This is a genomic window from Halorussus sp. AFM4, from assembly GCF_051194995.1.
In the GTDB taxonomy this organism is placed as follows: domain Archaea; phylum Halobacteriota; class Halobacteria; order Halobacteriales; family Haladaptataceae; genus Halorussus.
The window spans coordinates 657,195-764,539 of record NZ_JBNTJT010000003.1 but is presented as its reverse complement, the minus strand read 5'-3'; the positions used below and the strand labels follow the sequence as shown (position 1 = coordinate 764,539).

The window sequence follows — 107,345 nt, the reverse complement described above, 5'->3', positions numbered from 1 at the left end:
TAGTCTGGTCGGGACCCACCCCGACCCGGAACAGCTCGCCGAGCAGGTCCGCCACGCGCGCCGCCGGGGCGACGTGAGCGAGATGGTCAACGTCTCCATCAAGGAGCGGACCCGCGAGGTCATCATCAACGCCGACGCCGGCCGGGCGCGCCGCCCGCTGCTGGTCGTCGAGAACGGCGAACCCCTCGCGACCGAGGAGGAGGTCGAGGCGCTCAAGAACGGCGACCTCGACTTCGACGACCTGGTCGAGCGCGGCAAGGTCGAGTTCATCGACGCCGAGGAGGAGGAGGACATCTACGTCGCGGTCGACGAGGAGCACCTCACCGAGGACCACACCCACCTCGAGGTCGACCCCCAGCTCATCTTCGGCATCGGCGCGGGCATGGTGCCGTACCCCGAGCACAACGCCTCGCCCCGGATCACGATGGGGTCGGGGATGATCAAGCAGTCGCTCGGGCTGCCGGCCGCGAACTACCGCATCCGGCCCGACACCCGCCAGCACCTGCTGCACTACCCCCAGCTCTCGATGGTCAAGACCCAGACCACCGAGCAGATCGGCTACGACGAGCGGCCCGCGGCACAGAACTTCACGGTCGCCGTGATGAGCTACGAGGGGTTCAACATCGAGGACGCGCTGGTGCTCAACGGCGGCTCGGTGGACCGCGCGCTCGCCCGGTCGCACTTCTTCCGGACCTACGAGGGCGAGGAGCGCCGGTATCCCGGCGGCCAGGAGGACCGCTTCGAGATCCCGAGCGACGACGTGCGGGGCGCCCGCGGCGAGGACGCCTACACGCACCTCGACGAGGACGGCCTGGTCAACCCCGAGACCCGGGTCGACGAGAACTCGGTGCTGCTGGGCAAGACGAGCCCGCCCCGGTTCCTCGAGGAGCCCGACGACATGGGCGGCCTCTCCCCGCAGAAGCGCCGCGAGACCTCGGTCACGATGCGCTCCGGTGAGTCCGGCGTCGTCGACACCGTCACCCTGATGGAGGGCGAGGACGGCTCGAAGCTCTCGAAGGTGTCGGTGCGCGACGAGCGCATCCCGGAGCTGGGCGACAAGTTCGCGTCCCGGCACGGTCAGAAGGGCGTCGTCGGCCACATCGCGCCCCAGGAGGACATGCCGTTCACCGAGGAGGGCGTCGTGCCCGACCTCATCATCAACCCCCACGCGCTGCCGTCCCGGATGACGGTCGGCCACGTGCTGGAGATGATCGGCGGCAAGGTCGGCGCGCTCGAGGGCCGGCGCGTCGACGGGACGCCGTTCACCGGTGAGGACGAGGAGGAACTGCGCAGCGGGCTCGAGGAGCAGGGCTTCAAGTCCTCGGGCAAGGAGATCATGTACTCCGGCGTCACCGGCGAGAAGATCGAGGCCGAGATCTTCATCGGGACCATCTTCTACCAGAAGCTCTACCACATGGTCTCGAACAAGCTCCACGCCCGGTCGCGCGGCCCGGTGCAGGTGCTCACCCGCCAGCCCACCGAGGGCCGGGCGCGGGAGGGCGGCCTGCGCGTCGGGGAGATGGAGCGCGACGTGCTCATCGGGCACGGCGCGGCCCTGACGCTGAAGGAGCGGCTGCTCGACGAGTCGGACCGCGAGTGGATCTACGTCTGCGCGAACTGCGGCATGAGCGCGGTCGAGAACGTCGAGCAGAACCGCGTCTACTGTCCGAACTGCGACGAGGAGACCGACATCCACGAGATCGAGATGTCCTACGCGTTCAAGCTGCTGCTCGACGAGATGAAGGCGCTGGGCATCGCTCCGCGACTCGAACTGGAGGACGCTGTCTAACATGTCAACAGGACAAACACCCAAGGAGATCGGCGAGATCAGCTTCGGGCTGATGGACCCCGAGGAGTACCGCGAGATGTCGGCGACCAAGATCATCACCGCCGACACCTACGACGACGACGGCTTCCCCATCGACATGGGGCTGATGGACCCGCGGCTGGGCGTCATCGACCCCGGGCTGGAGTGCAAGACCTGCGGCAAGCACTCGGGGTCGTGTAACGGCCACTTCGGCCACATCGAGCTGGCGGCGCCCGTCATCCACGTCGGGTTCACCAAGCTCATCCGGCGGCTGCTCCGGGGCACCTGCCGCAACTGCTCGCGGCTGCTGCTGACCGACGACGAGCAGGCCAAGTACGAGTCGAAGCTGACCCGGACCCGAGAGCTCGGCAACGACATCAACGACGTGACCAAGGCCGCCATCCGGGAGGCCCGCAAGAAGGACCGGTGTCCGTACTGCGGCGAGGTCCAGTACGACATCAACCACGAGAAGCCCACCACCTACTACGAGGTCCAGCAGGTCCTCACCAGCGAGTACTCCGAGCAGATCGCCGCCGCGATGCAGGGCCAGAGCGGCGACGAGGACGACGAGGAGGAGCGCGAGCCCGTCGCGCCCCAGGAGCTGGCCGAGCAGACCGGCATCGACCTCTCGCGCATCAACGAGATCATGTCCGGCGAGTTCCGGCCCCGGGAGTCCGACCGGAAGGCCATCGAGAAGGCGCTGGACATCGACCTCACCGAGGAGGACATGAACAAGCTGATGCCCAGCGACATCCGGGACTGGTTCGAGGACATCCCGGACGAGGACGTCGCCGTGCTGGGCATCGACCCCGAGCGGTCGCGCCCGGAGTGGATGATCCTGACGGTGCTGCCGGTGCCGCCGGTGACGGCCCGCCCGTCGATCACGCTCGACAACGGCCAGCGCTCGGAGGACGACCTGACCCACAAGCTGGTCGACATCATCCGCATCAACCAGCGGTTCATGGAGAACCGCGAGGCCGGCGCGCCCCAGCTCATCATCGAGGACCTCTGGGAGCTGCTCCAGTACCACGTCACCACGTTCATGGACAACGAGATCTCGGGCACGCCGCCGGCCCGCCACCGCTCGGGCCGACCCCTCAAGACGCTCAGCCAGCGGCTGAAGGGCAAGGAGGGCCGCTTCCGGGGTAGCCTCTCCGGGAAGCGCGTGAACTTCTCGGCCCGGACCGTCATCTCGCCGGACCCGACCCTCTCGCTCAACGAGGTCGGCGTCCCCGAGCGGGTCGCCCGCGAGATGACCCAGACGATGAACGTCACCGACCGCAACGTCGAGGAGGCCCGGCGCTACGTCGCCAACGGCCCCGAGGGCCACCCGGGCGCCAACTACGTCAAGCGCCCCGACGGGCGCCGGCTGAAGGTGACCGAGAAGAACTGCGAGGAGCTCGCCACGAAGGTCGAGCCCGGCTGGGAGGTCAACCGCCACATGGTCGACGGCGACATCGTCATCTTCAACCGCCAGCCGTCGCTCCACCGGATGTCCATCATGGCCCACGAGGTCGTGGTGATGCCGTACAAGACGTTCCGGCTCAACACGGTCGTCTGCCCGCCGTACAACGCCGACTTCGACGGCGACGAGATGAACATGCACGCGCTCCAGAACGAGGAGGCCCGCGCCGAGGCCCGCGTCCTGATGCGCGTCCAGGAGCAGATCCTCTCGCCGCGGTTCGGCGAGAACATCATCGGGGCCATCCAGGACCACATCTCCGGGATGTACCTGCTGACCAACCAGAACCCCCACTTCAACGAGACCCAGGCGCTCGACCTGCTCCGGGCGACCCGGATCGACGAACTGCCCGAGCCGTCGGGCCGCGAGGACGGCGAGCCCTACTGGACCGGCCGCGACATCTTCTCGGAGCTGCTGCCGAGCGACCTCAACATCGAGTTCACCGGCACCGTCGGCGACGACGTCGTCATCGAGGACGGCCAGCTCATCGAGGGCACCATCGCCGAGGACGAGGTCGGCGAGTTCGGCGGCGAGATCGTCGACACCATCACGAAGGTGTACGGCAACACCCGCGCCCGCATCTTCATCAACGAGGTCGCGGCGCTCGCGATGCGCTCGATCATGCACTTCGGGTTCTCCATCGGCATCGACGACGAGTCGATCCCGGCGGAGGCCCAGAACCGCATCGACGAGGCCATCGACAACGCCTACGACCGGGTCGAGGAGCTCATCGAGACCTACCAGAACGGCGACCTGGAGTCGCTGCCCGGCCGGACGGTCGACGAGACCCTCGAGATGAAGATCATGCAGACGCTCGGCAAGGCCCGCGACTCGGCCGGCGACATCGCCGAGGAGCACTTCGCCGACGACAACCCCGCCGTGGTGATGGCCGAGTCCGGCGCGCGTGGCTCGATCCTCAACCTGACCCAGATGGCCGGCTGCGTCGGCCAGCAGGCGGTCCGCGGCGAGCGCATCAACCGCGGCTACGAGGACCGCACCCTCAGCCACTACAAGCCCAACGACCTCTCGGCGGAGGCCCACGGCTTCGTGGAGCACTCCTACACCGGCGGGCTCAACCCCCGGGAGTTCTTCTTCCACGCGATGGGCGGCCGCGAGGGGCTGGTCGACACGGCGGTCCGGACCTCCAAGTCCGGCTACCTCCAGCGCCGGCTCATCAACGCCCTCTCCGAGCTCGAGACCCAGTACGACGGCACGGTCCGGGACACCTCCGACACCATCGTCCAGTTCGAGTTCGGCGAGGACGGCACCAGTCCCGTGAAGGTCGCCTCGAACGAGGAGAGCGACATCGACGTCGACCAGATCGCCGACCGCATCCTCGAGGAGGAGTTCGGCAGCGACGAGCGCAAGCGGGAGTTCCTCGGCGAGAAGCGGCCGCCGACGAACCTCTCGGAGCACGTCGACGCCCGACAGGCCCGCAGCGACGACTGACGCCGTACCCACACCAACCACACCATGACCGACTACGACGTATCCGAAGACATCGAGGCCGTCGTCGAGGACACCGACCTCCCGCGACGGCTGAAGGACGAGGTGTACAGCACCGTGGAGCGCCGCGACGGCGTCACCGCCGAGCAGGCCGACCAGATCGCCCAGGCGGTCGAGAACCGCTACCTCGACACTCGGGTCGACCCGCTCGACCCGGTCGGGACCGTCTCGGCCCAGTCCATCGGGGAGCCCGGGACGCAGATGACGATGAACACGTTCCACTACGCGGGCGTCGCGGAGATCGACGTGACCCAGGGGCTGCCCCGGCTCATCGAGCTGGTCGACGCCCGGAAGACCCCCGACACGCCGATGATGACGGTGTACCTCGAGGACGAGTACGCCACCGACCGCGAGAAGGCCCACGAGGTCGTCTGGCAGATCGAGGCGACCCGCATCCTGGCGCTGGGCGACATCTCGACCAACGTCGCCGACATGGTGGTCTCGATCGACCTCAACGAGGACACCCTGAAGGAGCGGATGATCACCCCCGAGGAGGTCGCCGAGATCATCGAGGACGAGCTCGGCGTCCAGACCACCCAGCAGGGCGCGGTCATCGAGTTCGGCCCCCAGGAGCCCAGCTACCGCGACCTGCTCCAGCTGGTCGAGCAGCTCCGCGACATCGTGTTCAAGGGCATCGAGGACATCTCGCGGGTCGTCATCCGGAAGGAGCAGCTCGACGACGGCGAGGAGTTCGTCCTCTACACCGAGGGGTCGGCGTTCGGCGACGTCATGGAGATCGAGGGCGTCGACGCCTCCCGGACCACCTCGAACAACATCCACGAGATCCACAAGAACCTCGGCATCGAGGCGGCCCGCGAGGCCATCATCGAGGAGACGATGAACACCCTCGAGGAGCAGGGCCTCGACGACGTGAACATCCGCCACCTGATGCTGGTCGCCGACATCATGACCAACCGCGGCGAGATCGAGTCCATCGGCCGCCACGGCATCTCCGGCAGCAAGGAGTCGGTGCTGGCCCGGGCGGCGTTCGAGGTCACGGTCAACCACCTGCTCGACGCCGCCATCCACGGCGAGGTCGACGACCTCAACGGCGTCACCGAGAACGTCATCGTCGGCAAGCCCATCAAGCTCGGCACCGGCGACGTCGACCTCCGGATGGGGTCGTCGACCGGCGGCGAACCCGAAGCCTCCGACTGAGCATGGTCGTCACGCTCTCGGACACGGCCCGCCAGTTCATCGCCCTCTTCGAGGACGAGACGGGCGCGACCGCCCGCGACTGCGTCGTCTTCGAGGACGAGGACGGCGACGAGGAGCGCGTTGTGTTCCTGGTCAAGCCCGGCGACATGGCGAAGGCCATCGGTTCTGGCGGCGAGACGGTCCGGGAGGTCGAGGAGAAACTGGGCCGGTCGGTGGTGCTGGTCGAGGACGCCGACACGCCCGAGGCGTTCGTCGCCAACGCCCTCGCGCCGGCGGCGGTGTACAACGTCACGATCAGCGAGGACGACGAGACCGTCGCCTACGCCGAGGTCGACTCGGCGGACACCGGCATCGCCATCGGCGAGGGCGGGCGCAACATCCGGGCCGCCGAGACGCTCGCCAAGCGCCACTACGACATCGACGACATCCAGCTGACCTGAGCGGCGTCCGGGTCGGTCCCCGTCCGACTCGGTACCGCCGCCTCTCGCCCGATCTCGGCTGCTCTCACGTGCTACTCGAACTCGGCTGCTCCCGCAGCTCCGCCCGGCCCCGTCCGCCACTCCGCGGTACCCCCGGAACCGGCGGCGATTGCCGGAGACGGTTCAGAAGACCGACCGCCGGCCGAAATTTTAGCGGCGGGACACCCGTTTCCGAGGGAAAAGTAAATCCTCGACACCGCCGACGTTACCGTGGGGTTGAGAATGGGGGAAACTGACACGATACACGACGAGGTACCGGACGTCGACGAACGAGACAGGCGCAACTTCCTCAAGGTGCTGGGCGTGGCGGGGAGCGTCGGCGCGGCCAGCGAGTTCTCGCTGAGCGACCTCCGCGGCGCTGTCGGCGCGGAGTCGGCCGAGCAGATGGCGACGTACGGCGAGCAGATCCGCGCCGACCTCGCCGGCGGCCTCGACGCCGGCCGGCTGGCGACCGCACAGGAAGGTATCGCCGCGAGCATCGCCGAACTGCCCGCGCTCCGGGAGGCCGGCTTTCCGGACGAACCGGGCGCGACCGACTACCAGGAGGTCGCGGCGCCGGCGTGGGAGGCCTACGACCACCTCGCCGAGGTCGGCTTCTTCGCGTCGGCCGAGCGCCACCTGCCTGAGTTCACGCCCGAGCACGTCCGGGCCACCGCGACCGAGCTCGTCCGGGCCGAGCCGCTGACCGCGGCGCTGGCCGAGGCCGGGCTCGACGAGCGCGAGCGGACCGCGGTGGTGGTCGACGCGGTCAACAACAACGACCGGCTCTCCCACTGGGTGTCGACCGCGGCGCTGCCGGCCGACCCCGAGGCGTTCGACCCGGCGAACGTCGCGCCGCTCCACCAGCGGGCGCTGGGCGGGGCGCTGCTGTGGATCGACGAGCTCGACCAGCAGCTCTGGCAGCGCGAGGTGCTGCTGACCGAGGAGCTGCTGGCGGACGGGATCTGGGACGTCAAGCAGATGCTGGGCGGCGTCCACCTGTTCGTCTCGGCGGCCCGGGACGTCGCGGGTCCCGAGGAGCTGTCCGACAGCCAGCTCGCGGCCGGGCTGGCCGGGGGCTCGGCGGTCGCGATCCGCGGCCAGGAGAAGGTCGAGGAGGACCTGTTCAGGATAACCGACGCCGAGCGCGCGCCCCTCGGAGGTGGTTCGCGATGAGCACCGACAAGCCCCACGCACGGATTGTCGACGGCGAGGAGGGCAAGCGCATCCGGTACAACGCCGACGGACCGCGGACCGAGCAGTACGACCTCCAGCAGATCCCCCGGCTGAACGTCACTCAGGAGATGCTCCTGAACTCGGGCGACGACCCCGAGACGTGGCTGATGTACGGCGGCGGCTACCGCCAGCAGCGGTTCACGACCGCCGACGCGATAACGCCCGAGAACGTCGGCCGCCTCTCGCTGGAGTACCTCATCGAGGTCCCGAAGGAGCAACGGGGGAAACTCGAGGGGACGCCGATCGTCGTCCCGTCGGACCCGCCGATCATGTACCAGACGAACGCGCCCGACGTGCTTCGGGCCATCAACGCCCGATCGGGCGAGATACTCTGGACGTACCAGTTCGCACCCGAAGAGCAGGAGAAACCGCCGCTGCTGTGCTGCGGGTCGAACAACCGGGGCGTGGCCATACTCGGCGACACCCTCTACATGACGACGCTCACCGCCGACCTCGTTGCCGTCGACCGCTACACCGGCGAGCAGCAGTGGGTCTACAACTCCGCGCCCACCGGGCAGGGATACACGGCGACGTGGGCGCCGGTCGTCTACAAGGGCAGCGTCCTCAACGGAAGCGCCGGCGGCGAGTACGGCGTGCAGGGGTTCATCGAGTCCGTCAACGCCGAAACGGGCGAGCGGGAGTGGCGCAAGTCGATGCTCCCGCCCGAGCAGTGGATCGGCGACGCGTGGAAGAACGGGGCGGCGACAAACTGGATGACGGTCACGGTCGACCCCGACACTGACACGCTGTACGCCAACGTGGGCAACCCAGGCCCCGACGTGAACGGTATCGTCCGGCCGGGACCGAACCCGTACTCCGACGCGGTCGTTGCGCTCGACGCGAACTCCGGCGACGTCAACTGGTACTTCCAGGAGGTCCAACACGACTGGTGGGACTGGGACGCCTCCGCGCCGCCGGTCGTGTTCGAGACCGAGGTGGACGGCGAGGAGCGGAAGGTCGTCAGTCACCCCGGAAAGACCGGGTGGAACTACCTCCTCGACGCCCAGAACGGGAAGCTCTACGAGCGCAGCAGGGAGTTCTGCGAGCACCTCAACATGTGGTATCTGCCGCAGGACAACCTCGAGGACACGCCGTGGATCATGCCGTCGGCCGACGGCGGGTCCGAGTGGAACCCCACCTCATACAGCCGCGAGACCGGGAACATCCACGTCAAGGCGATGAACTACCCGAGCAAGTTCCAGTGGGACCCGGTCGACGGGTGGGAGTACCCCTCGACGTACCTCGGGGGTAACTTCACCGTCTACCCGGCGATGGAGGACCCCGGTCCGCCGCCCGAACAGTGGAGCCAGAACCTCGCCATCTTCTCGGCGGTCAACCCCGAGACCGGCGAAGTGGTCTGGCAGGAGGAGTGGGAGCACTTCTCCCTCGGCGGGTCGATGAGCACGGCGACCGGCCTCACCTTCGTCGGCAACGGCGCGGGCGAGTTCATCGCGTACGACTCTGCGTCCGGCGAACGGCTCTGGCAGTACCAGTTCGACGCCTCGGTCAACGCCTCGCCGATGAGTTGGTACGACCCCGCGGTCGGCAAGCAGTACGTCGCCGTGCAGGCGGGAGGCGGCGGCCTCCGGTCGCACAAGGACGGCAACGAGATCGGCGTGTTCTCGCTCGAAGCGTAGCGCCGTCGACCGGCGCGCCGCCTCTCTGTTTCGCACGCGAGCGACTCTGCTGACCGAACCGGGGCTAAGCGGCGCGCAGAACTGTTCGCTGAGACCGGCTCAGATTCCGTAATCGGCCCCTCTTGAGCGATCTGCGGGCGTTTCGGCCGCCTCGAAAGAGGGAGGCTTAAGTAGCTCGGACGGATAGCACACGCCATATGGCGAACGGCAAGTACGCAGCGCGGAAGCTGAGAAAGGACCGCCAGAACCACCGGTGGTCCGACTCCGACTACGCCCGACGAGAGCGCGGTCTCGGGGAGAAGTCCGACCCCCTCGAGGGCGCCCCGCAGGGCCGCGGCATCGTCCTCGAGAAGGTCGGCATCGAGGCCAAGCAGCCCAACTCCGCGATCCGGAAGTGCGTCCGGGTCCAGCTCATCAAGAACGGCAAGCAGGTCACCGCCTTCTGCCCCGGCGACGGCGCCATCTCGTTCATCGACGAGCACGACGAGGTGACCATCGCGGGCATCGGCGGCGCGAAGGGCCGCGCGATGGGCGACCTCTCTGGCGTCAACTACAAGGTCGAGAAGGTCAACGGCGTGAGCCTCGAGGAACTTGTTCGCGGCAACGCGGAGAAACCGGTGCGATAACCATGGCGGCAGAAGACCAGCCCGAGCCCGACAAGCCCGCGGGCACCGACGAGGAGGGCACCGCCGCCGCGCAGCTGTTCGGCGAGTGGGACGTCACCAACATCGAGTACAACGACCCCTCGACCGAGCGCTACATCACGGTCACGCCGGTCGCCCACACGATGGGCCGCCACGCCTCCAAGCAGTTCCAGAAGAGCGAGGTCTCGATCGTCGAGCGGCTCATCAACCGGCTGATGCAGACCGAGGAGAACACCGGCAAGAAGCAGAAGGCGATGCAGATCACCCGCGACGCCTTCCGGACCATCAACGACCGGACCGACGAGAACCCGGTCCAGGTGCTCGTGACCGCGGTCGAGAACGCCGCGCCCCGTGAGGAGACCGTCCGCCTGAAGTACGGCGGCATCTCGGTCCCGAAGGCGGTCGACGTCGCGCCCCAGCGCCGGGTCGACCAGGCGCTGAAGTTCATCGCCGAGGGCGTCCACAGCGACTCGTTCAAGTCGCCGACCGACGCCTCGGAGGCGCTGGCCGACCAGCTCGTCGGCGCGGCCAACTACGACGTCCAGACGTACGCCATCAACCAGAAGGAAGAGAAAGAGCGCGTCGCGGCCGCGGCCCGCTGAGCGGTTCTCTCCTCTCTTTCGTTCTCGAACCTCGTCAGTCGCGACACCCGAAGAGCCCGCCGGCCGCACACCGATATTTTTAGGTGGGCCTAAAATAACGCCCAGGTATGGACACCGACCCCCTCCGGCGGACGCGGCGGGGATTCCTCTCGCTCGCCGGCGCCGTCGGTCTCGCCGGGTGCGGGCGACTCGCCGAACGCGACCGACCGGAGTACGACCTCGACCACGACGTCGCGTCGTGGGCCGGCTACGACCCCGACTGGGAGGCGCCGACCGGCCCGTCGCTCGCGACGTCGGTCGCCCCCGAGGTGCTGGTCGAGAACCTCGAGATCCCGTGGGACCTCGCGTTCGCGCCGACCGGCGAACTGTTCGTGACCGAGCGGACCGGTCGCGTCCGGCGGTTCGACGGCGACGGCCTCGAGACGGTCGCGGCGCCCGACGCTGTCATCGACGCCGGGGCGATGCCGCCCGGCCCGGACGAGAAGCCGTTCTGGGAGACGTGGTTCGTCGAGGGCGGCGAGGGCGGGATGCTCGGCGTCGCGGTCCACCCGAAGTACCCCGAGGCGCCCTACGTCTTCGCCTACTTCACCGCCGAGACGGACGACGGCAAGGAGAACCGGGTCGTCCGGTACGACGTCGACGCCGCGGACCCGGCGCAGACCGCGACGACCGTGGTGGACGGCGTCCCGGCGGGCGGGGTCCACAACGGCGGGCGCATCGCGTTCGGTCCCGACGACTACCTCTGGATCACGACCGGCGACGCCGGACGGGGTCCGCTGGCGCGGGACACCTCGTCGCCGGCGGGTAGCGTGCTCCGGGTCGACGCGGCGGGCGACCCCGCGCCCGACAACCCCGACCTGCCGGGCGACGACCCCGACCCGCGGATATTCACCTACGGCCACCGCAACCCCCAGTGCATCACCTGGCTCCCCGACGCGACCCCGGTCGTCACCGAACACGGTCCGGACGGCCGCGACGAGGTGAACCGCCTGATCGCCGGCGCCGACTACGGGTGGCCCGACGTGCGCACGCCGGACGAGTACCGGGACGCGGGCGGCGACGTCCGCCGCCCGCTGCTCAGCACCGACGAGTCGTGGGCGCCCTGCGGCGGCGTCTTCTACACCGGGGACGCGGTACCGGCGTGGACGGACCGGCTCGTCTTCGGGTCGCTCGTCGCCCAGCGGGTCAACGTCGTCACCCTCGCCGAGTCGGCCGACCGCCTGCCGCCGGCCGAAGGCGGGAACGGGCGCCGGTTCGACGCGCCGTGGCTCGACGACGCCTACGTCGCCACCGCACACTGGACGCTGACCGACGTGCTCGGGCGCGTTCGACACGTCGAACAGGGGCCGGACGGCCACCTCTACGCCATCACCTCGAACCGGGACGGCCGCCCGAAGGGCGAGGTGTTCCCCCGTCGGCGCGACGACGTGCTGGTTCGGCTGACGCCGGCCGAGTGAAGTGTGGGATGCGGGGACGAGTGAGGTGTGGGACGCGGAACCCTGTGGGCGGAACCCCCGCGTCCGCGGATCGGAGGCGAGCGCGCCGCCCCGACCGATCTCCGGTTCGCTACTCGTCTCCGGACGCGCCGACCAGCACGAACGTGCTCTCGGTGTCGCCGTTGCAGATCTGGCGGGTCGCGTCGGCCGGGATCCGGAGCGCCTCGCGGGCGGACAGTTCGACGTCCTCGCCCTCGACCGTGACGGTGGCCTCGCCCTCGAGCAGGACGTACACCTCCTCCTGGCCGTCCTCGGCGTGGTCGTGCTCCTTGCCGGTCCAGCCGGGGTCGGCGTCGAGGACGGAGACGCCCAGCTTCTCGCAGTCGAGCGGGTCGCGGAGGAACCGCAGCCCCCCGCCGATCGGGTCGACGTCGCGGGAGTCGACTTTCGTGTAGGACATCGTCGGCGCTACGACGAGCGGACTGTTCAGTGTGGTGATGACGGCACTCGGCTCCGGGAGTGCGGGCGTCCCGTCCGAGTACGGTCTCGTCGCGGAGTGTCTCGGCCGCACTCACGGCGAACTGCTGTTCGCTGAACCGAGTGGACGGGCTCGTCAGCGCCGAACGCTCCCCGCCTTACAAGTGGCTGGCGTGGCCAGCCCCGGGTGCCATGGACGAAGCGCTCGAAGTCGTCGACCTACTGGCGGATTCGGGGCTCGAAGGCGTCGTGACGTGGCTCGTGCGGCTGGTCGGGTTGCTCGCAGTCCTCGCAGGCGTCGGCCTGTGGCTGTTCACCGACGCGGGCCTGCTCGTCGTTCCGGCCCTGCTGATGGTCGGCGGCCTCGTCCTGCTGGTCGTACCGGGTCTACTGCTCGCGCTGGCGGAGGTCGCCTGACGCCAGGTCGGTCCGCCTCCAACCGATAGCACCCGGTGACGCGCGGCGGCCCGGGCGGGACGCCGCCCCGCGGCGCTGCCCTTCGGGCTCTACGTCGTGAGGCGGACCTCCTCGTCCGTGATGTCGGCGACCCGGGAGTCGCTTATCGTGTGGGTGTCCCTCTCCGGGTCGTCCCACTCGAGCTTCGAGCGAATCCGGTCGGTGACGTCGGACTCGGGGTCGACCCTCGCTGTGTCGCCCTCGACGGACGTGATCGTCCCCACGGATTCGCCGTCGAGGGTGACGGTCTTGCCTTCGTCGGCGGAGCTGAACCGTGCCATACATCGACACTGGTGGCGAGACGCGAATAACACCTGTGGCCGGACGTGGACGGGCGGCGTCCGCGGTGGGGACGTGCCCGCAGTAGAGAGAACGCCGAGGGAGCCCCATCCGCCTCCGCGGTGCCGGACCCGGCGCTAGTCGGCCGCCTGCTCGCCGCCGCCGACCGCGTACGCCCGGGTGGCGTCGACCAGCGCCCGGCGGTACTCGCTCTCGTCGGGGTCGGGACCGAGCGACGCGAACCGGTGTTTGAACCCCGCCAGGCTGACCTCGGTCGCGTCGTTGGCGGCCGCGTGGGCGAGGTCGTAGAGCCGGTGGTCCGGCCCGACGAGGTCGTGGCGCTCGACCAGCGCCAGGGCGAACGCGGCGTTGACCGCGGTCATCTCGGGGTCGGCGGTGCCGGTGAGCCGCAGGCCGTCGCGCTTACGGGACGGGCCCTCGCGGGCGGGCGTCGGCCGGTCGGCGACCGCGGCGGCGAGTTCCGACTCGAGGAAGGAGACGAGCTTGTCGGTCGGCCCGACCCGCAGCGTGATGTCGTCGGCGTAGATGTCCTTCATGTGGTTGGCGATCTGGTAGCAGTGGGCCACCCGGTGGCGCTCGACCGACTTGCCCGACAGCGCCAGGAACAGCACCTCCTCGGTCGACTGGGTGTGGGAGGGGTGGTCCTGCTCGTGGCGGGCCATGTGTGCGAACTCGTGGAGCGCGAGCTCGCGGGCCATCGCGCTGGTGGCGGCCTGCCGGGAGATGTTCAGGACGTGGTCGTCAGGGTGGGCGGTCCATGTCCGCTCGTCGGGGTTCTCCCGGACGCGGACGTGGACGGGGGAGTCGAGGTCGTGCTCGGTCTCGAAGAGGTCGCGAGCGCGGAGAAACGGCGCGGCCGGACCGGGACCGTGGACGTGAACCTCCATGCGTAACGGTCCCAAGGGTTCGTCGGACAAGACTCTTGCGACGGATGGGGGCGATTGACCGCGGTCCGGCGGCGCGTACGCCTGTTCAGACCCGGTAAAACCGACCGGTAACGGCGGCCGAACGGGGTCGTCCCGACCCGGCTCTCAGCGCGGCGCTCGGGCGGGTAACGAGGCGGTCCGGTCGGCCGCGAACGACCCCGTCAATGGCTCACACGCTCACTCGCGGCGAAACACTACGCTTTTCAACTTCCTGCAGGTAGAAGACCCATAATGGGAAGACGAAAGAAGATCGTCGAACAGTGCGAGCGACTGATGGACGAGCCGGAGCAGATCCGGAACATCGCCATCGCCGCGCACGTCGACCACGGGAAGACCACGCTGACCGACAACCTCCTCGCCGGTGCGGGCATGATCGCCGACCAGGGTGAGGCGACCCAGCTGATGATGGACACCGAGGAGGACGAGCAGGAGCGGGGGATCACCATCGACGCCGCGAACGTCTCGATGACCCACGAGTACGAGGGCACCGAGCACCTCATCAACCTCATCGACACGCCGGGCCACGTCGACTTCGGCGGCGACGTGACCCGCGCGATGCGGGCCGTCGACGGCGCGCTCGTGGTCGTCGACGCGGTCGAGGGCGCGATGCCCCAGACCGAGACGGTGCTGCGGCAGGCGCTCCGTGAGGGCGTCAAGCCCACGCTGTTCATCAACAAGGTCGACCGCCTCATCTCGGAGCTCCAGGAGGGCCCCGAGGAGATGCAGCGCCGGCTGCTCAACGTCATCGACGACGTCAACGAGCTCATCCGGGGCATGACCGAGGACATGGACGACGTCGAGGACTGGACCGTCTCCGTCGAGGAGGGGACGGTCGGCTTCGGGTCGGCCCTCTACAAGTGGGGCGTCTCGATGCCCTCGATGCAGCGCACCGGGATGGACTTCGGCGACATCATGGAGCTCGAGCGCAACGACAAGCGCCAGGAGCTCCACGAGCAGACCCCGCTGTCGGACGTCGTGCTCGACATGGTCTGTGAGCACTTCCCCGACCCCATCGAGGCCCAGCCCCGTCGTATCCCGCGCATCTGGCGCGGCGACGACGACACCGAGCTCGCCGAGGGCATGCGGCTGGTCGACCCCGACGGCGAGGTCGTCCTGATGGTCACCGACATCGGCATCGACCCCCACGCCGGCGAGATCGCCGCGGGCCGCGTGTTCTCCGGCACGCTCGAGAAGGGCCAGGAGCTGTACGTCTCGGGCACCGCCGGGAAGAACCGGGTCCAGAGCGTCGGCATCTACATGGGCGGCGAGCGCGAGGAGGTCGAGCGCGTCCCCGCGGGTAACATCGCCGCGGTCACCGGCCTCAAGGACGCCATCGCGGGCTCGACGGTGTCCAGCGTCGAGATGACGCCGTTCGAGTCGATCGAGCACATCTCGGAGCCGGTCATCACGAAGTCCGTCGAGGCGAAGAACATGGACGACCTGCCCAAGCTCATCGAGACGCTCCGGCAGGTCTCGAAGGAGGACCCGACCATCCAGGTCGAGATCAACGAGGACACCGGCGAGCACCTCATCTCCGGGCAGGGCGAGCTCCACCTCGAGGTCATCACCCAGCGCATCGAGCGCAACCAGGGCATCCCGGTCAACACCGGCGAACCCATCGTCGTGTTCCGCGAGGCCATCCAGGAGCCGACCGACGTCATCGAGGGCATCTCGCCGAACCGCCACAACCGGTTCTACATCCAGGCCCAGCCGCTGACCGAGGAGCTCGTCGAGAAGATCAAGCTCGGCGACGTCTCGATGGACATGCCCGAGCAGGAGCGCCGCGAGGTGCTCCAGGAGGCGGGCATGGACAAGGACACGTCCCAGAACGTCGAGCACATCCACGGGACGAACATCCTCATCGACGACACGAAGGGTATCCAGCACCTCAACGAGACGATGGAGCTCGTCATCGAGGGCCTCGAGGAGGCGCTCGACGACGGTCCGCTGGCCGGCGAGCCCGTCCAGGGCACCCTGCTCCGGCTCAACGACGCGAAGCTCCACGAGGACACCATCCACCGCGGTCCCGCGCAGGTCATCCCCGCGGTCCGCAACGCGGTCCACAACGCGCTCGTCGAGGGCAAGGTCAAGCTGCTCGAGCCGATGCAGGACGTCCGCATCGACGTGCCCAACGAGCACATGGGCGCCGCCTCCGGCGAGATCCAGGGCCGCCGCGGCCGGGTCGACGACATGTACCAGGAGGGTGACCTCATGGTCGTCGAGGGCATCGCGCCGGTCGACGAGATGATCGGCTTCTCCAGCGACATCCGGAGCGCCACCGAGGGCCGGGCGTCGTGGAACACCGAGAACGCCGGCTTCGAGGTCATGGCCGACAACCTCCAGCGCGAGACCATCATGGAGATCCGCGAGCGCAAGGGCATGAAGCAGGAGCTGCCCGAGGCCGTCGACTACTTCTGACCGGCCCGCGCCCGCAGTCGGTCTTCGCTCTCTTTCTCTCTCGCGTTCTTTCTCTGCCTCCCGCACTACCGTCACGTACCGCGGACGCCCGCCGCTTCAGGCGCTCTCTGTCACTCGGTGCCACGCCCGGGCGTCCGGCGTAGGTGGTGTATAACCAAGTCCCGCGGCGCCGTCTCTCCGACTCCCCAGTCATGGACCCCGTCGTCACACTGCTGTGGGTCGGCCTCGTCACCTTCCTCTGGGTCGGCGTCGTCGCGGGCATCTGGGCCCTGCTGTCCGCGAGCGCCGAGTACCCGCCGGAGGTCTCCCAGACACCCACCAACGAGTAGCCGGCTGCGATCCGCCGGAGCCCGCCCGCTCCCAGCGTCCCCGTACTGCACCCGATTCTACTCGTCCGCTACTCCCTTCTGGCCCGTCTCGCTGTGCTCGTCGTGCGTCCTTCTGTCGCCGGGGTCTGGGTCCGACCGCGCCGGCGCTCAGCGCGAACCCCGCAGGACGACGGTGGCCTCGCACGACGGACACGTCGTCCGCTCGTTCGGGTCGAACGTCTCGCCGCAGAACACGCAGACGTGGTCGGCGGCGTCGGTGCCTCGTCGGTCGGTCTGTCGGTCGTCGGTCGCCATGTGTCGGCCGTCGGCGGCCCCGGTTTTGAGTATATGGTAACTAGTGGCACGGTAATCGCTGGCTTGGGTGGGTTCGTCCCCGCCTGTAGTGGGGCTCGGACTGTTTCGAGTGTTCCGTCGGTTCCGCCCCCTCCCGCGAACAGCGCGACAGTCACCGTGCGCCGGTCGGCCGAACCGGTCGGCCAGTTTTGTGACCGCCTGAAACCTTATGCCCGCCCGCGCGTGAGGGAAGGGCAAGATGAGTGACGACGCGAGCGCCACCGATCCGCGGGCCTACACCGTCCGGCTCGAACTGGTAGACGAACCCGGCGAACTCCTGGGCGCCCTCGAGCCCATCGCGGCCAACGGGGGCAACCTGCTGTCGGTGTTCCACGAGCGCGGGTCGGTCACACCGCGGGGGCGGATCCCCGTCGAGGTGGACCTTGAGTGTCCGCCCGACCGGTTCGACGCGCTCGTCGCGGACCTCCGGGAAGCCGGCGTCAACGTCATCAAGGCGGGCGCCGAGCGCTACGGCGAGGAGGTGTCGGTGCTGCTGGTCGGCGACGTCGTCGAGACCGACCTCTCCGAGACCCTCTCGTCCATCGAAGCGAACGCCGACGCCACGGTGGCCGACGTGTCGCTGTCGGCGCCGGGCGGCACCAGCGACGTGGCCAGCGCCCGGCTCCGGCTCGCCGCCGAGGCCGGCGCGACCGGCGAGGCCATCGCGGCGGTCCGCGAGGTCGCAGAGCGCAAGGACCTGCGCGTGATTGAGCCGCTGACGGAACTGGAGGGGTCGGCGTGAAGCTGGCCGTCGTCGGCGCGGGCGCGGTCGGCCGGTCGGTCGCCGAGCTCGCCGGCGAGTACGGCCACCGGGTCACCGCGCTGGCCGACTCGTCGGGCGCCGCGGTGGACGACGAGGGGATCGACGTGGCCGCGGCGCTCGCCGAGAAGGACGAGTCGGGCCGGGTCGGGCCGGCCGACCCCGACGCCGCGCTCGACGCCGAGTACGACGTCCTGGTCGAGGCGACCCCGACGACGCTGGGCGACGCCGAGCCCGGGTTCGGCCACGCCCGGGCGGCGCTCGAACGCGACCGCCACGTCGTGCTGGCCAACAAGGGGCCGGTCGCCGAGCGGTACGCCGACCTCCGCCAGCTGGAGCGGGACAGCGAGGGGTCGGTCCGGTTCGAGGCGACGGTCGGCGGGGCCATCCCGGTGCTCTCGACCATCGAGAGCTACGACCCAGACACCATCACGGCGGCCCGGGGCGTGCTCAACGGCACCGCGAACTTCGTGCTGACCCGGATGGCCGGCGAGGGGCTGAGCTACGAGCACGTCCTGGCGGAGGCCCAGGACCTCGGCGTCGCGGAGGCCGACCCCTCCTTCGACGTGAACGGCACCGACGCCGCGCTCAAGTGCGTCATCCTGGCGAACGTCCTCGGCGACCGCGAGTACACGCTCGACGACGCCGAGGTCGAGGGCATCGCGGAGCTGCCGGGCAACGCGCTCGAAGTCGCGGCCGAGGACGGCCGGACCATCCGGCTCATCGGCGAGGCCACGCCTCAGGGCGTCCGCGTCGGGCCGCGGCTCGTCCCGGAGCACGGCGTCCTCGCGGTCTCGGGCACGCGCAACATCGTCCAGCTGGAGACCGAGCACGCCGGCCGGCTCAACCTGAGCGGCCGCGGGGCGGGCGGTCCGGAGACCGCGACCGCGGTCCTCGCGGACGTGAACCGTCTCGACGGATGACCGGTCGGCGAACGGGCAGGTGGCGGACCGCCGCGTCGACGCGCGAGGCGGCGAGTGTCCGCCCGGTCCGCCGACCGAGTCGTCTCACCGATGCGACAATCGTGCGATGGTCTAGCAATAACCGCAAGACGGCGTCGGGGCGGGTAGCATAGCGTATCGAAATGGTTTTAACTGCTTCTGCCAAAAGATAGCGACAGAGCGCGTCTGCGCGTGAGATACAAATGAGCGAAGACAAACCGCACCAGAACTTGGCCATCATCGGCCACGTTGACCACGGGAAGAGCACGCTGGTCGGGCGACTCCTCTACGAGACGGGGAGCGTACCCGAGCACGTCATCGAACAGCACAAGGAAGAGGCCGAGGAGAAGGGCAAGGGCGGCTTCGAGTTCGCCTACGTCATGGACAACCTCGCCGAGGAGCGCGAGCGCGGTGTCACCATCGACATCGCCCACCAGGAGTTCGACACCGACGAGTACTACTTCACCATCGTCGACTGTCCGGGCCACCGCGACTTCGTGAAGAACATGATCACGGGCGCGTCCCAGGCCGACAACGCCGTCCTCGTCGTCGCCGCGGACGACGGCGTCGCGCCCCAGACCCAGGAGCACGTCTTCCTGGCCCGCACGCTCGGCATCAACGAGCTCATCGTCGGCGTCAACAAGATGGACGTCGTCGACTACCAGGAGTCGACCTACAAGGAGGTCGTCGGCGAGGTCAAGGACCTGCTCAACCAGGTCCAGTTCAACACCGAGGACGCCAGCTTCATCCCGATCTCGGCGTTCGAGGGCGACAACATCGCCGAGCGCTCCGAGAACACCGACTGGTACGACGGCAAGATCCTCCTCGAGGCGCTCAACAGCCTCGAGGCCCCCGAGCCGCCGACGAACGCCGACCTGCGCCTCCCGATCCAGGACGTCTACACCATCTCGGGCATCGGTACCGTCCCGGTCGGCCGCGTCGAGACGGGCACGCTCAACACGGGCGACAACGTCTCGTTCCAGCCCAGCGACGTGGGCGGCGAGGTCAAGACCATCGAGATGCACCACGAGGAGGTGCCCAAGGCCGAGCCCGGTGACAACGTCGGGTTCAACGTCCGGGGCATCGGCAAGGACGACATCCGCCGCGGCGACGTCTGCGGCCCGGCCGACGACCCGCCGAGCGTCGCCGAGACGTTCACGGCCCAGATCGTCGTGATGCAGCACCCCAGCGTCATCACCGACGGCTACACGCCGGTCTTCCACGCCCACACCGCCCAGGTCGCGTGTACCATCGAGTCCATCGACGCGAAGATCGACCCCTCGTCGGGCGAGGTCGCCGAGGAGGACCCCGACTTCATCCAGTCGGGCGACGCCGCGAAGGTGACCGTCCGACCCCAGAAGCCGCTCAGCATCGAGCCGGCCAGCGAGATCCCGGAGCTGGGCAGCTTCGCCATCCGCGACATGGGCCAGACCATCGCGGCCGGTCAGGTCCTCAGCGTCAACGAGCCATAACGCATGCAGCAGGCACGCGTCCGACTGGCGGGAACCAGTCCCGAAGACCTCGACGACATCTGCGACGACGTCCGCGAGATCGCCAACAAGACCGGCGTCTCGCTGTCGGGACCCATCCCGCTTCCGACCAAGACGCTGGAGATTCCCACCCGCAAGTCCCCGGACGGCGAGGGGACGGCGACGTGGGAGCACTGGGAGATGCGCGTCCACAAGCGCCTCATCGACATCGACGCCGACGAACGCGCGCTCCGCCAGCTCATGCGGATCCAGGTCCCGAACGACGTCAGCATCGAGATCGTCCTCGAGGACTGAGTTGCGGGCGCGAGCCCGACACGAAGGCCGGGGGACCTCGTCCCTCGGAACTGGGCGGATCTCACCGCTGACGGTTCCAGATCGCGGACCGGCGATAACTTCTCCGTTTATCCGACTCGGACAGCTGCGCAGGCGCGACCCTCCCCGGTCTTTTTGACCGCGCCGGCCGTAGCGTCGCACGTGCGACCCCCGACGCGACCAGTTCGACGCGGCCGCCCGGCACCGGTGCGCGACCGGTCTCCCGCGGGAGGGGCCGACCCGTGAGCCACCGGTACGACGAGGTCGAGGTTCGCCGACGCGAGCCGTCGAGCGGACTCCTCGGAAGCCCGACCGTCCAGACGCTGGTCGCGTTCCTGGCGGTCTTCGCGGTCCAGTCGCTCGTGGGACTGGTCTCCCGGGGGCTCGCGGTCGGCCTGTTCGCGCTCGCGCCGCCGCTCTCGGTCCGGCCCTGGACCCTGCTGGTCAGCGTGTACGCCCACGCCGGCGTCGGCCACCTCGTCTCGAACGCGGTGGTGCTCCTGCTGGTGGGGTTCGCCGTGGAGCGCGTGACGACGGCCTGGCGGTTCCACGCCTTCTTCGCGGGCGTCGGGATGCTGGCCGGCGTCGCGCAGGTGGTCGTCACCGGCGTCCTGTCGGCCGGTCCCGTCCCCGCGGTGCTGGGCGCCAGCGGCGCCGTCTTCGGCCTGCTGGGCTACCTGTTCGCCGGCAACCCCGTGACCGACGCGGTGCTCCGGTGGCTCCCCGTCGGCGGGCGGGCCCGCGTCGCGCTGCTGCTGGCGGTCGCGGCGGCCGCGACCCTGCTGACCGCCCGGCCGGGCGTGGCGCTGGTCGCCCACTTCACCGGCCTCGCGCTCGGCCTGCTGGCGGGTCGGGTCCGGCTCCTCCGAGCGTGAGCCGCGGCCCCGGACGGGAGTCCCGCTCCGTGGGTCTCACCGCCACGCCGCCCCCGAAACATAAGCTTCTAATAAGTGGGTGCGCTACGAACTACTGCGTTCGCGGGCTCGTAGATCAGCGGTAGATCGCTTCCTTCGCAAGGAAGAGGCCCTGGGTTCAAATCCCAGCGAGTCCACTCACGTCCGTTCGTTCCCTCGCTGACTTCCCGTTCGCTCCGCTCACGGGAATCCCAGCGAGTCCACTTCCTTTCGCTCACTTCGTTCGCTCCAGTCAGCGGACTCGCTGACCTTCGCGAACGCGTCGCGTTCGCTCAGTCCCAGCGAGTCCAAACATTTCCGCGCCGCGATTCTTCTCCGAGGACCGGAGTCGAACCCAGGTCGTCGAACGCTCGCGCGGCGATCCGAACAGCAGCGACTACTCCTTCGGAACCGCCCGCGTGGCGGTCGCCTTGAACGTGGCGACGACCGCCTCGCCCGGTTCGAGGCCGAGCCGGGCGACGCTGTCCTGGGTGAGCCGGGCGCGCAACGGGACGTCGGCGCCGACGTCGACGGCGACCAGGGCGACGGTCTCGCCGCGGTCGACGTCGATCACCTCGCCGGCGAAGCGGTTCCGGGCGCTGGTGGCGTCGGGCTCCGGCGCGTCGTCGGGCGCGTTGAGCGTGACCGCGTCGGCGCGGATCCACACCTCCACCGCGTCGCCGGCCGCGACCTCGGCGGGCGCCAGCACCCGGAGCGTGCCGGCGGCGGTCTCGACCGCGGCGAACTCGCCGCTGCGCTCGCGGACCGTCCCGGGGAGGGCGGTGCGCGCGACGTCGACGACGCCGGCCAGCTCCGCCTGGAGCCCGTCGAACTGGACCAGCAGCTCCTCGGCGGTCCCGGTGAGCCGGCTGCCGCCGCCGCCCGAACCGCCGCGCTTGCGCTCGACCAGCGGACCGAACCGCTCTTCGAGCTCGACCAGCCGTCGCTGGGCGTGGGAGTACGACCGCCCGAGCCGGTCGGTCGCCTCGTTGAGCGACCCCGTCTCGTCGACGGTCCGGAGCAGCGTCGCGTCCCGGGAGTCGAACGCGAGGTCGCCCGCGCCGATCTGGACCTCGAAGCCGGCCTCTTCCTCCATGGCGCAGTGTATCGGAGGGAGTCGGGAAAACCGTTGCGTCGGTCGTGTGGGGAGTGCAGGGCGCGGGTCCGACCTACCAGTTCAGGTCAGCAGAAAGCCTATAGGACACTCGTGACAGGCACCGACTGCAGGCAGCCGCCACCGCCGATCGACCTCCCTTCGCGCTGTCTGCCCGGGCCGACACCCCGAACAACTGCCCGAACTCGACCTCGTTCCTCCGGCACTGCGCGCAGTTCACGGCGTCGTCGCTGTCCCGTGTCGGTGGCGACTGGCCGCTCGCTGTCGGCCTCCGACCCCGGTTCGCGGCCGACCACCTCCTCGCCCCTCGCGGCCGTCAGACGCCCGTCGTACGGCGAAACACAGGGTTTACCACACATGAACGTAAGGGTCAGCACAATGAGTCTCAGGTGTTCGCTGCTGGGTCACAGCTACGGGGACGCGGAGATCGAGCGAGAGCGCGAGGAGCAGGGAAGCGAGGTCGTGGTCACGGTCCGGGAGTTCGAGGAGTGCGAGCGGTGCGGCGACCGGAAGGTCGTCACCGAGAACAAGGAGGTCACCGCCATCGAGACGCCGACGCCGAGCCCCGAATCGGCCGGCGGCGACGCGGGGACCTCGGGCGGCGCGGCGAGCGGAGGTTCCGCCGGAAGCGGCGCCGGCGGCACCGACCCGAACGCGGGCGGCGAGGCCGACTCGCCGTCGGGGCCCGACGCGGGCGTCGGCCGGACCGGCGGCGGCCACGACGCCGAGATCATCACCGACTCGCCGAGCTCCGGCGGGTCGGACCCGGCCGGGTCGTCCCCGAGCGAGGCCGGCGCGTCGGCGGACGCGTCCGGCGGTGGCGCCGCCGATTCCGACGGCGACAGCGGCACCGCCGACGGGACGGAGGCTGCCTCTGACGCCGACGTCGACGCCGGCCCGTCGGCGGCCGACGACGACGCCGTCATCCTCGACGACGACGCCGGGGAGTCCGACGGCGACGGCGACCGGACGCCCGGCGAGTGGCCCGAGGCCGACACCACCCACCCGGCCGAGACCGACGAGACCGGACCGGCCGAGTGGCCCGAGGTCGGCCGCGAGGACGAGGGCTACGACGCCGAGCCCGACGACGGCGAGCGCGCGGACGTGGAGTTCGGCGGGGGCCTGACCCCCGAGTCGTCGGGCGTCGCCGACGGCGAGGACGAGGAGGTCGAGTTCGTCAACGCCGAGGGCGACACCCTGCAGGCCCGCGACGCCGGCGGGAGCACCCCCGAGCTCTCGTCGGGCATCTCGGCGGGCGCCGAGGCGCCCAGCCTGTCGGGGCCGGCCGACGACCCCGACCTCGACGCCGAGTTCGTCTGCCCCGAGTGCGACTACCGCGCGAGCGTCTCGGGGTCGTCGCTCCGGGCGGGCGACATCTGTCCGGAGTGCGCCCGGGGCTACCTCGCCCAGGAGTGACGAGTCCGACCGGGCGCGACGAGTCGGTTTCAGGCGACAGAAGCGTCGGATTCAAGAAGGAGAACGACGCGAAAAGGGTTTACACCACCCTGTCCAATGGGCGATTACCATGAAAGAGTACAAGATGCGACGCGGCGAACACCTGGAGGACCGCGTCCCCGACATGAAGGCGAAGGTCGAGGAGTTCTTCGGCGAGGTCACCGGCACCGAGGAGCACAACGGCCACGAGCTCTACGTAGTCGAGGACCCCGACAACCCGGTCTTCGAGAAGATCCTGGCCGGCGCCGCCGAGTACAGCGGCAAGAAGGACAAGCTCGCGGTCCACTTCGAGGAACGCGACGCCGAGGAGGTCATCGCCGAGGGCAACGCCGCCGCCGCCGCCGACGCCGTCGACAAGAAGAACACCTTCCTGCTGGAGGCCACCGGCCGGGACGCCAAGGCCCGCCGCGACTCCATGAAGCGCCAGGTCGAGGACGACGCCGAGACGCCCGACGGCGTCTCGTAGGCCCGGGACGGCCCCAGACCGACGCCGGAACTCCCGACCCGACGCGTCCCGTACGTGCTACGGGCACCGCAGCACGACGCGGGACGCCGACGTGCCACCGCGGACCGCGCCGCCCCCGACGGCAGTTCGCGGTTCGCAGTTCGGCTCCGACTCGCCGGTCTTTCTCTCTTCGACAGCGTTACGACGCGGCGACGGGTATCGGCGGTCGATGACCTACCGACTTCGCGACGCGGCGCCGTCGCCCGAGGAGTACGCGGCCCTCCGCGACGCGGCGGGCATGGGCTCCAGGTCCGAGGCGGCCGCGCGGCGCGGCCTTCCCGACAGCATCTACGCCGTCACCGTCCGCGAGGAGGTCACCGGCGATCTGGTCGGCATGGGCCGGCTCGTCGGCGACGGCGGCTGCTTCTACCAGGTGGTCGATATCGCTGTCCACCCGGACCATCAGGGGCAAGGGTTGGGGACGAGGGTGGTCGACGCGCTGCTCGACTACTGCCGGGAGGACGCGCCCGACTCGGCGTACATCAGCCTGCTCGCCGACGTGGACGGCTTCTACGAGCGGTTCGGCTTCGAGGCCACGGCGCCCGACTCGAAGGGGATGGCCCTCTACGCGGGCGATCTGCGAGAGGACACGGAGTAGTCGGTGGGCGGAGGCCGGCGAGCGGCCTTCAGAAGTGGTCGCTGTTCGGCGAGCCCTCGCCGCGACCCCCGCGGCCGCCCTCGTTGCGGTCGATGCCCATCACGCTCTCGGGCTGGTCGACGTCCCACCCGCTGGTGCCGTCGTCGGCGACCCGGACGGTCACGTCGTCGACCTCCTCGAAGTCCTTCGCGAGGTCGAGCTTGATGTTCTGGGCCGTCCGCGGGCTGATGGCGCAGCCCGAGCACGCCCCGCCCAGCTCGACGACGACCTCGCCGCTGTCGGGGTCGGCCTTCCGGACGGCGCTCTCGCCGCCGTGCATGCTGATGATGGGCATCTGGCCGGTGAGCCACCGCTCGACCCGGGCCTGCAGGGAGTCGTCGTCCTCGGTCATTGTGGATGGGTAGGAACCGCGGGGATTAGGACTTTGGGTTTACCCGCGGAACCGCCGCCACGCGCCCGCGCCGACCAGTCCCGCGAGCGCCGCCCCGACGCCGAAGCCGGGGACGCCCCCGGCCGTCTCGGAGCCGGACTCGGCGGTCGCGGACCGCTCGGTCGTGGTGTCGTCGGCGAACGCCCGCTCGGTCGCGGTCGTCCCGGTTCCGGACGTGCTCGCGTTCCCGGTGGCGTTCCCGGCCGCGGTCGTCAGCGACGGCGGGTCCTTCTGGACGTCCTCCTCGATCGGGAAGGTGTAGAGCCCGCCCTTCCCGTTGTTCCGGCGGCCCATGCTGCTGGCGATGTAGAACCCCTTCGTCGCGCGCTTGGCGGTCCAGAACGACGTCTCCTCGGGCTGGCGCCACCACGCCATCCGCCGGGGGCTCGCCGGGTCCGAGATGTCGTGTATCTTGACCCCGCCCTGGTACCACGAGGTGAACAGCCGGTCGCCGACGATGTCGAAGTTGTGGGAGGTCGTCCACGTCCCCCCGATGGAGGGGTCGGGCGAGGGCGGCGCGTCGATGGTCGCGAGCCGCTCCGGGTTCGCGGGGTCCGCGATGTTCCAGAGGACCAGCCCGCCGGGGCCGCCCTGCCCCTCCGACTCCCACGCCTCCTTGTTGACCCCGAGCAGGCTCCCGTCGTCGCTGGTCATCGCGTAGTGGGCGTTGCCCGGCGGCCGCAGGACCTGGGCACTCACCTGCTCGGAGGGGACCTTGCGGAGCTCCGAGAGCGGTCGCCCGCCGATCCGGGCGACGAACGACGGGTTCGACGGGTCGCTCACGTCCACGATGTAGGTCCCGGCGTCCCAGTGGGAGAGGTACGCCAGGCCGTCCTGGACCCACACGTCGTGGAGGGTCCAGAGGCCCGTTGGCACCTCGTTCCACCCCGGGTTCCGGTCGGCGATCGACCACCGACCCACCTCCTCGGGCGTCCCGTCGCTGACGTCGACCATCACGAGCGCGTTGGTCTCGCCCATGTTGCCCGTGAGGTAGACGACGCCGTCGCGGATGAAGCAGTTGTGGATGGGGAACTGGGTCTCGTGGAAGGCGACCTGCTTCGGGTTCTCGGGGTCGCTCACGTCGTAGAGCAGGAACCCCTGGAGCACGTCCCCGCGGAGCGGGTCGGCCGGGCCGGCCGCGACCAGCCGGTCGCCCTCGACCTTCACGTCCTGGATCAGCCGGAGCGGGCCCGTCTCGCGGTCCGACAGCAGGTCGCTGGCCTGGAAGGCGATCCGCGGGTCGCTGGGGACCCGAACGTCGACCGTCGCGAACCCGTCGGCGGTGGCGACGTACGCGTAGTCGCCGCTCGGGTCGGGGACCGCCTCGCGGGCGTTGGTGATCGAGACGCTCCCGAGCGGTCGGTACGGGCCGGGATGGGCCGCCGTCGTCTCGGCCGCGCCGGCAGCCCCGACCGCGCCGAGCGCCATCGCCCCGCCGACCCCTCGCAGAAACGAACGCCTGTCCATGACCCAATTCAGGGGACGGAGCCGCATAAATGGGAGGGCGACGGGTCCGACGCGGCCGACGAGGCCAGTCTCGCCCGGTCGTCTCTCGTCCCGGTACTTCTCGTCCCGGCCTCTGTCGGTCCTGCCTCTGTCGCCCCTGCCTCTATCGCCCCGGCCTCTGTCGGCCCGGGGCCTCTCGCTCCGTCGGTCGCCCGGGCCTCAGACCGTGACGTGGTCCCGGTCGCCCGTGCCGCCGGTCAGGGCGCTGGCGATGGCGCCCTTCAGCACCACGTCGTCGCCCAGGTTGGTCAGCTGGACGTCGGGGACGTTGTTGAACACGAGGTCGTCGAGCCGCTCCCGGACGGGGTCGACCACGAGCGCCTCGTTCTTCAGCGCCACCGCGCCGCCGACGTAGATGACCAGCGGGGCGTACGCCTGCGCGATGTTGGTCACGCCCAGCGCGTTCCAGTGGGCGACCTGCTCGACCACGTGGTCGGCGAACTCGTCGTCGCCCGCGGCTTCGAACACGTCGGCGGCCGAGAAGTCGGGGTCCTCCAGCGGCAGGTCGGTGTCGAGCCAGCCGGCGTCCTCGGCCAGCAGCTCGGCGTACTCCGGGATGTTGTTGCCCGAGCAGTACGCCTCCCAGTGGCCCTCCCGGCCGCAGCCGCAGGTGCGCCGGCCCCGCGGGTCGACGACCATGTGGCCGACCTCGCCCGCGTTGCCGTCCCACCCCGCGAGCACCTGGCCGTCGACGCAGACGCCCGCGCCGATGCCCGAGGAGATGGTGAGATACACCATGTCGTCGGGGTTGCGGTCGCTGTAGAACCGCTCGCCGATGACGCCGGCGACGGTGTCGTTGTGGAGGTACACCCGGTCGCTGTCGATGAGCTGGCCGACCGGCCCCGTCAGCGGGATGCGGTCGATGGTGTCCGGGAGGTTCGCCGGGTTCTCGACCGCGCCCTCCGCGAGGTCCAGCGGTCCGATCGAGCCGATGCCCGCGGCCGCGATCTGGGCCGGGTCGACGTCGGCGGCCGCGCACGCCTCGCGGAGGCACTCCAGCACGGCCTCCGTGACCGCGATGCCGGTCGGACCGTTGGGCGTGTCCGCGCGGTGGACGCTCACCACGTCACCCTCGTCGTCGGCGACTGCCGCCCTGACGTTCGTCGCACCGAGGTCGACGCCCGCGTAGTACGCCATTCACCCCGGTAGGACGGCCCGGTCGCACTTAACTACAAGCATTTACTCGGCGACGAGTATGCCACGGTGTGGCGCGATTCCCGCCGACGGCCCGCGACAGCGTTATCAGCCGGGTCGTGCTACGTCATAGCATGACATCAAACACCGACGACGCGGCGGACGCCGGCCTCTCGGAGGCGGAGGTCGAGGCGCTGCACGAGGTCGAACTCGGCGTCGAGTGGCTCCACCGGGCCCACGGCCACCTCGTCGAGTTCCACCACGCGACCGGCCACGCGATGGACCACCTCGCCGCGGCCGAGGACCGACTGCGGGCGGCCGGCTACGACGGCCTCGCCGACCGCCTGCGCGACGACCTGCTCCCCCGCGGCGTGGTGGGCGACACGTGGTCATACGGCGTGCTGGAGGCGTTCCAGGACGGCCCGCTGGCCGACGCCGAGTCGTTCGGCCGCGACGCCCGCGAGTCGGTCGCCGGCGGCCGCCGCCACGTCGCCGAGCGCCGCCAGGAGCGCGAGTGGAAGGGCCGGGCCGAGGAGTAGCCCGCGCCTCCCGACGGGGCTCGGCCGACCAACAATCCCACGACATCGGATAGTCGTGGCTCTGCACCAGCGTTTCCTTCCGGTATTGTGAGAGACAGGCTGTTCGAGAGGCGTCACTCGCCCCGCACGAACGTGACCGGACACGGCGCGTTGAGCATCACCTCCTGGGCCGTGCTGCCGAAGACGGCCTTGCCCGCCGGCGAGCGCTTCCGGCCGCCGACTACGACCTGGTCGGCCCCGACCTCCTCGGCGAGGTCCACGATGGTCTCCCCGTGCTCGCCGACCCGGCCCCGGACGGTGTACTCGACGCCCGCCTCGTCGAAGGCGTTCGAGAGCTCCCGGACCGTGGCGTGGCGCTGGGCCACCTCGTCGGGGTCGATCTCGCCCGCCGGGTCGTAGTCGAGGTTGCTCACCACGCCGTCGAACTCCTCGTCGGTGAACACGTGGGCCAACACGACCGTCGCCCCCGTCGGTCCCGCGATGTCGATCACCGCCTCCGCCAGCTCCTCGGTCCGGGTGGCGTCGCCCGGCCCGACCGCGAGCAGGATGGTCTCGAGTGCCATACCGGAACGACGACCTTCCGGATATTAATGATGCGTGGCCGCGACGATTCTCGCGCGTGCGCGCTCCTCGCCCGGAGTGCGGCCCTCCGTCCGGCGGTGTCGCTCGTTCCTGTCGACTCGGCGACTGCTCGGCGGGACGGAACCACCCGGTCTCGCCGAAGCCTCAACGCAGAAATACGACGACCGCGAATCCACCGACATGATCCGACCCGACCTGAGCGGACGCGTCGCGCTGGTGACCGGGAGCGCGACGGGCGTCGGCAGGGAACTGCTGCTCGCGCTGGCCGACCGCGGTGCGTCGGTCGCGGTCCACTACCGCTCCAGCGCCGGCGACGCCGAGGAGGTGGCCGACGCGGCCCGCGACCGGGGCGCGCCCGAGGCGATGACCGTCCGGGGCGACGTGACCGACCCCGACGACGTCGACGCGATGTTCGACGCGGTCGAGGCCGACCTCGGCGCCGTCGACGTGCTGGTCAACAACGTCGGCCCGTTCGCGCCCCGGCACTGGGAGGAGATCTCCTTCGAGCAGTGGAACACCGTGCTCCAGGCGAACGTCAACGGCACCTACCTCTGCTGCCGGCGCGCCCTGCCGGCGATGCGCGAGGCCGACTGGGGGCGCATCGTCAACATCGGCTACGCCAGCGCCGAGAAGGGGCTGGTCAACCCGAAGAACGCGCCGTACTTCATCGCCAAGCAGGGCGTGCTGATGTTCACCCGGATGCTCGCCAACGACACCCAGGACGACGGCGTCACGGTCAACGCCGTCTCGCCCTACGTGGTCGAGAACTCCGACGAGTTCCCCGAGGAACTGCCCCGGGGCCGGCCCGCGGCGTTCGAGGACGTGGCACAGGCTGTCCTGTTCTTCCTGGACGAGGACAGCGACTACATCAGCGGCGAGAACGTCGAGATCGACGGCGGGTGGCTGCCCGAGACGGTGTGAGGTCGGCGGACGAGGGAGTCCCGAAAGACCTCACGGGTCCCCGGCGTCCCACCGCTTCCCCGCGGGCGACCAGCCCTCTCGGCCCTCGCTCAACCGGTGGGCCTCGTCGATGAGCGCCTCCTGGTTGCGCACCACGTCGGTCGTCGTGAGGATGCCCACCAGCTCCATCGACTCGACCACCGGGAGCTTCTTCACGTCGCGCTCGCGCATCGTCCGGACGGCCTTCCGGAGCGTCGTCCCGGGCGCGACGGTCGCCAGCGACCCGGTGGCCGCCTTCGAGACCGGGATCTCGGCGAACGGTCGCTCGGCGAGGTAGCCGGCCCTCAGCGCGTCGGTCTCGGTCAGAATGGCCGCCGGCGTCCCCTCGCGGGTGACGACGACGCTCCCGACTCGCTCCCGGAGCATCCGGCCGACCGCCGCCCGGAGCGAGGCGTCCGCGTCGACGGTCACCACCTCGTCGCTCATCGCCTCTCGAACGAGCATACCCGGAGGTGGCGGGCCACCGCCGTCTATCTTCGGGTCGGCGGCCAGGCCGCGGCCGGCGGCGAAAACCGACAAGGGAACGCGTCCCGTGGTCCCCGTGTGAGCCAACCCCACGTCGCGGTGCTCGGCCCGCCGGCCGCGGGCAAGAGCACGCAGGCCCGCAGGCTGGCCGACGAACTCGACCTCGAACTGGTCGACGTCGGCGAGGTGCTGCGGGCGAACGAGGCGATGGAGACCGACTTCGGGACGCCGGCCGAGTACATCGAGCGCGGCGAACTGGTCCCCGACCCGGTGACCAACGAGGTGGTCGGCGAGGTGCTGACCGGGGTCGACGGCGCCGTCCTCGACGGCTATCCGCGCACCCTCGACCAGGCGGAGTTCCTCGAGGGCGTCGCCGACCTCGACGCCGTGGTGTTCGTCGACGTCTCCGAGGAGACGGTCGTCGAGCGCGTCGCCTCCCGGCGGGTCTGCGAGGACTGCGGCCACGAGCACAGCGTCGCCCCGGACGCGCCCGCGGAGGGCGGCGAGTGCGAGGTCTGCGGCGGGACGCTGGTCAGGCCCGACGACGCGACCCCGGCGGACGCCGCCGACCGCCTGGCCGAGTACCGCGAGGCGACCGAGCAGGTGGTGGAGTTCTACCGCCAGCGGGAGATGGTCGCGGCGGTCGACGGCGAGCGCCCGCCGGACGCGGTGTGGCGCGAGGTCCGCGAGGCAGTGGCCGCGCGCGTCTGACGGCCGGTCGGGGCCGCCGCCCGCTACGACCCCGACAGCAGCTTCCTGAGGTGCTCCTTCGAGAAGAACGAGGTGGGCTTGTCCATGTGGACGCCGATCTCGCCCGAGAACGCCGACAGCCCGGCGTGCTGGACCGACTCGGGCAGCGAGTAGGCCCTGCGTATCCAGTGGCCCAGCCTGATCTCGGTGCTCAGGTCGTCGCGCCAGGCGTCCTCGTAGTCCCGAAGCGTCGACGGGCGCTCGGGGTCGATCTCCCGGGCGGCGTGGTCCGCGGCGGTCATCCCGTAGAGGATGCCCCCGCCGGTGAACGGCTTGGTCTGGGCCGCCGCGTCGCCGAGGAGGAACCCGCGCCTGCCGGTCACGGTCTCGGCCGGACCGACCGGGATCATGCCGGCGCAGAAGTCGACGGTCTCGACGTCGTAGCCCGCGGTGAACTCCTCGAACAGCGCCTTGGCCGAGGGCTCCGAACCCGGCGGGGCGGCCAGCCCGTACTCGACGCCGGCCTCGCCGCGGGGGATGCGCCAGGCGAAGAACCGCGGCGCGGTGAGGTGGACGTCGACGTAGTCGCCCGGGTCGTCGTCCTCGGCGAACGCGAGCACGCCCTGGAGCTTCTCGCCGGGGTCGGGCAGCCCGAGCTCGCTCCGGACCCGCGACACCGGGCCGTCGCAGCCCGCGACCATCCGGGCCTCGAACGTCTCGGTGCCGTCGGGCGTGCTCGCGGTCACTTCCACGCGGTCGCGCTTCTCGTCGACCGCCGTGACGCTGTGGTCCTCCCGGAGGTCCGCGCCGGCCTCGCGGGCGGCCTCGGCCAGCAGCCGGTCGAGGCCCACGCGGTCGATGACGTTCGAGACGACCTCGCGCTTGTAGAACGGGTAGTCGTCGCTCCCGGGCCCGCCGACGTGGAAGCGCGCGCCGTACACCTCGTTCTGGAGCAGCTCCGCCCGGGCGCCGTCGGGCGCGAACTCCCAGATGTCGGTGCTGACGTGGCCGGAGCACGCCAGCGGCTCGCCGACGGTCCCCCGCTCCAGCGTCAGCACGTCGTACCTCCGTTCGGCCGCCCGCCGCGAGAACCGCGATCCGGCCGGGCCGGCCCCCACGACTACGAAGTCGTACATCGCTCGGGCGTACTACTCGTTCGCCCAAGTATTCACCGTTCTGGCGCTCGGGTCCCCGGTCGGCGCTCTCGCAGGCCGGTCGACGGTCGGCCGGACGCCTGCCCGCGGGGGCTACCGGCCGGTGTTAGGTTCGGGCTACCGGCCGGGGTCCCGCTCGAAACTACTGCTCGACGTTCGGCGGCGCCTCCTGCCGGGAGAGCTGCCGCCGGCGAAAGTAGTGGGTCGCCGCCGAGAGCGCGAACGCCGCCACGATGAGGATCCCCCAGATCTCGTCCGGGATCGCGTCGAACGGCGGAACCCCGAAGAGGTCGCCGATTACCAGCACCGCGCTCACGACCGCGAGCGCGAGGTAGTAGCGGATCCACGGAAACTCGTCCTGCGGTCGGAGGTACCCCTCGAGCTGGGCCGCGTTGTCCGACAGCTCCACGACGCCCCGGTTCTGGTTGTAGTCCACGATGCCGGCGTCGGCCAGCTTGGGGAGATGAGTCTGGTAGAGCGAGGTGTAGACGGACTTGCGCTCGTTGGCAGACAGGCCCTCGACGGTCGTGTCGTTCTCCCAGGCCGCGACCTGCTCGGCGAGTTCGCTCAGCTCGACCGGCCGCTCCTGCTGCTTCAGGTAATGCAGCGTGTATCGCCGTCGCCGGTTCTTCAACACGTCGAAGATGAGATCTTCGGACAGTGTCTCCCGTTCCGGTGAATTGTCAGCCGAACTCATGCTACCGAAGTCGCTCAATCGCTTGTTGCGCCGGTGCCACCGCCACCCGTCCCATCACGGTAGCCCAGTTTCATTCGGGCCACACTTTGTTATCCAGTACTTAGCCCGCGCTCAATGTCAATTCTCGTATGTTTGTTGGCGGTAATAGCGCAATTCCCGGAGTTAACGTGACGATACGTAGGCCTTACCCCGGAAACGGAAACAGAACGTTAATCGTCGGTGGCGGGCGCGGCCCGGCGCTCGGTCCGGGGGCCCTCCAGCTCCACGTCCGGGAGCATGTCCCGGAGGTACCGGCCGGTGTGGGAGTCCTCGTCGCGCGCGACCTCCTCGGGGGTGCCGGCCGCCACGATCTCGCCGCCGTTCTCGCCGCCTTCGGGGCCGAGGTCGATGACGTGGTCGGCGTTCTTCACCAGGTCGAGCTCGTGCTCGATGACGACCACCGAGTTGCCCTTGTCGGTCAGCCGCTGGAGCACCTCGATGAGCTTGCGCTCGTCGGCCTTGTGGAGGCCGGTGGTGGGCTCGTCGAGCAGGTAGAGGGTGTCGCCGGTGTCCTTCTTGCCCAGCTCCTCGGCGAGTTTGACCCGCTGGGCCTCCCCGCCCGAGAGTGTCGTGGAGGGCTGGCCGAGGTTCATGTAGTCGAGGCCGACGTCCCGCAGCAGGCCCAGCCGGCGGGCGATGCGCTGGTCGTGCTCGAAGAACTCGTATGCCTCCTCGACCGACATCTCGAGCACGTCGGCGATGGTCTTGCCCTTGTAGGTGACGTCGAGGGTCTCGTCGTTGTACCGGGCGCCGTCGCACTCCTCGCAGGGGACGTACACGTCCGAGAGGAAGTTCATCTCGATCTTGACGGTGCCCTGCCCGCCGCACTCCTCGCACCGGCCGCCCTTCACGTTGAACGAGAACCGGCCCTTCTCGTAGCCGCGCTGCTTGGCCAGCTTCGTCTCGGCGAACAGCTCCCGGATGTAGTCGAAGACGCCGGTGTAGGTCGCGGGGTTCGACCGCGGGGTCCGACCGATGGGCGACTGGTCGATGAGCCGGACCTTCTCGACGTTGTCGATGCCCTCGATGGCGTCGTGGTCGCCGGGGTCGACGCTGGTGTTGTCGTTCATCTCGCGGGCCAGCCCCTTGTAGAGGATGTCGTGCATCAGGGTCGACTTCCCGGAGCCCGAGACGCCGGTGATGGCGGTGAACTGGCCGACCGGGATGTCCACGTCGAGGTCCTTGAGGTTGTGCTGGCGCGCGCCCTTGACGGTGATGCTGGCGTCGGAGTCGCGGCGCTCGTCGGGCACCGGGATCTCCTTGCGGCCCGCGAGGTAGTCGCCCGTGATCGACTCCTCGCACTGCTCGATCTCCTCGGTGGTGCCCTGGACGACGACCTCGCCGCCGCGCTTGCCGGGGCCGGGCCCCATGTCGATGACGTTGTCCGCCCGGCGCATCGTCTCCTCGTCGTGCTCGACCACGAGCAGGGTGTTGCCCAGATCGCGGAGCTCCTCCAAGGTGTTGAGCAGCCGGTCGTTGTCGCGCTGGTGGAGCCCGATCGAGGGCTCGTCGAGCACGTAGAGCACGCCCACCAGCCCGGAGCCGATCTGGGTCGCGAGCCGGATGCGCTGGCTCTCGCCGCCCGAGAGGGTCGAGGCCTCGCGGTCCAGCGTCAGGTACTCCAGCCCGACCTCCTCCATGAAGCCGAGCCGGGCCCGGATCTCCTTCAAGATCTCCTCGGCGATCTTGGTCTCGCGCTCGTCGAGCGTCCGCTCCAGCCCCTCGAAGTGCTCCAGGGCGTCGCCGATCGACATCTCGTTGACCTCGGTGATCGAGGTGCCGTCGACGTACACCGACCGGCTCTGCTCGTTGAGCCGGGTGCCCTCGCACTCGGGGCACTCGGTGACCGCCATGTACTCCTCGATGTGGTCGCGGGTGCTGTCGGAGTCGGTCTCGACGTACCGGCGCTCGAGGTTGGGGACGACCCCCTCGAAGCGCTCGTCCTTCTCGCGGGTGCCGTTCTTCGTGGTCCACTCGAAGTGGACCGTCTCGTCGGTCCCCCAGACGAACGCCTCCTGGACGTCCTCGGGCAGGTCCTCGAACGGGGTGTCGAGGCTCACGCCGAAGTGCTCGGCGACGTTGTCGAGCTGGCGCCGGTAGTAGGTCCGGTTGTAGCTCCACGGCTCGAACACGTGCTTGAGCGGCTTGGAGGGGTCCTGGACGACGAGGTCCTCGTCGACCTCCTTCGTCTCGCCGATGCCCTCACACTCCGGGCACGCGCCGTGGGGGCTGTTGAACGAGAAGCTCCGGGTCTCGATCTCCCGGAAGTCGATGCCGCAGTGGGTGCAGGCCAGGTCCTCGGAGAACTCGACGACCAGCCGGTCGTCGACCTCGCCGTCGTCGCCGTCGTCTGCGAGGTCGCCCGTCGAGCGCGCCGTCGCGCCGCCGAGGTCCTCGGCTGCCCCCTCGGGCGGGTCGGGCAGGATGACCTTCAGCACCCCGTCGGCCTCCTCCAGGGCGGTCTCGACGCTGTCGGTGATGCGCGACCGGGCCTCGGGCGAGACCTTCACCCGGTCGACGATGACGTCGACGTCGTGGTCGTAGTTCTTGTCGAGGTCGGGCCGGTCCATCGTGAGGTCGAACGACTCGCCGTCGACCTCGACCCGGCCGTACCCCTCCGAGACCAGGTCGTCGAACAGGTCCTCGAACGCGCCCTTCTGGTCGCGGACCACGGGCGCCGCGATCTTCGCGCGGGTGCCCTCGGGGAGTTCGAGCACGCGCCGGACCATGTTCTGGGCGCTCTGCTCGCCCACCTCGCGGCCGCACTCCGGGCAGTGCGGGGTGCCGATGCGGGCGTACAGCAGCCGGAAGTAGTCGTGGAGTTCGGTGACGGTCCCGACCGTCGACCGGGGGTTGTTCGCGGCGTTCTTCTGGTCGATGGAGATGGCCGGCGACAGCCCCTCGACGTTCTCGACCTGGGGCTTGTCCATCTGGCCCAGGAAGTTGCGGGCGTACGCCGACAGGCTCTCGATGTACCGGCGCTGGCCCTCGGCGTACACCGTCTCGAACGCCAGCGAGGACTTGCCCGACCCCGACAGTCCGGTCACCACGTTGAACGCCTCGCGCGGGATGGAGACGTCGAGGTCCTTGAGGTTGTGTTCCTCCGCTCCCTTGACGTCGATGTACTCCTTGCTCATCGTTTGCGTGTGCGAGGAGAATGCTCGTCAGCGTACTGTGCCGTCTCGTTCATCAAGAGGAGACAGGGATTCAGGCCACTTAACGCAACTGTAATGCGGCGACCCCCGTCGTCCGGCGACGCGGCCCCGACGCCCGAAGTCGGTCGCAAAGACCGGGCTTTTATCGGTGCCCCGAGTAGACGCGCGCATGAGCTACCGCGTCGACGAGATCGACAAGCGCATCCTCTACCACCTTGCCGACGACGCACGGAACACCACGGCCCCGACCATCGCCGAGGAGGTCGACGTCACGCCGGCCACCATCCGCCACCGCATCCGCCAGCTCGAGGAGGCGGGCATCATCGAGGGGTACCACGCCGACATCGACTACGAGCGGACCGACGGCCGCATCGTCAACCAGTTCACGTGCACCGTCCCGGTGGGCGAGCGCCGCCGGCTGGCCCAGGCGGCGCTCGGGGTCTCGGGCGTCGTGAACGTCCGGAAGCTGATGGCGGGCCGCGAGAACCTCGTGGTCACCGCGGTCGGGACCGACACAGACGACATCAGCCGCATCACGCGGGAGCTCTCGGACCTGGGCCTCGAACTCGAGCGCGAGGACATCGTCCAGGACGAGCTGTTCCACCCCTACCACCCCTTCAGCCCGGACGACGACCCCGGCCGGCGGTCGCTCGCCGACGTCCAGAGCCTGACCGGCGGCGCGGAGGTCATCGAGTTCACCGTCCCCGACGACGCCGAGATCACCGGCCTGACCCTCGAGGCCGCCAACGAGTCGGGCATCATCTCCGACGAGTCGCTGGTCGTCAGCATCGAGCGCGGCGACGCGGTGCTCACCCCGAAGGGCGACACCGTCGTCGAGGCCGGCGACGTCGTCACGCTGTTCGCCCCCGAGTCCGTCTCCGACGAGACGGTCGCGGCGTTCGAGGCCGAGTCGGCCGAGTGACCGGCACGGGGACGCCGGCGGCCCCGGCCCGCGTCGGTGCGGTCCCCGACCGTTAGGCCCGCTTTACCCCGCTCGCCCGCCACCGGACTTTTTCATCGCGGTCGGCGTAGCGCCGGGGCATGGATGCCGAGAAGGCGTTCGCGCTCGCCCTGCTCGCGGTCGCGCTCTACGCGTCGCTGCTCGTCGTCTGGCCGTTCTTCACCTACGTCGCGCTCGCGGTGCTGCTGGCCTACACGCTGTTCCCCCTCCAGCGCCGCCTCGCGCCCCGGGTCGGCCCGCGGAAGTCGGCGGTCGTCCTGATGGTCGCCTCCACGTTCCTGTTCGTGCTCCCGCTGGCCCTCCTGCTCCGGGTGGTCGTCCGGCAGGCGGTGGCCGCCGTCGAGGGCTTCCAGTCGGCCGACGTCCGGGAGGAGGTCGCGCTGGTGCGACAGTTGCTCATCGACTCGTTCGGGGTCGATCCGTTCGACTACGTCGACCAGGCGCTCCAGGAGGTGGCCGGCGTCGTCCAGTCGGGCGCGGGCCGGGCGGTGCAGGGGGCGTCGGGGTTCCTCGGCGGGGTGTCGAAGGTGATGCTCGGCCTCACGGTGTTCGGGTTCGTGCTGTACTACCTGCTCGTCGGGGGCGAAGGGACCGTGGCGTGGTTCCGCGAGGTGACGCCGCTCCCCGAGCGCGTCCAGGACGAACTCCTCGCCGAACTCGACCGCCTCACCTACGCCGTGCTGATCACGACGCTGGTCATCGCGGTCGTGCAGGCGGTGCTCACCGGCGCCGCGCTGCTGGTGCTCGGCTTCTCGAACGTGCTGTTCTGGACGGTCCTCGCGGTCGTGCTGGGCATCCTCCCGCTCGTGGGGTCGATGTTCATCTGGATCCCCGCCGCGCTGTACCTGTTCGCGGTGGGCCGGTTCGTCGGCGGGGCGGCGCTGCTCGTCTACGGGTTCGGGGTCGTCAACCTCACCGACAACTACCTCCGGCCGGTCGTCGGCGGCCGGAGCGCGAACCTGAACCCCGCGATTCTCGTCCTGGGCATCTTCGGCGGACTCGCGGTGTTCGGGTTCATGGGAATCTTCGTCGGCCCCATCGTCCTCGGGTTCACCCGCGCTATCGTCGTGGTCGTCGTGCGCGAATACGCCTGATGACGGACCGGGCACCCGACCGCCTCCGGGGCCGCCCGCAGTGGTGACGGTGGGGGTCGTTCCGGCGGAATCAGCGACCGAACGAGTCCGTGACCTGTCGACACGATATACTGCAGTCATGCGATTATCCCGGTTCGAAACGACCGTCGATAACGCACTTGACAAAAGATTTAATAAGAACCGCGAACAATCTTCAACCGGAATCGAGGTGACCCACGATGGCACTGCCGACCAGCCCTGCCAGCTCGTGGATGCAGAACCTCGACCTGCCCTCCCGACTCTTCGGGCAGGACTCGTTCGGTGGTAACGACTACGAACTGTACGAGGAGGACGACGAGTTCGTCCTCACCGTCGACATGCCCGGCTTCGAGACCGACGAGATCGACCTGGCGTGGGACGACGGCGTGCTGAACGTGGCGGCCGAGCACGTCGACGAGGACCGGAACCGGAAGAAGACCTACCACCGCCGGTTCCGGTTCCCCCGCGAGGTCGACGAGGACGGCATCGAGGCGTCGTACACCAACGGCGTCCTCGAGGTCCGGCTCCCGGCCCGCGGCGCGACCACCCGCGGCAAGACCATCCCCATCGAGAGCTGAGCCGCGGTAGCGCCGCGCGGCCGGCGTAGCGTCACCACCGACCCTCCGATTTTCGCCCGGCCCGGACGCCCGTAGCGGTGCCCGGGCCCGGACTCGCGGCTCGTCCGGTCCGGCTCTCACGTCCGGCTCGGCTCCCGGCCCGTCCGTCCGCAGTCGGGTAGCCGAGCACACCGGGTAGTCGCGCATCCGACGGTCGCAGACACACGCTCCCGTAGCGAGGTGAGACGAATCCATGGCGAGCACGCTCCTGGTACTCGGCGCAGCGACAGCGGCGTTCGTCGGCGTGAACATCGGCGGCTCCTCGACCGGCGTGGCGTTCGGCCCCGCCACGGGCAGCGGCGCCGTCTCGATGCGGCAGGCGGCCGCCCTGATGGCCGCCTTCGCGCTGCTCGGCGGCGCGACGGTCGGCACCAACGTCGTCCACACGCTGGGCGAGGAGTTCGTGCCGCCGCGGTACTTCACGCTGGAGGCGTCGATCGGCATCCTGCTGTTCACCGGCCTCTCCATCCTGCTCGGCAACGCGCTCAAGGTGTCGGTGTCCACGAGCGAGACCGCGGTCGGCGCGGTCGTCGGGATGGGCGCGGCGCTCGACGTCCTCCGGTGGGAGACGGTCGGCGTCGTCGTGATGTGGTGGTTCGTCTCCCCGCTGGTGGCGTTCTGGGTCGCCGGGTTCTTCGGCCGGTACCTCTACGACTCGCTGGTCGACCGGCTCGACCTCCGCGACCGGCTCGGCCCGGCGACGAGGCTGGCGGTCGTGGGCATCGGCTGCTACATGGCGTTCTCGGCCGGGGCGAGCAACGTGGCCAACGCGGTCGCGCCGCTGGTCGGCGCCGGCGCGATGAAGATGACCCCGGCCGTGGCGCTCGGCGGCCTGGCCATCGGCGTCGGCGCGTTCGTCCTCGGTCCGCGGACGATGGAGACGGTCGGCGAGGAGATCACCGACCTCTCGCTGGAGGCGTCGCTCGTCGTGGAACTGCTCGCCGCCTCGATCATCACCGCGCTGAGCTGGGGCGGCATCCCGGCCAGCCTCGCGGTCACGACGACCGCCTGCGTCATCGGGCTCGGCTGGGGCCGGGCGAGCCGCCGCATCCCGCTGGAGGCCGCCGTGCGGCCGGAGGGACTGACCGCCGGCGAGCGCGAGACGTGGCGCGACGACCAGCTCGAGCTGTACGACCCCCGGACCACCAAGCGGGTCGTCTCGACGTGGTTCGCCACGCCGCTGCTGGCCGGCGCGACCGCCTACGCCGCCTTCGAGGCGGCGACCCGCCTCCCCGTCGCCTGAAACCATGCTCCGGAACGCACTCGGCGACCGCGAGGTCCGGTTCTACGTCGAACTGCTCTACGGCCTGCTGTTCGTCGGCGGGTTCGCCTTCCTCGCGTTCGAGGTCGACCCCCGGGTCGCGGCGTTCGAGGGCGGGCTCGTCGTCGGCTACCTGCTCCGGGTCTGGGAGAAGATGTCGATCTACGAGCGCGTGCTCGAACGCGCCGTCTCCGAGGAGGCCGAGGAGCAGGTCGCGACCGAGCTCGACGAGCGGGTCGGCGAGCGCGTCGACACCGAGGTGCGCCAGCAGATGGACGGCGTCTCCGACCGCATCGACGAGGAGGTCGCGGCCCAGGTCGACGAGCAGGTCGAGGCCGAGGTCGAACAGCAGGTGGACGCCGAACTCGACGAACAGGTGGAGGCCGAGGTCGAGCAACAGGTCGAGCGCGCCCTCGAAACGGAGTCCGGCGACGAACGCGAGGAGACGGCCTGACCCGCCCCGCGGCACGAAAGTATTTGGGGCCGCCGTCCGACCCCCCGTCATGGTCTCCGACATCGCCGCCCTCGACCTGACCGACGACGAGTACACGGTGGTCCAGTCGCCGATTCGGAACAAGTACAAGGCCTACGACGCCGCCGGCGACCTCGTCCTCCGGGGCAAGCAGAAGCTGTTCAAGCTCAAGGAGGAGTTCCCGTTCGTCGACGCGGAGGGGAACCCGGCGTTCACCGTGAAGGCCGGCGGCGTCTTCGACTTCGCGGGCGACTACGCGCTGGTCGACGACCGGACCGGCGAGACGGTGGTCGTGCTCGACCGCAACTTCACCTTCGTCGTCGACAAGTGGACCCTCCGCGACCCCGACACCGGGAACCCGGTCGCGGAGATCACCTCCAAGAGCAGGCTGGTCTCGTTCCTCCGCCACCTCAGCGAGCTCTTCGGGCTCATCCCCCACGAGTACGAGATCACGGCCCCGGACGGCCGCCACGTCGGCACCATCGACGGTCGGTTCTCGCTCAAGGACACGTACGACGTGACCATCGACGACGACGCCGGAATCCCGAAGGAGGCGGTCGTCGCGGCCGCGATGGTGGTCGACGCCATCGAGGGGAACTGAGCCGAGCGTAGCGAGGCGAGGGTCGGAAGACGCGGTTCGTCTCCCGGAACTGAGCAGAACTCGGGGTTCTGCGAAGGTCGAAGGACGCTGTCCTTCGGAACTGAGCCGAGCGTAGCAGGGCGGTGGGGAAGAGCCAGCCCGTCCTTCGGAGCCGGAGCGCCGCTCCGAGAACTGCGGGTTCCGCGACCGTCGCGGCTTCGACTCGGCTGTTCCGTTTTAAGTGGAAGGCGTCGTTACGACGCGGTATGCGCAGTTACACCATCACCGAGATCTGGGACATTCCGATTCGGGTCAACACCTCGTTGCTGCTCTTCCTCCCGATTCTCGTGTGGCTGATCGGCAGCGGCCAGCAGATCGAGCTCTACGCCGGACTGATCGAGGGGCTGACGGGCGTCGGGTTCGATGCCGAGCGCCTCAGGGCCGGTCTCACGCCGTGGCTCATCGGCGTCGCCGCGGCGCTCGGCCTGTTCGCGAGCGTGACGCTGCACGAGCTGGGCCACTCCTGGGCCGCGCTCAGGTACGGCATCGAGATCGAGTCGATCACGCTCTGGATCCTGGGCGGCATCGCGTCGCTGAAGACGCTCCCGAAGGAGTGGGACCGCGAGTTCTGGATCGCCATCGCAGGTCCGGCGTCGAGCATCCTCGTCGCGGCGGTCTGTTGGGCCGTGACCCTGCTCCTCCCGGGCTCGCTCCAGCTGTCCCGGTTCGTCGTCGGCTGGCTCGCCATCACGAACCTCACGCTGGCCGCGTTCAACCTGCTCCCGGCGTTCCCGATGGACGGCGGCCGGGTGCTCCGGGCGCTGCTGGCCCGGTCGCGCCCGTACGGCACCGCCACCCGGATCGCCGCCCGGGTCGGCGTCCTGTTCGCGTTCCTGTTCGCCGTCGTCGGCGTGCTCAACTTCCAGATCATCATGCTGCTGCTGGCGCTGTTCATCTACGGGGCGGCGACCACCGAGTCCCGGACCGTGCTCCTCGACGAGCTCCTCGAGGGGTTCACCGTGGGCGACATCATGACGAGGGATCCGGCGACGGTCCCGGCAACGACAACCATCGACGAGTTCGGCGACCTGATGCTCCGCGACCGCCAGACCGCCCACCTGGTCACGGACGACGGCGGGGCCGTCGTCGGCGTCGTGACGCTCGCCGACCTGCGGCGGGTCGACCGCGACGACTGGGCGACGACGCGGGTCCGGGACGTCGTCCGGGAGCTCCCGGAGGTCGAAGCGACCGCCGACGCCTTCGACACGCTGGCGCTGCTGACCCAGTCCGGGTCGCCGACCGCGCTGGTCGAGTCGGACGGGGAGCCGGTCGGAGTCCTCACCGAGTCGGACTACGGCCACGCGCTGACGATTCGGCGGGGGTACTGACGGCCCCGGGATCGGGCACCCGGGTCAGTACTCCGGAATCCGGGCCGACCGGTCGCTCCCCTCGACGAACGGCAGGTCCGCGAGCTCCGCCGGCACCTCCTCGCCCCCGACCCGGACCGACAGGTCGGCGTCCGGGTCCCCGCCGACGTCGAAGTCCACCGCGGCGAACGCGATCGGCGCCTCGACGCTCGGGCTCTCGACCGCGCGGGTCACCTCGCCGACCGCCTCGTCGCCGCGGAAGACGGCCGCCCCCGCGTCGGGCACCGCCTCGGGCCGGAGCCCGACGAGTCGCTGGCTCGGCTGGCCGCGGTTCTCCACGCGGGAGACGACCTCCTGGCCGACGAAACACCCCTTGTCGAAGTCCACGGCGTTCCGGAGTCCGACCACGTTCGGGATGCGGCCCGCCAGCTCGGTCTCGAACAGCGGCGTCCCGGCTTCGAGGGTCAGCGACTCCCACGTCCGGCGGCCGAACGGGGCGGCGTTCAGCCCCTGGGTCAGCAGGGTGTCGAAGACGAGCTCGGCGTTCGCCCGCTCCTCGCCGGTCTCGTTGACCGTCGTGCCGGTGGCGCAGACCACCTCGTACCCCTCCTCGCCGGTCGGTGCGTCGGTCCGGATCACCGTGACGCCGACCTCCGACATCCGCCCGCGGACGAACGAGAGGTGGCCCTCCGGCGAGGACGCGCCGTTGAGCACGCTGGCGATCTTCTCGGTCGCCTTCGGTCCGTGGACGCCGAACACGGCGAAGTCGTCGCTGGCGACGTCGATCTCGACGTCCTGGATGAACACCTTCTCGCGCCACTCCTCGGCCAGCGGGCGGGCCTCGCCCGGCGGGACGAACAGCAGGAGCTGCTCGCCGGCGTTGTAGACGTACATGTCCAGCTCCGCGCCGCCCTGCGGGTCGAGCAGGAGGGCGTACACCCCGGCGCCGTCCTCGCCGGGTACGTCGTTCGACACCACGTTGTCGACGTACTCGACCCGGTCGTCGCCGCGGACGACCACCACGCCGTACGGCATCTCGGTCACGCCGACCACCCGCCGGACCGCACCGTGGGCGCGCTCCGGCCGGCCGTAGTCGGCCGGGACGCGCCGGCCGCCTACCTCCGTCCACTCGGCCCCGAGGTCGGTCTGCTGGCCCTCGATGACAGTCATCGCTACGGACGTTGGGTCCGGGCCGGGATTAAACGGTCGGAATCGGCGAGTCGGGCGGCGCTCCGGTCCCCGTCCGGTCGCTCGGCGGCTTCAGCGGCCTCGGCGGACAGGTGGCGGTCGTCGCGACCCGCGGCTCACAGCGGGAGTCGGTCGATGACCCTGTCCACGAACGACTGCTCGTCGACCTCCTCGTCCGGGTCCGGAATCACCCGGTCGTCGGGGCGGATCAGCGTCCGGCGGTCGCGCTTCTCGGCGGAGATGAGGTCGTCCTGCTTGAGGTTGGCCAGGGCGGTCTCGAGCTCGTCGATGTCGCTGTCGACGTGGGAGCGAATCTCGAAGACGGTCATGCCCTCGTCGCTCCGGTCGACGAGGGCGTCGAGCACCGCGACTTCGACCGCGTCGCGGTCGCGGTACTCCCGCTTTGCCTTCATACCCGGCAGTAACACCGGCGGGCTTTTACCTTTATCTGAAAACGGAGTCGGCGCGAAAGCCGAGAGTATTAAACCGCGAAACGCCTCACGCTACTGTATGAGAGTCAAGTCCCGTCACCACCTCCGGAGCGACGAGGTGGGCGACATCGAGGACCGCCTCGCCGACCGCCTCGGGGTCGACCTGGACGCCGACACCTACGAGCTCGTCGAGCTCGAGGACTCGGAGTTCGACGTCGTGCTCGTGGACGGCGACCCCGCGGTGCTGTACTACCAGGACGAGCCGTTCCTCACGGTCCGGGGCGCGAACCAGTACCCGCCCCAGAACCGGGTGGTCACCGTCGACGCCGGCGCGGTGTCGTTCGTCAGCGACGGCGCGGACGTGATGCGGCCCGGCATCGTCGAGGCCGACGCGGACATCGCGGCGGGCGACCTGGTGGCCGTCGCCGAGGAGTCCCACGGCAAGGTGCTGGCCGTCGGCCGCGCGAAGACCGACGGCGACGACATGGTCGGCGACGAGGGGAAGGTCGTCGAGTCGGTCCACCACGTCGGCGACGACCTCTACGAGTTCGACGTCTAGAAACGACCTTTTCCAGCGGGCGCGCCCCGAGAGGCGCGCCCTTGCAAAAGCTCGACCAAAACCACGGCGGTCGTCCCGTTGGTCCTCCCTTGGTCCGCTCGCTCGGGCTCCGCCCTCGCTCGCGGTGAGTGCGCTTGCTTCGCTCCTGATGCTACCCGCTCCGCCACACCCACCAGCCGAGCGCGGCGATGCCGGCGCCGAGCAGCACGCCCGGTCCGACCGGGACCACCGCCTCGTCCGGGACGACGCCGCCGACCGCCAGCGACAGCGAGACCACCAGGCCGGCCGGGAGCGCGCCCGCGAGCAGCGCCGCGCCGACGCGGGGCGGGACCTCGTCCCAGAGCAGCCCCGCGCCGAACGCGACGGCGCCGGCGAGCGCCAGGAAGTACGACCACACCGAGAGGGTCCACCCGACGAGCAGCCCGGCGGCGACGTAGGCCGCCGACCCCGCGAGCGCGCCGAGCAGCCCCGCGAAGAACGCGACGAACCCCGCGGTCGTGCCGCCGCTCCACGACGCCTGCGTCCGGACGTAGTGGCCCCCGACCCCGACCGCCGCCAGCCCGAGTACGAGCGGCACGAGGACGTCGAGCGTCCCGTAGCCCAGCACCGACGCCCCGCGGTCGGCCGCGAACGTCAGCACCGCTCGGGCCGCCCAGCCGAGTCCGCCCGCGACGCCCGCGGCGCCGGCCGCGCGGAGGCGCCGGCCCGACTCGCCCGGCGACATGCGGCTACTCGCCGCGCCCGTCGGCCGCCTCGTCCGCGCCGTCGCCGCTCGTCTCGGCCTCGCCCCCGTCGTCTGCGGCGTCGAGCGCGTCGTCCTCGTAGGCCTCCTCGTAGCGCTCGACCGCGGCCTCGAACCCCTCCCGGGCGAGCTCGTAGGTCTCGCGCAGGTCCTCGATCGGCGTCTCGGTCGCGTCGACCCGGAGGTCGTCGTAGTACGGCTCCATCTCGCGGTCCTCGGTCGACTCGACGAGGAGCGCGGCGCTCTGGACCCGGAGGTCCTCGCGCTTGTCGCCGCCCTCGGCGTGGCCCGCCGCGAGCGCGTCGATCAGTCGCTCGGCGAGCGGCGCGTCGGCCTCGCCGTCCGGCCCCGGCGCGCGCTCCGCGTAGGCGTCGGCGGTGGCCTCGACGACGGACTCGCCGGTCAACAGGTTGCCCGCGACCGTGAAGTTCTCGCGCTCGACGTGGCCGTACCAGCCCTTGCACTCCTCGCCCGAGAAGGCGAAGGTGCCCTCGGCGTCGACGCCGTGGAGCTGGCGCTGGGCCGCGCCCTCGTCGGCGTTGAGCAGCGCCTCCAGGGCGTCCTCAACGGCGAGCCCGTCGTCGAGGTACTCGACGCCCTTCCGGCCGAGCTCGACGTTGACCAGGCTCTGGGTCGCCACGGCGCCGTTCTCGCTGGCGAACGGGCAGAGCGTGCCGACCGCCGGCAGACGAGTGGTGACCGCGACCCCGAACCGGGTCTGTTCGTCGCCCGATTCGTCGACGTACTCCTCGCGGACGCAGATGCTGAATGTCACACTCCATCCGACGGAGCGGCGGGCCAAAAAACTCGGTCTGTCGGAAGCCGATTCGCTCGGTCCCGGCGTCGATCAGACGGACTCGGTGTCGGAGGTGCTGTTGCCGGCCGCGTCGGTCACCGTCAGTCGAATCTCGCTCGCGCCGCCCTTGGACTCCAGGTAGTCCGTCCCGGACGCGCTGGAGCCGCTGACGTCGTTGCTCTCGGTGGCCAGCACCGACCCGGACGAGTCGAGCAACTCGGAGGTGACGTCCGCGAGGTCGGCGTCGGCGTCGCTCACGCTCCAGTCGACGTAGTAGCGGGTCCACGCGGGGTTGCTGTCGTCGGTCAGCGCGAACTGGTCGATGCTCGGGGCGCTGTCGCCGGTGGCGTTGTCGACGGTGACGGTTATCGTGCTCGACTCGGTCGTCGCGCCGTCGCTGTCGGTCGCGCGGGCCTGCACGGTGTGGTCGCCGTCCGCGACGCCCGTGGTGTCCCAGTCGTACTCGTAGTAGCCGCCGGCGGAGTCGTAGGCGGCGCTCCGCCACGTCCCGCCGTCGATGGAGACGTCGACGTCGAGAGTGGTGTCGTCGTCCTCGCTGTCGCCCGCGTCGACCTGCACGGTGACGGTTCCGGCGACCGTGTCGCCGTCGCTCGGACTGACGAGCGCACACGAGGGCGAACTGTTCGACCCGCCGGAACCGCCGAGCGCCGCCTCGACGTCCAACAGGCCGTGACCCTGCTCGTTCGACGAGAGGCCCAGGTCCTCGGCGGTGTCCCGGAGCTGCTGGCGGGCCTCCTTGTTGGTGTAGCCGTTGGCCATCAGCTGGCCGCCCGCGCCCGAGACGTGGGGGCACGCCATCGACGTGCCCGAGAAGGTGTCGTAGCCGCCGATGACCGTCGAGTAGACGTCGCTGCCGGGCGCCGCGAGCTCGACCTCCGGTCCCGTGCTGGAGAAGCTCGACAGCGAGTCGTCGCTGCCGGTCGAGCTGACCGCCACGACCGTCGAGTAGGCGGCCGGGTAGCCCACGCAGTCCGAACACGGGCCGTCGTTTCCGGCGGCAGCCACGAGCAGGACGCCCTTGTCGTAGGCGTACTGGCAGGCGTCCTTCACGGTCTGGGAGCCGGAGCTCGCCCCGAGACTCAGCGAGCCCACGTCGTATCCCTTGTCGGCGACCCACTCGATGCCCGCCGCCACGTCCGAGAACGACCCGCTCCCGTTGCTGTCGAGCACCTTGACGGCGTGGAGCGTGGCCTCCGTGGAGACGCCGACGACGCCCTCGGCGTTGTTCGCGGCGTCGGCGATGCCCGCGCAGTGGGTCCCGTGGTCGTTGTCGTCGGACCAGGGGTAGTTGCAGTTCGACCCCCGGCAGTCCACGAACGCCTTCCCCTCCCCGACGTTGGCCCGGAGGTCGGGGTGGTCGTCGTCGATGCCGGTGTCGATGATGGCGATGTCGGCGCCCTCGCCGGTCTCGCCGTCGTCGTGTACCAGGTCGGCGTCGACCCGGTCGACGCCCCACGGCAGGGTCTGGGCGAACGCCTCCATCGTCCCGTTCAGTTCGACGTAGCGAACGTCGGGCCGGTTCCGCAGCCCCGGCACCGCCTGCGCCGCGACGGTGACGGTGAGCGCGTCGAAGGCGAACTCCCGGACGACCTCGCTGGCCGCCTCGACCGCGGCCGCGCGTCCGCTCTCGGCGCCGTACCCCACGTTGACCTCGACGGTCTCCGACGCACCCGCGAGGCCCGCCGTGCCCGTGACCGCTACGGCGCTCCCCGCGGCCCGCAGAACGTTCCGCCTCGACACTCGATTTCTATTATCGGACATCCTGTGGTAAAGTATACCATAAAATCATAAGCATTTCTAACGGAAAGTGAAAATTATATCTCGGCTGGGAGGTTGTGTTACGAAGTCTCGAACCGGGGCCGCGGTCGATCGTCGACGGGTAGTCCCGTCGGACGGGGAGGAGACCGTGCGAGCAGCGCGCGACGAACCGCCGGGCGTCGGCCGGGGGAATCGGAGGCGGGCCGATGCGGTCGGGCACCTTGCACGCCCGTCTGACGTAAGAACTATACCGTTTCGACCGGCCCATGTGCCTATGGGCTTCATGAGCAAGATCCTCGGCGATCGGGACGCACACACCGCCGAGGACTACGTGGAACTCAACCTCGACGACTTCGACACGGCGTCGGGCGACGCCGCGATGCAGGTTCACATCGCCGAGATCCAGGGCCAGCAGGACGTCATCGCCATCAAGGACGCCATCTACGACGGCGACCTGGTGGTCGCGGACATCACCCGGCTCCGGACCGAGGACACCACGGTCGAGCGCATCACCAACGAGCTCCAGCAGGTCGCCCGCGAGGTCGACGGCGACATCGTCCAGAAGGGCGACGACCAGATCCTGGTCACCCCGACCGGCGTGAAGGTCAGCCGCGAGAAGCTCTCGCGCTGACCCCGGACTTCTCCTCTACTCCAGCGCGCGCTCGACGCTGCCCGCCACGCTCCGGGCCTTCTCGGCGAGCTCGGGCGCGACGTCTCCGTTCTCGACGGCCTCGTCGAGCTCGTCGTCGTCGACGCGCTCGACCCCGCCGTCCGGGAACTTCACCACGTCGACGTGGAGGTCGACGTACCGGGCGGCGCCGGGGAACAGCTCGACCGGCGTGCAGATATTGACGTAGGTCCCCTTGCGCTCGCCGTCCGCGCTCCGGTAGACCGTGGGGTACCACCACCGGCCCTCCCGGAACTTCGTGACCGCGACGTCGCCGCGCTCGCGGTCGGTCCCCAGCGCGTCGTAGGTGCCCCGCCCGGACATCTCGCGGCGGACGGTCACCTTCCCCTCCGCCGGGTCGCACTCGGTGACCTCGCCGCGGCCGAGCGAGAAGCACCGGCCGTCGGGCTTGCCGTGGGCGATCTCGACGCTGTCGCCCTCGCTCGGGCCGAACTGCCGGAGGGCCGCCCCGGTGGGGAAGTCGTCGTCCGCAGTACCGAGGCCTTCGGTTCCCGCCCACAGGTCCTCGACGAAGTCGACCGCGGCGCTGGCCGACTCGCGGGCCGCCTTCACGCGGTGGTGGCCGGGCATGGTGGTCGTCACCCGGCGGCGGTCGGCGTCGAGCGCGAACCGCGACTCCCGACCGAACCAGCACCAGGTCGTCGCCTCGGGCGCGGCGAGCCGCCGGGGCAGGTCGCCGCCGGCGTCCGGCGAGTCGGGGGCGTCCGCGAGCGCGTCGTCGACCGCCTCGGCCCGGTCGACCGCCCGGGAGAGGGCGTCGTCCATCGCGTCCATCCCGGCGTCCTCGGCGGCGTACTCCCAGCGGACGCCCCACCCGTCGGGCACCTCGGTCGGCAGCATCTCGGTCGTCCGGGCGAGCTCGGTCCGGGTCGCCTCGTCGCCCGCGGCGACCACCCGGTCGACCCCGGTCGAGAGGCTGGCGACCCCGCCGAACGCCTGGATGTCGGTCCCGAGCACCGGCCGGTGGTCGGCCCACGGCGGCGCGGGGTCGTGGACCTGGACCCGGACCCGGTCGCCCGCGTCGATGCGGCGGTCGACCCTCCCGAACGAGAGGTACCCCTCCCGGTCGCCGAGGTCGACGACCGCGCCGCCGCCCAGGGTGTCGGTCACCGGCGCGTCGAACACCGCCCCGCGCGGGGCCGGGTCCGTCCACCGGAAGGTGTCGACCCCGACCGCGGCGAGGTCGTCGGCCACCGCCGCGACGGCGTCGGGGGTCCCCGAGACGCCGACGCCCTGCCGGTCGTCGGTGGTCTCGACCGCGGCGTCGTACTCGGCGGCGTCGAACTCGGCGTCGAACCGCCGCCGGATGGGCGGGGAGGCCTGGACGACGTCGAACGCCTCGCGGAGGCGCACGGTCAGCGCGGTGGCGTAGATGCCCCGGACGCGGACCCTGCTCATAGCTCCTCGCGGGCGGTCGCGAACCGCACCCGGTCGTGGATCGTCGGGCCGAGCGTGAGCTCGACCACCTCGTCGCTCAGCACCCGGCCGCCCTCGACGTAGGCGCCCCACGAGTCGAACCGGAGCCAGCCCCGGACGTCCTCGCTGTGGGTGAACAGGTCGGCGTACTCGACCGTATGTTCGGGGTACTCGTCGGCGCTGTGGGTCAGGTCCATGTCGGAGTACACCGTCTCGCGGTCGTCGAAGAACGATTCCAGTTCGTCGGCGGTGCGTTCCGCGTCGGCCGCCGCGGCGTCCGCGGCCTCCCGGAGCGTCTCCTCTGAGACGCCGGCCTCGCGGAGCGCCCGGCGCATGCGGGGGTCGAGGCTCATACCGGACGGTCGGGCGGCGTTCCCTTCGGTGTAGCGGTTCGGGCGAGAAGAGACGGTGGTCGCCGGTCGAACCCGCGTCGTTCGCGCGGGCGTCGTTCGGTCGGTTCCCGGTCTGTCACGCAATCGGTTCTCGCTCGGTCGCGCGATCGGTTTCCGATCGAGTCGGCGACTCAGTCGTCGGCCGGGACGGTGCCGGTCCAGTTGGCGTCGGTGGTGGCGCTCGTCGGCCCGAGGTCGGGCATCTCGCGTTCCTCCGCGGGCTCTCCGGTCTCGGCCGCTCGCTCCGAATTCTCCTCCTCGTCCCCGCTCGGCGGGGCTGTGTACATGAGTCCTCGGCTCTCGCTGCGGTACGTCGTCATACCGGAATCTGAGCCCCGTTCTCGATGATAAGCGTTCCCCTGCCAGTCCTAATGGTGTATTATCACAATTAAGGTATCATAGGCCGGCCGGGAGCCAGATAATTGGTACTGGGATTCCTACCTCCGGGCAATGGCACGTGAACGCGATCCGATAGAAGAAGGCGCGACCGACTCCGCGGACCTCTACGACGTCGCGACCTGGGAACCCCGGAGCCGGCTCGATAGGCTGTCGGGCGGCGTCTACCGCGGGATGCGGCGGCTCGGCCGGGCCGTGCTCGTCCTGCTCGCGCTGGCCATCCTCGTCGCCCAGTTCGCGCTGACCGGCCTCGCCGCCGTCACGGACCCCCTCATCGGCGCGTTCGTCCTCCTGTCGGTCGTCCCGGCGTTCGGGCTGGCGGCCTACATCTGGTACGCCGACGTGACGACCTCCGAACCGCTGGTGCTGCTGGTCGGGACCTTCCTGCTCGGGGTGCTGTTCGCGGGGTTCGCGGCCATCATCAACACGCTCGCGGCCGCGGTCACGCTAGTGCCGGTCGTCGGGATGGCGCTGTTCTTCTACGTGGTCGTCGCGCCGGTCGAGGAGACCGTCAAGTGGCTCGCGGTCCGGCTCTACGCCTTCCGGAGCGACCGGTTCGACGCGGTCATCGACGGCGCGGTGTACGGCGCGATGGCGGGGCTCGGCTTCGCCACCATCGAGAACGCCATCTACATCACCCAGAGCATCGCCGACGTCGGCGCCGTCGGCCAGCAGCAGATCGCCTCGGCCGGCCAGACCGCCGCGGTCCGCCTGCTCGCCGGGCCCGGCCACGTCATCTACTCGGCGTTCGCGGGCTACTACCTCGGCCTCGCGAAGTTCAACCGGGAGAACGCCGGCCCCATCGTGGTCAAGGGGCTGCTCATCGCGGCGTTCATCCACGCGACCTACAACACCCTGGTCACGTACCTCGACCCGATCCTGTCGCTGCTGGGGGTCGCGGTCGCGCCGGGCGTGGCGTTCATCGGCTTCGTGCTCGTCTACGACGGCGTCTTCGGCTACCTGCTCTACCGGAAGATCGCCCGCTACCGGGCCGCCTACCGCCAGGTCGACATGAACGAGAGCGTCTCGTTCGCGGACGACCGTGTGGGCCGCGACCGCGCCGACTTCGAGGAGTCGACCGACGGGGTCGGCGACTACGAGCACTCCGAGACGTCCGGCGACCGCCGCCGCGCCGAGGGCCCCTACGCCGACGAGGACCGGTCGGAGTAGCCCGCGGAGCCGTCTCGCACGACCGGTCAGGCCAGCGGGTCGCCCCCGGCGACCCGGTCGGCCAGCCACCAGCCGACCGCGCCCGACAGCCCGCCGAACGCGCCGAACGACACGGGCAGGGCGACGCCGACGCCCGCGACCGCCGCGTCGAACGCGGCGGCCGTCACGAGCCGCTGGACGTCGTGGGCGGCCAGCGTGACGCACAGCGCGCCGCCGAGCCCGCAGGCCAGCGCGCCGTGACGCAGCCCGTCGAGCGGGCTCCCGGCGGTCCGGTAGCCGACCGCGACGCCGATGGTCGCGACCGCCACGGCGGTCAGCGCCGCGCCGTCGACCCGGAGCGGGTCGGCGACGAGGTGGACCAGCACGAACCGGACGAACACCGCGCCCGACCCGAGCGCGACCGCGAGCCGATCGGCGTTCGAGAGGCCGACCTTCCGACCTCGCCAGCGCCCGAACGGCGCCGCCACCCGCCGGCGCTCGACCGCGCGGTCGACGGCTGTGACGACCAGCCCCACCAGTCCGGTGCCGAGCAGCCCCGCGCCGGCCGTCGCCGCCGTCGGCTGCGCGCCGGGGGCGAGCGCCGAGGCTCCCACGGCGAGCGCGCCGGCGACGATCAGTCCGGCGAGGAGTTCCGCAGTTCGCATGGGATTCCGATTTCGATGCTTCGGTAAAAAACTTCGTCAGACGCGTTTCGGCAACCGAGGGGGTCGCGTCGGTGCCCGGGTCGTCACCGTCCGGGCGGTTCGGCGGCTACGGTCGCGGAACTCGGCGGTGATCGGTCTAGTCCGCCCGGGCTTACCGCTCGGGCGCTTCCAGCACGTCCTCGGTCTTCGCGTCGTCCAGTTCGAACCCCGCGTCGTCGAGGAGTCGCTCGGCGTACTTGGCGATGACGTCGACCTCGAGGTGGACCGGATCGCCGACCGACTTCGCCGAGAGGTTGGTCACCGCCCGGGTCTCGGGGATGATCGCGACCGTGAAGCTGTCCTCGCCGCGGTCGGCCACCGTGAGGCTGATGCCGTCGACCGCGACCGACCCCTTGTCGACGACGTACCGGCCGTACCCTTCGGGGACGGCGAACTCGTACTCCCAGCCGCCTCGCGGGTCGCTTCGCTCACCGCTCGGGTCCTCCGAGGCGCTCCGCGCCTCGCTATCCTCCCCGACCTCGCGCACGTCGACGACCTCGGCGGTGGTGTCGACGTGGCCCTGCACGACGTGGCCGTCGAACCGGCCGTCGGCGGGCATGGCCCGCTCGAGGTTCACCGGGTCGCCCGGTCCGAGGTCGCCGAGGTAGGTCTTCGCGACCGTCTCGCTCGCGAGGAACACCTCGAACCAGTCGGGCCCGTGCTCCTCGACCGTGAGACAGACACCGCTGACGCTGACGCTCTGACCGCGGTCGAGCTCCCCCGTCACCTCGTCGCCCGCCACGCGGAGGCGCCGCCCGTCGTCGGTCGCGGTGACGTCGACGACCTCGCCGGCCTCCTCAACGATTCCGGTAAACATACCAGATTCGAGGCGCCGGTCGGATGAAAAGGATTGCGGAGTGGGTCGCGGCCCGACCGCCTCTCGTCGCGGACATCCCGTCGGCCGGCTAGTCCCGTCCGGTCTGGTCGGTCCGGACCCGCGAGACTTTTGCCCGCCCGCCCGGAACCGACCGGTGATGAAGGGTATCATCGGCACGCTCCAGCTGGCGGCGACGCTGGTCTTCGCGCTCCCGGTCGGCCTGCTCGGGGTCCAGTTACTGCTCGACGGTCAGCGCCTGCTGGGCGGGCTCTTCGTGGTCGTGGCGGTCGCGATGGTCGTCCTGGAGGAGTACCTGACCACTCCGACCGACGTCCCGGCCGCCGTCGCCGAGAAGACGGTGAGCAAGGTGGCCGAGACGCCCGACGACGAGGAGTGACGGTAACGCCGCCCCGGCGCGGCGTGACCGCGACGACGGCTGCGCTTCCTGGCGAACGCTGATACGGCCCAGGCACTGCTGGGGTGCGAGCGTCCGAAAAAGCGCGTCGCGGGATCGACCGCCGCGGTCGGTCGAGTCGACCCCGCGGCCGGCCGCCGGTTCAGGCGTCGGGGTCGGCCGCCGACCCGCCGCCGTCGGTGGCCGCGGGCTTGGGCTCGAACTCGGTGGCGTCGAAGCCCGGGCCGGTCTCGCCGTCGCGGTCGCCGACCTCGAACTGGTCGACCAGCGCCTGGAGGTTCCGGGCCGACTCCGACACCTCCTGGACGTTGCGCGAGACGTCGTTTATCGCGGCGGTCTGCTCCTCGGTCGCCGACGACACGCTGGAGGCCTCGGCCGCGGTCTCCTCGCTCACGCTCGACACCTCGTCGACCATCGAGACGACCTCCTCGGTCGAGACCGCCTGGTCCTCGGTCGCGTCGGAGATCTCCTCGACGCCGTGCTCGGCGTCCTCGATGACGTCCGCGATGTCGTCGAACTGCTCGATGGCGCTCTCGATGGTCTCGGAGCCGGTCTCGACCCGCTCCTGCATCGCCTGCATGTCCCCGACCGTGTCGCCGACGTGGTCCTGGATGTCGTCGATGAGCTCCTCGACCTCCTCGGTGGCGTCGCCCGCCTCGCTCGCCAGGGTCTTGATCTCGTCGGCGACCACCGCGAACCCCTCGCCGGCCTCGCCGGCGCGGGCGGCCTCGATCGAGGCGTTGAGCGCGAGCAGGTTGGTCTGCTCGGCGATGTCGGTGATCAGCCCGACGATCTCGTTGATGGCGTCGATCCGGTCGCCCAGGTCCTCGACCTGCTCGACCGCGGTGTCGGCCTCCGACTCGATGGCGCCGATCTCCTCGATGGCCTCGCCGGCCCGGTCCCGGCCCCGGTCGGCCAGGTCGGCCGCCTCGTTGGCGGTCCGGACCACGCCGTCGGCCGAGGAGGCGATCTCCTCGACGGTCGCCGACAGGTCGTTCATCTCGCTGGCCGCCTCCTGGAGCTGCTCGGTCTGGCGCTCGGCGCCGTGGGCGATCTCCTCGACCGACTCGGCGGTCGCCTGGCTGGCGGCCTCGATCTCCTCGGCGCTGGTGGCGGTCTCGTCGCTCACCTCGGCGAACCGGTTCGCCAGGCCCTTGACCTCGGCCAGGCTGCGCTCGACCTCGCTCAGCCCGGCGTCGAGGTCGGCCATCACCGCGCCGTACTGGCCGGGCAGGTCGGTCTCGACGTCCTGGTCGAGGTTCCCCTCGCGGAGCTGCTCGCTCGCCTCGCGGATCTGGTCGAAGCTCGCGCCGAGCTGTTCGACGCCCGACTCGAGGTCCGCGAGCACCGCCCCGTACTCGCCGGGGAGGTCGGCGTCGACGTCCGTGTCGAGCTCGCCCCGCTTGATGTGCCGGCTGGTCTCGCGGATCTCGTCGAACCCGGCCTGGAGCCGGGCCACGCCGTCGTCGATGTCGGTCATGATGGCGCCGAACTCGCCCGGCAGGTCGGTCTCGACGTCCTGGTCGAGGTTCCCCTCGCCGAGGTTCTCGCTGACCCGCCGGAGCTCGTCGACCTGCCGCCTGAGGTTCGCCTGCATCTCGGCGAACGCGTCGGCGAGCTCGTTTATCTCGTCGTTGGGTGTCGAGACGTCGACCTCCTCGTCGAACCGGCCCTCGGCCAGCGCGGTGGCCCGGTCGCGGACCCGCTCGATGGGCCGGGAGAAGTACTGCGCCAGCTTGTACCCCAGCCCCACGACGACCACCACGATGAGCCCGACCAGCCCGAGGATCAGGTTCCGCGCCGACGTCGTGCGCTCGCTCACCTCGCTGCCGAGCGCGGCCGCCGGCCCGGTGACGTCCTCCTCGGGCACCGTGGCCAGCAGCGAGAACCGCTTGTCGCCGAACCGGAGCGGCGCGTAGGCCACGTAGTACCGGCTCTCGTCACCGCCCGCGGGCCGGGTGTACGTGTCGAGCCCCGACTCGCCGGCGAGGATGCGGTCCTTCGCGATGCCGGAGAGCGACCCCCATCTCGCGTCCTCGGCGACGTTCGACCCTGCGGCGACCAGCGATCGGTTCGGGTGACTGAGCAACCGACCGTCCCCGTTCACGACCGAGAGGTGGCCGCTCTCGCCGATCGTGACGCCGTTGGTCAGCCGCGAGAGGATCGAGAAGTTGAACCGGAGCGCGACGGTGCCCGCGTAGGCCCCGTCGTGGTACACCGGCGTGGCGACGTACATCCGGAGCGAGCCGTCGACCCGGTGGACGTCGCCGACGTGGACCCAGCCCTTCTCGAGGCTGTCGGTGCCCCGGTACCACGACGTGTCGGCGTACGAGGTGTCCGTCACCGACTCGGTGGCGACCTCACCGCCGTCGGTCCGGGACGCCTTGAGGATGCCCTGGCCGGTTTCGTCGGTCAGGATGACCTGGTCGTACGCGGGCACGTCCACGCCGTCGACTGTGACGGCGCGGTTCTTCATGTAGCTCCGGAACGACTCGTTGATGCCGTCGCGGGCGTTCGCCACCGCGGCGGTCTGGAGCTCGTAGTAGTAGACGCTGGGCGCGAGCACCCAGTCGAACTCCTCGTAGTAGGTGTAGGCGATGAACTTCTGCTCGAGCGGGTTGCCCTCCTGGGTGGTGTCCTCCCACTCGTAGGTGGCGATGCCCCAGTCCGAGCCGTTCCTGATGGCCGGGTCCGACTCGACGTTCGACTTGATCTCGTCGAACACGGTCAGCGAGGCGTCCTCCTTCAGGTTGAACCCGTCCGCGAGGCTGTGGTGCGAGACGATGTTCGAATCCTTGTCGGTGATGTACGCGTACCCCGTGTCGCCGATGTACCCCGGCTGGAACATCTGGGACAGCGTCCCGTCGGGCGCGGTCCCGTTACCGGTCGTCCCGACGAGGATGCGCTCGACCTGGCGCTCGACCTCGCGCTTCTCGGCCGCCGACAGCTCCTCCCAGCTCCGGCCGTTATAGCGCTCTTCGAGCACCGTCTGCTTGGTCGACTCGATGGTGTCGTGCATCTGGAGCGCCGTGTACCCGACCTGCCGCTGGCTCTGCTTCCGGATGAGTTCCATCTGGCCCGCGCTCGCCGCCTCGTAGTTCTGGACCGGTCTGGAGTCGGCAAGCGACACCGCGTCGATGCGCCGCACGTTGAGCAGGTTCTGGAACTCCTCCTGCCTGGCCGCGACGCTGTTGTTCAGTTCGCCCGTGACCTGGCGCTCCATGTGCTCGGTGCTCTGGTCCTGGGCGTACGACCCGACGGCCTGCATGTTCTGGAGGCCGGCCATCCCGACCGCCGCGACCGGCACCAGCGAGATTATCAGGAACACCACGATGAGGTTCGTCCGTATCTTCATCGGGTTCCGCCTCCCTCGGCCGCCGACCGCTCGTCCGTCCCGCCGGACGACGCTTCTCGCGCGCCGGACGTGTCAGTGTTCGAGTAATCGCTGTTCCTGCCGCTTGGTCCCATTTCTCCCATCAACCGTAATCAAAAATTCGTTTATATAAAGGTTGGCACGGGTTTGTTATCTTTGATAACCTCGCGGTTAATTTCCTTCGGGTCGTGTCGGCGGAATACGACGTGCCGCGTCGTCACCCGAACCCGTACGGTCGAGTCGACGAACGTGAAAGAAGAGCTACCGCGTCCTCACTGCGGGGTCGCGCCCGAGACCTCGGCCAGCGCGTCCTCGATGTCCTTCTCGTTGCGCTCGTTGTACAGCAGCACGTCGATGGGCAGTGTCGGCGCGCCGCCCACGAGGTTCTCCATGATGACCAGTCGCTCGCGGGCCCGGGACATCCCGACGTAGAACACCCGCCGCTCGTTGTCGGTCAGCACCGGCACCGGGTCGGTCGTGGCGGTGAACTCCTCGCCGTCGACCTCGCCGTCCATCGTGGCGGCCATCTGCTCGACCACCTTCTCGGTGAGGTCGGTGGCGACGAACACGTGGTCGGCCTCGCGGCCCTTCGCCGAGTGGATGGTGCCCAGCCGGACCCGGTCGGCGTCCATCCCCTGGTAGTCGCCCTGGAAGTACGCCCGCATCGAGTTCTTCTGGAAGCTGGTGACCTTCCGGACCATGTCGGCCGCCGACGCCGGGCCGGGCATGAACGGCGCGAAGTCTGTCACGAAGTCGGGCTCGACCTCGATCTCGGCGAGGTCGTCGGTGTCGGCCTGCTCCTTGCGCTCGTCGATGGCGTCGAACAGCTCGTCGCGCTCGTTGGTCCCGAACGCCGAGTCCTGGAGCATGTCGGCCAGCCGGCGGGCCTGGAGCCCGGTGATCGGCTCGTCGGCGTCGACCCGCTCGACCGCCTCGACGTACTGCTGGAGCCGGTCGGTCCACATCCGCTGGTCGGTCAGGCACTGGAACGGGATGCCCTCGTCGATGAACTCGTCGATGAACCGGAACATCTGGTAGCGCGCCCGGAACAGGATCATCAGGGTCCCCTCGTCGCTCTGGACGGTGTGGCGGACGTTCCGGACCAGGTCGAGCATCGACGGGGAGTCGACCTGCTCGACCGTGCCGCCCTCCTTGCGGGGCGAGAGGTTCTTCTCCTGGCGCTCCTCGATGTGGCGGACCTCCTGCTGGACCACCCGGAGGATCTCGGAGGGCAGGCGGTAGGAGGTGTCGAGGATGACGTCGTCGCCGCCCTCGTCGAGCAGCAGCTTGGGGTCGGCGCCCTGCCACGCGTAGACGACCTGGTCGTCGTCGCCGGCGATGAGCACCTTCTCCATGTGGGGCTTCCACTCCTCGTAGACGTCGTACTGGAGACTGGTGATGTCCTGGAACTCGTCGATCACGAGGTAGTCGACGTTGGGGAGCAGCGAGCGCTGCTTGACCCGCTCGAGCATGTCGGCGAACCCCACGAGGTCGTTCTCGCCCTTGTAGTTGCGCCAGCCCCGGATGGCCTCGGGGACGTCGAGGCGGTCGTCGTCGCTGGGCCAGGTCGGGGTGTACTTGTTGCCCTCCTGGGCGTTGGGGTCGATGTCCGGCGGCAGCCGGACCTCCTCCTCGTTCCACTGGAACGGGACGTCGTACCAGTCGGCGACGTCGCGGCGGGTGCGCTGGAGCCACTGGCTGGTGGCGATGATCTTGTTCCCGAGGGTGGTCGAGCGGGCGGTCCGGCGGCCCGCGCCGCTGTACTCGTCCTCGAACTCGATGCCGAACTCCTCGCAGAACTCCTTCTTGTCGGACTCGCCGACGACGTCGTTGCGCGAGAGGTCGAGCAGCTCGTAGGCCTTCGCGTGCATCGTGCAGACGGTCCCCTGGAGCGAGCGGGGGTTGAGGTCGCGGCGCTCGGCCAGGCGCTCGCGGACCTCGTTGGCGGCCGCGCGGGTGTACGAGACCAGCAGGATGTCGTTGACGCCGACGCCCTCCGTGTCGAGTATCTCCTCGACGCGGTCGAGCAGCTCCGTCGTCTTCCCGCTCCCGGGCCCACCGAAGAGTCGGGTAACACGTTCTTCCGTGTCTTGGCTCATTACACCAATCCCATGGCCCCATCACTCATAAAACGATGTGAATCGGCCCGAGCGCCGCGAGCCGCGGTCGCTCGGCTTTCGGAAACGGCAGTTCGTGCGCAGAACAGGACCGCTCGACCGACTACGAGGTGTTTCGCGGCGACCGTGCCTCGCGGACTTCGCTTCCGTCTCGGATCTTGTCTTCGCATTCCGGGCACACTCGTGGGTTGTCCACCTCGCGCGGCGTGAACACTCGCGCGTACGCGTCCGTCACGAACGACCCGCAGTTCTGGCACTCAGGCATTTCTCTCCTTCCACTACGGAAATCTTACAATATATTTCTATCGACACTGGCTCGGACCTCTCTAGGGGCATACTAACGGCCGTACACCGGAGCCTAACGGTTCTACACCGTAATATACGAGATGTGAAAATTCCACTTCGGCATCACTGGGGTCTCGGTGGCCCCGGTGCATAAGCAGTTCGAGCCCTCCGGTACTGACGATGGCACCCGCCCTCGACGTGGTCGCGTTCGCGCTGCTCCCCGCGGTGCTGTGGGGGTTCTCGCCCATCGTGTCGAAGCGGGGGATGGCGGCGGGCGGCACCTCGCTGCAGGCGTCGCTGGTCGTCGTGGTCGTGGACACGACCATCTACTGGAGCGCGCTCCTCCTCGTCCGCGGGGTCGACCCCCTCGTGGGCCTCTCGGCGCGGACGCTCGGCGTCTTCGCGTTCGCGGGACTGGTCGGCACGTCGCTCGGTCGCCTCGCGGTGTTCACCGGCGTCGACAGGGTCGGCGCGAGCGTCAACAGCGCCGGGGTCAGCACCCGGCCGCTGTTCGCGACCGCGCTGGCGGTCGTCTGGCTCGGCGAGGCCGTGACGCTCCCGACCGTCCTCGGCGTCCTCGTCCTCGTGGCGGGACTCGTCGTCCTCGCGCTGGCGAAGGGCGGCGACGTCTCGGGGTGGGAGCCCCGGGACCTCCTCTTCCCGGTGGCGGCCGCGGCGGCGTTCGCGGTCGGGAACGTGGTCCGGAAGTTCGGGCTGGAGACGACGCCCGCGACGACGCTGCAGGCCGTCGCGGTGAACGAGACGGCGGCGCTGGTCGGACTCGCCGGCTACGCGCTCGCCACCGACCGCGGCGACGTGTTCGAGATGCCCCGCCGGACGTACGGCCTGTTCGCGGTGTCGGGCACCATCACGGCGGTCGCGCTGCTCTCGCTGTTCGAGGCGTTCGCCCGCGGCCCGGTCGCGGTCGTCGACCCGCTGGCGGGCACCGCGCCGCTGTTCACGACGCTGTTCGCGGCCGTCCTGCTGCGGGACCTGGAGGAGGTCACCCGCGGCGTCGTCGCGGGCGCGGCGCTCATCGTCGTCGGCGCGGGACTGATCACCGCGCTGTAGGCGGCCGGCTCACCTCAGCAGCCGGATCGCGACGCCGGCGGCGATGGTCAGCACGCCGAGGATGGTCGCGATCGGCGGGACCGGGACGAACAGCAGCACCACTCCGGCGAGGATGACGAGCGTCGAGAATCGGACCATGCGACGGCTACGACGTCGAGCCGGAAACGCCTTACTTGGGCGTCCGTCGGGTCGGCTCGCGGAAAAATGGGGTCGTCGGTTCGGGACCTGTGCCGGGCGGTGGCGGGGCGAGCGCCGCGCCTACGGTCGCCAGCCGCAGACCGAACACTCGCTCGCGGACGTGTCGTGGAGTCCGCCGCACTCGGGACACTGCTTCTTGTTATAGTCCTGCTGCCAGCTGACCGTCTCGGTTTCGTGGCCGCGCTCGGACAGGAATTCGTCGAAGACGTCGTCGTCGCCGGTCGGTGCGGTCGCCATACATGGTATGCTAACGCAAACCATCCTTATAACCGTGTTGGTGTAACAGTCCGGCTATAGAGCTATCGAAACGGCCGATTTCTCGTGTGGTCCGACCTGTCGTCGCGCGTAGGAGGCGCTTAACTGCGGTGACGAAGGACTTGCGAGCGGTAGGTCGACCGGGGAGAAACGGCGGCGAGACGCCGGAGGGCGAGCGGGATTATCGCACCGAGCGCTACTCGAACTTCACGCCGACGTCGTGCAGCCCCTCGTTCTCCGTGGCGAGGTTGATGAGCAGCGGCGTCAGGCTCTCGACCTCGGCGGCGTTGGCGATACCGCCCGCGCGGAGCGCCCGCAGGCCCTCGATCTGGTCGGCCAGCTGGACCACGGTCTCGACCGCGTCCTCGTCGTCGCCGACCACCAGCGTGTCCTGGTCGAGCTCCACGTCGAGGTTGGCCAGCCGGTCGGCCGAGAGGTTGTGGAACGCCCCGACCACCGGGACCCCCTCGGGCGCGGCGTCCGCGACCAGTTCGGTGACGCTGCCGACCTTCGGCGGCTTGTAGTGGAACCCCTCGTCGTCGCGGTCCATGCCGACCGCGGGGGTGACCAGCACGTCGGCGTCGGCGACGCGGTCGGCGATGTCCTCGACGAGGTCCCGGACGTGGAACGCGGGCACGGCCAGCACCACGACGTCGGCCCGGTCGGCCGCCATCTCGTTGGCGAACCCCTTGACCTCCCGGTCGACGCCGACGCTGTCGAGTTCGGTCTCGTACTCGTCGGCCTTGGTGCGGGCCTTCTCCGGGTCGCGCGAGCCGACGAGCACCTCGTGGTCGGTGTCGCGCGCCCACCGGAGCGCGAGCGCCTGTCCGATGTCGCCGGTTCCGCCGAGGAGTGCGATTCGCATACCCCACAGTCGGGTCGGCGCCGGATTAAACGTTCCTCACTCCGCCCCGCGGCGCGGCCGAGGCGTTCCGGACTCCCGGTCAGCCGAGCAACGTCCCCGAGCCGGCGGTCCGTGCGGACAGCACGACGCTCTCGGCGTCGGTCCCGACGGTCCTGCTCGTCGACCCGTAGACGAGCCGACGCAGCCGTCCGGTCGTGGGTGCGCCCACCACGGTGAGCTCGTAGTACCGGGACTGCTCGACGATGGCGTCGGTCGGGTCCTCGGCCTCCAGCACCCACGTCGCCGTGGTCTCCGGCCGCCCGACGCGCCGCCGGGCCGCCGCCACGTACTCCTCGGCCTCGCGTCGGCGGGCGTCCCCGGCGCCCTCCTCGACGACGTGGAGCACGTCGACCCAGGCGCCGTTGGCCGCCGCGACGCGTCGGGCGACGTCCGCGGCCAGCCCCGAGTGGGGGCCGCCGGCGACGGGGAGCAGTATCGACGGCACTCCGTCGTACCCCCGTCGCCCGTTCACCGTGACGACGTCGCAGTCGGCGTCGGTCGCGAGGCGCTCGGTCTCGCTCCGCCGGAGGCGGCCTCCGGTCGACTCGCCCGGCAGGACGACCGTGTCGACGTCGCTGTTTCGGATGCGGTCGCGAACGCGCGCCACCGGCCGGCGACCGACCAGGAGCTCGCGGTCGACGTCCGTCGCGTACCCCTCCGCCTCGGTTACGGCCCACTCGAGGCGCTCGCGGTCGTCCTCCCCGACGAACCGGTGGCTGAGCCCGAGCGGCGCCCGGGCCGGGATCCGGACGGGAGCGACCACCCGGAGGCCGGCGCCGGTCGCCCGGGCCAGCGTCCCGGCGACCCGTATCTGGTCGGCGAGCGCGGCGCGCGACCGGTCGAACAGCGGCACGAGGACGGGGCCCCGGTCCGAGTCCTCCGCGGTTCGGGACGCGGCGTTCGAGGAGTCGCTCGGCTCTGCGAGGCCCACGGCGTCGACGGGCGAGAAGCTCATGGGATTCCGTTACTGCTTATCTATAATAAACCTTTGATGCGGTTACGCGTATCATACGCGGCCAAAATCCCGGATGCGAAAATCAACCCCGGCTCGGTGGTCACGTCCGGCTCTGCTCGCCCCGTAGTCGCTCCAGTCCGCCGAAGTACGCCAGCCACGCGGCGAGCGCCGTCCCGAGTCCCCGAGCGGTCAGACGAACCGGCGAGTAGAGGCCGGCGTTATCGACTGCGAATCGAACGACCTCTTGCCAGACGAACTGCGTCGCGAGGACGCCGACCAAGAACAGCGCGTGTCGACGCCAACCCCGTGCGTACAGCCTCGTATCGAGACTGTAGGTGACCGGCAGTGCGAGTAGGAACGTGACGGGAATGACGAGCAGTTGCGTGATCGGGTCGGGCGGCCCGAACAGGCCGCCGAGGAGGAAGGCGACGAGGAGGGCGTCCACGACGGCACCTCCGAGTCGGGACCAGTCCATGCCCGGGAGCGCGGACCGAACTCGGAAAAGCCTATCTACTCCAACAGCTCCGGCAGGTCGTTGACCGAGTCGATGACCGCGTCCGCGCCCGCCGCCTCGTACTTCCGGCGGCCCTCCTCGCCGGTCAGCCCGCCCGTCAGCACGCCGACGCCGTAGTAGTCGCGGTCGGGGTCCTCGTCGTCGGCGTTGCGCGCCGTCCGGACGTCGTCGAGCGTGTCGCCGACGAAGACGACCGACTCCGCGCCGAACCGCTCCGCGAGCGTGACCAGCGCGCGCGGGTGGGGCTTGCCCTCCGCCCAGTCGTCCATCGTGAACCGGCGGTCGTCGGGCACGTCGAGGCCCGCCCGGCGCATGGCGATGTCGGCCTCGGCGGCGGGTCGGCCGGTGACCACGCCCAGCGGGGAGTCGGCCAGGCGGTCCAGCGTCTCGCCGTCGAGCAGCACCGGTTCGTCGCGGATGAAGCCGGGCGCCTCGATGTCGGGCTCGCCGCCCTCGATGTCGGCGTAGAGGTCGGCGCCGAGGTAGAGCTGCTGGAACACCTCGCGGAGCCGCTCGGGGTCCCAGTCGGCCCGGGCCCGCTCGCGGGCCGCCGGCGGGAGGGCGTCGTCCACGACTGCCTCGGCGGCGTCGAGCCCGTCTGCCGCGTCGACGTCGTCGCTCTCGGCGCGGCGGGCCGCGATGCGGTCGGTGAACTCGGCGACGTCCAGGTCGAGTCCCTCGCGGCGCGCGAGCACGAACAGCGCCGCGGCGTAGGTGAGCTCCCAGTCGTTGTTGAAGCCGCCGGCGTCCTTGAACGCCTGGATGGCCGACTTCTCGATGGTGTCGCCGTGGACGCGCTCGACCGACTCCACGATGGCGCGTCGGTAGGAGTCGGCCACGTCCACGACCACTCCGTCGATGTCCAGCACGACCGCGTCTGCTTGCATGCGAGGGGGTAGTCAACCGTCGCTCAAGGGTCTTCCGACAGGAATCGAAAGGGTTGGGTCCCGGGCCGCGGAGAGTGCCGTATGGACCGCGACGAACTCGGCGAACTGTACGGCCGCGAGGAGTACTACTGGGGCACCGAGCCGAACGACCTCGCCCGCCGGGCGGTCGAGCACCTGGACGACCCTTCGGAGGCGGTCGTCGCGGACGTCGGCGCCGGCGAGGGCCGCGACGCCGTCTTCTTCGCCGAGCGCGGCGCGACGGTCTACGCGATCGACCCGGTGCCGGAGGGACTGGCGAAGGCCGAGCGACTCGCCGGCGACCGCGGCGTCGAGGTCGAGCCCCGACCCGGGGACGTGAACGACCTCGACCTGCCCGAGCCGGTCGACCTGTTCTACTCCATCGGGACGGTCCAGTACCTCCGCCCGGAGAACCGCCCGGCGCAGTTCGGCCGCTTCCGCGAGGCGACCCGACCGGGCGGCGTCCACGCCGTCTTCGCGTTCGTGGACCGTCCCGACGTCCCGACGCCGCCCGACTGGGGCGACAACGAGCACTTCTACGACCCGGGCGAGCTCTCTGGCTACTACGACGGGTGGGAGCTGTCAGAGGAGGAGGCGTTCGTCTTCGACGACGACTCGGGCGGCGAACCGCACCGCCACGCCGCCGAGGTCGTGATCGCGCGGAAACCGTGAGTGCCGTCCCAACCGGGTGGAGTCCGGGGTTCACCCCGAACCGTCGAACCCGCTGTCGAAGCGCCGGTCCTCGCCGGCCCAGTTCCGCACGCCGGCGCAGTCGTGGTTCTCCGGGAGCTGGTGCTCGGGACAGTAGGCGTTCCCGCAGTACGAACACCCCCGGTCCCCCGTCATCTTCTCGCCGCATCGCTTGCAGGTGCCCATGCGACGACTACGCGGTTCACGGCAATAACGCTAGGGACGTGTTACCGTACCGCGCCGTAGCGGGGCCGGTCGGTCGTTCCTCGCACCCGGAGCAGCCCTCAGGAGACGCGCCCGGCGCGTCCGCCTCCCCTCGCCCGCTGGCCGCCCGATTCACCCGCCGGACTCCTGAGCCCCCATCACCTGCGCGACGTGGCTGAGCGTGACCAGTCCGAGGCCGCCCGCGAGGTTGCCCGCAGTGACGATGGCCGTCGTGGCGGCCAGCTCGCCGAGTCCGATGTTGGCTCCCAGGAAGACGCCGAAGAGGACGTGGAGGATGGTGACGATGACGTGGTCGAACACGCCGAGCGTCAGCAGAACGCCGACGATGTACGCGACGGCGATGCGACTCGCGACGCTGTCGACCGCCTCCAGCATGAACGACAGCAGCGACACGAGCGCCCCGCCGGTGACCGCCTTCGCGAACTCGGCGGCCGCCGGGCGGTGGACGATGGTCACGGCGGTCTCGGTCAGCACGTGGACCGCTCCCTTCGACAGCGCTCCCTCCACGGAGAGCAGGTAGATCAGGAGCACGCCGCCCACGAGGTTGAGCGAGAAGGTGACGACCCACAGGCGGAGGAGCGGTCGGACCATCCAGGTGTCGTCGGCGTCGACCGCCTTGGCCACCGGGTCGAAGAAGTTCTCGTTGAACAGTTCGGTCCGGCCGACGACGAGGAACACGACGCCGACGCCGAACGCGAGCGCGCCGGCGATGGGCGCGAGCTCGGCGAACCGCGGCTCGAACGCGCCCTCCACGATGCCGAGCGCGAGCATCCCGAACACGACCGTGAACCCGGCGATGAAGCTGGTCGCGACGAGTTCGAGCAGCGACTGGTCGAGCCGGCGCTCGCCCTCTTGGACTGCCCTCTCGAATATCTCGGACGGGTCGGGTGCGACGGCCACGTCCGTTCGGTCGGTCTGAGCCCTGTTAAGGCTCTTGGCGGGACGAACGGGTAGGGGCTGCCTAAGCGTCCGGAGAGACCGGACGCTACTCCCGGGCCACGAAAAGGGTCTCGCCGGGTATCGTCTCGCGAGCGACGGGAACCGCGGGCTGGTCGCCCCCGAGGGTGGTGAACAGCAGTGCGGCGTCGTGGTCGCGGGCGACCGCCAGCGCGGGCCGGTGGAGCTCCGGCGGGAGGTTCAGCGCGTAGACGGCGTCGGCGTCGCGGTACACCGCGGGGTCGGGGTCGACCACGTCGTCGCGGACGAACTCGACGCCGGCCGGCACCTCGCGGGGGCGGACGTCGGTCGCGGTGACGCGCTTGCCGGCGTCGGCCAGCGCGGCGGCGACGTCGGGGCGCTCGCCGATCCCGACCTCCACCAGTCGCTCGAAGTCCGACAGGCGGCCGACGATGGCACGACGGGTTCGGGGTCGCACGGCGGGAAGTTTATGGGCCGCTCCCGCATAGTGTTTCCCATGCTCGTTGACGTCGTCCCGGTCGGGGATCTCTCTGCGACAGTCAAGCGACAGGCCTCGACCGCCCTGCGCTCGGTCTACGACTGCGAGGTCACCATCCACGACGCCCAGCCGATTCCGACCGGGGCCCACGACGAGAAGCGCGACCAGTACCGGGCCGAGGAGTTCATCGAACTCGCCGGCCGCGTGGGGTCGGGGGAGAAGAACATCGCCATCACGCCCAAGGACCTCTTCTACCGCCGCCGCAACTACGTGTTCGGTCTCGCCTACCTCGACGGGAACGGGAGCGTGATCTCGACGTACCGCCTCCAGACCTCCAGCGACGGGGGGTTCTCGAACCGCAGCGCGAGCGAGATCTTCGACGACCGGGTCCGCAAGGAGGTCGTCCACGAGATCGGCCACACGCTCGGGCTCGAGCACTGCGACAACAAGCGCTGCGTCATGAACTTCTCGCCGACCGTCCGCGAGGTCGACGTCAAGGAGGAGAACCTCTGTGGCTCCTGCCAGCGCGAAGTGATGTAGCCGCCGGCCGCCGCCCGCGCTCGTCCCTCCTTTTTCCTGCGGATGACCGCTTCGAGCCGAGCTACCGCCCGTCTCTCCGCGGCAGCCCCCGCCACCGGACGCCCTCGACGGCGGCGCCGAGCAGGCCGACCACCGCCACCGCCAGCGGCACCACCTGCCGGCCCATGTCGGCCGGCAGCACGTACTTCGCCATGGCGGCCGCGAAGCCGACGTAGCGCTCGACGACCGACTCCTCGCCGCCGTCGGCGAGGCCGGCCTCGGTCGCGGTCGGGCGGTCGCTGGAGCCCTCGCCGGGGAGTCGGTCGGCCTCGTACGGCAGCCGGCCGGTCTCGACCGCCCAGACGATGACGCCGTTCTCGTCGACCTCGACCACCCGGTCGTTGTACGAGTCCGTGATGAGGGTGTGGCCGTTCGGCAGCCGGTCGGCGTCCCGCGGCCAGTTGAGGGTCGCGCTCCCGCCGAACTCCCAGACGACCTCGCCCGACCGATTCAGTTCGACCACCCGGTCGTGCTCGCTGTCGGCGACCAGCAGGTGGCCCCCGGCGAGCCGGTCGGGGTTGTGCTGCTCGTAGAGCACGCCGCCCTTGCCGGCGTACCGGTTCGGCCCGACCACGGGGCGGACCGTCACGTTGCGGCCGCCCGGGCCGGACGCGGCGGCGCCGGAACCGCTCCCCGTCGCGTTCTCGACGCGGAGCTCGATCACGGTGTCGAAGTTCCGGAGGCTGACCTGGAACACGCCGGGACGGAGCCGGTCCACGTCGTTCATGTGGGTCCAGTCGCCCTCCGGCCCGATCCCCTTCGGGCGGTCGTAGGTGTCGGTGGCGTTCCACTGCCAGACGATCTCCTTCTGGCGGTTCACGGCGAACACGCGGTCGTTGCCCATGTCGACCATGACCCACCGGTCGCTCCCGTTGACGGTGTAGTGGTCGGCGTCGTGGAGCTCGTGCTCGTGGAGCTTCGCGTCGTACCAGGCGTACTCCCACTGCACCTCGTTGGTCGACTGCTCGACGACGCGGAGCGCGTTGCGCACGCAGTCGTCGAAGCCGTCGTTGCGGAACCGGGCCGGGCAGTCCGAGTCGCGGATCTCGGTCGCGGTCGACACCTGGACCGTGTCGGGGCCGAGCGCCTCGACGTCGAACACGTCGTCCGGCTTCGCGTACTCCCAGACGACCTCGCCCTCCGGGGAGAGCTCGATCGCCTTCCCTTCGCTCTTGTACCCCTGGAGGGCGACGAGGGTGTTGTTCTCTGGCGACTCCTTCGCGACGGTGCGGCGGGGCTGGTCGGGGGCGGCGAGCACGCCGACGCTCGCGACCGCGAGCGCCGCGACCGCGACGAGCGCGAACAGCTTGGCGCGGCGCTCGTGGCCGGTCCCGAGCCACTCCGGAAGTCGTGTCACTGCGTGGGGGTATGCGTTCGCTGACGAAAACCGTTCGGTTCCGCGCCGGCGCGGAACCGCCCCGTACGCCTCGGTAGCCCGGCGTGTGACGCGTTCACTCGGGGGGTCGCCGCGAGGCGGTCGAACTGAGAACGGAGCGCCGAACGGGACCGCCGGGGGCGTCGACCGAGTCGAGGTCAGGGCGCGTAGTAGTACTCGCCCTCGCGCTTCTGCTCCTTGTCGAGCTGGCTCCCCGGCTTGTTGATGCGGGGCCGGCCCACGTTCTCGTCGCGCCGGAACGTGATGTCGAGGTTGGCGAGGAAGTCGTTCATCCCCTCGCGCATCCCCTTCGGCTTGCTGGCGCGCCCGTGGACCGCGGGCTCGCCGTCGAAGACCATCAGCCGGTCGGCCAGCAGGTCGATCATGTAGATGTCGTGGTCGATGACCATCACCGTGGCGTCCTGCTGCTCGGCGAACCGCCGGATGGCGTTGGTCGCCCGCACCCGCTGCTCGACGTCGAGGTACGCCGACGGCTCGTCGAGCAGGTAGAGGTCGGCCGACTCCGACAGGCAGGCCGCGACGGCGACCCGCTGGCGCTCGCCGCCCGAGAGGTCCAGCAGGTTCTGCTCCATGATGCGGTCGAGCTGGAGCGGCTGGGCGATCTCGGTGTCCCAGTACGACGTGCCCACCCGGTCGGTGATCGACCGCAGGAACGCCTCGACCTGCATCGGCTGGTCGATCTCGATGTACTGGGGCTTGTACGAGATGTCCAGATCGAAGTCGACGTCGCCCTCGTCCGGCTCCAGCTTGCCCGCGAGCAGGTCGGCGAACGTCGACTTCCCGATGCCGTTCGGGCCGACGATGCCCAGCACCTCGTTCTCGCGGATGGCCCCGCCCTCCACCTCGAGCGAGAACTCGCCCTCGCCGTAGGACTTCGAGAGGTCGGGGTACTCGACCAGCGTGTCGGCCCGGGTCACCTGCCGCGGGGCGTGCTCCTCGAACTCGATGGCGTTCGGCCGGATGCGCATGTTCTCGTTGTCGAGGTACCCCTCGAGGTACTCGTTGATGCCGTTCCGGACCGACTTCGGCGAGGTGATGACGCCGTACGCCCCGGGTTCGCCGTACGCGACGTGGAGGTTGTCGGCCACCAGGTCGAGGATGGCCAGGTCGTGCTCGACGACGAGCATCGACTTGCCCTCCTCCTCGGCCATCTCCTGGATGAGCCGGGCGGCCTTCACGCGCTGGCTGATGTCGAGGTACGGCGTGATCTCGTCGACGAAGTAGAAGTCGACGTCCCGGGCCAGGCAGGCCACCAGCGCGACTCGCTGGAGCTCCCCGCCCGAGAGGCTGTCGATGTCCTGGTCGCGGACGTGCTCGATCTCGAGCCGTTCGAGCAGGTCGTCGAGCACGCCGCGCTCGTCGACGTTCTCCAGCAGCTGCTCGGTCGGGCCGTCGAACCGGTCGGGGATCTTGTCGACGTACTGGGGCTTGCGCGCCACGCTCACGTCGCCGTCCTTCACGGCCGCCAGGTAGTCCTGGAGCTCGGTGCCCCGGTAGGCGTCGAGCACCGCGTCCCAGCCCGGCGGCTCTGCGTGCTCGCCCAGGTTCGGCGCGAGCTCGCCCGCCAGGATCCGGACCGCGGTGGTCTTCCCGATGCCGTTCGGGCCGAGGATGCCCGTGACCTGGCCCTCCAGCGGGACCGGCAGCCCGTACAGCGAGAAGGCGTTCTCGCCGTAGCGGTGGACCGGGTCGTCCTGGAGCTCCTGGGGAAGGTTGATGATCTCGATCGCGTCGAACGGGCACTTCTCGACGCAGATGCCGCAGGTCTCGCCCAGGCAGATCTCCTCGCTGATGTGGACCTGGTCGGGGTCGCCCTCCTCGGCGTCGTCGCCCCGGAGCGTGATGCACTCCTTGCCCGTGCGGTTCGGCGGGCAGTAGTTCTTGCACTCGTAGTTGCAGCGGTCGGGCTGACACCGCTCGAGGTCCACGACCGCGATGCTATCGTCCGCCATGAATCAGAAGGTGACTCCGTTGGTCAGGAGGATGGTCCACGTGACGAACCACAGCGAGAAGGTCATGAACGCAACGTAGAGGTGGTCCTTCGTGGAGAAGTCCCCGACGTCGATGCCGAGTCCCTGCATGATGGGCAGTTCGAGCACGACGAACGCCACCACGATGGCCAGCCCCAGCTGGTCCTTGGCCGCGGTGCCCAGGACCATCGCCGAGACCAGCGCCGCGGCGATGCCCCCCAGCGAGGCCACGGCCGTCACGGTGACGCCCCTGATATGGGATGCCCGTCGCTCGGATACCTGTTCGGTCGCCATGGCTGTTCGTCGGGGACGCTCCCTCAAAAACCCCAAGCTTTCGTCGCGCCCCGAATCTCGGCACCGTCCCGGACGCGGGCCGGCCCGGCGTCCGGACGTGGGGCCGGTCCAGCGTCGGGATGTCGGCCGGTCCAACGCCGGGACGTCGGCCGGCCCAGACGACGCCGGTCCAGCGTCGACCGTGGCGGGCGCTGAGAGGCCCCGACCGCGGCCCCGCGCCGGGCCGCCGTACCACTTTTGGTCGCATCGCTGTAAGGTCGTAGTGCAAAGGTCGTACTTTTATGCCGGTGGCGTGTTTCGATTCGTAACGATGGCAACTCAGTCCGAGCTAGAGGACATCGACGACCTGCCCCCCAGCGCCAAGCTGGTCTTCAAGGTGCTGGAGTACAAGGGCGCGCTCACGCAGAAACAGATCGTCGAGGAGTCGATGCTGTCGGCCCGCACCGTGCGGTACGCGCTCGAGCGACTGGAGGAGCTCGACGTGGTGACCGAGGACGTCTACTTCGCGGACGCCCGACAGAACCTCTACGAGATCGACGTCGCCTGCGACACCTCGGCGGACGGCGCCGACGCCCAGAAGTGCGCCGAGTGAGCGCCCGATTCACCCCGTAGGTCTCTGCCTCGTTCATCTGCACCGTCCCTCTGCACCGGACTAGCCGCCCGTAGAGTCGGCGCCGGCGGAGGCCCTCCCGGCCTCCCTCAGGCCCGGTTCACGGTGATGGCCTGCTCGCGGTCGATGGCCCGCTCGAGCTCCTCGGCGATGGCGCTGCCCCGCGAGACCTGGATGTCGCCGCCCCGGCCCACGGTCGCAGTGAAGAGGTACTCGCCGTCGGCCTGGACCTCGACCGTCTCGCCGGCGTGGCCGTCGGTCGGCAGCACGATGTGCCGGGAGGTGATCTCCGGCGTCACGGTCTCGCCCGGCGGGGCCCCGCCGCCGGCGCCGCCCGCGTTACCGGGCGCGCCCGAGGCCGACTGGGGCTTCTCGTCGTGGGTGCGGACGTCGATGTCGATGCCCAGGCGGCTCTCGATGTCGTCGATGCGGCCGCCGCCCTTGCCGATGACGTAGGAGATGTCGTCCTCGCTGACGTACACCGTCGCGCGGTTCTGGCCCTGCACCTCGACGTCCACCCGCCCGCGGGCGACCGACTGGATCTCGCGCTCGATCTCCTGCTTCGCGAGCTTCGAGACGCCGCTCTCCTCGCGCTCGCCCTCGTTGAGCGGGACGGTGACGACCTGCCGGTTGAACGTGTAGATCTCGTACTCGGGCCGGCCGGTCTCGAAGTCCTGGATCATGATGACCGGGCGGGCCAGGTCCTCCTCCATCAGCCCCTCGGGCACCTTGACCTGGGTCGAGACGTCGTACACCTTCCGTATCTCGCCGGCCTCGATGTAGACGACGGTGTCGACGATCTGGGGGATCATCCCGAGCTCGACCCGGCCGACGAGCCGCTGGAGCGCGTCGATGGCCCGCGTGGCGTGGACCACGCCGATCATCCCGACGCCCGCCAGCCGCATGTCTGCGAACACCTCGAAGTCGTCGGTCTTGCGCACCTCGTCGTAGATGGTGTAGTCGGGCCGGACCATCAGCAGCGAGTCGGCGGTCTTCTCCATCTCGCCGCCCAGCTCGGTGTACTGGGTGATCTCCGGGCCGACCTGGAGGTCGCGGGGTTTCTCCATCGTCTTGACCGCGAAGTCGTGCTCCGAGAGGAACTCACCGACCGCCTGGGCGAACGTCGACTTGCCGGCGCCGGGCGACCCCGCGATGAGCACGCCGCGCTGGCGTTCGAGCAGCCGGTCCTTGAGCTCCTCGGCGTACTCGTAGTCCTCGATGTCGGTCTTGACGATGGGCCGGACCGCGGTGATCTCCCAGCCGTCGGCGAACGGCGGCTCCGCGATGGCGATCCGGTAGTCGCGGAACTGGACGATGGTCATCCCGGGCTCGTCGAGCTCGATGAACCCCTCGTCGCTCTCCTTCGCGCTGTCGATGATCTCCTGGGCCAGCTCGCGGAGCCGCTCCTCGTCGAGGGGCTCGTCGCGGATGGTCTGGTACGACATTTCGCCGACGTCGCCCCGCTTGGCCATCGGCTCGACGCCCGCCTTGAGGTGGACGCTCATCGTCTGCTCGTCGAAGTAGTCCTCGACGGCGAGCCGGCCGATGTCGGTCTCGTCGACCCGCGGGGAGACGTACTCGACCTCGATGCCCTTCGCCTGCGCGACCTCGCTCTGGACCACGTCGCTGGTGACGAACGTCGCGTCGTGCTCGGCCGCCAGCTCCCTGATGAGGGCGTCGATCTCGCCCTCGCTGGCCCGGCCCTGCTCGTCGGCGTCGGGCCGATCGCCGACGTACCGCAGTTCGATGCGGTCCCCGTCGGCCAGGTCGGCGAGCCGCTGGAGCTCCGCGAGGCCGTCCCAGCCGCTGTCGGCGCCGCTGTTGGCCTGCGCCTCGAGCTCGGCCACGACGGCCTCTGGGACGAGCACCGTCGCGCCCTCGAAGTCGCCGCCCTCGACGCGCTCGGAGATGCGGCCGTCGATGACGACGCTCGTGTCCGGAAGTACGTTCATACCGTCATTTGGTGGGGCGCGTTCAAACCCTTTACGAGCGAACCGCACCGAGCGCGCGACCTGACGACGGGCCGGACGGAGCCGAGCCCGGCGGCGCGACGGGCAGGACCGGGTGGCGACGCGGGCGCCGAACGGGCGCCCGGGCAACAACCTTCAATCGCGTCGGTCACTAGGAACTGATATGGGTGTGTTCGACTCGCTGTCCGGCGCCGACGCCGTCAACTGGGCGCTGGTCGGGGTGCTCGCGCTGGCGATCGTCGAGAACCTGGTCGACGGCGACCTCGTCTGGACCGGGTTCCTCGCGGCCACGCTGGTCGTGCTCGCCGTCCCGCTGGTCGCGTTCCGGGACGCCGCGGCGACGCTCCCGCCGGCGGTGACGGCGCTTGCGGTCCTGCCCGGCGTGACCCGGGCGGTCGGGCCGACGTGGCTCACCGACTACGCCGTCTACGTCGGCGTGGCCGCGGTGGCGCTGGCGGTTGTGGTCGAGGTGTCGCTGTTCACCGAGGCCGAGCTGGCGGCGTGGTTCGCCGACGCGCTGGTCGTGCTGACCACGATGGCCGCCATCGGCGTCTGGGCGGTGCTCCAGTTCTTCTCGGACCGCTACCTCGGCACCGACCTCCTCGCCGGGCTGCACGCGGTCAACTGGGAGTTCGTCCGGGCGACGGTCGCGGGCCTCGCGGCCGCGGTCGTCTTCGAGGCGTACTTCGAGGCCGAGGGCGGCCGCGGCGAGAGCGTGGCCGACGTCGCGGAGGGCGAGGACGGATGACCGACCCGCTCGACGACAGCCGGGAGCGCCTGCTGGTCCGGCTGCTCCAGGCCGGACTCGTCGCCGTCGCGGGCTACGGGGTCGTCGCCGGGGAGTACAGCGTCGCGGTCAACGGCCTCGTCTCGCTGGCGGTCACGCTCGTCCCGGCGGTGCTGCGGCGCGACGCGGGCATCTCGCTCGACCCGGGCCACGTGCTGTGGCTCTCGGTCGCGGTGTTCGTCCACGCGGTCGGCATCGTCTGGCCCTACCAGAACCTCCCGTGGTACGACTCGGTGGCCCACGCCCTCTCGGCGTCGGTCGTCGCCGGCGCGGGCTACGCGACGGTCAAGGCGGTCGAGCGCAACTCCGAGCGAACGACCCTGACCCCGGGCGTCGAGACGCTGGTGGTTCTGGTGTTCGTGATGGCGTTCGGCGTGCTGTGGGAGATCCTGGAGTTCGCCAGCGCCGCGGCCGCCGAGGTCGTCGGCGGGCGGGCGGTGCTGATACAGTTCGGCCTCGCCGACGTCATCTACGACCTGGTGTTCAACTTCCTCGGCGGCCTCGTCGTCGTCCTCTGGGACGCCGCCCGCCCCGACCGGGCCGCCGACGAGGCGGCCGAGGCGATGGACGACTGATACTGCCGGCTGCAGCCGACAGTGTGAGGCGTCGGCGCCCGACCCCGACGGCGGCGACCCGCCGCCCGAACCCTGGCCCTGCGGGCGACTCATTTATCCCGCGCAGTCCCGTACACCGCGGTCCATGCGCCACGAACATCTCGTAGTCACGGTCGAGGCCGGCCTCAAGGACCGCATCGACGACGACCTCGACGAGGGCGAGTCGCTCGAAGCCTGGGTCGCCGACGCGGTCGAGCGGAAGCTCGCCGACGACGGCGCCGACGAGCCCGCGGCGGACGGCGAGCGTGGCGGTGACGGGCGGCGCGGCGGACGCAGCGAGCGGAGCGGGCGCGCCGAACGCGGAAACGGTCGCGGGAGCGACGGACGCGACCGGGCCGGCGGCGGTACGTCGGCCGACAGCGGGCGCGACTCCGGGAGCCGGTTCGCGACGGGTCGCGTGCGCGACGAGAGCGAGGGGGACGACGGGGACGACGATTACGACGAGGGGTTCGAGTACGTCGACGACTGCGGCGTCTGACTACTCCGACCACGTGACGTTCCGGGTGAGCACGAACACCAGCAGCGCCATCAGCAACTGGCCCAGCAGGGCCTCGGTGCCCGCGATGGCCCGCGCGATGTTGCCGACCGGTTCGATGTCGCCGTACCCCAGCGTGGCGAACGTGACGGTGCTGAAGTAGAGGCTCCGGAAGAAGACCGCGAACAGGAGGAACTGGAGCCGGCTGGCGTCGGGGTTGCTCACCGAGTAGGTGATCGTGGTGCCGTTGGCGGCCTCCTGGATGCCGCCGACGAACGGGAAGAGGACCCCGCAGAGGACGATGACCAGCAGCGACGTCGCGATGACCCGCCAGGGGTTCGCGCCGTACCCCGTGGTCCACCGCCACGCCTCCTGGGCGAGCGCCCGCGAGTACGGGCCGAACTCCCACGCCTCCCGCCGCCGGACGTCCTTGCGCTTCTTGTAGTAGTCCCGCGAGGCCTCGGTCAGGCCGTTGTCCTCGGCCAACCGCTGGAGCTCGCTGTAGGTCCAGTGGGCGGCCTCGTACCGGTCGAGGCGTTTCTCGTCGTGGTCCCGCGGCCGGACTACGTCCAGCGACGCGATCCGCCTGTCGTCGTCGTACTCGAACAGTTCCTTCTCGTAGACCACGTTCTTGCCGAACGTCGTCTCCTCGGCGATCCGGGCGTTGTCGAAGACGGCGTAGTGGAGTCGGGCGGCGCAGAGGTCGGCGCCCCGGAGGTCGGTCCGGTCGAACTCGGCGTGCTCGAGGTTCGCGCCCCGGAGGTTCACCCCCTGGGCGTCGACGCCCTCGAAGTGGGAGTACCGGAGGTCGGCGCCGCTGAGGTCGGTCTCCTCGAGGTTGCAGTTGACGAACCGGGCGTCGGTGGCGGTCAGCCCGGCGGTCCAGTCGGCCCCCGACAGCTCGACGTCCCGGAAGATGGCCCCGTCGAGGCGCTCGCCGACGCTCGGCGCCGAGTCCTCGAGTTCGCGCGAGGGCTTCTGGGCCACGTCGGCGTGCCAGATGCACCGTCCGGTGTCGCCCCAGACCGGCCGCCAGCAGCAGACGCCCCCGACCCCCGTGACCGCGCTGGCCTCGTGAGTGTGGCCGCACCGCCCGTCCACGGCGGTCCGGCGGTCCGCGGTGGCGCCCGTCGCGTCCCCCGACGCGGACTGTAGCTCTTCAGACATGGGCGCTGTAACGCGCGGAACCTCTTTCAACTTATGCCCGACAATTCAAGCTGGTCGGCCGATCGTCCGTCGCCGACCGCGGACGCGTTCCAGCGGCCACGGAGGTTTCCCGTCGCCGGCCCCTATCGGGCGACGTGCTCGAACTCTACCAGGCGGAAGGCTGTCCGTACTCCAAGAAGGTCCGCGAGCAGCTGCAGGCGCTCGGGCTGTCGTACGTCGCGCACAACCCCCGGACCCACGGCGGCGAGGTCCGCGACGAGGCGGCCCACGAGGAGCTGCTCGACCGCGGCGGCCAGGACCAGATCCCGTTCCTCGTCGACCCCGAGCGCGACGAGTCGCTCTACGAGAGCGACCGGATCGTCGAGTACCTCGACGAGCACTACGGGTAGACCGCGAGGGCGCTCCTCAGGCCGAAGCCGCGGTCTCCTGCGGCGCGACGGCCGGACCAGCAGGTCGCTCGGAGGCGGGACCAGCGGACCGCCCGGACGCGCCCCGGCTCCGTCCCCCGCGGAGGCCACCACGCCTATTCTCGACGACGCCCTCGTGTCCGACATGAGAGACCCACAGGCGATCCACGACGAGATCTACCGGATCCGCGAGGAGACCGACGCCAGCCGCGAGGTGCGCCTGACCCTCCAGTCCATCGAGGAGGCGCTGTCGGCCATCCCGTCCGACGAGCAGCCGCCGGGGGAGTACGTCGACCGCGTCACCGAGCTCCGGGCCGAGGTCGAGCGCCTCTCCGACGAGGCCGAGGGCGAGACCGCGGCCGAACTCGACCGCCTCCAGTCCCAGATCGCCGAGCTCGAGCGCGAGGAGCGGGCCGACCCCGACGCCGAGGCGGCCGACGACCGGTGACCGCGGACGCGCGACCCCCGATTTGAAGCGGCCGGCGCCCCACACTCCGGGCATGAGCGACGTCGTCGACCTGACCCGCGAACTCGTCTCGATACCGAGCCACGAGGACGAGACGGAGGCGGGCGACTTCATCGAGCGGTGGCTCCGCGACGAGACCGACGCCGCGGTGACCCGCGACGAGTCCGGCAACGTGATCGCCAGACGCGGCGAGCACGGCGCCGACTCGCTCGCGCTGGTCGGCCACCACGACGTGGTGCCGCCGGCCGACTCGCAGGTCGAAGCCGACGGTTCGTACGTCGTCGAGGGCCGCGACGGCCGGCTCTACGGCCGGGGCACCGCCGACATGAAGGGCGCGGTCGCGGCCGCGATGCTGGCCTTCCGGGACGCCGACCGCTCCGCGGACGCCGACCCCGCGCCCGAACTCGTCTTCGCCAGCTTCGTCGGCGAAGAGGACGGCGGCGTCGGCGCGCGGGCGGCCATCGACCGCGGATTCTCCCCCGACTACGCCGTCGTCGGCGAGGGCTCGACCGGCTACTCGGCGCCGGGCGTGACCGACGTGGCGGTCGCCCACAAGGGCCGGCGGGGCAGCACCGTCACCGCCCGGGGGTCGGCCGCCCACGCCAGCGAGCCCGAGGCCGGCGAGAACGCGGTCTACCGGGCCTGCGACGCGGTCGACGTCCTGCGGGACCTCGACTTCCCGTCGACCGAGGTGTTCGGCGAGCGCGTCGAGGGGAGCCTGGCCGTGACCGGCATCGACGGCGGGAGCGCCTGGAACGTGATCCCCGAGGAGTGCTCGGTGACCGTCGACGAGCGGACGGTCCCGGGCGAGCGGGCCGCCCTGGAGCGCGTCGAGGAGATCGAGGGCGTCGAGTGGTCCGTCGACCAGGACCTCCCGCCGATGCGGTGCGACGACGAGGCGTTCGCCGAGACGGTGCGCGCCGCCGCGGAGGTTTCCCAGTCGGGGTCGCCCGAACTCGTCGTCAAGCCCCACGCCACCGACGCCGGGTGGCTCGCGCAGGCCGGCACGACCTGCGTGGTCTGCGGCGCGGCCGAACCCGGCGAGGCCCACACCGAGACCGAGAGCGCGAGCGTCGAGGTGCTGGAGCGGTGCTACGACGTCTACCGCGGCGTCGCCGAGCGATTCTGAGCGGACGCCGGCTCCGGGCGGTTCCGAGCAGATCCGGTTCCGAGCGGGCGGTCCGGCGTCTCGGAGCCGCCGACCTCCGACGCGGGTTTCGAATCGAAATCCGCGCTTTGATATTCGGTCCGGTCGAAACTCGTAGCCATGGCAAGCGAAGCCGGCGCCGAGGAGGCGTCCGACACGTACTCGGAGTTCCTGCAGCAGGTGCAGCGGCTCTCGAACGTCAACCAGGCCGGCGGCGTGCTGGCGTGGGACCAGGAGGTCATGATGCCCGAGGGCGGCACGCCCGCCCGGTCGAAGCAGCGGTCGGCGCTGTCGACGCTGAGCCACGAGCTGCTCACCTCCGACGAGATGGCCGAGATGCTCGACGAGCTCGAGGGCGAGGACCTGACCGCCGAGCAGGAGGCGGTGGTCCGGGAGGTCCGGCGCCGACACGACCGGGCCGCCAGGGTGCCCCAGGACCTCGTCGAGGAGATCTCGGAGGTCTCCTCCGAGGCGATGCCGGTCTGGAAGGAGGCCCGCGAGGAGGACGACTTCGAGTCGTTCGCGCCCACGCTGGAGAAGCTGGTCGAGCTGAAGCGCGAGTACGCCGAGCACATCGACCCCGACCGCGACCCCTACGAGGTGCTGTTCGAGGACTACGAGCCGTACCTCGGCATCGAGACGGCCGAGCAGGTGCTCCAGCGGCTCCGCGACGAGCTGGTCCCGCTGGTCGAGGCGGTCCGGGAGTCCGACGCCGACCTCGCCGTCGACACGTTCGAGGGCGAGTACGACACCGACACCCAGGAGGACCTGGCCCGCGACGTGCTCGACACGCTGGGCTACGACTGGGACCACGGCCGGCTCGACACCGCGCCCCACCCGTTCTCGACGGGCAACCAGTTCGACGCCCGGGTCACCACCCGCTTCAACGAGGCGGACCCGCTGGGCGCGCTGATGAGCACCATCCACGAGTTCGGCCACGCGACCTACACGCTCGGGCTGCCCCGCGAGGACTACGGCACGCCGCTGGGCGAGTCCCGCGACATGACCGTCCACGAGTCCCAGTCGCGGCTTTGGGAGAACCACGTCGGTCGCTCCGAGCCGTTCTGGGAGCGGTTCCTCCCGACGATGCGCGAGCGGTTCCCAGAGAAGCTCGACGACGCCTCGGTCGCGGACGTCTACGAGGCCGCCAACCAGGTGTACGAGGACAACCTCATCCGGGTCGAGGCCGACGAGCTCACCTACCACATGCACATCGTGGTCCGGTTCGAGATCGAGCGCGACCTGATCCGGGGCGACATCGACGTCGAGGACGTCCCCGAGCTCTGGAACGACAAGTACGAGGAGTACCTGGGCGTCCGGCCCGACTCCGACGCCGAGGGCTGCCTGCAGGACATCCACTGGAGCCACGGCGACTTCGGCTACTTCCCGACCTACTCGCTGGGCAGCGTGCTCGCCGCCCAGCTGTACGCCAGCGCCGAGGCGGACATCGACGACCTCGACGGCAAGATCGCCGAGGGCGACTTCGAGCCGCTGCACGACTGGCTGACCGAGAACGTCCACCGCCACGGCAGCCGGTACACCACCGACGACCTCGTCCGGGAGGCGACCGGCGAGGACTACACCGCCGACTACTTCCTCGACTACGTGACGTCGAAGTACGGCGACCTGTACGACCTCGACGACTACCAGTAGCGTCGCCTACCCGCTCTCTGCGGTCGTCTCTGTCTCGGCGGGCGTCTTCGTTGCCCCCGCCGTCTCCGTTTTCAAGGCGGTTCTCACCCTCGCGGCCGTCTCGCGGGCGGTCACGTGGAACAGGAACTCCCCGGCCCAGTCGCCCGTCTTCACGGCGTCGGCGAGGTCGTGCCCGAGCCCGGCCTCGGAGAGCAGTTCGCCCCGGAAGTAGGTCCGGAGCCGGTGGGCGTCCGGGTCGTCGAGCGCGCCGACTCGTTCGATTTCGTCGGCGAAGGCCGCGGTCCCCTCGTCGGTGAGCGTCACCGGCAGTCGGTAGGCGTCGCCGGTCCTGGCCCGCCCGACCTCGCCGACAGTCGCCACGTCCGCGCCGGTGACGAGGACGACCTCGCCGTCGTCGCTCGTGACCGCGATCCGGAACGCGCCGGCGCCCCCGGCGCCAGGCCCGCGCGGTTCGCCGCGACCTACGACTCGGACGGCGAGCGGGTCGCGGCCGAGCGCGGGTCGCTGGCCGAGTTCCTCACCGAGCGCCACCGGCTCTACACCGAGTCGCCGAGCGAACGACTGCGGTCCGTCGACGTCCGCCACCCGCGGTGGCCGCTCCGCGACGCCGACGTCTCCATCGAGGAGAACTCGCTGTTCCGGGCCAACGCCTTCGAGACGCCCGGCGGCGACTCGGTCTGCTACTACAGCCCCGGCGTCAGCGTGGTGGCATCGCCGAACCGGCGCTGGCGGCCGGCCGCAGCGGGCGACGACGTGGCCACGGGCGACCGGGGCCGCGGGACCCCGCGACGGTCCCGCCAGCGCCGTGACTACCGAATCGCCCGGCTGGCGCAGAAAAGACGTCTCGGCGCGTTACGCGCCGGCCTCTTCCAGGGCTTCCTCGAGCTCGTCGCGCTGGGTGACGCCGACGAACCGCTCGACGACGCCGTCGTCGTTCTCGACGACGATGGTCGGGATCGACCGGACCTGATACTCGTTGGCGACGTCCTGGTGCTCGTCGACGTCGATCTTCTCGAACTCGACGCTCTCGTCCCAGTCCTCCTCCATCTCCTCGAGGATGGGGTCCTGGGTCTTGCACGGGCCACACCAATCCGCGTAGAAGTCCTTCAGCGTGACAGTCATTGGAGTTCGAGCGGAACTATCTTCGCCGCGCGCATAAGGGTTTTCCCACCGGCGCGTCCTTGCCGCGTTCTCGCTGGCGCCAGCGGCCGCGGAGGTCGGCCTCGCCGGCCTCGACGACCCGCCGGGCGGTCGGGTCTCGCTCCGAAAGGTTTACGCGAGGGGCGACCGGAGCATCGTCCATGAGCAGTGGTCAGAACTCCGGCGGTCTGATGTCCAGCGCCGGACTCGTCCGGTACTTCGACGCCGAGGACCGCAACGCCATCCGCATCGACCCCAAAACCGTCGTCGCCTTCGGCGTCCTCTTCGGCGTCTTCATCGAGGTCCTGAACATCCTCGGCCTGTAGCCGCCGACCGCACACCCCGCGTCCGACTTCCGATTCCTCCGCCGGCCGCCAGCGCTATCCGGGTCGGCGTCGCCGTCTCTCCATGGGTCTTCCGTTCGTCAGCACCGACGCCGAGCAGCCAGACCGCGGCGCCGCCGACCGGTCGTCCGCCGCCGAGCGTCCGTCCGACGCCGGCCGCCTCGCGGAGGGGACCAAGGACGGCCTCCTCGCCACCCTCGTGATGACCGCCTACCGGCTCCCGGTCTCCCGGTCGCTGCCGCCGACCGCGCAGTTCTGGGCGAAGTACGTCGCGGGCGGCGACCCCGACGACCACCCGATCGCCGCCATCGCGCTCCACCTGCTGTACGGCGCCGTCGGCGGGGCGGTTTTCGGCGCGCTCACGCCGGCCGACTCGCCTCGCGAGTCGCGCACGACCGGGAACCCCGCGAGCGAGAGCGACAGCGACTCCCGGCGGACCGCCTCCCGGGAGGCGCTCGGCCTGGCGTGGGGGAGCCTCTACGCCCTCGCGCTCTCGGTCTTCGGGGAGCGCGTCGTCCTCGGGGGACTGCTCGACGAGGACCTCGACGTCGACGAGCGCCTCGTCTTCCACGCGGGCCACCTGGTCTACGGGCTCAGCCTCGGGACGCTGTACGGCTCGCGGACGAGCGACGAGCGGTAGGCCGCGGTCGGTCTCGCCGCCGAGACGCGCCACTTTTGGCGCCCGACTCCGTACCCGCGCCCATGACTCTCACAGCGGGCGTCGTCGCGGTCCAGGGCGACGTGAGCGAGCACGCCGACGCGGTCCGGCGGGCCGGCGAGGCCTGCGGCCGGGAGACCGAGGTCGTCGAGGTCCGGACCGCCGGAACGGTCCCCGACTGCGACGCGCTGCTCATGCCCGGCGGGGAATCGACCACCATCTCGCGGCTCCTGTGGTCGGAGGGAATCGCCGAGGAGATCGTCGACCACGTCGAGGCGGGCAAGCCGGTGCTGGCGACCTGCGCGGGCCTCATCGTGGCCGCCGCCGACGCGGGCGACGACCGGGTCCGCAACCTCGGCGCGGTCGACGTGACCGTCGAGCGCAACGCCTTCGGCCGCCAGAAGGACAGCTTCGAGGCCCCGCTCGACGTGTCCGGGCTCGACGACCCCTTCCCGGCGGTGTTCATCCGCGCGCCCGTCATCGCCGACGTGGGCGACGACGTCGAGGTGCTGGCCGAGTGGGACGGCCGGCCGGTCGCGGTCCGGGACGGCCCGGTCGTCGGCACCTCGTTCCATCCGGAACTGACCCCCGACGCCCGGCTCCACGACCTCGCGCTGTTCGAGGCGATGGACGGGGCGACGCACTCCGAGGACCGCGAAGAGCCGACTCCCGACCGGTAGCGCGACGCTCGGCTTTCCTGCTGGGACGCGCTGGGTGACACTTTTCGTAAGGAGCGTGCTCTCCGAGTCTGACCCGTCCGGGTGGATGAAAAGGCCGTCCGGTCGCGCTTGCGTGGTCGACTCCGGCGGCCCTATCTGGGCCGGGCGGTGGGGAGAGGCCCAGATATCCGCCGGAGCGACCGCGACCGGACGGGGGCTTTCTATGTCGTTCTCTCCGGTGCTGTCGAGTGCTTTGCAGTCAGCGTTGCGCCTCATCCGGACGTTCCCACTACCGGTGATTCACAGTAGGGCAGACTTTTCTTTCTGGCCCCCGTCGGGACGCACATGGACGCCGACATCGACGCGGTGCGGGTCGCGATGACCGACGAGGGGCCGGTCCCGGTCGTCGTGCTCGCGCCCCACGACGAGGAGGGCGTACTCCCCATCTTCATCGGGTTCCAGGAGGCCGTCAGCATCGCCCGCGGGATGGAGGCCGAGGACATCGGCCGCCCGCTGACCCACGACCTCACGCTCGACCTCGTCGAGGAGCTCGGCGGTCGGGTCACCCGGGTCGTGGTCACGTCGCTGGAGGACAACACCTACATCGCGGACCTCCACCTCGACACCCCGCGGGGCGACACCGTGGTCGACGCCCGGCCGAGCGACTCGCTGGCGCTGGCGGCCCGGACCAACGCCCCGGTCGCGGTCGAGGACGACGTGTTCGAGTCGGGTCGGCGCGACCCCGAGGAGTTCGAGGACCTCCAGGACATCACGGAGGTCACGGACCTCAACCCATGAGCGGGCCGTCGACCGGTTCGGAGGAGGCGCCGGCCGGCGACGAGGCCGGCTCGGCGGAGGCTCCGACCGACGCCGTCCTCGACGAGCTGTTCGCGGTAATCGAGGACCGCAAGGAGACCCTGCCGGAGGACTCGTACACCGCCTCGCTGTTCACCCACGAGAAGGGCGCGAACGCGGTGCTGGAGAAGCTCGGCGAGGAGACCACCGAGCTCGTGCTCGCGGCCAAGGACGACGACCGCGAGGAGATCGCCCACGAGAGCGCCGACATCGTCTACCACCTGCTCGTGCTGCTGTCGATGAAGGACATGGACGTCGCGGATCTCCGTGCGGAACTGCGCGAGCGACGCTGAGTCGTCTTCTTCGGAGTCCGATTCTCGCTGAGAGCATCGCCCTCCCGAACCACGACCGAAGGCCCGGAAGACGAACGAAGCGACGTCTTCCGGTGCGACCGAGGCGCGCAGTCGGTTGGGGCGGCGCGCGGCCTGCTGTCGCGGTTGCTGTGCGGAAATTTAGCGGTGTCGGCAGTAGCCGGCTCTCTCCGTCCTTCCGTTCTCGTCACGGATTTCCGGCCCACTCGCGGTCTCACTCGGAGGTCCAGAACGAGACGACTCCGAACGTCGTTACTCCGCCTTCTCGAACTGGTGGAGCACGACGTCGCTGTCGTCGTCCCACTCGAAGTCGTCGTGGACGCGGTTCAGGATCTCGCGGTACTGCTCCAGGTCCCGCATCCCCTCCCTCCGGGCGTCCTCGTCGGTCAGGTCGCCGAGGGTGCGCTCGCGCACTGCCACGACCTCGAACGTCTCGCCGTCCACCTCGAACCGGTCGCCCTCGTCGGCGTACTGGCGGCCGCGGTGGATCTGGGTGACGTCGCCGTCTCGCGCGCCCTCGCGCATCCGCCGGTTCGGGAGCAGGGTGTCGGCGTCGATTGTGGCCATGCGGGTGGATTCGGACCGGACCCGGAAAACGGTTCGGTCGGTAGAGTAGTCCGCAAGCGAAGAGAGTGCTTCGGAGCCGTGAACAGTTAGCAGTCCCGTCGCTGCCCGTCACTCCGCGAGCAGCGCACCGACCGCTCCGGCGAGCGCGCTCTCCAGACCCATCACGAGTGCGAGGACCAGGAGGGCGACGAAGACGCCGCCGCCGACCAGCGGGCCCAGCGGGCCGAGGCCGACGGCGCCGAGGGCGCTCACCGCGACGCCGAGGATGACCGCGACGAGGACACCGCCCAGCGACCCGGCGAGCAGGCCGTGCCACGCGCCGCGGCCGAGGCCGCCGCCGGCCATGTAGCCCGCGGCGAAGCCCCCGACGAGGCCGGCCGTCAGCTGTCCCAGCCCCGGAACCGCCAGGCCGACGACGCCGATCACGGTCATGACCACGAACCCGACCCCGACTGCGTACCAGTTGGTCATCTCGTCTTCCTGTACGCTCTGCGAGCGGTTAAGCGTGGCTGCGGTCGGACGGACCCGCGGAGCGGAACCGAGACCCCCTATTCGAGGTCGGCCGGCGCGTCCCCGTCGAACCGCGACAGGTCGAAGTGGCGACCGCCGCGGACCCAGTCGAGGCCGATGTACGCCAGCGCCAGCCCGCCGAGCCCGCTGGCGACCGTGACCACGAGCGTCCCCGTCTCCCGGGAACCGTCTGCGAGCCGGAACGCCAGCCGGACCGCCTGCTGGAGGCCCAGACAGACGTTGCCGACGCCCACGAGCTGGTACCACTCCGGGTCGCCGACGCCGACGTCCAGGCCGCCGAGCACGTACAGCGCCGACGCGGCGAACCAGAGCGCGAACGTCGCGACGGCCGCCGGGCCAGACACCGCGTCGCCGCCGAACGCCGCGACGACGGCGACGCCGGCGACCCCGAAGACGGCGCCCAGGACGGCGAACCAGAGGCGTCTCACGGCCGAGCCTACGCGTCTCCGGTTGATAAAACGACACCTCTTCGGATCTGCTCCGTCGCCCGCCCCGTCTTCGGACCGACCGGACTACTCGCCCCGCGGACCGCCCGTGCTATTCGCTCCTCGGATCGCTCGTACTACTCGCCCGGCCCCGTCTTCTCGGCGTACTCCTCGAAGACCGCCCAGGTGGGGTCGACCTCCGGGTGGGTCGTCGGCTCGCCGTCGACGTAGACGCCCTCGCCTTCCCGCACCTCGCCGACCTCGGCGGCCGGGATGCCCTCGTCGTCGAGCGCGGCCAGCACCGCGTCGGCGCCGCCCGCCTCGACAGTCAGTACCAGGGTCCCCTCGCTGGTCGCGGCCCACGGGTCGACGCCGAAGTGGTCGCACGCCTCGGCGACCCCGGGGAGCACCGGCACCGCCGCGGCGTCGACGTCGAGGCGGACACCGCCGGCCCGCGCGAGTTCGACCAGCGCGCCCTGGAGCCCGCCCTCGGTCGCGTCGTGCATCGCGGTCACCGGGCCGGCCGCCGCGGCGGTCAGCGCGTCTCGCACCGGGCTCATGTCCCAGAACCGCTCCTTGGCGTCCGCGATCGTCTCCGGTGGCAGGTCGACCGCGTCCTCGAACACCGTCACGAGGTAGCCCGCGACCTCGATCGCCGGCCCCTTCGTCACCAGCAGGCGGTCGCCCGGTGAGGCGCCGTCCGGTCGCACCACGTCGTCGGGGTCACCGACCGCGAGGGCGGTCGCGCCGCCCACCCAGGGGTACCGACAGCTCCCGTACCGCGCGGTGTGGCCCGTGACGATGCTGACCCCGAGGTCGCTGGCCTCGCGGTCGAACGTCTCCCAGACGGTGGCGAACTCCTCGTCGGTCATCTCCGGCGGGAGCGTGAAGGTGACCGCGAGGTGCGAGGGCGGGACGCCCGACACCGCGGCGTCCGACAGCGCGACGTGGACCGCGAACCACGCCGCCCGCTCGAAGCCGAGCGCCGGGGTCAGCGACAGCGGGTCGCTCGCGAGCACGACCGCCCGGTCGCCCACCTCCACGACGCCGAAGTCGACGCCGTGCTGCGGGCCGAGGCTGACGTCGCCGCGGTCGGCGCCGAGGTGCGGGTAGATGTGCTCGTCGAAGAACTCCCGGTCCACCTTGCCGAGGTCGGTCATCGGCGGCGGTTGGGGCGTCGCGGACAAATCGGTGGTGGTTCGGGCGCGCCGCGGCCTCGGACGGCTCCGGGGCGTGCCCGGATGGGCCGGAACCGCCCGCCGGCGACTCGGCGTTCAGACGACTCCGCAGCGAGTTACTTCCGGTAACTAGATGGGTCGAGGTAACTTTTTACGGGCCGCGGGAGTAGCCCCGGACATGACCGACGAGACCGACCGACTCCCGGTGTGGTGCGCCGGCAAGGACTGGTGTCCGATCACCGCGACCGCGACGCTCATCGGCAAGAAGTGGCACCCCGTCATCGTCCACCGGCTGCTCGAGGGCGGGCCGATGGGGTTCAACGAGCTCAAGTCCGACGTCGGGGGCATCTCCAGCAAGGTGCTCTCGGACAGCCTCGACGACCTCGAGGAGAAGCGGCTGGTCGACCGCGAGATCGTCAGCGAGAAGCCGGTCCGGGTCAACTACTCGCTGACCGAGAAGGGCGAGTCGCTCGAACCGCTCATCTTCGAGATGCGCGACTGGGGCCGCGAGCACCTCGACTCCGTCGAGGAGCAGGACGAGGCGCTGGTCTGACGCGGCGGACTCGCTGGACCACCGAGGCGACGCCCGACGCCGGGTGCGCGAACGTTTAAATCCGAACCCGGGACGAGACCCGCCGATGGGACACCGCGCGCTGCTCGCCTACCGGCGGGACGAGACCGACCGCGCAGACGAACCGGCCGAGACGGAGTCCGCCCCCGACCGCGCGAGCGACGACGGACCGACCTACGACCTCCACCGCTCGCACTGGGGCGCGGCCGACTTCGCGCTCGCCGACCGCATTAGGGCCGACTCGCCGTTCGCGGCCGACACCGCGTTCGCCGTCGACCCCGACCCCGTGGCGACCGGCGTGACCCTGGCCGACGCGGTCGCGAACTACGTCGACTTCCTCCACCACGAGGCGTTCTACCGGGTCGAGACCGACTACGAGACCACGCCGTTCCACGTCCTCTGGTTCGGCCTCGACGCCGACAGCGAGGCGGTCGACCGCAGCGAGACCGTGGGCAACGGCGCGCTGGTCGAGGCCCGCGCCGTCGACGACACCGACGCCGACTTCCTCCGGGGGTGGTTCCGCGGCACCAAGGCGGTCGTCGGCGAGATGGTCGACCGGGGCGCGCTCGCTCCCGACGAGGCGACCGACTGCCTCGCTGCCCGCGTCTGCGCGTGGGCCGGCGACCGGGAGGTGTTCGTGACCGAGTGAGTCGTGCGCGGGGTGACCCGTCTGCGGTCGAGGTGACCTGCTCGCGGCCGAGGTGACTCGCCAAGACCGGGCGCCGACTGCCCGCGTCCCGACACCTCCGCCGACCGACACGGGCCGCTTTAGTGCGTTCGGCGCCTACTCGCGGGCAGTGACGATAGCCGACGGCGACTCCGCGAGCGCCACCGTCAGCCGCCCGGACCCCGCCGCCGCCCGCGACCGCGTGGCCGCGGCGGTCGACCGCGGGGCGATGGTCACCCTCTTCGGCCGGTGCACGGTCGACTACGAGGGCCGGGCCGCCAGCACGCTCGGCCCCGGCGACCGGCTGGTCGTGCTCAAGCCCGACGGCACCGCGCTGGTCCACACCGACGAGGGCCAGAAGCCGGTCAACTGGCAGCCGCCGGGGTCGACCCACGAGGCGACGCTGGTCGACGGCGACCTCCGCGTCGCGAGCCGGCGCAGCTCGCCCGACGAGGAGCTGGTCGTCACGTTCGAGCGGGTCGAGCAGCTCTCGACGTTCGACGTGACCGACCGCCAGGACCTCGCCCTCCAGGGGACCGAGGAGGACCTCCGCCGGCGCATCCTCGACGAGCCCGACCTGGTCGAGCCGGGGTTCCGCCCGCTGGCCATCGAGCGCGAGACGCCCGCCGGCGCGGTCGACATCTACGGCGAGGACGACGACGGCGCGACCGTCGTGGTCGAGCTCAAGCGCAAGCGGGTCGGTCCGGACGCGGTGGGCCAGCTCTCGCGGTACGTCGAGGCGCTGGACCGCGAGCTCCACGCCGACGCCGAGATCCGGGGCTTCCTGGTCGCGCCCTCCGTGACCGAGCGCGCCAGGGGGCTGCTGGCCGAGAACGGCCTGGAGTTCGTCTCGCTCGGCCCGCCGGAGTGACCGGCCGGACCGCGCCCGCCGAGCCCGCGCTCAGTCCGAGAACTCCGCGGCGTCGAGCGGCGTCGCGGTCCGCCAGTAGTGGTCGAACGTGTCCTGGGCCCACGACCGGACCGCCGGGTCGTCGGTGTCGACCGACGCCCGCAGGACCCCGTTCTCGTCGCGCAGGAGCAGGTGGACCGTCCCGTCGGCGACCGTCGCCGCCAGCGGAATCCCCTCCTCCCGGACCCGGACCGCCGCGTCGTCGGCCGCGAGCAGCGACCCGAACCGCTCGCGCAGCGCCGCGTCGTCGGCGAGCGCGTCGACCGCGCTCCGCGAGAAGACGCCCCGGAACGCCGCCCCGCCGTCGACCACCCGGTCGCGGATCTGCGCGATGCTCTGCTCGTTGAACGCGTGGGAGAACACCCGTATCTCGTCGGCGTCGCCGAGCAGGTCGAGCACGCGCTGGACCGGCGCGTTCGGCCGGGTCTGGCTCGGCGTGGTGACGGTGGCGTCGGCGAGCCGCCGGAGGTCGACGTCCATCGCGTGGGTCGGCAGGTACCGCACGACGTCGCGGAGCTCGCCCTCGGTCTCGAGGATCTCCAGCAGGTCGGTGAACCCCTCGGCGACGAGCCGGCCCGTCGCCGTCGCCGCGTACTCGCCGTCCTCGCGGCGGATCCACGACCGGTCCTCGAAGTCGCCGAGGATGCGGCCGAGGGTCGCCTGCGACGCCCCCGTGGCCGCCGCGAGCTCGCCCCGCGTGTGGCGGTCGTCGGCCAGCAGTCGCAGCACCTCGACCCGGTTCTCCGAGAGCGCGAGGAACTCGATCTCCTCCAGCGCGGACTCCATGCCCGGTACTCGGACCCCGGCCGGCAAATCGCTTTCGCACTGTGAAACCATTTCACGCCTCGAAACTCCCCGGCGGCCGCGCGGGAGTTTCTTACCGTGAAATAATTTCTGAACGAAACTATAAGCCCGGCGCCCCTACGGTCGTGTATGATCCGTTCTCTCGACGCGCCGGTGCTCGCACTCCCGGCGCACGGTACCCGTACGGAGGTGGCGTGAGAGTGGTCGAACGCCGCACCGTCGCCTTCTTCGCGGCCGCCAGCGTCCTCTTCGGCGGGACGTTCGTGGCCGCGAAGGCCGGACTCGCCTACTTCCCGCCCCTGCTGTTCGTCGCGCTGCGGTTCGACGTCGCCGCGGTGGCGCTGCTGGGGTTCGCAGCGGTCACGACGTCGCGCGAGGACCTCCTCCCCCGGACGCGCGACGACCTCGCCGGCATCCTCGCGACCGGGGTCCTGTCCATCGGGCTGGCCAACGCCCTGCTGTTCGTCGGCCAGCAGTACGCGACCAGCGCCGTCGCCTCCATCGTCTACAGCCTCAATCCCGTTCTGACCCCGGTGTTCGCGGCCGGACTGCTCTCGGACGAGCGGCTCTCGGCCCGCGGCGGGGTCGGCATGCTGCTCGGGCTCGTCGGCGTCGGACTGGTCGCCAGCCCCGACCCCGCCAATCTGCTCGCCGGCGGCGCGGTCGGCAAGGCGATCCTGCTCGCCGGCGCGGTGAGCGGCGCGCTCGGCAGCGTGCTCATCCGGTGGGCCGACGACGACCTGCCGAGCACGGTCCGCACCGCGTGGGGGCTGCCGTTCGGCGCGCTGCTGTGTCACCTGCTGAGCTGGTCGGCCGGCGAGTCGGTCGCGGCCGTGTCGTGGACCCCTGCCGCGCTGGCCGCGCTCGGCTACGTCGGTCTGTTCGCCGGCGCGCTGGCGTACATCGCCTACTTCGGCCTGCTCGACGAGGTCGGCGCGATCCGGGCCAACCTCGCCTTCTACGTCGTGCCGGTCGTCGCGACCCTCGGCGGGTGGGCGCTGCTCGGCGAGTCGATCTCGACGCTCGCCGTCCTCGGCTTCCTCACCATCTTCGCCGGCTTCGCGGTACTGGGCAGCGAGTCGATAGACGTCGGGGGCTTGCTGCGGTCGCCGGTCGCCGACCGCGCGCTGACCGACGGCGGCCGGCCGACCGACGAGCGGTACGGCTGCGAGTCGGACTGACCGGCGAACTACTCCACTTCGCGCTTGAGCTCCGCCAGCTCGTTCATCGCCTCCAGCGGCGTCATCGTCGCCACGTCGACCTCGCGGAGCCTGGCCGCGAGCTCGTCCTCCGGGCCGTCGGCGATGGCCCGCGGCGGGTCGGTCGCCGATTCGGCGTCGGTCGGGGCGGGTTCGCTCGCGTCTGCTGTGCTCTCCTCGACCTCATCGCCTTCTGTCGCCGCGTCCGCGGTCGCCTCGTCGGCCAGCAGCTCCCGCGCCCGGTCGACCACGTCGTCGGGAACGCCGGCCTCGCGGGCGACCTGGACGCCGTAGGAGGCGGTGGCCGCGCCCCGCCGGACGTCGTGGTCGAAGACGACCTCCTCGTCGGTCTGGTCCGCCGAGAAGTGGAGGTTGAACGCCCCCGGCAGCTCGGCGGCGGTCTCGGTGAGCTCGTGGTGGTGGGTGGCGAACAGCGTGAGCGCGCCGACCTCGTCGTGGACGAACTCGGTCACCGCCCGCGCGATGGCGAGCCCGTCGGTCGTGCTGGTGCCCCGGCCCACCTCGTCGAGGAGGACCAGCGAGTCCTCGGTCGCGCTCTCCAGGATGGCCGCGAGCTCGGTCATCTCGACCATGAACGTCGAGCGCCCGCCGGCGATGTCGTCGCTCGCGCCGACCCGGGTGAACACGCGGTCGACCGGCTCGATCCGGGCGCTCGCGGCCGGGACGAAGCTGCCGGTCTGGGCGAGCACGGTGACGAGCGCGACCTGGCGCATGTACGTCGACTTGCCCGACATGTTCGGGCCGGTGATGACCGCGAACGAGTCCTCGGAGTCGAGGCGGGCGTCGTTGGGCACGAACGACTGCTGGGTGCGCTCGACGACCGGGTGGCGGCCCCGCTCGATGCGGATGCCGTCGCCGCCGATCTCCGGTCGCGCGTAGTCGCGGGTAGCCGCCACCTCCGCCAGCGCGGCCAGCACGTCGAGGCGGGCCAGCGCGTCGGCGACCGCCTGGACGCGCTCGGACTCGGCCGCCACGGTCGACCGGACCTCGCGGAACAGCTCGTGTTCGAGGTCGTCGGCCCGGCTCTCGGCCCGCAGGATCTCGTCCTCGCGCTGCTTGAGCTCGGGCGTGTAGAACCGCTCGGAGTTCTTCAGCGTCTGGCGTCGATTGTAGTCGTCGGGCACCTTGTCGAGGTTCGGGTTGGTGACCTCGATGTAGTAGCCGTGGACCGAGTTGTGACCCACCTTGAGCGAGTCGATGCCGGTCCGCTCGCGCTCCTGCTCCTGGAGGTCGTCGATCCACGCCTTGCCCTCGCGCTCGGTCGCCCGGAGCTCGTCGAGTTCGTCGTCGTAGCCCCGCTTGATGACGTCGCCCTCGGTGATCTCGCGGGCCGGGTCCTCCTTGATGGCGCGCCCGATGAGCTCCCGGACGTCTTCGAGTTCGTCGAGGCGCTCCCGGAGGTCGACCAGCAGGTTGGCCTCGAAGCCGGCCAGTTCGGCCTTCAGCTCGGGCACCACGTCGAGGGTGTCCTTGAGCGACCGCAGGTCGCGGGCGTTGGCCCGGCCCCGGGAGATGCGGGCGATGAGCCGCTCGATGTCGTAGACGTCCCGGAGCAGCTGGCGTGCCGCCTCGCGGGTCTGGACGTCGCGGGTCCAGGCCTCGACCGCGTCGAGCCGGGCCTCGATGCGGTCCTCGTCGAGCAGGGGCCGGCGGAGCCAGTCCTTCAGCTTCCGGCTGCCGAGCGCGCACGACGTCTCGTCGAGCACTCCGAGCAGCGTCACGTCGGCGTCCCCGTGGACCGCCCGGCGCTCGAACAGTTCGAGGCTCGACAGCGCCACCCGGTCGAGCAGCATGTACTCCCGGGGCTCGTACCGGGTCAGGTGGTTGAGGTAGTCGAGGTCGGGGGTCACGGCGTCGTCCCCGTCGTTTCTCTCGGCGGAATCGTCGCCCTCGGCCCCGACCCCGCCGCGGGTGTACTCGGCGTAGGCCAGCAGGGCGCCGCAGGCCCGGACCTCCGCGTCGTGGGCGAGCAGGGTGTCGGGCGACCCGAAGTACGCCTCGACGCGCTCGGCGGCCGCCTCCGGGTCGAACGCCTCGGGGTCGTAGGGCGAGACCATGCAGTCGGCGTCGAAGACGCCGGCGGCGTCCTCGGCGTCAGGTTCCAGAATGGCCTCGGCGGGGGCGAACCGGCTCACCTCGTCGGCGACCGCGTCCTCCCGGCGGGCGCTGGTCGCGTAGAAGTCGCCGGTCGAGACGTCGAGCAGCGCGAGGCCGTAGCGGTCGGGGTCCCGGGTGAGGCAGGCCACGAAGTTGTTGTCGTCGGTGTCGAGCAGTTCGTCCTCGGTCAGGGTGCCCGGGGTGACGATGCGCGTGACCGCCCGGTCGACCACCCCGGTGGTCTCCTCTGGGTCCTGGACCTGGTCGGCGACCGCCACCCGGTAGCCGGCGTCCAGCAGCGTCTCGATGTACGACTCGGCGCTGTCGATGGGGATGCCGGCCATCGGGTAGGTCCCGGTCGAGTCCTCGCGCTGGGTCAGCGCGATCTCCAGCAGGCGGGCGGTCCGCTCGGCGGCCTCGCAGAACGTCTCGTAGAAGTCGCCGACCTGGAACAGCACCAGCGAGTCGTCGTACTCCCGGCAGAGCTCGAAGTACTGACTCATCATCGGCGTCAGGTCCTCCTCGTTCTCGGCCATCTTCTCGGGTGGCCCCAGCGCCGCGTCCATGGGTGAGAGTAGAGGGGCCGGAGCCCGAAATAGGAATCGATGGCAGACGGCGACCGGCCGGCCTCGGCGCCGCGCCGCCGTGCGATTCTCCGGCTCGCCGCCACCGCACACTCCCCCGGCGGTCCCGGCCGCCGACCGAAGGGCTAACCGTCGCGGTCGCCTACGGGCGGCCGTGACCGACACCGACGCCATCACCCCCGAGAAGCCGGTCCGCCTCGAAGACGGCGACGACCTCGACGCCTTCGTCGCGGAGCACGACCTGGCGCTCGTCGACTTCTACACGAAGGGCTGCTCGCTGTGCCAGGCCATCGAGCCCGTGGTGGGCAACATCGCCCGGGCGACAGACGCCGCCGTGGCGATGCTCAACCCCCGCGACGACCTCGACCTCGTCGACGAGTACGACGTCCGGAGCGTCCCGACCCTGCTGCTGTTCGAGGACGGGGAACTGGTCGGCAGGATGGCCGAGGGGTTCCGGGGGACCGAGGCGGTCGTCGAGTTCGTCGAGTCGCGCGGCGAGAGCGTCCGGTCGGACTGAGCGCGGCCGGCAGACTACTCCGCCAGTTCGATGTCGATGGCCACCAGTCCCTCGACGCCCGCGGCCAGTTCCTCGTCGTCGGGCAGGCGGTCGCCCTCGATGCGGAGACCGATGCGCCGGGCCTTCTCGACGCCCTCCTCCGCGACGAACTGCCGGACGCGGTCGGCCACTTCGTCGGACTCGGCGGTCGGCTCCGCGATCGCGTCCCGCTCCTCGCCCCGGAGGTACACCCGGACCGGCTGGCCGCCCCGGAGGTTCTTCCACCAGGGGCTCTGTGTGAACACGGTCAGAGTGTCGCCCGCCTGCCGGTAGCCCACTGGCGTCGTGTACTCGTTCCCGCTCCTGCGCCCGGTGGAGGTGATGAGCAGCAGCGAGTCGCTGACGAGGCCGTGGAGCGGCGAGCGCAGCAGCCGCTCCATCACCGGGTTGATGACGTCGTACGCCCAGTCGGGCGCCGGCGGTTCGGCGGGCGCGACGGTCGGTTCGTCGGCGCCCCCGATTCCGCCGGTGTCGGCCGCGGCGTCGTTCGCCGGGCTCCCGCGACGCCGCCGGCGGACCGCGACCGTCGCGAGCCCCGCCACCGCGACCAGCGCCGCAACGGCCTTCCATCGACGGTTGAGAGCCATGGGTCCCGTTACGACGGCCTTGCTGGTAAAGGGTCCCGCCGTCGCCGGGCCACGTGTGCTTTTGGCTGCGGAGACCCTATCTCCGGCGATGACGGGCGACCTGCCGGCCGCGGGGACGCACCTGCTGGACGCCGTGATCGCCCTCCTGGTCGCGCTCGCCGCCAACGAGGGCGTCTTCGGCGTCCCGCACGGCGTCCTCTCGTCGCGCGACGAGTGGCTCGCGCTGGGCATCGGCCTGGTCGCGGTCGCGTTCGCGGTGCTCTACGACGGTGACCTCGACCTCCGGCCGGTCCGGACCGCGGCGGTCGTGGGCGTCGTCGTCTCGCTCGGGCTCTCGGCGCTGGCGCCGCCGCTGGTCACCGACGAGTGGCACATCCCGGTCGTGGTCGTGCTGCTGGCCGCCGGCGCCGCGCTGGCGCTCCGCCGGCGCGAGGGCGAGCGATAGCGGAGTCCCGGCCGTCGGCGGGTCGCCGTCGGGGCCCGCACCGGTCCCGAACGGGAACTGGCGGACTCAGACGCCGTCGACCAGCCGCTCGAACTGGTGGGGCGGAATCGCGCCCCGGGCGGCGTGCCCGTCGTACGTGAAGGTCGGGATTCCCGTGACCCCGCGCTGCTTGGCCTCCTCGAAGCGCTGCTTGAGCTCCCCCTCGAGCCGGTCGTCGTCGACGGCGTCGCGGACCTCGTCATCGGGCACGCCGACCTCGCCGGCGATGTCGACGAGCACTTCCACGTCGCCGATGTCCCGGCCGTCCTCCCAGAGCGCCTCGAACGTCCGCTCGTGGAACGCCTCGAAGGTCTCCTCGTCGTAGGCCTGCTCGACGTACAGCGACACCTTCTGGGCGTCCCACGAATCGATGTCGAGCGAGTAGTCGAGGGTCATCTCGACGTCGTACTCGTCCTTGAGGCGCTCGACGTTTTCCTCGACCTGCGCGAAGTAGTCGTCGTCCTTCCCGTCGTCGACGTCGTCGTCGATGGTGCCGTCGGGGTTGCGCTTGTAGCCCCGCAGGTCGAAGACGTGCCACTCGACTTCGGGCGGGTCCTCGGCCTCTTCGAGGTACTCCTCCATGGCGGCCTTCCCGAGGTAGCAGAACGGGCAGACGTAGTCGGAGAAGACGGTGAGTTTGTTCTCGTCGATGGTGCTCATGGCTCCGGGTTGGGACTTGAGCGGGAAAAGTCCCTCACTCGGAGCGAGACCTTCCGGATTCCGCGCCCCGCGGCGTCAGACGCCCGCCGGAGAGGACCCGGGGATAATAGATGGACGACCGGGCGGGCCGGCCTACTCGCCGTCGGTGGTCACGCTGGGGTGGTTCTCGGGCTCGTCCGGGTGCGGCTCGGCGAAGTACTCCCGCATCGCGTCGAGCGACTCGTCCTCGCGACGCCGGCGCTCGTCGTCGCCGATCTCCTCGCAGCCCGGCGGCACCTCCCGGCCGCGCCCGGTGAAGTACCCCTCGGGCGCGACCCAGTCGTGGTAGAAGGGCCGGTCGTCGTCCTCCAGCAGCGTCACCGCGACCTCGGCGCCGTGGCCGGCGGCCACGACCGCCTGGTGGGGCTTGCCGGCGAGCCGGCCCGCGGCGTACAGCCCCTCGACGCCGGTCCGGCCGCGCTCGTCGGTCTCGACGAACGTCTTCCCGCGGTCGACCAGTTCGACGGGGTCGAGGGGGTCGAGGTAGTCGGTCGCGTTCTTGGTCGCGGCGACGACGTACGTCGCCCGGTAGCGGTCGCCGTCTGCGGTCTCGACGACGAACCGGCCGCCGACCGCGTCGCTGCTGGCTTCGACGTCGGAGGCCGTGACCGCCTCGTCGGCCCGCCGGACCGCCGTCACCTCGGCCTCGCGGAACTCGCCGCCGGCGCGTTCGATCTGGTCGCGCATCGAGTCCAGCAGCAGTCGGGCGTCGACGCCCGCCGGGAAGCCGGGGTAGTTCTCCAGTCGGGCGTTCCGCCGCAGGATGGAACCGCCGGCGTCGAGGACCGCGGTCTCGAGGCCGTGGCGCGCGGTGTAGATGGCGGCCGAGCGCCCGGCGACGCCGCCGCCCACGACGATCACGTCGTAGCTGTTGTCTTCGGACATGGTTCTCGTCGTCCACTCGGACGGGAGCGCCAATATGGCATTCGCTCCGCCGCGAGTCATCGCGGAGCCGGCGCTGCGAAACTACGGAAAGTGATGCGCGTGACTGTCGAAGAATCGGCCGCTGGTGCCGCCTCTCCGGCGGTTACTCTCTCGTCGCGGCGAGGTCGACCCCGTCGCCCGGTCGCTCGTGTCGAGCCGACCGCGGTCCGGCGGTGCGGCGCGTCAGCCTGCGGAACAGCGGTCTCGCGAGTAGGCCAATGGCGACGCCGGTCGCGGTCGCCGCGGCGACCGCGGGATGTGCGATTGCGAGCAGCGTCAGCGGGAACACCGCGGCGAAGCCGGCGAGCACGGCGAGGCCGTCGGCCGGTTGCGGTGCCGGTTCGCTGCGGGCCGGGCGGGTCGGTGACTGGGGTCTGGAGCTGTCGTACATGGGCGGGGGTGTGAGTCGTCGGTCTGCGGGCCGGACAACTGTCGGGCAGCCCCGCCACGGGCGTACGCGTCGTGTACCCCGGTGACCGGGCCGTCTGTCAGGGGCGTTCGTTCAGGACCATGGACTCGTATTTTACCGACGTGTCGACATTATAACTTTTCGAGATGCGGTAACGGATGGCTAGGCCTCCAGTAGCACGCGACGTCGGGAGCGGCGGCTTCTGTAAGCGACGCGGAGTCGGAAGGAGTAGCGTCGCTCTCGCCAATTTTGATATCGTGAGAAACAGTTTATTCGGAAGTTTCGGCGGGAGAGTCACGAGTGGCGCTCGGACGGCTCAGACGCTCGCGCCGGACGAAAAAACGGTGCTCAGCCGAGGATGTACCGCAACCGGGGGTACTTCTCGACCAGGGCCTGACCGTCGATCTCGTACCGCTCGACGAGGGCGTCCAGTCCCAGGATGCGGCCCGCGCCGAACGCCGCGACCGAGAGGAAGACGAGCATGTACGCGAAGTCCCCGTTGATGAGGCCGTGGGCGACGTCCCAGTTGCCGAAGTAGAACATCAGCATCATGAACGCGCCGAAGAACGCCGCCAGGCGGGTGAACGCGCCCGCCAGCAGCGCGAGCCCGACGAGGAGCTCGCCCCACGGCACGGCCACGGCGAGGAAGTCAGCGAACCACGGCGTGGTCCCCATCCAGTGGAACAGGCCCACCAGCGGGCTCTCGGCCGGCACCGCGTTCAGCAGGTAGCCGGTCGCGCTGAACGGCTCGGCCGCCGCGATCTTGTCCCAGCCCGAGTAGAGGAAGGCGTAGCCCATCATGAGCCGGAGGGCCAGCACGAACCACGCGCTCAGGCTGTGGGCCCTCCCGCGGACCGTGACGCCGCCGATCGTGCTCTCGAACTCGTTCGTCCCGGTGGTGATCTCGGTAGTAGTCATCGTCGTTCACCTTACGGTTGAACAGAGGCTTCGGGAGGGAATATAAGCGGAGAGTGATTCCCAGATTCGGAGAACCGTGAGTCCGACGGCGAACTCGTTCGGGTGCCGGGCCGCCGCCGACCGGACCGGGGTCGGCAGCTAGTCGGCGTTCACGGGGCAGGACTCCTCGGCGTACTCGACCTGCGCCACCGAGTCGATGGGGTCGTCCCCGCAGACCGGGCAGTCGGGGTTCGGCCGGAACTCCACCTCCTCGAAGCTCATGTCCATCGCGTCGTAGAACACCATCCGGCCGTCGAGCACCTCGCCGGCGCCGAGCAGGTGCTTGACCGTCTCGGTGGCCTGGATGCACCCCACCGTGCCGGGCAGCACCCCGAGCACGCCGGTGGTCGCGCAGTCGGCGACCATCCCCTCGGGCGGCGCCTCCGGGAACAGGCACCGGTAGCACGGCCCCTCGGTCGTGAACGTCGTCACCTGGCCCTCGAACTTGTAGATGGCGCCGTGGGAGAACGGCGTCCCCGAGAGCGTGCAGGCGTCGTTGACCAGGTAGCGCGTCCGGAAGTTGTCGGTCGCGTCGACCACGAAGTCGTAGTCCGCGATCAGCTCCTCGACGTTGTCGGGTTCGACCCGGACCTCGTGGGTCCGGACCGTCACGTCGGGGTTGAGGTCGGCCACGAAGTCGGCGGCCGACTCGACCTTCGGCCGGCCCACGTCGTCGTCGCCGTGGATGATCTGGCGCTGGAGGTTGCTCAGCTCCACCTCGTCGTCGTCGGCGATTCCGAGTTCTCCGACGCCGGCGGCCGCGAGGTACTGGATGACCGGCGCGCCCAGGCCGCCCGCGCCCACCACCAGCACCGCGGCGTCGAGCAGCGCCTGCTGGCCCTCCGGTCCCACCTCGTCCATGATGATGTGCCGGGAGTACCGGTCGAGCTGGGTCGGGTCGAGCGAGAGACTCATGCCCGGTGGTAGGGCGCTTGCGGGTATAAATCCGCGGCTCACCCGGAGGCCGACGGCACGATTCGACCCCGGTCCGCGTCGCGCCGGTCAGCCCGACGGCTGTCGGTGGTAGCGCTCCGATAAAAAACGAGTCGGGTGCGGTGCGAGGCGCGACTACTTGCCGCGGCCCTTGCCGCTGTTGTTGCTCGGGCGGGTGTGCTCGGTGCCCTTGCCCCGCTGCTGGAGGCCGCGGTTGCTCTGCCCCGCGCTGGTCAGGCCGCGGAACGCCCGACCCTTGTGGGAGTCGTCGCAGATCCAGTTCAGGTCGTCGTCGTTCTGGATGGCCGGGTGCTCAGGGTCGAGCAGGATCACCTCGAACCACTTCTGGCTGCCGTCCTCACCGACCCAGTAGGAGTTGAGCACGCGCAGGTTGCGGAACTTCCGCGAAGAGCGCTCCTCGGCGATGCGCTGGAGGTTCTTCCGCCGGTAGACGCGGTTGACGCCCTGGCGCTTCGAGCGCCGGCCGGCCGTGAACCGCTCCTTGCGGGCCGACCCCTTGCGGACGCTGACCCGCGCCACGACGACGCCCTGCTTGGCCTTGTAGCCGAGTTCGCGGGCCTTGTCGAGGCGGGTCGGGCGCTCGACGCGCTCGATGGCGCCCTGCTCGCGCCACTCCTGCTTTCGCTGCCACTGGAGTTCGGCGAGATCGCCGTCGTCCGGGTCTTTCCACGCGTCCTTGATGTGCGAGTAGAAGCTCTTTGCCATGGTGTATCACCACGGGCGTTTGGTGGTTCAGTCCGCCGGAGCGGACCACATCCCGTCCCGCGGCCGGGGGTCGCCCGGCCCACAGGTGCCCGCTGGTGCCCGTCTGCCAGCGAGTCACCCGAAGTTCTCGTCGTCGGTGTTTAAGGACTTCGGATTCACCCGGCCGATTCGTTCGCCAGGGCGCCGTACACGCCCGAGAGCCCGTCGACGGTCGGGGCGTTCGCGACGACGACCTTCTTCCCGCGGCGCTCGACCGCGAAGGCGTCGGAGAACTGCCGGTCGTCGGGGATGACCCAGGTGTTCTCGCGGCCCTCGACCTGCCGCGCGCCGTGGATCTGCAGCAGCCGGCGGTAGGCCTCGGCGAACTGCCGGGCGTCCCGCCGGGAGTCCCACACCGTCTTCCAGACGTAGCCCGTCTCGCCGTCGGGCGTCCGATCGTTCGTGTACACGACGAGCTTGTCACCGTCCCAGCCGGCGGTGGCCGGGTGGCTGTAGTTGTAGCCGTCGAGCATCGGCCGGTCCTCCCCCGAGTTCCGCACGAAGAACGACTCCGGCGGAATCACCGACTGGTTGCCCCGCGAGGCGATGCCGGGGTAGACGAGCATCGTGAACAGCCCCGCCTCGCCCAGCTCGGCGTAGTCGACGCTGTTCCGCACCCGCAGCCGCTTCCACTCCTCGTTGCTCCGGTCCCTCACGGTGACCCGCGACGGCTGGTCCTCGCCGTAGAGCTCGGGGTGGATGACCTGCTCGGTGCTCTTCGGCGGGTCCTCGTACAGCGCGTTGACGCCCGCCCACCCGCTGGCGTTCCGGATCGAGGCGACGAACGGCGGGCCGTCGCTGTAGGGCTGGTACTTCAGCAGGTACGCCCCGACGTTCGCGAGCTGTCCGGAGCCGCCGCCGGGCCGCCCCTGCTTGGTCCCGTAGCACGTCCACTTGGCGTCGCACCGCTGCTGGTAGAGGTACTGGACGTAGTTCGCGTCGCCTTCGACCAGCCCGTCGACGGAGTTGTGCTGCTCGCGGGTCGGCCGGTCGAACTCAGAGAGGTTGAAGTGCTGGTCCTGCAGCGCGTGGACGAGCTCGTGGGCCAGTGTCAGCTCGTCTATCCGGGGCGACCCCGGCGAGTCGGAGATGACCACGATGCGGTCGTTCGTCGGCGTGTAGAAGCCGCCGACCGCGCTCCCGGAGTTGCGCTCCTGGATCTCGACCGAGTCGGCCGACTCGTTGATCATGAACAGCGCCTCGAACTTCGTGTTGTCGAACGTCCGGCTCTTCGCGGAGACGGTGCCGGCGCCGCCCGGTCGCGCCTGGCGGAACTGCTTCCGGGAGATCACGCTCACCGGCACGCGCTTCTGGAACTCCAGCCGCCGGATGTGCTCGACCCGCGCCATCGCGAGCGACACGATCTTCCGGCGTTCGGTCCGGTTCAGGCCGTCGGCCTGCGTCACGGACAGCGATTCGTTGTACCAGTAGCCGTTCTCCCACCCCAGTACGTCCGACTCGGGGTCCGGCGGCGCGCCGGCCTGGTCGGCCAGTGCGCCGACGTTGTCCCCCGTGGCGTCGGCCCGCGGCGACCCGGCGGCCGCCGGAACCGCCGCGAACGACGTCACTCCCGACGCCAGGACGAGGAGCGCGAGTGCTAGCTCGGTTCGCATGAGACGCGTAGTTGTATCCGTCGTCAGGCGGAAGTGGCTTCGGGCCGGCGCAGCGCGAGAAATCCCGGATTGTCCGCTACCGTTGCAGACCGTTTCACGCCGTCCGTCGCGACTGCGTTTCCGCGGAGGAATTAGCCACCTGATAACTAAGCTCGCGGAGGTTCGACGTCCGTCCATGTTCGGAGCTATCTGCGGGGCGAGTACAGGCGATCGACAGACCGGCCGCCGAGGGGGTCGATAGCATGGCGATCCTCGAGCTCGCCATCGGCTTCTTCGTCCTCGCCATCATCGCGGCCGCGCTCGGCGCGGGCGGCGTCGCGGGGCTGTCGATGGACATCGCGAAGTGGCTGGTGATCGCGTTCCTCGTGCTGGCCGTGATATCGCTGGTGCTCTGAAAGGGTCGGTTGTAACTACTTTCAGCTCCGGTCCGCCACCGGCGGTGTCTCGACCGTGACGCCGTCAGACGACGGGTCCGGACCGAGACGGATTTACAACCGACCTGTGACGGGGGTCACGCGCCGGCGCCGTACTCCCGGACCGTCTCGAACTCGCCGGCGGCGAGCGCCGCCGCGAGCGCGCCGACGTCGACGTCGTCGGGGACGAGCCGGGGGTACTTCCGGCGGAAGTAGCCGACCACGTTGTCGACGTCGCGCTCGAGGAACTCGTCGGCGTTCTCGTGGTCGGTCGGGGTGGCCTGCGGCCAGTCGAAGATGGTGATGCCCTCCTCGTTGACGAAGACGTTGTACTCGCTCATGTCGGCGTGGACGTAGCCCTCGGCGTAGGCGTCGCCCATCTCGCCCAGGATCAGGTCGAGTACCGGCACCACCTGGTCGTCCTCGAGCCTGGTCCGCGAGAGCTCCACGCCGTCGATCTTCTCCATCACGATGGCGTGGCGGTTGTGGTCGACCGGCCGTGGCACCTTCACGTCGGGGTAGAGTGCCTCGAGCGCCTCGTACTCGCGCTCGGCCGCCTTCCGGGCGGTGTAGAGCCACGAGACGTGCTCGCGGTCGGCCGTGTAGTCGCGCTCCTTCATCACCTCCCGGAAGTTGGTGTACCCCTCGCGGTGGTACTTGAGCGCGAGCGGTTTGTACGACTGGACCTCGTAGACGTCGCTCTCCTTGCCGACGCCCAGCGGCGCGCCGAACCCCTCCAGGGTGTCCCGTTCCGCGAAGGTGTGCAGCGCCAGCGCGTCGTACCCCTCGAACTTGAGCTGGTAGCCCTCGTACTGTATCGTCCTGCGCTCGATGAGCTCGCGGTCGAGACACCGGTCGAGCCGGTAGTCGACCTCCTCGGCGGTCAGCCGCGAGAACTCCGGGATCTTCTCGCGGGCGACCCACTCCGAGAAGCGCATTCCCTGCTCGACGCCCGACAGCAGGTGGAAGTCCTCGGCTTCCAACTCGGTCAGCATGCCCGCGACGTTCTGGACCATCACCGACACGTAGTCGCCCGCGGGGTAAAAGCCCCGCGGGACGCCCGACCGGCGGGTCTGCAGTGGCTCAGCCACCGGGGTCTCGAACGGCTGGGGTACCGGTCAGTTCTGCCTCGGAGTCGGCCGACCGCGTCGCTCACTTCAAAGCGTCGGCCAAATACCGGCTGGCCACCAGGCATAAACTACAGACGACGATATAAAATGTAACCTTTGAGGCCGATTGGGGTTTCCACGCCCGGCGGCTCGAAATACTGTCCGGCGCCGGCGTTTTACCAACTGATTCGTCTCCTCTCACCGACACTGACGTAAATGGACGTTCAGACCGTAACTGAGCCTGCAATGGGGGACCAAGACACCAGCCGTCGTTCCTTCCTGGCGGCGACCGGGAGTGCGGCCTCTGCCGTCGCGCTCGGGAGCGGATTCGCGGAGGAGAGTGCGGCACAACAGACCACCCAGCAGGGCGGACAGGGCGGTGGCGGGGAGCTCAATCTCATCAACTCCACGATGAGCACGCTCGACCCAATCAAGGCGACCGACACCGCCTCGGGCGAGGTCATCCAGCAGGTGTTCGACGCCCTGATGAACTACCCGAACGGGCAGATAAACGTCAAACCGCTACTGGCGAAGAACTACGAGGTGTCCGACGACTTCACGACGTACACCTTCACCCTGCGTGAGGGCGCGACGTTCCACGACGGGTCGGAGGTCACCGCCCAGGACTTCGTCTACTCGTTCGAGCGCCTCGCCGCCTCGCCCAACTCGCGGCGGGCGTACTTCATCCTCGAGTCCATCGGCGTCAAGCACTCGACGGACGCCGACGGGAACTACCAGCCGGACACGCTGGGCGTCACGGCCAAGGACAAGCGCACCCTCCAGATCCAGCTCCAGGAGCCGTTCCACGCCACGCTGGAGATGCTGGCGTACACGGCGTTCGCCGCCGTGCCCGAGGGCATCGTCGGCGACATCAAGGGGTACAACGGCGAGCTCTCCTACCAGGAGTTCGCCCAGAGCCAGCCCGTCGGCGCCGGTCCCTTCAAGTTCGAGTCCTGGCAGCAGAACACCCAGGCGGCGGTGACCCGGTACGACGACTACTACGGGAACACCGCCGACGTCGAGCGGGTCCACTGGCAGATCATGTCGGACGCGAACGCCCGGTACACCTACGCGATGAACCGGAACGCCGACGCGTTCTCGATCCCGACCCAGTTCTACAACCCGGGCAAGGTGAGCGTCGAGCAGACAGACGAGCGCGGCCGGAAGGTCGGCACGTACGGGCCGGTCCGGAACGGCGCGACGCTCAACTTCCTCGCGGTGCCGACCATCAACACCTACTACATCGGGTTCAACACGAACCGGGTCGAGCAGGCCGCCCGGCACGCCGCCGCGTACGCGATGAACAAGGAGCAGCTGGTCGAGCAGGTGTTCAAGGGCCGCGGCCGGCCGGCCTACCACTTCACGCCGCCCGCCATCTACCCCGGCGGTCCGGACGCCTACCGGAAGCACGCCGAGCAGGAGTACCCGTACAGCTACCGGCAGACCGACCTGCAGAAGGCCCGTCAGGTGATGCGGGAGGCGGGCTACGGCCCGAACAACCGGTACAGCTTCACGTTCACGGTGTACCAGGCGTCGAACACGTGGCCCCAGGTCGGCCAGCTCCTGCGCGACAAGCTCGCCAGCGCGTACATCGACATGACCATCGAGACCGCGCCGTTCTCGACGATGCTCAAGCGCGGCCGGAACGGCAACCTGCAGGCGTACTCGCTGGGGTGGGTGATGGACTGGCCCGCGCCCGACAACTTCCTGCAGCTGCTCAACCCGCCGCTGACCGACACCTCGCAGGACGCGCCGATCTCGTACGTCAACTGGTCGGGCACCGAGGCGTCCCAGCGCGCCAAGAACGCCTGGGAGAAGGTTCAGAACAACCCCGCCCCGACCGACAAGGCCGAGCGCATCCGCAACGACGCCTACATCACGATGGAGGAGGCCAACTGGCAGGACACGGTGTTCCTCAACGTCTACCACCAGACCGAACAGCGGTTCTGGTACGACAACGTCCAGATTCCGAAGTTCGGCGCGGCCGGCACGAGCCGCCAGATGTTCAACAACGTGACGGTGAACGAGTCGGGCGGCGGCGGTAACGCGGGCGGCGGTGGCGGCGGTAACAGCACCGGCGGTAACTGACACCGCCGACGAATCCCGCCCGTCGAACCGTCTCGGTCACCGAACGCACGCGGCGACTCGGTTCTTTTCGGGCACGCGCCACTCCGTCCTTCTCGGTCGGACGCGACTTCTCGGTCGGACGCGACGCCGCCCCTTTCGGTCGTCGGGGAACGCTCGTCCGACCCTACAGTCCGCAGAAATCGCTCGTTACCCGGTTGCGCTCGTGGGACAGGAGTAGATAACGGCAGGTCGGGCTCGGAACGCTCGGGCGGCCGGCTGTCGGTTCCTCGCAGGCAGTCGACGCGCCCGACGGGGTGCGACGGCAGACCGGCTTTCTCGCGTCCACCGGTCGGGCACGGCTTACGACCGCGAGAACGTGCCGGTGAACCGGTCGGTGTCGCGGGTCTTCGCGTCGAGTTCGTCCTCGACCTCCGTCCGGACCGCGCCGGGGTCGGCGTCGAGTTCCTCGTCGAGCACGTGGAGCGTGAACCGGTACTCGTGGGGGTCGTCGCCCTCCGGCGGGCAGGGCCCGCGGTAGCCCACGTCGCCGAAGTCGTTCTCGCCCTGCCGGGCGCCGTCGAGGTCCGGGACCTCCTCCAGGGTCGGCACGTCCTCGGGAATCTCGACGGCGTCGGCGGGCACGTTCCAGAGCAACCAGTGGGTGAAGGTGCCGGCGGGCGCGTCGGGGTCGTCGACCACGACCGCCAGCGCCGCGGCGTCCTCCGGGACGTCGGCGAGGGTCAACTCCGGCGAGACGTCCTCGCCCTCGCAGGTGTACTTCGCGGGGATCGATTCGCCGTGGGTGAACGCCGAGGTGCGGATCGAGGCGTCGGACATGGCTTCGCCTGTCGTCTCGCCGTCCACGTCAAAAGCCGTGACGGCTACCGCGACTCCTCGCGGTCCTCGGCCCCGGAAGCGCCGAAGAGGCCGGCGCAGACCGCGGCCCACGTCCGGCTCCGCCTCGCGCGCTTGCCGCCGAGTCGGTTCAGGTCCATACCTAGTTTAGGCTGCCCTAAACGACTTAACTGTTTGCCTTCGCAATCCACTTGGTCGCCTCGCCCGAACCGGACGGTATGACGCTGTCAGACCGGGAGTGGCGGCTGGTGCGCGAGGAGTCGCACCGCGGCCCGCTCAACATGGCGCTCGACGAGGTCGCGGCCGAGACCGCCGCCGCGGGCGGTCCCCGCACCGTGCGGGTCTATCGGTGGGACCCCGGCACGCTCTCGCTGGGCTACCGCCAGGACCCCGACACCGTGGCGTGGGACTACTGCGAGCGCGAGGGCGTCACCGTCACCCGGCGGCCCACCGGCGGCGGGGGCATCTACCACGACCGGTACGGCGACATCTCCTACTCCGTCGTCGCGCCCGCCGACGAACTCCCCGGCGACCTGATGGACACCTACGAACTGCTCTGCGAGCCCGTCTTCGACGCCTTCGAG

Annotated in this window: 115 protein-coding genes, 1 tRNA gene and 2 pseudogenes (2 of these 118 cut by a window edge); 61 read left to right on the top strand and 57 right to left on the bottom strand. The window is 70.3% G+C overall.

The genetic code is table 11. From position 1 onward, the window contains the following. From rpoB to ACQUQF_RS16905, 9 genes are all read left to right on the top strand, one after another. Positions 1–1,789 carry the 3' portion of a DNA-directed RNA polymerase subunit B gene (rpoB, locus tag ACQUQF_RS16945; RefSeq protein WP_435180272.1) on the top strand. The gene continues 38 nt to the left of window position 1, outside the view, so the window shows 1,789 of its 1,827 coding nt (coding positions 39–1,827); its start codon lies off the left edge, out of view; it ends in the stop codon at positions 1,787–1,789. Position 1,790: 1 nt separating this feature from the next. Beyond that, complete coding sequence (locus ACQUQF_RS16940; protein ID WP_435180271.1) at positions 1,791–4,718, top strand: DNA-directed RNA polymerase subunit A'; 2,928 nt, start codon at positions 1,791–1,793, stop codon at positions 4,716–4,718. Between the two features lie 24 nt (positions 4,719–4,742). Then, a complete protein-coding gene (rpoA2, locus tag ACQUQF_RS16935) occupies positions 4,743–5,933 on the top strand; it encodes a DNA-directed RNA polymerase subunit A'' (RefSeq protein ID WP_435180270.1) in 1,191 nt (396 codons plus the stop codon). Positions 5,934–5,935: 2 nt separating this feature from the next. Beyond that, a complete protein-coding gene (locus ACQUQF_RS16930; RefSeq protein ID WP_435180269.1) occupies positions 5,936–6,373 on the top strand; it encodes a NusA-like transcription termination signal-binding factor in 438 nt (145 codons plus the stop codon). A gap of 261 nt (positions 6,374–6,634) precedes the next feature. Further along, positions 6,635–7,567, top strand: a complete 933-nt coding sequence (locus ACQUQF_RS16925; protein ID WP_435180268.1) for a hypothetical protein — start codon at positions 6,635–6,637, stop codon at positions 7,565–7,567. Beyond that, a complete protein-coding gene (locus ACQUQF_RS16920; protein ID WP_435180267.1) occupies positions 7,564–9,264 on the top strand; it encodes a pyrroloquinoline quinone-dependent dehydrogenase in 1,701 nt (566 codons plus the stop codon). Before ACQUQF_RS16925 ends, ACQUQF_RS16920 begins: the two co-directional genes overlap by 4 nt. A 197-nt stretch (positions 9,265–9,461) precedes the next feature. After that, positions 9,462–9,890 (top strand): 30S ribosomal protein S12, encoded by a 429-nt coding sequence (locus tag ACQUQF_RS16915; protein WP_115794757.1) that lies wholly within the window; start codon positions 9,462–9,464, stop codon positions 9,888–9,890. A gap of 2 nt (positions 9,891–9,892) precedes the next feature. After that, positions 9,893–10,510, top strand: a complete 618-nt coding sequence (locus ACQUQF_RS16910; protein ID WP_435180266.1) for a 30S ribosomal protein S7 — start codon at positions 9,893–9,895, stop codon at positions 10,508–10,510. A 107-nt stretch (positions 10,511–10,617) separates the two neighbouring features. Further along, positions 10,618–11,967: a PQQ-dependent sugar dehydrogenase gene (locus ACQUQF_RS16905; protein WP_435180265.1), complete on the top strand. Its 1,350-nt coding sequence runs from the start codon at positions 10,618–10,620 to the stop codon at positions 11,965–11,967. A gap of 109 nt (positions 11,968–12,076) precedes the next feature. On the opposite strand, the gene ACQUQF_RS16900 is transcribed toward ACQUQF_RS16905, so the two are convergent. Continuing rightward, a complete protein-coding gene (locus ACQUQF_RS16900) occupies positions 12,077–12,406 on the bottom strand; it encodes a cupin domain-containing protein (RefSeq protein WP_435180264.1) in 330 nt (109 codons plus the stop codon). Positions 12,407–12,615: 209 nt separating this feature from the next. Here ACQUQF_RS16900 and ACQUQF_RS16895 point away from each other — a divergent pair, with 209 nt between their 5' ends. Further along, the gene (locus tag ACQUQF_RS16895; protein WP_435180263.1) at positions 12,616–12,840 is read left to right on the top strand and encodes a hypothetical protein; all 225 of its coding nucleotides are present in this window, start codon (positions 12,616–12,618) and stop codon (positions 12,838–12,840) included. Between the two features lie 89 nt (positions 12,841–12,929). On the opposite strand, the gene ACQUQF_RS16890 is transcribed toward ACQUQF_RS16895, so the two are convergent. Together ACQUQF_RS16890 and ACQUQF_RS16885 are read right to left on the bottom strand one after the other, a co-directional pair. Further along, complete coding sequence (locus ACQUQF_RS16890) at positions 12,930–13,160, bottom strand: PRC-barrel domain containing protein (protein ID WP_435180262.1); 231 nt, start codon at positions 13,158–13,160, stop codon at positions 12,930–12,932. A gap of 135 nt (positions 13,161–13,295) precedes the next feature. After that, positions 13,296–14,066 carry a DUF5781 family protein gene (locus ACQUQF_RS16885; protein ID WP_435180261.1) on the bottom strand — a complete coding sequence of 257 codons (771 nt, stop codon included), beginning with the start codon at positions 14,064–14,066 and terminating at the stop codon, positions 13,296–13,298. A gap of 270 nt (positions 14,067–14,336) precedes the next feature. On the opposite strand from ACQUQF_RS16885, the gene ACQUQF_RS16880 reads away from it, so the two are divergent. Together ACQUQF_RS16880 and ACQUQF_RS16875 are read left to right on the top strand one after the other, a co-directional pair. Continuing rightward, positions 14,337–16,523 (top strand): elongation factor EF-2, encoded by a 2,187-nt coding sequence (locus ACQUQF_RS16880; protein ID WP_435180260.1) that lies wholly within the window; start codon positions 14,337–14,339, stop codon positions 16,521–16,523. A gap of 191 nt (positions 16,524–16,714) precedes the next feature. Further along, the gene (locus ACQUQF_RS16875) at positions 16,715–16,852 is read left to right on the top strand and encodes a hypothetical protein (RefSeq protein WP_435180259.1); all 138 of its coding nucleotides are present in this window, start codon (positions 16,715–16,717) and stop codon (positions 16,850–16,852) included. Between the two features lie 147 nt (positions 16,853–16,999). Here the strand turns inward: ACQUQF_RS16875 and ACQUQF_RS16870 are convergent, their stop codons facing one another. Further along, complete coding sequence (locus tag ACQUQF_RS16870) at positions 17,000–17,146, bottom strand: hypothetical protein (protein WP_435180258.1); 147 nt, start codon at positions 17,144–17,146, stop codon at positions 17,000–17,002. A gap of 238 nt (positions 17,147–17,384) precedes the next feature. Between ACQUQF_RS16870 and ACQUQF_RS16865 the strand changes: the two genes are divergently transcribed. From ACQUQF_RS16865 to ACQUQF_RS16840, 6 genes are all read left to right on the top strand, one after another. Continuing rightward, positions 17,385–17,927, top strand: a complete 543-nt coding sequence (locus tag ACQUQF_RS16865) for an amino acid-binding protein (protein WP_435180257.1) — start codon at positions 17,385–17,387, stop codon at positions 17,925–17,927. After that, entirely contained in the window at positions 17,924–18,868 is a 945-nt protein-coding gene (locus ACQUQF_RS16860; RefSeq protein ID WP_435180256.1) for a homoserine dehydrogenase, read from the top strand. The genes ACQUQF_RS16865 and ACQUQF_RS16860 overlap by 4 nt, the downstream gene beginning before the upstream one ends. Before the next feature lie 221 nt (positions 18,869–19,089). After that, entirely contained in the window at positions 19,090–20,358 is a 1,269-nt protein-coding gene (gene tuf, locus ACQUQF_RS16855) for a translation elongation factor EF-1 subunit alpha (protein ID WP_435180255.1), read from the top strand. 3 nt (positions 20,359–20,361) lie between these two features. Continuing rightward, on the top strand, positions 20,362–20,670 hold the full coding sequence (rpsJ, locus tag ACQUQF_RS16850) for a 30S ribosomal protein S10 (protein WP_115794767.1): 309 nt from the start codon (positions 20,362–20,364) through the stop codon (positions 20,668–20,670). A gap of 260 nt (positions 20,671–20,930) precedes the next feature. Further along, positions 20,931–21,563: a rhomboid family intramembrane serine protease gene (locus ACQUQF_RS16845; RefSeq protein ID WP_435180254.1), complete on the top strand. Its 633-nt coding sequence runs from the start codon at positions 20,931–20,933 to the stop codon at positions 21,561–21,563. Positions 21,564–21,667: 104 nt separating this feature from the next. Next, positions 21,668–21,739 (top strand) — tRNA-Ala (locus ACQUQF_RS16840). 239 nt (positions 21,740–21,978) lie between these two features. On the opposite strand, the gene ACQUQF_RS16835 is transcribed toward ACQUQF_RS16840, so the two are convergent. Further along, positions 21,979–22,677, bottom strand: coding sequence for a TOBE domain-containing protein (locus tag ACQUQF_RS16835; RefSeq protein WP_435180253.1), 699 nt, complete (start codon positions 22,675–22,677; stop codon positions 21,979–21,981). A gap of 396 nt (positions 22,678–23,073) precedes the next feature. On the opposite strand from ACQUQF_RS16835, the gene ACQUQF_RS16830 reads away from it, so the two are divergent. The 3 genes from ACQUQF_RS16830 (at position 23,074) to ACQUQF_RS16820 (ending at position 25,253) form a co-directional block, all read left to right on the top strand. Continuing rightward, positions 23,074–24,111, top strand: a complete 1,038-nt coding sequence (locus ACQUQF_RS16830) for a DUF7093 family protein (RefSeq protein ID WP_435180252.1) — start codon at positions 23,074–23,076, stop codon at positions 24,109–24,111. A gap of 109 nt (positions 24,112–24,220) precedes the next feature. Continuing rightward, complete coding sequence (locus ACQUQF_RS16825; RefSeq protein ID WP_435180251.1) at positions 24,221–24,616, top strand: DUF5611 family protein; 396 nt, start codon at positions 24,221–24,223, stop codon at positions 24,614–24,616. Between the two features lie 208 nt (positions 24,617–24,824). Next, positions 24,825–25,253 carry a GNAT family N-acetyltransferase gene (locus tag ACQUQF_RS16820; protein ID WP_435180250.1) on the top strand — a complete coding sequence of 143 codons (429 nt, stop codon included), beginning with the start codon at positions 24,825–24,827 and terminating at the stop codon, positions 25,251–25,253. A gap of 28 nt (positions 25,254–25,281) precedes the next feature. Here ACQUQF_RS16820 and ACQUQF_RS16815 read toward each other — a convergent pair whose 3' ends face one another. The 3 genes from ACQUQF_RS16815 to ACQUQF_RS16805 all read right to left on the bottom strand — a co-directional run bounded on the left by ACQUQF_RS16815 (position 25,282) and on the right by ACQUQF_RS16805 (position 28,326). Further along, positions 25,282–25,644, bottom strand: a complete 363-nt coding sequence (locus tag ACQUQF_RS16815) for a NifU family protein (protein ID WP_435180249.1) — start codon at positions 25,642–25,644, stop codon at positions 25,282–25,284. 39 nt (positions 25,645–25,683) lie between these two features. Beyond that, positions 25,684–27,150, bottom strand: a complete 1,467-nt coding sequence (locus ACQUQF_RS16810) for an LVIVD repeat-containing protein (RefSeq protein ID WP_435180248.1) — start codon at positions 27,148–27,150, stop codon at positions 25,684–25,686. Between the two features lie 198 nt (positions 27,151–27,348). Continuing rightward, positions 27,349–28,326, bottom strand: coding sequence for an ROK family protein (locus ACQUQF_RS16805; protein WP_435180247.1), 978 nt, complete (start codon positions 28,324–28,326; stop codon positions 27,349–27,351). 131 nt (positions 28,327–28,457) lie between these two features. Between ACQUQF_RS16805 and ACQUQF_RS16800 the strand changes: the two genes are divergently transcribed. Continuing rightward, positions 28,458–28,862, top strand: a complete 405-nt coding sequence (locus tag ACQUQF_RS16800) for a hypothetical protein (protein ID WP_435180246.1) — start codon at positions 28,458–28,460, stop codon at positions 28,860–28,862. Positions 28,863–28,975: 113 nt separating this feature from the next. Here the strand turns inward: ACQUQF_RS16800 and ACQUQF_RS16795 are convergent, their stop codons facing one another. Then, positions 28,976–29,425, bottom strand: coding sequence for a universal stress protein (locus ACQUQF_RS16795; protein WP_435180245.1), 450 nt, complete (start codon positions 29,423–29,425; stop codon positions 28,976–28,978). Between the two features lie 199 nt (positions 29,426–29,624). Here ACQUQF_RS16795 and ACQUQF_RS16790 point away from each other — a divergent pair, with 199 nt between their 5' ends. Further along, positions 29,625–30,365 (top strand): SDR family NAD(P)-dependent oxidoreductase, encoded by a 741-nt coding sequence (locus ACQUQF_RS16790; RefSeq protein WP_435180244.1) that lies wholly within the window; start codon positions 29,625–29,627, stop codon positions 30,363–30,365. Positions 30,366–30,395: 30 nt separating this feature from the next. Here the strand turns inward: ACQUQF_RS16790 and ACQUQF_RS16785 are convergent, their stop codons facing one another. After that, a complete protein-coding gene (locus ACQUQF_RS16785) occupies positions 30,396–30,848 on the bottom strand; it encodes a CBS domain-containing protein (RefSeq protein ID WP_435180243.1) in 453 nt (150 codons plus the stop codon). A 99-nt stretch (positions 30,849–30,947) separates the two neighbouring features. Here ACQUQF_RS16785 and ACQUQF_RS16780 point away from each other — a divergent pair, with 99 nt between their 5' ends. Continuing rightward, complete coding sequence (locus tag ACQUQF_RS16780; RefSeq protein WP_435180242.1) at positions 30,948–31,580, top strand: nucleoside monophosphate kinase; 633 nt, start codon at positions 30,948–30,950, stop codon at positions 31,578–31,580. A gap of 23 nt (positions 31,581–31,603) precedes the next feature. On the opposite strand, the gene ACQUQF_RS16775 is transcribed toward ACQUQF_RS16780, so the two are convergent. From ACQUQF_RS16775 to uvrA, 3 genes are all read right to left on the bottom strand, one after another. Beyond that, a complete protein-coding gene (locus ACQUQF_RS16775) occupies positions 31,604–32,695 on the bottom strand; it encodes a geranylgeranyl reductase family protein (RefSeq protein ID WP_435180241.1) in 1,092 nt (363 codons plus the stop codon). 160 nt (positions 32,696–32,855) lie between these two features. Then, positions 32,856–33,410, bottom strand: a complete 555-nt coding sequence (locus tag ACQUQF_RS16770; protein ID WP_435180240.1) for a DUF7344 domain-containing protein — start codon at positions 33,408–33,410, stop codon at positions 32,856–32,858. A gap of 209 nt (positions 33,411–33,619) precedes the next feature. Continuing rightward, positions 33,620–36,586 (bottom strand): excinuclease ABC subunit UvrA, encoded by a 2,967-nt coding sequence (uvrA, locus tag ACQUQF_RS16765; protein ID WP_435180239.1) that lies wholly within the window; start codon positions 36,584–36,586, stop codon positions 33,620–33,622. Between the two features lie 187 nt (positions 36,587–36,773). On the opposite strand from uvrA, the gene ACQUQF_RS16760 reads away from it, so the two are divergent. The 7 genes from ACQUQF_RS16760 to ACQUQF_RS16730 all read left to right on the top strand — a co-directional run bounded on the left by ACQUQF_RS16760 (position 36,774) and on the right by ACQUQF_RS16730 (position 42,995). Continuing rightward, entirely contained in the window at positions 36,774–37,526 is a 753-nt protein-coding gene (locus tag ACQUQF_RS16760) for a winged helix-turn-helix transcriptional regulator (RefSeq protein ID WP_435180238.1), read from the top strand. A gap of 119 nt (positions 37,527–37,645) precedes the next feature. Further along, entirely contained in the window at positions 37,646–38,659 is a 1,014-nt protein-coding gene (locus ACQUQF_RS16755) for an AI-2E family transporter (protein ID WP_435180237.1), read from the top strand. Between the two features lie 218 nt (positions 38,660–38,877). Next, positions 38,878–39,255, top strand: a complete 378-nt coding sequence (locus ACQUQF_RS16750) for an Hsp20/alpha crystallin family protein (RefSeq protein WP_435180236.1) — start codon at positions 38,878–38,880, stop codon at positions 39,253–39,255. A 232-nt stretch (positions 39,256–39,487) separates the two neighbouring features. Next, on the top strand, positions 39,488–40,537 hold the full coding sequence (locus tag ACQUQF_RS16745; protein WP_435180235.1) for an anion permease: 1,050 nt from the start codon (positions 39,488–39,490) through the stop codon (positions 40,535–40,537). 4 nt (positions 40,538–40,541) lie between these two features. Beyond that, complete coding sequence (locus tag ACQUQF_RS16740) at positions 40,542–41,009, top strand: hypothetical protein (protein WP_435180234.1); 468 nt, start codon at positions 40,542–40,544, stop codon at positions 41,007–41,009. A 49-nt stretch (positions 41,010–41,058) separates the two neighbouring features. Further along, positions 41,059–41,628: an LURP-one-related/scramblase family protein gene (locus ACQUQF_RS16735; RefSeq protein WP_435180233.1), complete on the top strand. Its 570-nt coding sequence runs from the start codon at positions 41,059–41,061 to the stop codon at positions 41,626–41,628. Between the two features lie 245 nt (positions 41,629–41,873). Beyond that, on the top strand, positions 41,874–42,995 hold the full coding sequence (locus ACQUQF_RS16730; RefSeq protein WP_435180232.1) for a site-2 protease family protein: 1,122 nt from the start codon (positions 41,874–41,876) through the stop codon (positions 42,993–42,995). A gap of 24 nt (positions 42,996–43,019) precedes the next feature. Here ACQUQF_RS16730 and ACQUQF_RS16725 read toward each other — a convergent pair whose 3' ends face one another. Both ACQUQF_RS16725 and ACQUQF_RS16720 read right to left on the bottom strand, forming a co-directional pair. Next, positions 43,020–44,144 carry an aminomethyltransferase family protein gene (locus ACQUQF_RS16725; RefSeq protein ID WP_435180231.1) on the bottom strand — a complete coding sequence of 375 codons (1,125 nt, stop codon included), beginning with the start codon at positions 44,142–44,144 and terminating at the stop codon, positions 43,020–43,022. Positions 44,145–44,278: 134 nt separating this feature from the next. After that, positions 44,279–44,575: a DUF6432 family protein gene (locus ACQUQF_RS16720; protein WP_435180230.1), complete on the bottom strand. Its 297-nt coding sequence runs from the start codon at positions 44,573–44,575 to the stop codon at positions 44,279–44,281. Positions 44,576–44,672: 97 nt separating this feature from the next. Between ACQUQF_RS16720 and ACQUQF_RS16715 the strand changes: the two genes are divergently transcribed. Next, positions 44,673–45,152: an RNA-binding protein gene (locus ACQUQF_RS16715; protein WP_435180229.1), complete on the top strand. Its 480-nt coding sequence runs from the start codon at positions 44,673–44,675 to the stop codon at positions 45,150–45,152. A gap of 151 nt (positions 45,153–45,303) precedes the next feature. On the opposite strand, the gene ACQUQF_RS16710 is transcribed toward ACQUQF_RS16715, so the two are convergent. From ACQUQF_RS16710 to ACQUQF_RS16700, 3 genes are all read right to left on the bottom strand, one after another. After that, on the bottom strand, positions 45,304–45,876 hold the full coding sequence (locus ACQUQF_RS16710) for a hypothetical protein (RefSeq protein WP_435180228.1): 573 nt from the start codon (positions 45,874–45,876) through the stop codon (positions 45,304–45,306). 4 nt (positions 45,877–45,880) lie between these two features. After that, entirely contained in the window at positions 45,881–46,669 is a 789-nt protein-coding gene (locus ACQUQF_RS16705; RefSeq protein WP_435180227.1) for a DUF1028 domain-containing protein, read from the bottom strand. Between the two features lie 72 nt (positions 46,670–46,741). Beyond that, on the bottom strand, positions 46,742–48,451 hold the full coding sequence (locus tag ACQUQF_RS16700) for a S8 family serine peptidase (protein ID WP_435180226.1): 1,710 nt from the start codon (positions 48,449–48,451) through the stop codon (positions 46,742–46,744). Between the two features lie 292 nt (positions 48,452–48,743). Between ACQUQF_RS16700 and ACQUQF_RS16695 the strand changes: the two genes are divergently transcribed. Continuing rightward, a complete protein-coding gene (locus tag ACQUQF_RS16695) occupies positions 48,744–49,100 on the top strand; it encodes a cell division protein SepF (RefSeq protein ID WP_115794796.1) in 357 nt (118 codons plus the stop codon). 15 nt (positions 49,101–49,115) lie between these two features. Here the strand turns inward: ACQUQF_RS16695 and ACQUQF_RS16690 are convergent, their stop codons facing one another. The 3 genes from ACQUQF_RS16690 to ACQUQF_RS16680 form a co-directional block, all read right to left on the bottom strand. Further along, entirely contained in the window at positions 49,116–50,555 is a 1,440-nt protein-coding gene (locus tag ACQUQF_RS16690; protein WP_435180225.1) for a DUF402 domain-containing protein, read from the bottom strand. Continuing rightward, positions 50,552–50,926: a DUF7532 family protein gene (locus ACQUQF_RS16685; RefSeq protein WP_435180224.1), complete on the bottom strand. Its 375-nt coding sequence runs from the start codon at positions 50,924–50,926 to the stop codon at positions 50,552–50,554. Before ACQUQF_RS16685 ends, ACQUQF_RS16690 begins: the two co-directional genes overlap by 4 nt. A gap of 170 nt (positions 50,927–51,096) precedes the next feature. Further along, on the bottom strand, positions 51,097–51,285 hold the full coding sequence (locus ACQUQF_RS16680; RefSeq protein WP_435180223.1) for a hypothetical protein: 189 nt from the start codon (positions 51,283–51,285) through the stop codon (positions 51,097–51,099). Positions 51,286–51,415: 130 nt separating this feature from the next. Here ACQUQF_RS16680 and ACQUQF_RS16675 point away from each other — a divergent pair, with 130 nt between their 5' ends. After that, positions 51,416–52,531 carry a PrsW family intramembrane metalloprotease gene (locus ACQUQF_RS16675; protein ID WP_435180222.1) on the top strand — a complete coding sequence of 372 codons (1,116 nt, stop codon included), beginning with the start codon at positions 51,416–51,418 and terminating at the stop codon, positions 52,529–52,531. A 26-nt stretch (positions 52,532–52,557) separates the two neighbouring features. Here the strand turns inward: ACQUQF_RS16675 and ACQUQF_RS16670 are convergent, their stop codons facing one another. Together ACQUQF_RS16670 and ribE are read right to left on the bottom strand one after the other, a co-directional pair. Continuing rightward, positions 52,558–53,175, bottom strand: coding sequence for a hypothetical protein (locus ACQUQF_RS16670; protein ID WP_435180221.1), 618 nt, complete (start codon positions 53,173–53,175; stop codon positions 52,558–52,560). 151 nt (positions 53,176–53,326) lie between these two features. After that, a complete protein-coding gene (gene ribE / locus ACQUQF_RS16665; protein ID WP_435180220.1) occupies positions 53,327–54,031 on the bottom strand; it encodes a riboflavin synthase in 705 nt (234 codons plus the stop codon). 157 nt (positions 54,032–54,188) lie between these two features. On the opposite strand from ribE, the gene ACQUQF_RS16660 reads away from it, so the two are divergent. After that, positions 54,189–54,428: a DUF7533 family protein gene (locus ACQUQF_RS16660; RefSeq protein ID WP_435180219.1), complete on the top strand. Its 240-nt coding sequence runs from the start codon at positions 54,189–54,191 to the stop codon at positions 54,426–54,428. A 160-nt stretch (positions 54,429–54,588) separates the two neighbouring features. On the opposite strand, the gene ACQUQF_RS16655 is transcribed toward ACQUQF_RS16660, so the two are convergent. The 3 genes from ACQUQF_RS16655 to ACQUQF_RS16645 form a co-directional block, all read right to left on the bottom strand. Further along, positions 54,589–57,801 (bottom strand): methyl-accepting chemotaxis protein, encoded by a 3,213-nt coding sequence (locus ACQUQF_RS16655; protein WP_435180218.1) that lies wholly within the window; start codon positions 57,799–57,801, stop codon positions 54,589–54,591. Between the two features lie 290 nt (positions 57,802–58,091). Beyond that, positions 58,092–59,918, bottom strand: a complete 1,827-nt coding sequence (locus tag ACQUQF_RS16650; RefSeq protein ID WP_435180217.1) for a UvrD-helicase domain-containing protein — start codon at positions 59,916–59,918, stop codon at positions 58,092–58,094. Positions 59,919–60,039: 121 nt separating this feature from the next. Continuing rightward, a complete protein-coding gene (locus tag ACQUQF_RS16645; protein ID WP_420028692.1) occupies positions 60,040–60,201 on the bottom strand; it encodes a DUF7563 family protein in 162 nt (53 codons plus the stop codon). A gap of 200 nt (positions 60,202–60,401) precedes the next feature. On the opposite strand from ACQUQF_RS16645, the gene ACQUQF_RS16640 reads away from it, so the two are divergent. Continuing rightward, positions 60,402–61,292, top strand: a complete 891-nt coding sequence (locus ACQUQF_RS16640; protein ID WP_435180216.1) for an EamA family transporter — start codon at positions 60,402–60,404, stop codon at positions 61,290–61,292. A 9-nt stretch (positions 61,293–61,301) separates the two neighbouring features. On the opposite strand, the gene ACQUQF_RS16635 is transcribed toward ACQUQF_RS16640, so the two are convergent. From ACQUQF_RS16635 to ACQUQF_RS16610, 6 genes are all read right to left on the bottom strand, one after another. After that, the gene (locus ACQUQF_RS16635) at positions 61,302–61,430 is read right to left on the bottom strand and encodes a transporter (protein ID WP_435180215.1); all 129 of its coding nucleotides are present in this window, start codon (positions 61,428–61,430) and stop codon (positions 61,302–61,304) included. A gap of 120 nt (positions 61,431–61,550) precedes the next feature. Further along, positions 61,551–61,727 (bottom strand): HVO_0416 family zinc finger protein, encoded by a 177-nt coding sequence (locus ACQUQF_RS16630; protein ID WP_435180214.1) that lies wholly within the window; start codon positions 61,725–61,727, stop codon positions 61,551–61,553. A 214-nt stretch (positions 61,728–61,941) separates the two neighbouring features. Then, positions 61,942–62,610 (bottom strand): NADPH-dependent F420 reductase, encoded by a 669-nt coding sequence (gene npdG / locus ACQUQF_RS16625; RefSeq protein ID WP_435180213.1) that lies wholly within the window; start codon positions 62,608–62,610, stop codon positions 61,942–61,944. Between the two features lie 79 nt (positions 62,611–62,689). After that, positions 62,690–63,604, bottom strand: a complete 915-nt coding sequence (locus tag ACQUQF_RS16620) for a universal stress protein (RefSeq protein ID WP_435180212.1) — start codon at positions 63,602–63,604, stop codon at positions 62,690–62,692. 100 nt (positions 63,605–63,704) lie between these two features. After that, positions 63,705–64,049, bottom strand: a complete 345-nt coding sequence (locus ACQUQF_RS16615) for a hypothetical protein (protein WP_435180211.1) — start codon at positions 64,047–64,049, stop codon at positions 63,705–63,707. A gap of 65 nt (positions 64,050–64,114) precedes the next feature. Beyond that, positions 64,115–65,005, bottom strand: a complete 891-nt coding sequence (locus tag ACQUQF_RS16610) for a TIGR01548 family HAD-type hydrolase (RefSeq protein WP_435180210.1) — start codon at positions 65,003–65,005, stop codon at positions 64,115–64,117. An 81-nt stretch (positions 65,006–65,086) separates the two neighbouring features. On the opposite strand from ACQUQF_RS16610, the gene ACQUQF_RS16605 reads away from it, so the two are divergent. Beyond that, a complete protein-coding gene (locus tag ACQUQF_RS16605) occupies positions 65,087–65,695 on the top strand; it encodes an SAM-dependent methyltransferase (RefSeq protein ID WP_435180209.1) in 609 nt (202 codons plus the stop codon). Positions 65,696–65,725: 30 nt separating this feature from the next. Here the strand turns inward: ACQUQF_RS16605 and ACQUQF_RS16600 are convergent, their stop codons facing one another. The 3 genes from ACQUQF_RS16600 to ACQUQF_RS16590 all read right to left on the bottom strand — a co-directional run bounded on the left by ACQUQF_RS16600 (position 65,726) and on the right by ACQUQF_RS16590 (position 67,313). After that, positions 65,726–65,899 (bottom strand): AN1-type zinc finger domain-containing protein, encoded by a 174-nt coding sequence (locus ACQUQF_RS16600; protein ID WP_435180208.1) that lies wholly within the window; start codon positions 65,897–65,899, stop codon positions 65,726–65,728. Positions 65,900–66,049: 150 nt separating this feature from the next. Next, on the bottom strand, positions 66,050–66,838 hold the full coding sequence (locus ACQUQF_RS16595) for a formate/nitrite transporter family protein (protein WP_435180207.1): 789 nt from the start codon (positions 66,836–66,838) through the stop codon (positions 66,050–66,052). An 85-nt stretch (positions 66,839–66,923) separates the two neighbouring features. Further along, a complete protein-coding gene (locus ACQUQF_RS16590; protein ID WP_435180206.1) occupies positions 66,924–67,313 on the bottom strand; it encodes a UPF0146 family protein in 390 nt (129 codons plus the stop codon). Between the two features lie 39 nt (positions 67,314–67,352). Here ACQUQF_RS16590 and ACQUQF_RS16585 point away from each other — a divergent pair, with 39 nt between their 5' ends. Then, positions 67,353–67,874, top strand: a complete 522-nt coding sequence (locus tag ACQUQF_RS16585; RefSeq protein WP_435180205.1) for an archaemetzincin family Zn-dependent metalloprotease — start codon at positions 67,353–67,355, stop codon at positions 67,872–67,874. A 61-nt stretch (positions 67,875–67,935) separates the two neighbouring features. On the opposite strand, the gene ACQUQF_RS16580 is transcribed toward ACQUQF_RS16585, so the two are convergent. The 3 genes from ACQUQF_RS16580 to ACQUQF_RS16570 form a co-directional block, all read right to left on the bottom strand. Continuing rightward, positions 67,936–69,270 (bottom strand): hypothetical protein, encoded by a 1,335-nt coding sequence (locus ACQUQF_RS16580; protein WP_435180204.1) that lies wholly within the window; start codon positions 69,268–69,270, stop codon positions 67,936–67,938. A gap of 176 nt (positions 69,271–69,446) precedes the next feature. After that, positions 69,447–71,261: a ribosome biogenesis/translation initiation ATPase RLI gene (locus tag ACQUQF_RS16575; protein ID WP_435180203.1), complete on the bottom strand. Its 1,815-nt coding sequence runs from the start codon at positions 71,259–71,261 to the stop codon at positions 69,447–69,449. 3 nt (positions 71,262–71,264) lie between these two features. Beyond that, positions 71,265–71,573 carry a hypothetical protein gene (locus ACQUQF_RS16570; protein ID WP_435180202.1) on the bottom strand — a complete coding sequence of 103 codons (309 nt, stop codon included), beginning with the start codon at positions 71,571–71,573 and terminating at the stop codon, positions 71,265–71,267. A gap of 310 nt (positions 71,574–71,883) precedes the next feature. On the opposite strand from ACQUQF_RS16570, the gene ACQUQF_RS16565 reads away from it, so the two are divergent. Then, complete coding sequence (locus ACQUQF_RS16565) at positions 71,884–72,165, top strand: helix-turn-helix transcriptional regulator (protein ID WP_115796254.1); 282 nt, start codon at positions 71,884–71,886, stop codon at positions 72,163–72,165. 107 nt (positions 72,166–72,272) lie between these two features. Here ACQUQF_RS16565 and ACQUQF_RS16560 read toward each other — a convergent pair whose 3' ends face one another. Continuing rightward, entirely contained in the window at positions 72,273–74,135 is a 1,863-nt protein-coding gene (locus ACQUQF_RS16560; RefSeq protein ID WP_435180201.1) for a PINc/VapC family ATPase, read from the bottom strand. A 181-nt stretch (positions 74,136–74,316) separates the two neighbouring features. On the opposite strand from ACQUQF_RS16560, the gene ACQUQF_RS16555 reads away from it, so the two are divergent. The 3 genes from ACQUQF_RS16555 to ACQUQF_RS16545 all read left to right on the top strand — a co-directional run bounded on the left by ACQUQF_RS16555 (position 74,317) and on the right by ACQUQF_RS16545 (position 76,032). Continuing rightward, positions 74,317–74,901, top strand: coding sequence for a hypothetical protein (locus tag ACQUQF_RS16555; RefSeq protein ID WP_435180200.1), 585 nt, complete (start codon positions 74,317–74,319; stop codon positions 74,899–74,901). Next, a complete protein-coding gene (locus tag ACQUQF_RS16550) occupies positions 74,898–75,515 on the top strand; it encodes a hypothetical protein (protein ID WP_435180199.1) in 618 nt (205 codons plus the stop codon). The genes ACQUQF_RS16555 and ACQUQF_RS16550 overlap by 4 nt, the downstream gene beginning before the upstream one ends. A gap of 124 nt (positions 75,516–75,639) precedes the next feature. Next, positions 75,640–76,032: a hypothetical protein gene (locus tag ACQUQF_RS16545; protein WP_435180198.1), complete on the top strand. Its 393-nt coding sequence runs from the start codon at positions 75,640–75,642 to the stop codon at positions 76,030–76,032. Here the strand turns inward: ACQUQF_RS16545 and ACQUQF_RS16540 are convergent, their stop codons facing one another. Continuing rightward, on the bottom strand, positions 76,033–77,196 hold the full coding sequence (locus ACQUQF_RS16540) for a pentapeptide repeat-containing protein (protein WP_435180197.1): 1,164 nt from the start codon (positions 77,194–77,196) through the stop codon (positions 76,033–76,035). It lies immediately after the preceding gene. Between the two features lie 134 nt (positions 77,197–77,330). Between ACQUQF_RS16540 and ACQUQF_RS16535 the strand changes: the two genes are divergently transcribed. The 5 genes and pseudogenes from ACQUQF_RS16535 to ACQUQF_RS16515 all read left to right on the top strand — a co-directional run. Next, entirely contained in the window at positions 77,331–77,585 is a 255-nt protein-coding gene (locus ACQUQF_RS16535; RefSeq protein WP_435180196.1) for a glutathione S-transferase N-terminal domain-containing protein, read from the top strand. 163 nt (positions 77,586–77,748) lie between these two features. Continuing rightward, the gene (locus tag ACQUQF_RS16530; RefSeq protein ID WP_435180195.1) at positions 77,749–78,051 is read left to right on the top strand and encodes a hypothetical protein; all 303 of its coding nucleotides are present in this window, start codon (positions 77,749–77,751) and stop codon (positions 78,049–78,051) included. 52 nt (positions 78,052–78,103) lie between these two features. After that, positions 78,104–79,198, top strand: coding sequence for a M20 family metallopeptidase (locus ACQUQF_RS16525; RefSeq protein WP_435180194.1), 1,095 nt, complete (start codon positions 78,104–78,106; stop codon positions 79,196–79,198). A gap of 138 nt (positions 79,199–79,336) precedes the next feature. Next, complete coding sequence (locus ACQUQF_RS16520; protein ID WP_435180193.1) at positions 79,337–80,869, top strand: carboxypeptidase M32; 1,533 nt, start codon at positions 79,337–79,339, stop codon at positions 80,867–80,869. A 114-nt stretch (positions 80,870–80,983) separates the two neighbouring features. Beyond that, a pseudogene (locus ACQUQF_RS16515) lies at positions 80,984–81,508 on the top strand (DUF2071 domain-containing protein); the annotation flags it as partial. Between the two features lie 213 nt (positions 81,509–81,721). On the opposite strand, the pseudogene trxA reads toward ACQUQF_RS16515, so the two are convergent. After that, positions 81,722–82,048, bottom strand: a pseudogene (gene trxA, locus ACQUQF_RS16510) (thioredoxin); the annotation flags it as partial. Between the two features lie 122 nt (positions 82,049–82,170). On the opposite strand from trxA, the gene ACQUQF_RS16505 reads away from it, so the two are divergent. The 5 genes from ACQUQF_RS16505 (at position 82,171) to hisE (ending at position 84,818) form a co-directional block, all read left to right on the top strand. Then, positions 82,171–82,335, top strand: coding sequence for a preprotein translocase subunit Sec61beta (locus ACQUQF_RS16505; protein WP_435180192.1), 165 nt, complete (start codon positions 82,171–82,173; stop codon positions 82,333–82,335). A gap of 82 nt (positions 82,336–82,417) precedes the next feature. Then, the gene (locus tag ACQUQF_RS16500; RefSeq protein ID WP_435180191.1) at positions 82,418–82,993 is read left to right on the top strand and encodes a hypothetical protein; all 576 of its coding nucleotides are present in this window, start codon (positions 82,418–82,420) and stop codon (positions 82,991–82,993) included. Positions 82,994–83,055: 62 nt separating this feature from the next. Next, positions 83,056–83,691, top strand: coding sequence for a pyridoxal 5'-phosphate synthase glutaminase subunit PdxT (pdxT, locus tag ACQUQF_RS16495; RefSeq protein WP_435180190.1), 636 nt, complete (start codon positions 83,056–83,058; stop codon positions 83,689–83,691). 324 nt (positions 83,692–84,015) lie between these two features. Beyond that, on the top strand, positions 84,016–84,468 hold the full coding sequence (locus tag ACQUQF_RS16490; RefSeq protein WP_435180189.1) for a bifunctional nuclease family protein: 453 nt from the start codon (positions 84,016–84,018) through the stop codon (positions 84,466–84,468). Beyond that, positions 84,465–84,818 (top strand): phosphoribosyl-ATP diphosphatase, encoded by a 354-nt coding sequence (hisE, locus tag ACQUQF_RS16485; protein WP_435180188.1) that lies wholly within the window; start codon positions 84,465–84,467, stop codon positions 84,816–84,818. Before ACQUQF_RS16490 ends, hisE begins: the two co-directional genes overlap by 4 nt. Positions 84,819–85,088: 270 nt before the next feature. Here hisE and ACQUQF_RS16480 read toward each other — a convergent pair whose 3' ends face one another. The 4 genes from ACQUQF_RS16480 to ACQUQF_RS16465 all read right to left on the bottom strand — a co-directional run bounded on the left by ACQUQF_RS16480 (position 85,089) and on the right by ACQUQF_RS16465 (position 87,519). Next, positions 85,089–85,403 carry an ASCH domain-containing protein gene (locus ACQUQF_RS16480; RefSeq protein ID WP_435180187.1) on the bottom strand — a complete coding sequence of 105 codons (315 nt, stop codon included), beginning with the start codon at positions 85,401–85,403 and terminating at the stop codon, positions 85,089–85,091. 108 nt (positions 85,404–85,511) lie between these two features. Continuing rightward, a complete protein-coding gene (locus tag ACQUQF_RS16475) occupies positions 85,512–85,874 on the bottom strand; it encodes a DUF5518 domain-containing protein (protein ID WP_435180186.1) in 363 nt (120 codons plus the stop codon). A 77-nt stretch (positions 85,875–85,951) separates the two neighbouring features. Continuing rightward, on the bottom strand, positions 85,952–86,362 hold the full coding sequence (locus tag ACQUQF_RS16470; RefSeq protein ID WP_435180185.1) for a hypothetical protein: 411 nt from the start codon (positions 86,360–86,362) through the stop codon (positions 85,952–85,954). 134 nt (positions 86,363–86,496) lie between these two features. Continuing rightward, entirely contained in the window at positions 86,497–87,519 is a 1,023-nt protein-coding gene (locus ACQUQF_RS16465) for an AIR synthase family protein (protein WP_435180184.1), read from the bottom strand. A 196-nt stretch (positions 87,520–87,715) separates the two neighbouring features. On the opposite strand from ACQUQF_RS16465, the gene ACQUQF_RS16460 reads away from it, so the two are divergent. The 3 genes from ACQUQF_RS16460 to nucS all read left to right on the top strand — a co-directional run bounded on the left by ACQUQF_RS16460 (position 87,716) and on the right by nucS (position 89,646). After that, positions 87,716–88,090, top strand: coding sequence for a winged helix-turn-helix transcriptional regulator (locus ACQUQF_RS16460; protein ID WP_435180183.1), 375 nt, complete (start codon positions 87,716–87,718; stop codon positions 88,088–88,090). A gap of 85 nt (positions 88,091–88,175) precedes the next feature. Further along, positions 88,176–88,757: a DUF6735 family protein gene (locus tag ACQUQF_RS16455; protein WP_435180182.1), complete on the top strand. Its 582-nt coding sequence runs from the start codon at positions 88,176–88,178 to the stop codon at positions 88,755–88,757. 148 nt (positions 88,758–88,905) lie between these two features. After that, positions 88,906–89,646 carry an endonuclease NucS gene (gene nucS, locus ACQUQF_RS16450; RefSeq protein ID WP_435180181.1) on the top strand — a complete coding sequence of 247 codons (741 nt, stop codon included), beginning with the start codon at positions 88,906–88,908 and terminating at the stop codon, positions 89,644–89,646. A 30-nt stretch (positions 89,647–89,676) separates the two neighbouring features. On the opposite strand, the gene ACQUQF_RS16445 is transcribed toward nucS, so the two are convergent. Beyond that, positions 89,677–90,471, bottom strand: coding sequence for a helix-turn-helix transcriptional regulator (locus ACQUQF_RS16445; RefSeq protein ID WP_435180180.1), 795 nt, complete (start codon positions 90,469–90,471; stop codon positions 89,677–89,679). A 218-nt stretch (positions 90,472–90,689) separates the two neighbouring features. On the opposite strand from ACQUQF_RS16445, the gene ACQUQF_RS16440 reads away from it, so the two are divergent. Then, positions 90,690–91,670: a DMT family transporter gene (locus ACQUQF_RS16440; protein ID WP_435180179.1), complete on the top strand. Its 981-nt coding sequence runs from the start codon at positions 90,690–90,692 to the stop codon at positions 91,668–91,670. An 8-nt stretch (positions 91,671–91,678) separates the two neighbouring features. Here the strand turns inward: ACQUQF_RS16440 and mutS are convergent, their stop codons facing one another. Beyond that, a complete protein-coding gene (gene mutS, locus ACQUQF_RS16435; RefSeq protein ID WP_435180178.1) occupies positions 91,679–94,372 on the bottom strand; it encodes a DNA mismatch repair protein MutS in 2,694 nt (897 codons plus the stop codon). Positions 94,373–94,544: 172 nt separating this feature from the next. On the opposite strand from mutS, the gene ACQUQF_RS16430 reads away from it, so the two are divergent. Continuing rightward, positions 94,545–94,907 carry a thioredoxin family protein gene (locus tag ACQUQF_RS16430; protein ID WP_435180177.1) on the top strand — a complete coding sequence of 121 codons (363 nt, stop codon included), beginning with the start codon at positions 94,545–94,547 and terminating at the stop codon, positions 94,905–94,907. A 14-nt stretch (positions 94,908–94,921) separates the two neighbouring features. Here ACQUQF_RS16430 and ACQUQF_RS16425 read toward each other — a convergent pair whose 3' ends face one another. Then, positions 94,922–95,533, bottom strand: coding sequence for a nitroreductase/quinone reductase family protein (locus ACQUQF_RS16425; RefSeq protein WP_435180176.1), 612 nt, complete (start codon positions 95,531–95,533; stop codon positions 94,922–94,924). A gap of 88 nt (positions 95,534–95,621) precedes the next feature. Here ACQUQF_RS16425 and ACQUQF_RS16420 point away from each other — a divergent pair, with 88 nt between their 5' ends. Further along, on the top strand, positions 95,622–95,978 hold the full coding sequence (locus ACQUQF_RS16420) for a hypothetical protein (RefSeq protein WP_435180175.1): 357 nt from the start codon (positions 95,622–95,624) through the stop codon (positions 95,976–95,978). A 66-nt stretch (positions 95,979–96,044) separates the two neighbouring features. Here the strand turns inward: ACQUQF_RS16420 and ACQUQF_RS16415 are convergent, their stop codons facing one another. The 7 genes from ACQUQF_RS16415 to ACQUQF_RS16385 form a co-directional block, all read right to left on the bottom strand. Beyond that, positions 96,045–96,677: a DsbA family oxidoreductase gene (locus ACQUQF_RS16415; protein WP_435180174.1), complete on the bottom strand. Its 633-nt coding sequence runs from the start codon at positions 96,675–96,677 to the stop codon at positions 96,045–96,047. Between the two features lie 132 nt (positions 96,678–96,809). Then, positions 96,810–97,601, bottom strand: coding sequence for an FAD-binding protein (locus ACQUQF_RS16410; RefSeq protein ID WP_435180173.1), 792 nt, complete (start codon positions 97,599–97,601; stop codon positions 96,810–96,812). Between the two features lie 142 nt (positions 97,602–97,743). Further along, entirely contained in the window at positions 97,744–98,031 is a 288-nt protein-coding gene (locus tag ACQUQF_RS16405; protein ID WP_435180172.1) for a hypothetical protein, read from the bottom strand. A gap of 366 nt (positions 98,032–98,397) precedes the next feature. Beyond that, positions 98,398–98,967, bottom strand: a complete 570-nt coding sequence (locus ACQUQF_RS16400) for a DoxX family protein (protein ID WP_435180171.1) — start codon at positions 98,965–98,967, stop codon at positions 98,398–98,400. 138 nt (positions 98,968–99,105) lie between these two features. Continuing rightward, positions 99,106–99,921, bottom strand: a complete 816-nt coding sequence (gene ubaA / locus ACQUQF_RS16395; RefSeq protein ID WP_435180170.1) for an SAMP-activating enzyme E1 — start codon at positions 99,919–99,921, stop codon at positions 99,106–99,108. A 153-nt stretch (positions 99,922–100,074) separates the two neighbouring features. Continuing rightward, on the bottom strand, positions 100,075–100,665 hold the full coding sequence (locus tag ACQUQF_RS16390; RefSeq protein ID WP_435180169.1) for a 50S ribosomal protein L15e: 591 nt from the start codon (positions 100,663–100,665) through the stop codon (positions 100,075–100,077). 155 nt (positions 100,666–100,820) lie between these two features. Continuing rightward, positions 100,821–102,317 carry an Hvo_1808 family surface protein gene (locus ACQUQF_RS16385; RefSeq protein ID WP_435180168.1) on the bottom strand — a complete coding sequence of 499 codons (1,497 nt, stop codon included), beginning with the start codon at positions 102,315–102,317 and terminating at the stop codon, positions 100,821–100,823. Positions 102,318–102,565: 248 nt separating this feature from the next. Here ACQUQF_RS16385 and ACQUQF_RS16380 point away from each other — a divergent pair, with 248 nt between their 5' ends. Next, on the top strand, positions 102,566–102,712 hold the full coding sequence (locus ACQUQF_RS16380; protein ID WP_435180411.1) for a DUF1328 family protein: 147 nt from the start codon (positions 102,566–102,568) through the stop codon (positions 102,710–102,712). Positions 102,713–102,828: 116 nt separating this feature from the next. Here the strand turns inward: ACQUQF_RS16380 and ACQUQF_RS16375 are convergent, their stop codons facing one another. Further along, entirely contained in the window at positions 102,829–103,746 is a 918-nt protein-coding gene (locus ACQUQF_RS16375) for a serine/threonine-protein kinase RIO2 (protein WP_435180410.1), read from the bottom strand. Between the two features lie 339 nt (positions 103,747–104,085). Here ACQUQF_RS16375 and ACQUQF_RS16370 point away from each other — a divergent pair, with 339 nt between their 5' ends. Then, positions 104,086–105,927 carry an ABC transporter substrate-binding protein gene (locus tag ACQUQF_RS16370; protein WP_435180167.1) on the top strand — a complete coding sequence of 614 codons (1,842 nt, stop codon included), beginning with the start codon at positions 104,086–104,088 and terminating at the stop codon, positions 105,925–105,927. A gap of 339 nt (positions 105,928–106,266) precedes the next feature. Here ACQUQF_RS16370 and ACQUQF_RS16365 read toward each other — a convergent pair whose 3' ends face one another. Beyond that, positions 106,267–106,743: a YbhB/YbcL family Raf kinase inhibitor-like protein gene (locus tag ACQUQF_RS16365; RefSeq protein WP_435180166.1), complete on the bottom strand. Its 477-nt coding sequence runs from the start codon at positions 106,741–106,743 to the stop codon at positions 106,267–106,269. 236 nt (positions 106,744–106,979) lie between these two features. Here ACQUQF_RS16365 and ACQUQF_RS16360 point away from each other — a divergent pair, with 236 nt between their 5' ends. Beyond that, on the top strand, positions 106,980–107,345 hold the 5' portion of the coding sequence (locus tag ACQUQF_RS16360; protein WP_435180165.1) for a lipoate--protein ligase family protein. Its footprint extends 504 nt past the window's final position; the window shows 366 of its 870 coding nt (coding positions 1–366); its start codon is at positions 106,980–106,982; its stop codon lies off the right edge, out of view.

Bases quoted from the DNA above. Each gene is read 5' to 3' on its own strand.
- ACQUQF_RS16940 (WP_435180271.1), top strand. From the start codon at position 1,791: ATGTCAACAGGACAAACACCCAAGGAGATCGGCGAGATCAGCTTCGGG.
- rpoA2 (WP_435180270.1), top strand. From the start codon at position 4,743: ATGACCGACTACGACGTATCCGAAGACATCGAGGCCGTCGTCGAGGAC.
- ACQUQF_RS16930 (WP_435180269.1), top strand. From the start codon at position 5,936: ATGGTCGTCACGCTCTCGGACACGGCCCGCCAGTTCATCGCCCTCTTC.
- ACQUQF_RS16925 (WP_435180268.1), top strand. From the start codon at position 6,635: ATGGGGGAAACTGACACGATACACGACGAGGTACCGGACGTCGACGAA.
- ACQUQF_RS16920 (WP_435180267.1), top strand. From the start codon at position 7,564: ATGAGCACCGACAAGCCCCACGCACGGATTGTCGACGGCGAGGAGGGC.
- ACQUQF_RS16915 (WP_115794757.1), top strand. From the start codon at position 9,462: ATGGCGAACGGCAAGTACGCAGCGCGGAAGCTGAGAAAGGACCGCCAG.
- ACQUQF_RS16910 (WP_435180266.1), top strand. From the start codon at position 9,893: ATGGCGGCAGAAGACCAGCCCGAGCCCGACAAGCCCGCGGGCACCGAC.
- ACQUQF_RS16905 (WP_435180265.1), top strand. From the start codon at position 10,618: ATGGACACCGACCCCCTCCGGCGGACGCGGCGGGGATTCCTCTCGCTC.
- ACQUQF_RS16900 (WP_435180264.1), bottom strand. From the start codon at position 12,406: ATGTCCTACACGAAAGTCGACTCCCGCGACGTCGACCCGATCGGCGGG.
- ACQUQF_RS16895 (WP_435180263.1), top strand. From the start codon at position 12,616: ATGGACGAAGCGCTCGAAGTCGTCGACCTACTGGCGGATTCGGGGCTC.
- ACQUQF_RS16890 (WP_435180262.1), bottom strand. From the start codon at position 13,160: ATGGCACGGTTCAGCTCCGCCGACGAAGGCAAGACCGTCACCCTCGAC.
- ACQUQF_RS16885 (WP_435180261.1), bottom strand. From the start codon at position 14,066: ATGGAGGTTCACGTCCACGGTCCCGGTCCGGCCGCGCCGTTTCTCCGC.
- ACQUQF_RS16880 (WP_435180260.1), top strand. From the start codon at position 14,337: ATGGGAAGACGAAAGAAGATCGTCGAACAGTGCGAGCGACTGATGGAC.
- ACQUQF_RS16875 (WP_435180259.1), top strand. From the start codon at position 16,715: ATGGACCCCGTCGTCACACTGCTGTGGGTCGGCCTCGTCACCTTCCTC.
- ACQUQF_RS16870 (WP_435180258.1), bottom strand. From the start codon at position 17,146: ATGGCGACCGACGACCGACAGACCGACCGACGAGGCACCGACGCCGCC.
- ACQUQF_RS16865 (WP_435180257.1), top strand. From the start codon at position 17,385: ATGAGTGACGACGCGAGCGCCACCGATCCGCGGGCCTACACCGTCCGG.
- tuf (WP_435180255.1), top strand. From the start codon at position 19,090: ATGAGCGAAGACAAACCGCACCAGAACTTGGCCATCATCGGCCACGTT.
- rpsJ (WP_115794767.1), top strand. From the start codon at position 20,362: ATGCAGCAGGCACGCGTCCGACTGGCGGGAACCAGTCCCGAAGACCTC.
- ACQUQF_RS16835 (WP_435180253.1), bottom strand. From the start codon at position 22,677: ATGGAGGAAGAGGCCGGCTTCGAGGTCCAGATCGGCGCGGGCGACCTC.
- ACQUQF_RS16830 (WP_435180252.1), top strand. From the start codon at position 23,074: ATGAGTCTCAGGTGTTCGCTGCTGGGTCACAGCTACGGGGACGCGGAG.
- ACQUQF_RS16825 (WP_435180251.1), top strand. From the start codon at position 24,221: ATGAAAGAGTACAAGATGCGACGCGGCGAACACCTGGAGGACCGCGTC.
- ACQUQF_RS16820 (WP_435180250.1), top strand. From the start codon at position 24,825: ATGACCTACCGACTTCGCGACGCGGCGCCGTCGCCCGAGGAGTACGCG.
- ACQUQF_RS16815 (WP_435180249.1), bottom strand. From the start codon at position 25,644: ATGACCGAGGACGACGACTCCCTGCAGGCCCGGGTCGAGCGGTGGCTC.
- ACQUQF_RS16810 (WP_435180248.1), bottom strand. From the start codon at position 27,150: ATGGACAGGCGTTCGTTTCTGCGAGGGGTCGGCGGGGCGATGGCGCTC.
- ACQUQF_RS16805 (WP_435180247.1), bottom strand. From the start codon at position 28,326: ATGGCGTACTACGCGGGCGTCGACCTCGGTGCGACGAACGTCAGGGCG.
- ACQUQF_RS16800 (WP_435180246.1), top strand. From the start codon at position 28,458: ATGACATCAAACACCGACGACGCGGCGGACGCCGGCCTCTCGGAGGCG.
- ACQUQF_RS16795 (WP_435180245.1), bottom strand. From the start codon at position 29,425: ATGGCACTCGAGACCATCCTGCTCGCGGTCGGGCCGGGCGACGCCACC.
- ACQUQF_RS16790 (WP_435180244.1), top strand. From the start codon at position 29,625: ATGATCCGACCCGACCTGAGCGGACGCGTCGCGCTGGTGACCGGGAGC.
- ACQUQF_RS16785 (WP_435180243.1), bottom strand. From the start codon at position 30,848: ATGCTCGTTCGAGAGGCGATGAGCGACGAGGTGGTGACCGTCGACGCG.
- ACQUQF_RS16775 (WP_435180241.1), bottom strand. From the start codon at position 32,695: ATGTACGACTTCGTAGTCGTGGGGGCCGGCCCGGCCGGATCGCGGTTC.
- ACQUQF_RS16770 (WP_435180240.1), bottom strand. From the start codon at position 33,410: ATGAGTTCGGCTGACAATTCACCGGAACGGGAGACACTGTCCGAAGAT.
- uvrA (WP_435180239.1), bottom strand. From the start codon at position 36,586: ATGAGCAAGGAGTACATCGACGTCAAGGGAGCGGAGGAACACAACCTC.
- ACQUQF_RS16760 (WP_435180238.1), top strand. From the start codon at position 36,774: ATGAGCTACCGCGTCGACGAGATCGACAAGCGCATCCTCTACCACCTT.
- ACQUQF_RS16755 (WP_435180237.1), top strand. From the start codon at position 37,646: ATGGATGCCGAGAAGGCGTTCGCGCTCGCCCTGCTCGCGGTCGCGCTC.
- ACQUQF_RS16750 (WP_435180236.1), top strand. From the start codon at position 38,878: ATGGCACTGCCGACCAGCCCTGCCAGCTCGTGGATGCAGAACCTCGAC.
- ACQUQF_RS16745 (WP_435180235.1), top strand. From the start codon at position 39,488: ATGGCGAGCACGCTCCTGGTACTCGGCGCAGCGACAGCGGCGTTCGTC.
- ACQUQF_RS16740 (WP_435180234.1), top strand. From the start codon at position 40,542: ATGCTCCGGAACGCACTCGGCGACCGCGAGGTCCGGTTCTACGTCGAA.
- ACQUQF_RS16735 (WP_435180233.1), top strand. From the start codon at position 41,059: ATGGTCTCCGACATCGCCGCCCTCGACCTGACCGACGACGAGTACACG.
- ACQUQF_RS16730 (WP_435180232.1), top strand. From the start codon at position 41,874: ATGCGCAGTTACACCATCACCGAGATCTGGGACATTCCGATTCGGGTC.
- ACQUQF_RS16725 (WP_435180231.1), bottom strand. From the start codon at position 44,144: ATGACTGTCATCGAGGGCCAGCAGACCGACCTCGGGGCCGAGTGGACG.
- ACQUQF_RS16720 (WP_435180230.1), bottom strand. From the start codon at position 44,575: ATGAAGGCAAAGCGGGAGTACCGCGACCGCGACGCGGTCGAAGTCGCG.
- ACQUQF_RS16715 (WP_435180229.1), top strand. From the start codon at position 44,673: ATGAGAGTCAAGTCCCGTCACCACCTCCGGAGCGACGAGGTGGGCGAC.
- ACQUQF_RS16710 (WP_435180228.1), bottom strand. From the start codon at position 45,876: ATGTCGCCGGGCGAGTCGGGCCGGCGCCTCCGCGCGGCCGGCGCCGCG.
- ACQUQF_RS16695 (WP_115794796.1), top strand. From the start codon at position 48,744: ATGGGCTTCATGAGCAAGATCCTCGGCGATCGGGACGCACACACCGCC.
- ACQUQF_RS16690 (WP_435180225.1), bottom strand. From the start codon at position 50,555: ATGAGCAGGGTCCGCGTCCGGGGCATCTACGCCACCGCGCTGACCGTG.
- ACQUQF_RS16685 (WP_435180224.1), bottom strand. From the start codon at position 50,926: ATGAGCCTCGACCCCCGCATGCGCCGGGCGCTCCGCGAGGCCGGCGTC.
- ACQUQF_RS16680 (WP_435180223.1), bottom strand. From the start codon at position 51,285: ATGACGACGTACCGCAGCGAGAGCCGAGGACTCATGTACACAGCCCCG.
- ACQUQF_RS16675 (WP_435180222.1), top strand. From the start codon at position 51,416: ATGGCACGTGAACGCGATCCGATAGAAGAAGGCGCGACCGACTCCGCG.
- ACQUQF_RS16670 (WP_435180221.1), bottom strand. From the start codon at position 53,175: ATGCGAACTGCGGAACTCCTCGCCGGACTGATCGTCGCCGGCGCGCTC.
- ribE (WP_435180220.1), bottom strand. From the start codon at position 54,031: ATGTTTACCGGAATCGTTGAGGAGGCCGGCGAGGTCGTCGACGTCACC.
- ACQUQF_RS16660 (WP_435180219.1), top strand. From the start codon at position 54,189: ATGAAGGGTATCATCGGCACGCTCCAGCTGGCGGCGACGCTGGTCTTC.
- ACQUQF_RS16655 (WP_435180218.1), bottom strand. From the start codon at position 57,801: ATGAAGATACGGACGAACCTCATCGTGGTGTTCCTGATAATCTCGCTG.
- ACQUQF_RS16650 (WP_435180217.1), bottom strand. From the start codon at position 59,918: ATGAGCCAAGACACGGAAGAACGTGTTACCCGACTCTTCGGTGGGCCC.
- ACQUQF_RS16645 (WP_420028692.1), bottom strand. From the start codon at position 60,201: ATGCCTGAGTGCCAGAACTGCGGGTCGTTCGTGACGGACGCGTACGCG.
- ACQUQF_RS16640 (WP_435180216.1), top strand. From the start codon at position 60,402: ATGGCACCCGCCCTCGACGTGGTCGCGTTCGCGCTGCTCCCCGCGGTG.
- ACQUQF_RS16635 (WP_435180215.1), bottom strand. From the start codon at position 61,430: ATGGTCCGATTCTCGACGCTCGTCATCCTCGCCGGAGTGGTGCTGCTG.
- ACQUQF_RS16630 (WP_435180214.1), bottom strand. From the start codon at position 61,727: ATGGCGACCGCACCGACCGGCGACGACGACGTCTTCGACGAATTCCTG.
- npdG (WP_435180213.1), bottom strand. From the start codon at position 62,610: ATGCGAATCGCACTCCTCGGCGGAACCGGCGACATCGGACAGGCGCTC.
- ACQUQF_RS16620 (WP_435180212.1), bottom strand. From the start codon at position 63,604: ATGAGCTTCTCGCCCGTCGACGCCGTGGGCCTCGCAGAGCCGAGCGAC.
- ACQUQF_RS16610 (WP_435180210.1), bottom strand. From the start codon at position 65,005: ATGCAAGCAGACGCGGTCGTGCTGGACATCGACGGAGTGGTCGTGGAC.
- ACQUQF_RS16605 (WP_435180209.1), top strand. From the start codon at position 65,087: ATGGACCGCGACGAACTCGGCGAACTGTACGGCCGCGAGGAGTACTAC.
- ACQUQF_RS16600 (WP_435180208.1), bottom strand. From the start codon at position 65,899: ATGGGCACCTGCAAGCGATGCGGCGAGAAGATGACGGGGGACCGGGGG.
- ACQUQF_RS16585 (WP_435180205.1), top strand. From the start codon at position 67,353: ATGCTCGTTGACGTCGTCCCGGTCGGGGATCTCTCTGCGACAGTCAAG.
- ACQUQF_RS16575 (WP_435180203.1), bottom strand. From the start codon at position 71,261: ATGGCGGACGATAGCATCGCGGTCGTGGACCTCGAGCGGTGTCAGCCC.
- ACQUQF_RS16570 (WP_435180202.1), bottom strand. From the start codon at position 71,573: ATGGCGACCGAACAGGTATCCGAGCGACGGGCATCCCATATCAGGGGC.
- ACQUQF_RS16565 (WP_115796254.1), top strand. From the start codon at position 71,884: ATGGCAACTCAGTCCGAGCTAGAGGACATCGACGACCTGCCCCCCAGC.
- ACQUQF_RS16560 (WP_435180201.1), bottom strand. From the start codon at position 74,135: ATGAACGTACTTCCGGACACGAGCGTCGTCATCGACGGCCGCATCTCC.
- ACQUQF_RS16555 (WP_435180200.1), top strand. From the start codon at position 74,317: ATGGGTGTGTTCGACTCGCTGTCCGGCGCCGACGCCGTCAACTGGGCG.
- ACQUQF_RS16550 (WP_435180199.1), top strand. From the start codon at position 74,898: ATGACCGACCCGCTCGACGACAGCCGGGAGCGCCTGCTGGTCCGGCTG.
- ACQUQF_RS16545 (WP_435180198.1), top strand. From the start codon at position 75,640: ATGCGCCACGAACATCTCGTAGTCACGGTCGAGGCCGGCCTCAAGGAC.
- ACQUQF_RS16540 (WP_435180197.1), bottom strand. From the start codon at position 77,196: ATGTCTGAAGAGCTACAGTCCGCGTCGGGGGACGCGACGGGCGCCACC.
- ACQUQF_RS16530 (WP_435180195.1), top strand. From the start codon at position 77,749: ATGAGAGACCCACAGGCGATCCACGACGAGATCTACCGGATCCGCGAG.
- ACQUQF_RS16525 (WP_435180194.1), top strand. From the start codon at position 78,104: ATGAGCGACGTCGTCGACCTGACCCGCGAACTCGTCTCGATACCGAGC.
- ACQUQF_RS16520 (WP_435180193.1), top strand. From the start codon at position 79,337: ATGGCAAGCGAAGCCGGCGCCGAGGAGGCGTCCGACACGTACTCGGAG.
- ACQUQF_RS16505 (WP_435180192.1), top strand. From the start codon at position 82,171: ATGAGCAGTGGTCAGAACTCCGGCGGTCTGATGTCCAGCGCCGGACTC.
- ACQUQF_RS16500 (WP_435180191.1), top strand. From the start codon at position 82,418: ATGGGTCTTCCGTTCGTCAGCACCGACGCCGAGCAGCCAGACCGCGGC.
- pdxT (WP_435180190.1), top strand. From the start codon at position 83,056: ATGACTCTCACAGCGGGCGTCGTCGCGGTCCAGGGCGACGTGAGCGAG.
- ACQUQF_RS16490 (WP_435180189.1), top strand. From the start codon at position 84,016: ATGGACGCCGACATCGACGCGGTGCGGGTCGCGATGACCGACGAGGGG.
- hisE (WP_435180188.1), top strand. From the start codon at position 84,465: ATGAGCGGGCCGTCGACCGGTTCGGAGGAGGCGCCGGCCGGCGACGAG.
- ACQUQF_RS16480 (WP_435180187.1), bottom strand. From the start codon at position 85,403: ATGGCCACAATCGACGCCGACACCCTGCTCCCGAACCGGCGGATGCGC.
- ACQUQF_RS16475 (WP_435180186.1), bottom strand. From the start codon at position 85,874: ATGACCAACTGGTACGCAGTCGGGGTCGGGTTCGTGGTCATGACCGTG.
- ACQUQF_RS16465 (WP_435180184.1), bottom strand. From the start codon at position 87,519: ATGACCGACCTCGGCAAGGTGGACCGGGAGTTCTTCGACGAGCACATC.
- ACQUQF_RS16460 (WP_435180183.1), top strand. From the start codon at position 87,716: ATGACCGACGAGACCGACCGACTCCCGGTGTGGTGCGCCGGCAAGGAC.
- ACQUQF_RS16455 (WP_435180182.1), top strand. From the start codon at position 88,176: ATGGGACACCGCGCGCTGCTCGCCTACCGGCGGGACGAGACCGACCGC.
- ACQUQF_RS16445 (WP_435180180.1), bottom strand. From the start codon at position 90,471: ATGGAGTCCGCGCTGGAGGAGATCGAGTTCCTCGCGCTCTCGGAGAAC.
- mutS (WP_435180178.1), bottom strand. From the start codon at position 94,372: ATGGACGCGGCGCTGGGGCCACCCGAGAAGATGGCCGAGAACGAGGAG.
- ACQUQF_RS16425 (WP_435180176.1), bottom strand. From the start codon at position 95,533: ATGGCTCTCAACCGTCGATGGAAGGCCGTTGCGGCGCTGGTCGCGGTG.
- ACQUQF_RS16420 (WP_435180175.1), top strand. From the start codon at position 95,622: ATGACGGGCGACCTGCCGGCCGCGGGGACGCACCTGCTGGACGCCGTG.
- ACQUQF_RS16415 (WP_435180174.1), bottom strand. From the start codon at position 96,677: ATGAGCACCATCGACGAGAACAAACTCACCGTCTTCTCCGACTACGTC.
- ACQUQF_RS16410 (WP_435180173.1), bottom strand. From the start codon at position 97,601: ATGTCCGAAGACAACAGCTACGACGTGATCGTCGTGGGCGGCGGCGTC.
- ACQUQF_RS16405 (WP_435180172.1), bottom strand. From the start codon at position 98,031: ATGTACGACAGCTCCAGACCCCAGTCACCGACCCGCCCGGCCCGCAGC.
- ACQUQF_RS16400 (WP_435180171.1), bottom strand. From the start codon at position 98,967: ATGACTACTACCGAGATCACCACCGGGACGAACGAGTTCGAGAGCACG.
- ubaA (WP_435180170.1), bottom strand. From the start codon at position 99,921: ATGAGTCTCTCGCTCGACCCGACCCAGCTCGACCGGTACTCCCGGCAC.
- ACQUQF_RS16390 (WP_435180169.1), bottom strand. From the start codon at position 100,665: ATGGCAAAGAGCTTCTACTCGCACATCAAGGACGCGTGGAAAGACCCG.
- ACQUQF_RS16385 (WP_435180168.1), bottom strand. From the start codon at position 102,317: ATGCGAACCGAGCTAGCACTCGCGCTCCTCGTCCTGGCGTCGGGAGTG.
- ACQUQF_RS16375 (WP_435180410.1), bottom strand. From the start codon at position 103,746: ATGGTCCAGAACGTCGCGGGCATGCTGACCGAGTTGGAAGCCGAGGAC.
- ACQUQF_RS16370 (WP_435180167.1), top strand. From the start codon at position 104,086: ATGGGGGACCAAGACACCAGCCGTCGTTCCTTCCTGGCGGCGACCGGG.
- ACQUQF_RS16365 (WP_435180166.1), bottom strand. From the start codon at position 106,743: ATGTCCGACGCCTCGATCCGCACCTCGGCGTTCACCCACGGCGAATCG.